This window comes from Bifidobacterium italicum (assembly GCF_002286915.1).
Taxonomy (GTDB): domain Bacteria; phylum Actinomycetota; class Actinomycetes; order Actinomycetales; family Bifidobacteriaceae; genus Bifidobacterium; species Bifidobacterium italicum.
Genome location: NZ_MVOG01000011.1, coordinates 1 through 115,343 on the forward strand (window position 1 = coordinate 1; position 115,343 = coordinate 115,343).

Annotated in this window: 86 protein-coding genes, 2 pseudogenes and 4 riboswitches; of the genes and pseudogenes, 51 read left to right on the forward strand and 37 right to left on the reverse strand. The window is 66.4% G+C overall.

The genetic code is table 11. The features are described 5' to 3' along the window. The 9 genes and pseudogenes from B1400_RS09635 to B1400_RS03955 form a co-directional block, all read right to left on the reverse strand. Positions 1–916, reverse strand: a pseudogene (locus B1400_RS09635) (hypothetical protein); the annotation flags it as partial. Beyond that, positions 913–1,194, reverse strand: a complete 282-nt coding sequence (locus B1400_RS03920; protein WP_133064611.1) for a hypothetical protein — start codon at positions 1,192–1,194, stop codon at positions 913–915. The pseudogene B1400_RS09635 and the gene B1400_RS03920, both read right to left, overlap by 4 nt. 307 nt (positions 1,195–1,501) lie before the next feature. Beyond that, positions 1,502–2,086 carry a DUF6466 family protein gene (locus tag B1400_RS03925; protein WP_095613152.1) on the reverse strand — a complete coding sequence of 195 codons (585 nt, stop codon included), beginning with the start codon at positions 2,084–2,086 and terminating at the stop codon, positions 1,502–1,504. Then, entirely contained in the window at positions 2,083–3,093 is a 1,011-nt protein-coding gene (locus B1400_RS03930; RefSeq protein WP_095613153.1) for a vWA domain-containing protein, read from the reverse strand. Before B1400_RS03930 ends, B1400_RS03925 begins: the two co-directional genes overlap by 4 nt. Then, positions 3,090–4,142 (reverse strand): vWA domain-containing protein, encoded by a 1,053-nt coding sequence (locus B1400_RS03935; protein WP_095613246.1) that lies wholly within the window; start codon positions 4,140–4,142, stop codon positions 3,090–3,092. The genes B1400_RS03930 and B1400_RS03935 overlap by 4 nt, the downstream gene beginning before the upstream one ends. A 2-nt stretch (positions 4,143–4,144) precedes the next feature. Further along, entirely contained in the window at positions 4,145–4,678 is a 534-nt protein-coding gene (locus B1400_RS03940; protein ID WP_133064612.1) for a hypothetical protein, read from the reverse strand. Beyond that, on the reverse strand, positions 4,675–5,652 hold the full coding sequence (locus tag B1400_RS03945; protein WP_095613155.1) for a DUF58 domain-containing protein: 978 nt from the start codon (positions 5,650–5,652) through the stop codon (positions 4,675–4,677). Before B1400_RS03945 ends, B1400_RS03940 begins: the two co-directional genes overlap by 4 nt. Further along, entirely contained in the window at positions 5,649–6,698 is a 1,050-nt protein-coding gene (locus B1400_RS03950; RefSeq protein WP_095613156.1) for an AAA family ATPase, read from the reverse strand. Before B1400_RS03950 ends, B1400_RS03945 begins: the two co-directional genes overlap by 4 nt. A 115-nt stretch (positions 6,699–6,813) precedes the next feature. Further along, positions 6,814–7,515 carry a uracil-DNA glycosylase gene (locus B1400_RS03955; RefSeq protein ID WP_095613157.1) on the reverse strand — a complete coding sequence of 234 codons (702 nt, stop codon included), beginning with the start codon at positions 7,513–7,515 and terminating at the stop codon, positions 6,814–6,816. A 144-nt stretch (positions 7,516–7,659) separates the two neighbouring features. Here B1400_RS03955 and B1400_RS03960 point away from each other — a divergent pair, with 144 nt between their 5' ends. The 3 genes from B1400_RS03960 to groL all read left to right on the forward strand — a co-directional run bounded on the left by B1400_RS03960 (position 7,660) and on the right by groL (position 10,720). Beyond that, complete coding sequence (locus tag B1400_RS03960) at positions 7,660–8,337, forward strand: LytR C-terminal domain-containing protein (RefSeq protein WP_095613158.1); 678 nt, start codon at positions 7,660–7,662, stop codon at positions 8,335–8,337. Positions 8,338–8,587: 250 nt separating this feature from the next. Next, a complete protein-coding gene (locus B1400_RS03965) occupies positions 8,588–8,797 on the forward strand; it encodes a cold-shock protein (protein WP_095613159.1) in 210 nt (69 codons plus the stop codon). A 309-nt stretch (positions 8,798–9,106) separates the two neighbouring features. Then, on the forward strand, positions 9,107–10,720 hold the full coding sequence (gene groL, locus B1400_RS03970) for a chaperonin GroEL (RefSeq protein ID WP_095613160.1): 1,614 nt from the start codon (positions 9,107–9,109) through the stop codon (positions 10,718–10,720). A gap of 110 nt (positions 10,721–10,830) precedes the next feature. Here the strand turns inward: groL and B1400_RS03975 are convergent, their stop codons facing one another. Next, positions 10,831–11,124: a WXG100 family type VII secretion target gene (locus tag B1400_RS03975; protein ID WP_095613161.1), complete on the reverse strand. Its 294-nt coding sequence runs from the start codon at positions 11,122–11,124 to the stop codon at positions 10,831–10,833. Between the two features lie 97 nt (positions 11,125–11,221). Between B1400_RS03975 and B1400_RS03980 the strand changes: the two genes are divergently transcribed. The 5 genes and pseudogenes from B1400_RS03980 to B1400_RS09925 form a co-directional block, all read left to right on the forward strand. Beyond that, a complete protein-coding gene (locus B1400_RS03980; RefSeq protein WP_095613162.1) occupies positions 11,222–12,157 on the forward strand; it encodes a TPM domain-containing protein in 936 nt (311 codons plus the stop codon). Positions 12,158–12,246: 89 nt separating this feature from the next. Beyond that, the gene (locus B1400_RS03985) at positions 12,247–12,984 is read left to right on the forward strand and encodes a response regulator transcription factor (RefSeq protein ID WP_095613163.1); all 738 of its coding nucleotides are present in this window, start codon (positions 12,247–12,249) and stop codon (positions 12,982–12,984) included. Positions 12,985–13,048: 64 nt separating this feature from the next. Next, positions 13,049–14,965 (forward strand): sensor histidine kinase, encoded by a 1,917-nt coding sequence (locus tag B1400_RS03990; RefSeq protein WP_095613164.1) that lies wholly within the window; start codon positions 13,049–13,051, stop codon positions 14,963–14,965. A 159-nt stretch (positions 14,966–15,124) separates the two neighbouring features. Continuing rightward, the gene (locus tag B1400_RS03995) at positions 15,125–15,514 is read left to right on the forward strand and encodes a cold-shock protein (RefSeq protein ID WP_095613247.1); all 390 of its coding nucleotides are present in this window, start codon (positions 15,125–15,127) and stop codon (positions 15,512–15,514) included. Between the two features lie 3 nt (positions 15,515–15,517). Continuing rightward, positions 15,518–16,496: pseudogene (locus B1400_RS09925) on the forward strand (DUF3027 domain-containing protein); the annotation flags it as partial. Between the two features lie 743 nt (positions 16,497–17,239). On the opposite strand, the gene B1400_RS04005 reads toward B1400_RS09925, so the two are convergent. Both B1400_RS04005 and B1400_RS04010 read right to left on the reverse strand, forming a co-directional pair. Then, entirely contained in the window at positions 17,240–18,241 is a 1,002-nt protein-coding gene (locus B1400_RS04005; RefSeq protein WP_095613166.1) for a superantigen-like protein SSL4, read from the reverse strand. Between the two features lie 111 nt (positions 18,242–18,352). Then, positions 18,353–19,330, reverse strand: coding sequence for a universal stress protein (locus B1400_RS04010; RefSeq protein WP_095613167.1), 978 nt, complete (start codon positions 19,328–19,330; stop codon positions 18,353–18,355). 198 nt (positions 19,331–19,528) lie between these two features. On the opposite strand from B1400_RS04010, the gene B1400_RS04015 reads away from it, so the two are divergent. Together B1400_RS04015 and B1400_RS04020 are read left to right on the forward strand one after the other, a co-directional pair. Next, the gene (locus B1400_RS04015; protein ID WP_095613168.1) at positions 19,529–22,078 is read left to right on the forward strand and encodes an ATP-dependent Clp protease ATP-binding subunit; all 2,550 of its coding nucleotides are present in this window, start codon (positions 19,529–19,531) and stop codon (positions 22,076–22,078) included. A gap of 537 nt (positions 22,079–22,615) precedes the next feature. Beyond that, positions 22,616–23,215: a hypothetical protein gene (locus B1400_RS04020; protein WP_133064613.1), complete on the forward strand. Its 600-nt coding sequence runs from the start codon at positions 22,616–22,618 to the stop codon at positions 23,213–23,215. Between the two features lie 605 nt (positions 23,216–23,820). On the opposite strand, the gene B1400_RS04025 is transcribed toward B1400_RS04020, so the two are convergent. Further along, entirely contained in the window at positions 23,821–25,248 is a 1,428-nt protein-coding gene (locus B1400_RS04025; protein ID WP_095613170.1) for a DUF349 domain-containing protein, read from the reverse strand. 118 nt (positions 25,249–25,366) lie between these two features. On the opposite strand from B1400_RS04025, the gene hisS reads away from it, so the two are divergent. From hisS to B1400_RS04065, 8 genes are all read left to right on the forward strand, one after another. Further along, positions 25,367–26,758 carry a histidine--tRNA ligase gene (gene hisS, locus B1400_RS04030; protein WP_095613171.1) on the forward strand — a complete coding sequence of 464 codons (1,392 nt, stop codon included), beginning with the start codon at positions 25,367–25,369 and terminating at the stop codon, positions 26,756–26,758. A 90-nt stretch (positions 26,759–26,848) separates the two neighbouring features. Then, the gene (gene aspS / locus B1400_RS04035; protein ID WP_095613172.1) at positions 26,849–28,645 is read left to right on the forward strand and encodes an aspartate--tRNA ligase; all 1,797 of its coding nucleotides are present in this window, start codon (positions 26,849–26,851) and stop codon (positions 28,643–28,645) included. A gap of 302 nt (positions 28,646–28,947) precedes the next feature. After that, on the forward strand, positions 28,948–29,730 hold the full coding sequence (locus tag B1400_RS04040; protein ID WP_095613173.1) for an alpha/beta hydrolase: 783 nt from the start codon (positions 28,948–28,950) through the stop codon (positions 29,728–29,730). A 170-nt stretch (positions 29,731–29,900) separates the two neighbouring features. Then, positions 29,901–30,680, forward strand: coding sequence for an amino acid ABC transporter ATP-binding protein (locus tag B1400_RS04045; RefSeq protein WP_095613174.1), 780 nt, complete (start codon positions 29,901–29,903; stop codon positions 30,678–30,680). A 67-nt stretch (positions 30,681–30,747) separates the two neighbouring features. Further along, positions 30,748–31,599: a glutamate ABC transporter substrate-binding protein gene (locus tag B1400_RS04050; protein ID WP_095613175.1), complete on the forward strand. Its 852-nt coding sequence runs from the start codon at positions 30,748–30,750 to the stop codon at positions 31,597–31,599. Position 31,600: 1 nt separating this feature from the next. Then, positions 31,601–32,278 carry an amino acid ABC transporter permease gene (locus B1400_RS04055; RefSeq protein WP_095613176.1) on the forward strand — a complete coding sequence of 226 codons (678 nt, stop codon included), beginning with the start codon at positions 31,601–31,603 and terminating at the stop codon, positions 32,276–32,278. Between the two features lie 3 nt (positions 32,279–32,281). Continuing rightward, complete coding sequence (locus B1400_RS04060; protein ID WP_095613177.1) at positions 32,282–33,388, forward strand: amino acid ABC transporter permease; 1,107 nt, start codon at positions 32,282–32,284, stop codon at positions 33,386–33,388. A 331-nt stretch (positions 33,389–33,719) separates the two neighbouring features. Then, entirely contained in the window at positions 33,720–34,700 is a 981-nt protein-coding gene (locus tag B1400_RS04065; RefSeq protein ID WP_162288170.1) for a PPK2 family polyphosphate kinase, read from the forward strand. A gap of 37 nt (positions 34,701–34,737) precedes the next feature. Here B1400_RS04065 and B1400_RS04070 read toward each other — a convergent pair whose 3' ends face one another. Beyond that, a complete protein-coding gene (locus tag B1400_RS04070) occupies positions 34,738–37,305 on the reverse strand; it encodes a DEAD/DEAH box helicase (RefSeq protein WP_095613178.1) in 2,568 nt (855 codons plus the stop codon). 87 nt (positions 37,306–37,392) lie between these two features. On the opposite strand from B1400_RS04070, the gene B1400_RS04075 reads away from it, so the two are divergent. Both B1400_RS04075 and B1400_RS04080 read left to right on the forward strand, forming a co-directional pair. Beyond that, entirely contained in the window at positions 37,393–38,808 is a 1,416-nt protein-coding gene (locus B1400_RS04075) for a replication-associated recombination protein A (RefSeq protein WP_095613179.1), read from the forward strand. A 144-nt stretch (positions 38,809–38,952) separates the two neighbouring features. Then, positions 38,953–40,371, forward strand: a complete 1,419-nt coding sequence (locus tag B1400_RS04080; protein WP_235607323.1) for an MFS transporter — start codon at positions 38,953–38,955, stop codon at positions 40,369–40,371. Between the two features lie 84 nt (positions 40,372–40,455). Here the strand turns inward: B1400_RS04080 and B1400_RS04085 are convergent, their stop codons facing one another. Then, the gene (locus tag B1400_RS04085; protein ID WP_095613181.1) at positions 40,456–42,333 is read right to left on the reverse strand and encodes an AMP-dependent synthetase/ligase; all 1,878 of its coding nucleotides are present in this window, start codon (positions 42,331–42,333) and stop codon (positions 40,456–40,458) included. 285 nt (positions 42,334–42,618) lie between these two features. Between B1400_RS04085 and B1400_RS04090 the strand changes: the two genes are divergently transcribed. The 4 genes from B1400_RS04090 to B1400_RS04105 all read left to right on the forward strand — a co-directional run bounded on the left by B1400_RS04090 (position 42,619) and on the right by B1400_RS04105 (position 46,196). Next, positions 42,619–44,184 (forward strand): DUF6508 domain-containing protein, encoded by a 1,566-nt coding sequence (locus B1400_RS04090; RefSeq protein WP_095613182.1) that lies wholly within the window; start codon positions 42,619–42,621, stop codon positions 44,182–44,184. A gap of 118 nt (positions 44,185–44,302) precedes the next feature. After that, positions 44,303–45,025, forward strand: a complete 723-nt coding sequence (locus tag B1400_RS04095) for a GNAT family N-acetyltransferase (RefSeq protein WP_235607315.1) — start codon at positions 44,303–44,305, stop codon at positions 45,023–45,025. Positions 45,026–45,037: 12 nt separating this feature from the next. After that, positions 45,038–45,841 carry a MazG nucleotide pyrophosphohydrolase domain-containing protein gene (locus B1400_RS04100; protein ID WP_235607316.1) on the forward strand — a complete coding sequence of 268 codons (804 nt, stop codon included), beginning with the start codon at positions 45,038–45,040 and terminating at the stop codon, positions 45,839–45,841. Further along, positions 45,828–46,196: a metallopeptidase family protein gene (locus B1400_RS04105; RefSeq protein WP_095613184.1), complete on the forward strand. Its 369-nt coding sequence runs from the start codon at positions 45,828–45,830 to the stop codon at positions 46,194–46,196. Before B1400_RS04100 ends, B1400_RS04105 begins: the two co-directional genes overlap by 14 nt. 115 nt (positions 46,197–46,311) lie before the next feature. On the opposite strand, the gene B1400_RS04110 is transcribed toward B1400_RS04105, so the two are convergent. Beyond that, positions 46,312–46,671, reverse strand: a complete 360-nt coding sequence (locus B1400_RS04110) for a YccF domain-containing protein (RefSeq protein WP_095613185.1) — start codon at positions 46,669–46,671, stop codon at positions 46,312–46,314. A 202-nt stretch (positions 46,672–46,873) separates the two neighbouring features. Beyond that, a riboswitch (TPP riboswitch) is annotated at positions 46,874–46,985 on the forward strand. On the opposite strand from B1400_RS04110, the gene tenA reads away from it, so the two are divergent. After that, a complete protein-coding gene (tenA, locus tag B1400_RS04115; protein ID WP_095613186.1) occupies positions 46,976–47,725 on the forward strand; it encodes a thiaminase II in 750 nt (249 codons plus the stop codon). Its footprint overlaps the riboswitch before it by 10 nt. A 205-nt stretch (positions 47,726–47,930) precedes the next feature. Here the strand turns inward: tenA and B1400_RS04120 are convergent, their stop codons facing one another. The 4 genes from B1400_RS04120 to B1400_RS04140 all read right to left on the reverse strand — a co-directional run bounded on the left by B1400_RS04120 (position 47,931) and on the right by B1400_RS04140 (position 53,158). Beyond that, positions 47,931–48,236 (reverse strand): YhbY family RNA-binding protein, encoded by a 306-nt coding sequence (locus tag B1400_RS04120; RefSeq protein ID WP_095613187.1) that lies wholly within the window; start codon positions 48,234–48,236, stop codon positions 47,931–47,933. A gap of 114 nt (positions 48,237–48,350) precedes the next feature. Next, positions 48,351–49,184: an aldo/keto reductase gene (locus tag B1400_RS04125; protein ID WP_407641064.1), complete on the reverse strand. Its 834-nt coding sequence runs from the start codon at positions 49,182–49,184 to the stop codon at positions 48,351–48,353. 774 nt (positions 49,185–49,958) lie between these two features. Beyond that, positions 49,959–52,535 carry an energy-coupling factor transporter ATPase gene (locus B1400_RS09930; RefSeq protein WP_235607318.1) on the reverse strand — a complete coding sequence of 859 codons (2,577 nt, stop codon included), beginning with the start codon at positions 52,533–52,535 and terminating at the stop codon, positions 49,959–49,961. After that, complete coding sequence (locus B1400_RS04140) at positions 52,532–53,158, reverse strand: ECF transporter S component (protein WP_235607324.1); 627 nt, start codon at positions 53,156–53,158, stop codon at positions 52,532–52,534. The genes B1400_RS09930 and B1400_RS04140 overlap by 4 nt, the downstream gene beginning before the upstream one ends. A 270-nt stretch (positions 53,159–53,428) precedes the next feature. Beyond that, a riboswitch (FMN riboswitch) is annotated at positions 53,429–53,574 on the reverse strand. Positions 53,575–53,902: 328 nt separating this feature from the next. Here B1400_RS04140 and ppgK point away from each other — a divergent pair. Both ppgK and B1400_RS04155 read left to right on the forward strand, forming a co-directional pair. Further along, positions 53,903–54,688: a polyphosphate--glucose phosphotransferase gene (ppgK, locus tag B1400_RS04145; RefSeq protein ID WP_095613190.1), complete on the forward strand. Its 786-nt coding sequence runs from the start codon at positions 53,903–53,905 to the stop codon at positions 54,686–54,688. Between the two features lie 756 nt (positions 54,689–55,444). Continuing rightward, positions 55,445–56,575: a pyridoxal phosphate-dependent aminotransferase gene (locus B1400_RS04155; protein WP_407641065.1), complete on the forward strand. Its 1,131-nt coding sequence runs from the start codon at positions 55,445–55,447 to the stop codon at positions 56,573–56,575. Here B1400_RS04155 and B1400_RS04160 read toward each other — a convergent pair. Next, positions 56,554–57,360: an ATP-binding cassette domain-containing protein gene (locus B1400_RS04160; protein ID WP_157909634.1), complete on the reverse strand. Its 807-nt coding sequence runs from the start codon at positions 57,358–57,360 to the stop codon at positions 56,554–56,556. The two genes, B1400_RS04155 and B1400_RS04160, sit on opposite strands and share 22 nt — an antisense overlap. A 189-nt stretch (positions 57,361–57,549) precedes the next feature. After that, positions 57,550–59,685: a hypothetical protein gene (locus B1400_RS04165; protein WP_235607320.1), complete on the reverse strand. Its 2,136-nt coding sequence runs from the start codon at positions 59,683–59,685 to the stop codon at positions 57,550–57,552. A gap of 55 nt (positions 59,686–59,740) precedes the next feature. On the opposite strand from B1400_RS04165, the gene B1400_RS09640 reads away from it, so the two are divergent. Both B1400_RS09640 and ligA read left to right on the forward strand, forming a co-directional pair. Next, entirely contained in the window at positions 59,741–63,055 is a 3,315-nt protein-coding gene (locus B1400_RS09640) for a tetratricopeptide repeat protein (RefSeq protein ID WP_157909635.1), read from the forward strand. A 125-nt stretch (positions 63,056–63,180) separates the two neighbouring features. Continuing rightward, entirely contained in the window at positions 63,181–65,784 is a 2,604-nt protein-coding gene (ligA, locus tag B1400_RS04175) for an NAD-dependent DNA ligase LigA (RefSeq protein ID WP_095613193.1), read from the forward strand. Between the two features lie 113 nt (positions 65,785–65,897). Here ligA and B1400_RS04180 read toward each other — a convergent pair whose 3' ends face one another. The 6 genes from B1400_RS04180 to B1400_RS04210 form a co-directional block, all read right to left on the reverse strand. Then, complete coding sequence (locus tag B1400_RS04180; RefSeq protein WP_133064614.1) at positions 65,898–67,151, reverse strand: Mrp/NBP35 family ATP-binding protein; 1,254 nt, start codon at positions 67,149–67,151, stop codon at positions 65,898–65,900. Positions 67,152–67,412: 261 nt separating this feature from the next. Next, the gene (locus B1400_RS04185; protein ID WP_095613194.1) at positions 67,413–68,018 is read right to left on the reverse strand and encodes an ECF transporter S component; all 606 of its coding nucleotides are present in this window, start codon (positions 68,016–68,018) and stop codon (positions 67,413–67,415) included. A gap of 37 nt (positions 68,019–68,055) precedes the next feature. Further along, positions 68,056–68,163: riboswitch (TPP riboswitch) on the reverse strand. 420 nt (positions 68,164–68,583) lie between these two features. Then, positions 68,584–70,020 (reverse strand): type I glutamate--ammonia ligase, encoded by a 1,437-nt coding sequence (glnA, locus tag B1400_RS04190; protein ID WP_095613195.1) that lies wholly within the window; start codon positions 70,018–70,020, stop codon positions 68,584–68,586. Between the two features lie 584 nt (positions 70,021–70,604). Next, on the reverse strand, positions 70,605–71,393 hold the full coding sequence (locus tag B1400_RS04195; RefSeq protein ID WP_095613196.1) for a DUF4191 domain-containing protein: 789 nt from the start codon (positions 71,391–71,393) through the stop codon (positions 70,605–70,607). Positions 71,394–71,939: 546 nt separating this feature from the next. Continuing rightward, a complete protein-coding gene (locus B1400_RS04200) occupies positions 71,940–73,421 on the reverse strand; it encodes an FAD-dependent oxidoreductase (RefSeq protein WP_095613197.1) in 1,482 nt (493 codons plus the stop codon). Positions 73,422–74,126: 705 nt separating this feature from the next. Continuing rightward, positions 74,127–74,765: a DUF3043 domain-containing protein gene (locus B1400_RS04210; RefSeq protein ID WP_095613199.1), complete on the reverse strand. Its 639-nt coding sequence runs from the start codon at positions 74,763–74,765 to the stop codon at positions 74,127–74,129. A gap of 390 nt (positions 74,766–75,155) precedes the next feature. Between B1400_RS04210 and B1400_RS04215 the strand changes: the two genes are divergently transcribed. From B1400_RS04215 to B1400_RS04220, 3 genes are read left to right on the forward strand one after another with little or no spacing between them, the layout of a single operon-like run. Continuing rightward, complete coding sequence (locus B1400_RS04215) at positions 75,156–76,523, forward strand: dipeptidase (RefSeq protein ID WP_095613253.1); 1,368 nt, start codon at positions 75,156–75,158, stop codon at positions 76,521–76,523. A gap of 51 nt (positions 76,524–76,574) precedes the next feature. After that, positions 76,575–76,739 carry a hypothetical protein gene (locus tag B1400_RS09645; protein WP_155802698.1) on the forward strand — a complete coding sequence of 55 codons (165 nt, stop codon included), beginning with the start codon at positions 76,575–76,577 and terminating at the stop codon, positions 76,737–76,739. A 17-nt stretch (positions 76,740–76,756) separates the two neighbouring features. Next, complete coding sequence (locus B1400_RS04220; RefSeq protein ID WP_095613200.1) at positions 76,757–77,953, forward strand: sensor histidine kinase; 1,197 nt, start codon at positions 76,757–76,759, stop codon at positions 77,951–77,953. Here the strand turns inward: B1400_RS04220 and B1400_RS04225 are convergent. The 6 genes from B1400_RS04225 to B1400_RS09485 all read right to left on the reverse strand — a co-directional run bounded on the left by B1400_RS04225 (position 77,928) and on the right by B1400_RS09485 (position 82,837). Next, a complete protein-coding gene (locus tag B1400_RS04225) occupies positions 77,928–78,575 on the reverse strand; it encodes a response regulator (RefSeq protein ID WP_095613201.1) in 648 nt (215 codons plus the stop codon). The two genes, B1400_RS04220 and B1400_RS04225, sit on opposite strands and share 26 nt — an antisense overlap. Before the next feature lie 136 nt (positions 78,576–78,711). Further along, entirely contained in the window at positions 78,712–79,497 is a 786-nt protein-coding gene (locus B1400_RS04230; RefSeq protein ID WP_095613202.1) for a ribonuclease H family protein, read from the reverse strand. A gap of 95 nt (positions 79,498–79,592) precedes the next feature. Next, positions 79,593–80,384 (reverse strand): hypothetical protein, encoded by a 792-nt coding sequence (locus B1400_RS04235; RefSeq protein ID WP_095613203.1) that lies wholly within the window; start codon positions 80,382–80,384, stop codon positions 79,593–79,595. Between the two features lie 96 nt (positions 80,385–80,480). Next, entirely contained in the window at positions 80,481–80,744 is a 264-nt protein-coding gene (locus tag B1400_RS09650; RefSeq protein ID WP_157909636.1) for a hypothetical protein, read from the reverse strand. An 855-nt stretch (positions 80,745–81,599) separates the two neighbouring features. Further along, positions 81,600–82,319 (reverse strand): hypothetical protein, encoded by a 720-nt coding sequence (locus B1400_RS04245; protein WP_133064615.1) that lies wholly within the window; start codon positions 82,317–82,319, stop codon positions 81,600–81,602. 179 nt (positions 82,320–82,498) lie between these two features. Further along, positions 82,499–82,837, reverse strand: coding sequence for a hypothetical protein (locus tag B1400_RS09485; RefSeq protein ID WP_133064616.1), 339 nt, complete (start codon positions 82,835–82,837; stop codon positions 82,499–82,501). 250 nt (positions 82,838–83,087) lie between these two features. Between B1400_RS09485 and B1400_RS04250 the strand changes: the two genes are divergently transcribed. The 3 genes from B1400_RS04250 to B1400_RS04265 are packed head-to-tail and all read left to right on the forward strand — an operon-like array spanning position 83,088 to position 85,893. Continuing rightward, positions 83,088–84,173 (forward strand): hypothetical protein, encoded by a 1,086-nt coding sequence (locus B1400_RS04250; protein WP_235607321.1) that lies wholly within the window; start codon positions 83,088–83,090, stop codon positions 84,171–84,173. A 2-nt stretch (positions 84,174–84,175) separates the two neighbouring features. Continuing rightward, entirely contained in the window at positions 84,176–84,808 is a 633-nt protein-coding gene (locus B1400_RS04260; protein ID WP_095613207.1) for an ATP-binding cassette domain-containing protein, read from the forward strand. Continuing rightward, positions 84,805–85,893, forward strand: a complete 1,089-nt coding sequence (locus B1400_RS04265; RefSeq protein ID WP_095613208.1) for a hypothetical protein — start codon at positions 84,805–84,807, stop codon at positions 85,891–85,893. Before B1400_RS04260 ends, B1400_RS04265 begins: the two co-directional genes overlap by 4 nt. Positions 85,894–85,930: 37 nt before the next feature. Here the strand turns inward: B1400_RS04265 and B1400_RS04270 are convergent, their stop codons facing one another. Then, positions 85,931–86,575 carry a response regulator transcription factor gene (locus B1400_RS04270; protein WP_162288171.1) on the reverse strand — a complete coding sequence of 215 codons (645 nt, stop codon included), beginning with the start codon at positions 86,573–86,575 and terminating at the stop codon, positions 85,931–85,933. A gap of 165 nt (positions 86,576–86,740) precedes the next feature. Continuing rightward, a riboswitch (TPP riboswitch) is annotated at positions 86,741–86,870 on the forward strand. Between the two features lie 52 nt (positions 86,871–86,922). Between B1400_RS04270 and B1400_RS04275 the strand changes: the two genes are divergently transcribed. Both B1400_RS04275 and B1400_RS09935 read left to right on the forward strand, forming a co-directional pair. Beyond that, entirely contained in the window at positions 86,923–87,558 is a 636-nt protein-coding gene (locus tag B1400_RS04275) for an ECF transporter S component (RefSeq protein ID WP_095613210.1), read from the forward strand. Between the two features lie 858 nt (positions 87,559–88,416). After that, positions 88,417–91,149, forward strand: coding sequence for an ATP-binding cassette domain-containing protein (locus tag B1400_RS09935; protein ID WP_235607327.1), 2,733 nt, complete (start codon positions 88,417–88,419; stop codon positions 91,147–91,149). A 207-nt stretch (positions 91,150–91,356) separates the two neighbouring features. On the opposite strand, the gene B1400_RS04290 is transcribed toward B1400_RS09935, so the two are convergent. Then, a complete protein-coding gene (locus B1400_RS04290; protein WP_095613211.1) occupies positions 91,357–92,067 on the reverse strand; it encodes an ABC transporter ATP-binding protein in 711 nt (236 codons plus the stop codon). A 306-nt stretch (positions 92,068–92,373) separates the two neighbouring features. Beyond that, entirely contained in the window at positions 92,374–94,092 is a 1,719-nt protein-coding gene (locus tag B1400_RS04295) for an FtsX-like permease family protein (protein WP_095613212.1), read from the reverse strand. Positions 94,093–94,607: 515 nt separating this feature from the next. On the opposite strand from B1400_RS04295, the gene B1400_RS04300 reads away from it, so the two are divergent. The 14 genes from B1400_RS04300 to B1400_RS04365 all read left to right on the forward strand — a co-directional run bounded on the left by B1400_RS04300 (position 94,608) and on the right by B1400_RS04365 (position 115,226). After that, on the forward strand, positions 94,608–95,477 hold the full coding sequence (locus B1400_RS04300; protein WP_095613213.1) for a TrmH family RNA methyltransferase: 870 nt from the start codon (positions 94,608–94,610) through the stop codon (positions 95,475–95,477). Positions 95,478–95,542: 65 nt separating this feature from the next. Beyond that, positions 95,543–96,610 (forward strand): phenylalanine--tRNA ligase subunit alpha, encoded by a 1,068-nt coding sequence (gene pheS / locus B1400_RS04305; protein WP_095613214.1) that lies wholly within the window; start codon positions 95,543–95,545, stop codon positions 96,608–96,610. Between the two features lie 6 nt (positions 96,611–96,616). After that, positions 96,617–99,223, forward strand: coding sequence for a phenylalanine--tRNA ligase subunit beta (gene pheT, locus B1400_RS04310; RefSeq protein WP_095613215.1), 2,607 nt, complete (start codon positions 96,617–96,619; stop codon positions 99,221–99,223). Positions 99,224–99,957: 734 nt separating this feature from the next. After that, the gene (locus B1400_RS04315) at positions 99,958–100,926 is read left to right on the forward strand and encodes a hypothetical protein (protein ID WP_095613216.1); all 969 of its coding nucleotides are present in this window, start codon (positions 99,958–99,960) and stop codon (positions 100,924–100,926) included. Positions 100,927–101,460: 534 nt separating this feature from the next. After that, positions 101,461–102,489: a hypothetical protein gene (locus B1400_RS04320; protein ID WP_133064618.1), complete on the forward strand. Its 1,029-nt coding sequence runs from the start codon at positions 101,461–101,463 to the stop codon at positions 102,487–102,489. Positions 102,490–103,444: 955 nt separating this feature from the next. Further along, positions 103,445–104,614, forward strand: coding sequence for an N-acetyl-gamma-glutamyl-phosphate reductase (locus B1400_RS04325; protein WP_095613218.1), 1,170 nt, complete (start codon positions 103,445–103,447; stop codon positions 104,612–104,614). Next, positions 104,611–105,783, forward strand: a complete 1,173-nt coding sequence (gene argJ, locus B1400_RS04330) for a bifunctional glutamate N-acetyltransferase/amino-acid acetyltransferase ArgJ (RefSeq protein ID WP_095613219.1) — start codon at positions 104,611–104,613, stop codon at positions 105,781–105,783. Before B1400_RS04325 ends, argJ begins: the two co-directional genes overlap by 4 nt. Before the next feature lie 439 nt (positions 105,784–106,222). Beyond that, entirely contained in the window at positions 106,223–107,185 is a 963-nt protein-coding gene (gene argB, locus B1400_RS04335) for an acetylglutamate kinase (RefSeq protein ID WP_095613220.1), read from the forward strand. After that, on the forward strand, positions 107,169–108,473 hold the full coding sequence (locus tag B1400_RS04340; protein ID WP_095613221.1) for an acetylornithine transaminase: 1,305 nt from the start codon (positions 107,169–107,171) through the stop codon (positions 108,471–108,473). Before argB ends, B1400_RS04340 begins: the two co-directional genes overlap by 17 nt. 289 nt (positions 108,474–108,762) lie before the next feature. Continuing rightward, the gene (gene argF, locus B1400_RS04345) at positions 108,763–109,728 is read left to right on the forward strand and encodes an ornithine carbamoyltransferase (RefSeq protein WP_095613254.1); all 966 of its coding nucleotides are present in this window, start codon (positions 108,763–108,765) and stop codon (positions 109,726–109,728) included. Beyond that, positions 109,728–110,246 (forward strand): arginine repressor, encoded by a 519-nt coding sequence (locus B1400_RS04350; protein ID WP_095613222.1) that lies wholly within the window; start codon positions 109,728–109,730, stop codon positions 110,244–110,246. The genes argF and B1400_RS04350 overlap by 1 nt, the downstream gene beginning before the upstream one ends. 216 nt (positions 110,247–110,462) lie before the next feature. Then, positions 110,463–111,701, forward strand: coding sequence for an argininosuccinate synthase (locus tag B1400_RS04355; RefSeq protein ID WP_026644372.1), 1,239 nt, complete (start codon positions 110,463–110,465; stop codon positions 111,699–111,701). Between the two features lie 911 nt (positions 111,702–112,612). Further along, positions 112,613–114,154 carry an argininosuccinate lyase gene (gene argH, locus B1400_RS04360; protein ID WP_095613223.1) on the forward strand — a complete coding sequence of 514 codons (1,542 nt, stop codon included), beginning with the start codon at positions 112,613–112,615 and terminating at the stop codon, positions 114,152–114,154. A 538-nt stretch (positions 114,155–114,692) separates the two neighbouring features. Then, positions 114,693–115,226 (forward strand): HD domain-containing protein, encoded by a 534-nt coding sequence (locus tag B1400_RS04365; RefSeq protein WP_095613224.1) that lies wholly within the window; start codon positions 114,693–114,695, stop codon positions 115,224–115,226. Positions 115,227–115,343 lie beyond the last annotated feature (117 nt).

Here is a 115,343-nt window from a genome sequence, read left to right on the forward strand (position 1 = left end):
CCGGCTGACCGTCGGTGCCGGGGATTGTGACGAGCCACGCGTTCGTGCCGTCCGCACGCACATAGCGCGAGATCGCTATCGTCGCATACGACAGCCCCGTGCGGCCGCCGTCGCCGTTCGCGGCGGCGAGCCTGCGCAGGTCGTGCAGCGCCGCGGCGGTGCCGTCGACGTAGCCCACAGGCCGCTCGGAAGGAACCGGCGACGTCCGCGTCACGACGAGGCGGTCGCCCTGTGCGCGGTCGTTGAGCGGCCCGCTCACGGCCGAGATCCGTCCGGCCGCCGCGGCGACATGGCGGCCGTCGCCACGGAGCGCGCCGGCGCCCACCAGTCCGGGAAGCGCCGCCATGCCGGACAGATGCGCGCCGACGCCGGCCATCAGCCCTTCCTGCATCCACGATGTGGCGCGCGACGCATGGGCGACGCCGAAGAAACCCTCGGCGGCGTAGCCGTACGCCGCGCCGCACAGGCCGACCCCGGCGCCGACGACCGTCATCGTCAGCGGATTGAGCGTCGTCAGCAGCTGCACGGCCTTCGACGTCGATCCGCGGTTGGCCGATTCGGCCGCGCTGTACAAACCGTGGGCGCGCGCGACGAGATCGGCGAGCCGTCCGCATTCATCGCCGACGCGGCGCAGCATCGCGCCGACGTCGTTGCAGGCGTCGACGGCGCGGGTGATGCGGTGCGTCGCCGACGCCGAAGCGGCCGCCGCGCCGCCGGCCGTCTCGATGGCGGGCAGCCGCGCGAGCATGTCCATCTGCTGCGTCGACAGCGCGAAGGCCGTGCGCGTCCAGGCGGACGCGCAGGCCGCGAGCGCCCGGTGCGTCGCCTCGAGCCGAGCCCAGGCCTCGAGATAGTCGCCGTCGTCGGCGACGCCGTAGGAGCCGCCGTGCACCGAGGAGGTCACCCGTCTGGTCATCGCGCGCCTCCCGTCCCCAGCAGCATCGCCGGCGCGAGCTCGGCCTGCGCGCGCACGATGCGCGCCTGCGTCGAGGCCGCGCGGATGCGCTCGCGGTAGAGCTCGCAGGCCTCGCCGTGCCATCCGTCGATCGTGCAGGCGCCGAGCGAGGCGACTGCCTCGTCGATCGTCGCCGCGCATTCGCGCGCCATCCGCTGCATGATCAGGTGGCAGTCGGCCATGGCCCTCTCGATCGTCGCCGTGGCGTCGGCGTCGCGCAGCAGGAGTTCCGGGGTCATCGGCGGCATGAGCGTAGGGGCTGCGCCCAGCGTTCGTATCGGCCGGCGCCCGTGGAGGGGACCGGCCGTCCGCATCGTGTCTTGTGTCGTGTCCATGACTCCATTGGACGCCGGGCGGGGCGGCCGTGTCCAGCCATGGCGGCCGCGGTGACCGGAAGGCCGGCTCGGCCCCGGAATGTGGACGACACGACGTGTGGATACCAGCCGTATGCATCCACACCGCATGTGGAAGGGGCCCGTCGCGTCCACGGCATGTGGATGCGACGGGCCCGCGGCATGGATGCGGATGCGTCGGTGCAGGGGCGGCTCACCAGGGTTTGGCGTCCCGATCGCCGCCCGTGCCGCCCTGCTGCGTGCGCTTGCCGTCCTGCGCAGGGTCGGATCGGTCGCCCTCGGTCGGCTCGTTGTTCTTGAGCAGCTCCTCGAGCTTGCGCCGTTCCTGCTCGTCGAGCGCCGGGTCGGCGTCGCGTTCGGCGTCCTGCGTCGATGTGCCGTCGGCGTCCTGCGGCTGGCTGTCGCGCTCCTCCTGCGCGATGCGTTCCTCGAGCCGTCCCGTCAGCGTCCTGGAGACCTCGACGTTCGCGTCGACGGACGAGGCGAGCCGCGGCAGCAGCGTCGCCTTCGCGGCCAGCAGCGCGTCATAGCGCGCGTCGGTCCGCCGCTGCTGCGTCAACAGCCGCTTGAGGTCGGCGTCGGGTTTGGACGCCTCGTCGATCGTGCGCGTCAGCGTCGCCGTGGCGTCGGCGTTCTCGTCGGCCGCGTGGATGTTCCACAGCGACCAGACCGCCGTGGCCGCGGCCACGGTCGCGACGACGAGCAGGACGATGCGGGCGGCGAGCGGCAGACGCCGTGTCCGCGTCGCGCGCGGCGCCTTGGATGATGCGTCGGTCATTGCAACAGCCTCCTCGATCGGCCGAACCACGCGCCGGCCTCCCATGCCATGACGGCGAGCAGCGCGAACACGACCGGCCATACGACCGGCGTCACGCGCACGCGTTCCTTGTACGTCGTCGTCGAGCGCCAGCGTTGGGATTCCCTCGCGATCGCCGACGAGGCGACGGTGCCGCCGTCCTCGGTGAACAGCGCAGTGCCGCTCAGCTCGTCGGCGATCGACTCGATCTGGCGCCTGTCCATGATCGAGACGCCCGGCTGTCCGGTCGACGGGTCGACGACCCAACCGCCGTCGGCTCCGTCGGCCTCCGGCTTCGGCACCCTGCCGCCGGACTCGGTGCCCACGCCGATGACGCAGGCGTCGTCGAGATAGCGGCGCAGCGACGAGAACGTGCGTCGCGACGTCGGGATCGTCTGCTCGCCGTCGGTGATCAGATACAGCACGATGCGGTCGTCGGGATGCGCGTCGCGGATCGACTTGAGCGTGAGCAGCAGCTGGTCGATCGCCGCGTCCGCCGACGATCCCGACGAGGCGGCCGTCGCCTCGGGGCGCAGCGACGCCGCCCAATGGTCGATCGCCGCCGCGTCCGGGGTCAGCGGCACGTCGAGCGTGCCCGCCGAGCCGAAGCTGACCGCCGCGAAGCTCGAGTTCGCGTAGGTCGTCGTGATGTCGTCGATCGCGGCCTTCGCCGCATCGAGGCGGCTGATATCGCGCCGGTCTCCGTAGGTCGCGTCGCCCACGCCCATCGAACCGGTCACATCGGCCGCGATCACGACGTCGGTCGCGTTCACGGCGCGGCTCGTCGTCGTCGCGGCGACGCTCGGCGTGAACGCGAGCACGGCGAGCAGCACGCAGATCACGACGCGTCTGACGCACATGCCGAGCGTCTCGTCGCCACGCCGGCGCGCATGCAGCGCGACGACGCCGACGGCGAGCGCGGCGAGCGCGGTCGCGAGCGCCGACGCGGCGAGCCATCCGAGCGCGGGAGCGAAGGTGAATCCGTTCATCGTCTCAACCTCCATGCCACAAGCAGCCATGCGCCGACGAGCGCGGCGAGCACGAGCGTCCACCAGCCTGGTGCGTCCGTCCACGCGGCGCGGCCCTCATCCTCGACGTCCTTCGTACGCCGCGCGTCGATCGAGCGCACGAGCTCGTCGACCGAATCGCCGTTCGAACGCGTCAGGAAGACGCCGCCGTGCTCCTCGATGAGCGTGCGCATCCGCGTCGTCGCCTCGTCGCCTTCGCTCTGGGGCGGCCCGGAGAACAGGCCGTCGACGGCGATATCCGCCTTCGACGTCATCGCGAGCGCCTCGTCGAGCGTGTAAGTGGGGGTGCCGGAGACGACGTTGTCGGTCGCCAATACGATCGAGGCGTCGCGGCTCATGTCCGAGGACGAGCGTCCGTAGGAGAAGCCGGGCAGCATCGCCGCGCAGCTGACGAGGCCGTCGCCGATCAGGCTCGTCGCGTTCCTGCGGTTCTGCGTGCCGGCGAGCCAGTCGGAGACCTGCTGGTACTGCCGATCGCTCATGCCGTCGATGTCGTCCTGCGATTCGACGCCGGCGAGCAGCTCGCTCGCCTCGTCGAGCTGCCTGCTGACCATCGCGTAGTCGTCGGTGAGCGGGAACACGGTGCGCGACGTCGAATTGAAGATGCTCATGCCGATGCGTTCGCCGCGGAAGCGCGTGACGAGCGAGCGGTAGGTGTCGATCACCTGACGGTCGTAGGGGAGCGCCGAACCGGAGACGTCGAGGCACAGCACGATGTCGCGCGTCGCGCTGCGTTCGGACTGAGCGTCCACCTGGGCCGGACGCGCCGCGAACACGCAGGCGAGCATGAGCGCGAGCGCGATGAGCGCGGCGGCCGCGCGGTTGAGCCTGCGCCACAGGCGCAGCAGGCGGGCGCCCTGCTCGGTCTCGAGGCCGTCGTCGACGTCCCACGCCTCGGCATCCGCCGGGTCGGCGCCCCCGCGCGCGTTGAGCCAGAAGGCGAGCGCGCCGATCGCGCATGCCGCGGCGACGGCGATCGGGATCGCCCAGGGCCATTGCCAGTGCAGCATCGTCAGCGCCACCTTTCCACGAGATCGGCCACCCATCCGGCGGCCGTCGCCACCGACGCCTCACGGACGCGCGGATGGTCGGCGTCGGCGAATTCGGGCGGGTAGAGCGCGGCGATCGTCATGCGCAGCGCATCCCAGTTGCCGGCGTCGCCGCCGCGCGGTTCGCGCTCGAGGTCGTGCAGCGTGCGCGCGGCGAGCGGACGGCCCGAGCGCTCCGACGCGAAGGCGCGCGCGATCGCGGCGAGGCGCGCATAGGCCTCGTCGGCCGTGATCCGCTGCGCGTCGTAGTCATGCACGACGGCGTCGATGCGCGCGAACCAGACGCGTCGGTCGGAGCCGTCGGCGTGCGCGCCGGCGGGGCGTCCCACCCCGTCCCCGCGCCGCGGCATGAACGCGAGCGCGACGCACACGGCGGCGACGGCGAGTGCGACGGCGCAGCAGATCCACAGCGGCGTTGCGAGCTGCGGCGCCGGAACCGGCCTGAGCTCATCGGATGCGGCGAGGCCGGCCGGCATCATCATGACGGACGGTCTCATGCGGGCACCCCCTTGCGCGGCCGCGCCGCGCCGGCGCGCAGATGGGAGCGCGCGCCGGGCGCGCCCAGACGGCTCAGCGAGATCAGACGGACGAAATCGTGGAACATCGCCTCGCTCGAATCGGCGTGGATGAGGCGTGCGCCGGCGCGTGACAGCTCCTGGCGCAGCGCCGAGACGCGGTACGCGCGGTGCGTGGCGACCTCGTCGGCGAGTGTGCGGCGCGTCAGGAACGCGGGGATGCGCCGGCCGCTCACGCCGTCGACGACGCGCACGCCGCGCCGGCCCGCGACCGGATCGGCGGCGAAGGGGTTGACGGTGGCGACGTCGATGAGGACGAAGGGATGGGTCTGCGCGATACGGCGCACGCGGCGCAGCTCGTCGTCGCCGACGGCGTCGCCGCAGGTCGCCAGCACGACGAGCGCGTGGCGGTCGCGCAGCCGGACCGCGTAGTCGAGCAGTGCGCCGAGGTTGCGCGGCCGGGACCAGGAACGGTCGGTCGCCTCGTCGATCTGGCGTTCGAACTGCGCGAAGCCGCCGTGGAACGGCACGCGGGTGATGCGCGACATGTCGCCCAGGACGAGGGAGACGTCGTCGCTGCGGCGCAGCGTCAGCGCCGCGAACATGCACAGCGCGTTCGCGGCGACGGCGTACGCATGTTCGCCCGACGGGCATGTGGCCGTCATTTCGCGGCCGGCGTCCATCAGCAGATGGACGCGGCTGCTCGAACGGCGCTCGCGCTGCACGACCATCGTGCGGCCTGAGCGCGCGCTGATCTTCCAGTCGATCCGGCGCGCCTCGTCGCCGATCTCGTAGGCGCGTACGTCGAGCAGGTCGTCGGTGCCGCCGCGCCGCGGGGAACGGTGCTCGCCCTCGAGCACGCCGAGAGCGCGCGCGACGGTCGGCAGCGACATCGACGTGCCCAGGGCCTCGATGCGCCGGCGCACCGGGTCTTCGTGTCGGCGGGCGTCGATCATGGAACCGGGACCGCCTTGACGATCTGGTCGACGACCTGATCGGCGTCGACGCCGTCGGCGAGGGCCTCGAATGTCAGCAGGATGCGGTGGCGCAGCACCTCGTGGGCGAAGCGCTTGAGGTCCTCCGGGATCACGTAGTCGCGGCCGGCCATCAGCGCCGAGGCCTGGCCGATGCGCACGAGCGCGATCGAGGCGCGCGGCGAGGCGCCGAGTCGCACGAGCGACGACAACCCCTGAACGGGCTTGGGGCCGCCGCCGCGGGACGTGTCGGCGATGTCGACCGCGTATTTCATGATCGGGTCCGAAACGTGGACCTTCCTGGCGGCGGCGCGCAGGAACTCGACGTCGGGGATCGAGACGACGTCCGGCGTCACGGCCGTCGGGTCGAGCGTGTCGGAGCCGCGGCGCGTGAGCATCGCGAGCATCGCGACCTCCTGGTCGGGCTTCGGATAGGTCATGACGGCCTTCATCATGAATCGGTCCATCTGCGCCTCGGGCAGGTTGAAGGTGCCCTCCTCCTCGATCGGGTTCTGCGTGGCGATGACCATGAACGGCTTGGGCAGCGGGATGCGCTGGCCGCCGATCGTCGTGGCGCCCTCGGCCATCGCCTCGAGCATCGCCGACTGCGTCTTCGCGTTCGAACGGTTGATCTCGTCGAGGAGCACGAAGTTCGCGTGAATCGGGCCGATCTGCGTCGAGAAGCGCTGCGTCGAGAAGTCGAAGACCTGTGTGCCCACGAGGTCGGAGGGCATCAGGTCGGGCGTGCATTGGACGCGCTTGAAGGTTCCGGAGACCGACGTGGCGAGCGTCTGGGCGGCCGTCGTCTTCGCGAGGCCCGGCACTGATTCGATGAGGATGTGGCCGCCGGCGACGAGCGTCGTGATCAGCGATTCGCGCAGGTTGTCCTGTCCGACGAGCGTCCCCGCGAAACGGTTGCGGATCCGTGCGACGAGCTGCTGGGCGCGCGCCGCGTCCTGGGAGGACGGCGCCGCGGGTCTGGGCGGGGCGGCCGGCGGCGTCTGTGGTTGCTGGTGGAACAAGGCCATGGCATGCACTCTTCTGTAGTTCGGATGGGTTCGAGAGCACATTGTACTTGCCATGCTTGAGCGTGGGCCGTGTTCACCGGGGGCGGCGCCGCCCCCGCGCAGGCGCCGCGGGCGTCTAGAGCGACCAGTCGATCGGGGAGGCGCCCATCGCCTCGAGCGCGGCGTTCGCGCGCGAGAACGGGCGCGAACCGAAGAACCCCCGCGAGGCGGACAACGGGCTCGGATGCGCCGAGGCGATGATGAAGGCGTTCGACAGCAGCGGCGCAAGCGTCTGCGCGTTGCGTCCCCACAGGATGGCGACGAGCGGCAGCGGGCGCCCCTGTTCGTCGACGCGCGCGTTGAGCGCCTTGACGGCGGCGTCGGTGACCGGGCGCCATCCCTTGTCCTGATGGCTGTTCGGACGGTGCGCCTCGACCGTCAGGCTCCTGTTGAGCAGCATGACGCCCCGCCGCGTCCAGGGGCTCAGGTCGCCGTTGCGCGGCGGCGGCACATGCAGGTCGTCCTGCAGCTCCTTATATATGTTGATCAGGCTCTTGGGCAGCGGGCGCACGTCGGGCGCCACCGAGAAGCTCAGGCCCACCGGGTATCCCGGCGTCGGATACGGGTCCTGCCCGACGATGAGCACCTTGACGTCGCGCATCGGCGGCACGCGGAACGCGCGCAGGATGTCGTGTGCGGCCGGCAGGATCTGCCTGCCCTCGGCGGCCTGTTCGCGCAGGAAGTCCCCCATGTGGTGGATCTGCTCCTCGACGGGCGCGAGGGCGAGCGCCCACTGCGGGTCGATCGATTCGTTCAACGGCTTGCATGGTCTGCTCATGGCTCCAAGCGTACCCGCGGCGTGGGTCCGGCGGCGTTGCGGCGTGCCCAGTGCCTTCGTTATAGTGAATTGCGGGAACGTCGTGCGCGTGCCTTGACGGCCGCGCCGGCCGCGCACACGCCCGTACGACACGGAAGGACCATTATGGCTCGCAAGGACAGCGAAGGTTACGACTCCTACCCGAAGGACGCCTACGACGACCCGCCCCAGGGGCCGGTCGGCGTGCACCGGGGCGCACGCTCGTGGGGCGTCCGGCTCACGCCCTTCGTCATCGTCGTCATCGCCGCGGTCGCCGCCGGCGTGCTGTTCTGGGGCATCTTCTCCGGCGAGGCGGCGAGCCTGCTGCGCGGGCGCGTCTCGTCGTCGTCGAGCTCGAGCGCGCAGGTCGCGCAGACGACGACGGCCGCCGGGGACGGTGCATCCTCGGCCTCCTCGGGCGAATCCCCGGCATCGTCGAGCGGGTCGGCCTCTCCGAGCGAGTCCGCCTCGCCGTCCGAATCGGCCTCTCCGAGCGAGTCGTCCCAGGCGCCGACCCCCGAGGAGTCGCAGCAGGTCAACAAGGCGGCGGCGATCAGCGTCGTCAACGGCACCGCGCAGGACGGCTACGCATCCACCGAGGCGCAGAAGCTCGTCGCCGACGGTTATCCGAACGCGACGCCGATGAACCCCGGCGACATGGCGCTGCCCGGGCAGACCGTCGTGTGGTACCAGAACGACGCCGATCTGGCCACGGCGCAGGCGGTCGCCGACACGCTCGGCATCGCCGCCGTCGAACAGGCGCCCGGCATCGGGGCGCCGATCGTCGTCGTGCTCATGCAGTGAGCCGCGGTTTGCGGAGGGATGTCACGGGTCCGCGCGCCTTCGGGGGCGCGGACCCGTTTTCGTGTGCGCCACGGACGGCGAAACGCCGTCCGTGGCGCACACAATGGGGGCGTGCGACATGTCCCGGCCATATGGGTGGCTACACTGGGGTAGCGATTGCGTTCTGATTCCCGATGATTGGGGACGTTTTAGGTCACGGGACATGACGATCGTGGTCTTCTATGGTTTGGCTAAAGAAAGAATTAGGGAAATGACACAGGGAACCGTCAAGTTCTTCAGTGCTGGCAAGGGTTATGGTTTCATCACGACGGCGGAGGGAGGTGACGACGTCTTCGTTCACTATTCGGCGATCCAGTCGGAGGGCTTCCGCACGCTGCGCGAAGGCGACGCCGTCGAATTCGAACTGGAGGACACGCCGAAGGGGCTTCGCGCGACGAAGGTATCGGTGATCAATCGGTAGCATTCGGACGCAAGCCCGTCCCGGCCGGACGACGACCCGCATGAAACCGCCCGCGGGAACGTCGTCCGGCCTTGTCGTATCCGCGCCGCCCCGATATGCGCCGGCATCGCGCGCCGAACATCCGGCCGCCCATATCTTGCCCACAGCGCAATGTGCAGCATGTCGGGTTGGCACTCGAGCGGTGAGAGTGCTAATCTGCGATGTAGCACTCGGGCGATGGGAGTGATCGCCGAAAGCTGACGGTCGGCGGCCGCTTCGATGTTCCGGGTGATGTCGTAATGACGTATCTATCCCATAGCGGAGGAACACATGGCAAAGATCATTGAATATGATGAGGAAGCGCGCCAGGGCATGCTGGCCGGTCTCGACAAGCTCGCGGACACCGTCAAGGTGACGCTGGGACCGAAGGGCCGCAACGTCGTGCTCGACAAGACCTACGGTGCGCCGACCATCACCAACGACGGCGTCTCCATCGCCAAGGAGATCGACCTCGAGGACCCGTTCGAGCGCATCGGCGCCGAGCTCGTCAAGGAAGTCGCGAAGAAGACCGATGACGTCGCCGGCGACGGCACCACCACCGCGACCGTGCTCGCCCAGTCGCTCGTGCACGAGGGCCTCAAGAACGTCGTCGCGGGCTCGAACCCGATCGCGCTGCGCCGCGGCATCGAGAAGGCCTCGGACGCCATCGTCAAGGAGCTCGTCGCCTCGGCCAAGCCGGTCGAGACGAAGGAGCAGATCGCCGCGACCGCGACGATCTCCGCCGCCGATCCCGAGGTCGGCGAGAAGATCGCCGAGGCGCTCGACAAGGTCGGTCAGGACGGCGTCGTGACCGTCGAGGACAACAACCGCTTCGGCCTCGACCTCGAGTTCACCGAGGGCATGCGCTTCGACAAGGGCTACATCTCCCCGTACTTCGTCACCAACGCCGAGGACCAGACCGCGGTCCTCGACGACCCGTACATCCTGCTCACGTCGAACAAGGTCTCGTCGCAGCAGGACGTCGTCCACATCGCCGAGCTCGTCATGAAGACCGGCAAGCCGCTGCTCATCGTGGCCGAGGACGTCGACGGCGAGGCGCTGCCGACGCTGATCCTCAACAACATCCGCGGCACCTTCAAGTCCTGCGCCGTCAAGGCCCCGGGCTTCGGCGACCGCCGCAAGGCGATGCTCCAGGACATGGCCATCCTCACCGGCGGCCAGGTCGTCTCCGAGGAGATCGGCCTCAAGCTCGACTCGATCGACCTGTCCGTCTTCGGCACCGCCAAGAAGGTCATCGTCTCCAAGGACGAGACGACGATCGTCTCCGGCGGCGGCTCGAAGGAGGACGTCGAGGCCCGTGTCGCGCAGATCCGCGCCGAGATCGAGAACACCGACTCCGACTACGACCGCGAGAAGCTGCAGGAGCGTCTCGCCAAGCTCGCCGGCGGCGTCGCCGTCATCAAGGTGGGCGCCGCGACCGAGGTCGAGGCCAAGGAACGCAAGCATCGCATCGAGGACGCCGTGCGCAACGCGAAGGCCGCCATCGAGGAGGGTCTGGTGCCCGGCGGCGGCGTCGCGCTCGTGCAGGCCGCGGCGAAGGCCGAGAAGGACGTCAAGCTCGAAGGCGACGAGGCCACCGGCGCCGCGATCGTCTTCAGCGGCATCGAGGCCCCGCTCAAGCAGATCGCCGACAACGCCGGCCTCTCCGGCGACGTCGTGCTCGACAAGGTGCTGTCGCTGCCCGAGGGCGAGGGCTTCAACGCCGCGACCGACACCTACGAGGACCTGATGGCCGCCGGCGTCACCGACCCGGTCAAGGTCACCCGTTCCGCGCTGCAGAACGCCGCGTCGATCGCCGGCCTGTTCCTGACGACCGAGGCGGTCGTCGCGAACAAGCCGGAACCGGCCCCGGCCGCCGGCGCCGGTCAGGACATGGGCTACTGATCCACGCCCGTGACCGTGCGACGATGACCATGGCCGCATGACCGTGGGAAGGTCCCGGCTCCCCGATGGGGAGCCGGGACCTTTGTCGTCCGGCACGGCTTTTCGCCGCGTCAGCCTGCGGCGAAAAGCCGTGCGGCCGCGTGCTCTGCGTCGGCGTACACCGTCGACGCCTGCGTGAGCGCCTGCTGGATCGATTCCAGCGACCGCTCCATCTGCTGCTGCGCGGCGCGCCACTGCGCGGCGAGCGCCGTGAACTGCGTCGCCGCGGCGCCGTGCCAGCAGTCCTGCAGCGCGTTGAGGTTCGCGTACATGCCGCCCACCGCCTGCCTGATCTGCGCGACCGACGAGCACACAGCCGCGCTCGACGCCTGGATGCGTTCCGAATCCACCTGATACTGGGGCATCGTCCCTGTTCCTTTCTTCCGTTGTGCCGATGACCTGCCGTTCCGCCTCGGCGGAACCCCGGAGGGCATGTGACCGCCGACCGGTACTGTGGAATGTATGACAACGCGAATCGAGAACCAAGGCGAGACGACCTCTGTGTACGGACGGGACGGTCGTCCACATTCCACCGACGGCGTGATGCGTCGCCTCGCGCGTCGATGCGCGGCGTCCACGCTCGCCCTCGTCCTCGCCGCCGCGGGCGCCATCGCGCCGGCCGCCCTCGCCGACGATCCGTCGCCGTCGCCGTCGCCGTCGACGTCGACGTCGCAGGCGTCCGACGGCGCGGCCGCCGACGTCGACCCCAACGGCGGCTACATCCTCGACACGCAGAACCTGCTCGGCAACGACATCGCGAAGGTCTCCGACGCGATCACGCGCACGCGCGAGCAGACCGGCGTGCAGGTGCGCCTCATCTACGTCGATTCGTTCAACTCGACCGACTCGCCGGACGAGTGGGCGCGCCAGACCCTCAGGTCGCTCGATCCGGGTCCGAACACCGTGCTGCTCGCCGTCGCCACGAACGACGGCAACCTCGCCGTCGTCGTCTCACCGGGCTCGGACGAATGGCTGGGCAGCCAGAAGAGCGTCGACGCGCTCTCCGAGGCGGCCTCGGCGCCGCTCACCGGCGTCAAGGCCGGGGAAAGCCCCGATTGGGCGCGTTCGGCGATCGACATGATGGACGTCATCGCCAAGGAGAAAGACACGGCGACGTCCCGTTCGGCCGTCTCGATCGGCGTCGTCGCGCTCGTCGGCGTCGTCGCGCTCGCGGCCGTCGCCGTCGGCGTCGTCATCGTCGTGCGCCGTCGCCGCGAGGTCGACTCCGACGCCGAGAAGGACGTCCGCGACGAAGGGCCGACCCCGGATGACGACGAGTCCGCCGTCGCCGCTGACGCCGCTGATGCCGCTGATGCCGCTGAGAGCACGGATGCCGCTGATGCCGCCGATACGCAGGCCGTGACCGCCGTCGATCCGCATGCGAAATACAAGGGATGAGCCGGTTGTCGCGGGGATGCGCCGGCACGCGACGGAACTCACAGAGGACATTCAGGAAACCTTCAGACGGCGAGTCCATCATGAGCGGTATGAACGCGAGCAAAGGTACTGAAGCGAAGATCGTCGTCGTCGACGACGAGCCGTCCATCCGCGAGCTCCTCGTCGCGTCGCTGCATTTCGCCGGCTACGAGGTCGAGACCGCGGCGTCGGGGTCCGAGGCGATCGAGGTCATCGAACGCACGAAGCCGGACCTGATCATCCTCGACGTCATGCTGCCGGACATCGACGGCTTCACCGTCACGCGCCGCATCCGCCAGGAAGGCATCGACGCGCCGGTCCTCTTCCTGACCGCGCGCGACGACACGCAGGACAAGGTCATGGGGCTGACCGTCGGCGGCGACGACTACGTGACCAAGCCCTTCAGCCTCGAGGAGGTCGTCGCGCGCATCCGTGCGATCCTGCGCCGCACCCGCGAGCACGTCGAGGACGACCCGGTCATCCGCGTCGGCGACCTCGAGATCAACGAGGACTCGCACGACGTGACGCGCGCCGGCCGGCCGATCGACCTGAGCCCCACCGAATACAAGCTGCTGCGCTACCTGATGGACAACGAGGGACGTGTGCTGTCGAAGGCGCAGATCCTCGACCACGTCTGGCAGTACGACTGGGGCGGCGACGCGGCGATCGTCGAATCGTACATCTCCTATCTGCGCAAGAAGGTCGACGACCTCGAGGTGACCGACGAGGACGGCACGAAGCACAAGGTGCAGCCGCTCATCGAGACGAAGCGCGGCATCGGATACATGATCAGGGTCCCGCGCAGCTGAGCGCGCCCGGGACGGAGGGTGGATCCTCACGACGAACGGCAAGGAACGACAGGGGGCACGGACGATGGGCAGGACCGGCACGGGCGCGGCCTCGCGCGGCGAGGGCGGGCCGCTCGCCCATGTCCTGCTGAGCGCGAAGCTCGTCGCCTCGATCATCGTGCTGCTGTCGGTGGGCACCGTGTGCATCTCGCTGGCGATCACGCAGCTCGTCAGCAACTACATGATGCAGCGCACCGACAGCCAGCTGCTGCAGCAGGCGGAGCTCGTGTTCAAGAACACGGTGCTGCTCAACGACAAGGCGAACGCGTCGAACCCGATGATCAGCTACTACGTGCAGGCCTACGACGCGGCCTCGCACACGTCGACGGTGCTGCTGCAGCCGGTCTACAAGGACGGCGTCGTCTCCCGCCCGCGGCTGCCGGCGAACGGCGACCTCGCCGGCCATGAACTCGCGAAGCCGTACACGACGCCGGCGATCGTCGACACGTCGAACGCGACGCGCACGCCCGACCATTCGACGATGACGATGGCCGAGTATCCGTGGCGCGTCGTCGCGCTGCGCTGGATCAGCGAGGACGCGAACGGCATCCAGCACGACCGCGGCATCATCTACATCGGACTGTCGCTGGGCAACCAGATCGACATGATCGACAATCTGACGAAGTTCTGCGTCATGGTGAGCATCGCCGTCGTCATGCTCGGCGGCGTCGTCAGCGCGCTGCTCGTGCAACGCACGCTCGAGCCGCTCAAGCGCATCGAGAAGACGGCCGCGAAGATCGCCAACGGCGATCTGTCGCAGCGCATCCCGTCGGCGCCGGAGGGCACCGAGATCGGCTCGCTGTCGCGTTCGCTCAATCTCATGCTCGCGCAGATCGAGCGCAGCTTCCACCAGCAGCAGGCGACGACCGACAAGATGAAACGCTTCGTCTCGGACGCGAGCCATGAGCTGCGCACGCCGCTCGCCGCGATCCACGGCTACGCCGAACTGTACAAGATGCAGCGCGGAGCCGGAGACGCAGCGGACGCGCTCGCCCGCGCCGACGATTCGATCGACCACATCGAGGCGTCGAGCGCGCGCATGACGGTGCTCGTCGAGGACCTGCTTTCTCTCGCCAGGCTTGACGAGGGCCGCGGCATCTCGATCACGCAGCGCGTCGACCTCGGCACCGTCCTCGCGGATTCGGCGAGCGACCTGCATGCGCTCGACCCGGAACGCCGCATCCGCACCGGCGTCGTGGGCCTCGACATGTCCGATCCGGCGCATCCGGCGCTGACGATGACCGACGGTCCGCTGCCGAAGGTCACGGTCGTCGCCGACGGCGCGCGGCTGCAGCAGGTCGTCACGAACATCGTCGGCAACATCCACCGCTACACGCCGCACGATTCGCCGGTCGAGATGTCGCTCGGCGTCATCGGCGCGGCGATGGACGTCGACGAGCTGGCGCAGCTGCCGCCCGACGACGAGTCGATGGCGCGCGTGCTGCGCGCGGCCGCCGAATACACGACGACGAACCGGGGCATGATGGTCGCCGTCGCGCGCTTCGCCGACCACGGTCCCGGCGTGCCGGCCGAGGCGCGCGCGAAGATCTTCGAGCGCTTCTACACCGCCGATCCCTCCCGTGCGCGCCTCAAAGGCGGCACCGGTCTGGGCATGGCGATCGCGCAGTCGGTCATCAACGCGCACCAGGGCTTCATCTGCGCCGGCGAGAGCGACGGCGGCGGCCTGACGCTGACGCTCGTCCTGCCGCTCACGCGCGCCGGCGACGCGACGTTGGACGACGCGGCGGACGCGGACCGGACGCATACCAAGGACGCCGCCCATAAGGACACGGCGCGCAAGGACACGGCGCGCAAGGACAGGACACGCAAGGGCGTCGCGCACCATGGGGGCGCCGGCGAGACGAATCCCTCCGCGGTGCGCGCATCGTCCGGCGGCGCAAGGAAGGGCGCCGAGGCCGACGGGCGGCGAAGGACGGCGTAGGGCGCGTGATGGCCCCATGCGCCGCCTATGCCGAGCGCAAGCGCTCGACGGATGCGCAGGCGGTGCGGTAGAATGAAGATTTGGTAAGAACGCGGGGGATGTCCCCGCGTCAGGACGGCAACAGCAACAAGACAATCTGGTGAACAGTGAGAGGTGGACATGCCTAGCGGACGTGTACGTTGGTTCGATGCGAAGAAGGGATTTGGATTCATCGCCGGCGATGAGGGTCCGGACGTGTTCCTTCCGCAGACCTCGCTGCCTGCGGGGGTGAGCGAGCTGCGCAAGGGCGCCCGTGTCGAGTACTCGGTCGTCGACGGCAACCGCGGACCGGTCGCGATGAGCGTGACGCCGGTCAGGACGGCTCCGTCGCTCGTCAAGGCGACGCGGCCGAAGCCGGACGACATGGCCGCGATCGTCGAGGACCTCATCAAGCTCCTCGACGGCGCCGGCAACCAGCTGCGCCGCCACCGCTACCCGTCGCAGGCGGACAGCCGCAAGCTCGCGCAGCTGCTGCGCGCCGTCGCGGACAACTTCGACGTACAGGAATGAACGATGGCAGAAGAATTTGACCCGGAGGCGCTCGCGCGCGCCGTCGCGATCGACACGGCCCAGGACGCCGCCCACGTCGGCGACTTCGTGACGAGCGAGACGACGGGCGACGGTGTGACCGATTTCCGTTTCGTGGCGACGATGGTCGGCTATGAGGGCTGGCAATGGTCGGTCACGTTGTTCCACGACGTCGAGGCGGACCGATGGACCGTCGACGAGGCGTCCCTGATCCCGACCGACAAGGCGCTGCTGCCGCCGCCATGGGTGCCGTGGAAGAACCGTCTCGAACCATCGGACCTGTCGGTGACCGATTCGATCGGCACCGAGCCCGACGACGAGCGGCTCGAGGCCGGCGTCACCGAGGAGACGATCGAGCGGATCGAGACGACGCATGGTCCCGTCGACGACGACGCCGTGCAGGACGCGGCCGGGGAGCCGCAGACGGCCGAGGAGGCCGCCGAGACGCGCCTCGACGACGCCGCGGCGGTCGTCGAAGGAGCCGAGACCGTGACGGAGGCCGTCGAGGACGTCGAGGACGTCACCGAGGACGTCGGGGATGCCGACGGCCGCCCCGACGGGGCGGATGGCGATGCCTGCTCGACGACGACGCAGCAGGACCTGCATGACGCGATCGAGGAGTTCGACCTGTCGCGGCGCTCGGTGATGTCGGCGATTGGGCGCGCGCAGACGGCGCAGCGCTGGTACGACGGTCCGCACGGCCCGAAGTCCCTTTCGACGAAGACGGCGAACGGCAACCTGTGCTCGACCTGCGGCTTCTTCATCCCGTTGCGCGGGGACCTGTCCGAGATGTTCGGCGTCTGCGCGAACCGTTGGAGCCCCGATGACGGCCGCGTCGTCTCGCTCGACCACGGCTGCGGCGAGCATTCGCAGATCGAACCGCCCGAGCCGAGCCGTCTGTGGATCCAGACGAAACCCGCCTACGACGACGTGCACATCGACATCGTCGAGCAGAGCCCGCGCGAGGAACGCGGCGATGTCGAACTGATCGAAACGGTCGTCGACGCGAAGAAGCACGACCGGCACGACGCGGACGCGGCGCACGGCGACGACGCGCGCCGCGAGGAGCGGCGCGCCGCGCAGGACGCGGAGGTGCCGATGCCCGACGCCGACACGCAACGTGAGGCGGCCGACGCGACGATCGCGGACGAAGGCGCGGCCGGGACGACGCTGCGCGAGCCGGCGCAGCGGATCGTCGACGCGGCCGACGACATCGTCGCCGACGAACAGCATGAGACGGTCGTCGCCACGGGAGACGAGGACACGATCGGCCAGACGCAGGTCGTCGCCGAACTGACGACCGACGCCGAGGACGAAGGCGAGGACTTCGTCGATGCGCTCGAGGCGAAGGCCGACGCGTCCGAGGCGGCGCAGGACGCCGATGCCGCCGCGACGACGGCGGACGCCGGGGAGTCGGCCGCCGTCGAGCCGGAAGACGCTGTTCAGTCGGAAGATACGGCGCAGCCGGAGGACGCTGCGCGGCAGGAAACACTTGAGCGTGCCGAGATCGAAGTCGAGAACATCGCCGAGACCGCATCCGACGCGACGCAGGAGGATGAGGACGTCATCGAGCCGTATCAGGAGGCGCACGACTGACTGATCCGCGGCGCCGCCGATGCGAATGACGGCGGATACGACGGGGGCGTGTGACGGCATCGTTCGTCACACGCCCCCGTCGTATCCGTGAATCCTGGGTTCCTCCCGCCGTCAGCGGTCCGTCGACGGCGCCGCATCGCGCCCCGTCGTGCCGGACTGCGTGCCCGACTGCGTCGCCGCCGACCGCCGGGTGGCCGAGGAACCGGGCGATGGCGAGGGGCTGGCCGTAGGCGTCGCCGACGCGCTCGGCGAGGAGGTCGACGAGTCCGACGTGCTCGGTTCCGGCGAGGATGTGGCCGTCTCGTCGGGCGTCGGCGTCGCGCTCGCCGACGGGGCGCCCGTCGCGCTCGGCGTCGGCGTCGGCTCCTCGGTTACGGTCGCGGTCGGCTGCGGCGTCGTCGCATCGAAGGAGTCCGAGGCGACGAGGCCGTCAATCGTGCCGCCGGTGATCGCGAGCAGTTCCTTCGCGATCGTGATGTAGACGTCGTGCAACTCCTTCGCCGTCTTCGCGTGCGCCTTGAGGTCGTTGTCCCGCGTCGTGATCGTGCAGGCAGGGATCGCCGGCTCCTTGCCGGCGTCGTCCATCAGGACGTTGAGCCTGCGCAGGTCGTCGGTGTCGATCTGCGTCTTCGGATCGTCGATGTACGCCTTCGTCGAGCTGATCGCCATGTCCGCGAGCCGCTTCGCCTCGGTCGCCCTCGCCGCCTGCGTCTGGCACGAGGACATCGCCTGCGCGCGCAGTGTACCGCTGATGTTGCCGTTCGCGTACAGGTAGCCGAAGGCCGCGCACAGCACGAGCACGCCGACGACGATCGTCAGCCACGGCAGGCGGCGCCGCCTCTTCGCCGAACGGCGCAGCTCGGAGCGGTCCTCATGGTCTGGATGGTCGTCGCCGTCCCGATGGTTCGCGCGCTCCGACTTGCGTCCTTCGCCGTCGCCATCGTCATCGTCGTCGTGCGGCGCGAAGGAGGGAGGCGACTGCCTGCCGAACTCGGCCGTGTCCCCCGACGCCTCCCGCGTCGCGTCATACGATGCGATGGACTCCTCGATCTCGTGCGCCGACGCCGTTTCATCGGTCGTTCCGTCGTCCTGTGTGTGCATGTCGTTCGTCATCGTGTCCTCATCAGCCTTCCGAATGCACTTAGTCTATGCGCCGCACCGGCGGACGCGCCGCGTCGCTGAGCTCAGGGTGAACCGCGGGCGCCCGCATCCGACGGGCGCCGCTCAGTGCACGACGGTGACGTTGCACTCGGCCGAGTTGATCACCTGCTTGGAGACCGAGCCGAGGAAATGCGCATCAAGGCCGCTCAGGCCCCGCGAACCGACGACGACGTGCCGCGCGTAGCGCGACGCGCTCACGAGGCCCTTGCCGGGGGAGATGTGGAACGCGTTCGGCGTCACGTCGATCGACCCGGGCAGCTTCGCGCCGTCGATGAACTCCTTGAGGCGGCGCATCGCGTAGCGCTGGGCGACGTCCATCGGCGCGACGCTCGTCTCGTATCCGGGCACCGTGCCCAGATCCTTGATCCTCCAGAAGAACATGACGTGCAGCGGCGCGTCGTTGAGCCTGGCGAGGCCTGCCGCGAACACGAGCGCGCGCCGCGACGTGTCCGAGCCGTCGACGCCGACGACGATCGGCCGCGCCGTGCGGGGGATCTCGACATGCGGCGTCACGAAATGCACGTCCTGGTCGTTCGGCGACAGCGCGTTCGCGATCTGGTCCTGCACGTCGATGTCCTCGTCCTGCGCGCTGCGGATGATCGTGACCGGCACCTTCGCCTCCTCGGCGAGCGACGAGGAGAGCGATCCGAGCAGCCAGCGCGCGACGCGGCTCATCGAACGCCTTCCGATGACGATCTGCTGCGCGTTCGCGCCGATCTCGAGCAGCGCAGTGCTCGCCGCCGCGCGGAACGACGTCAGTTCGATCTGCTCGTCGGCGAGATCCATGTCCTTCGACGCCGCCTCGACCCACACATGCAGCTCGTCGGCGATGCGCTTGCGCAGCGCGTCCGCCTCCTCCTTGTTCGCCGGTTCGGGACCCATGTCCCATGAATACGACCATCCGTACACGGCGTTGACGCGCTGCCCGGACAGCCGCGCCTGCTGCAGCGCCCAGCGCAGCGCCGCGAACGACTCGGGGGAGCCGTCGACGCCGACGACGATGTCCCCGGAGGGATTGAGAGAATCGATTGTTGCGCTCATGCGTTGCTCCTTCGTTGGTGGATGGGCCGGGGCGTGCGCGTGCGGCCTGCTTTGTTCCTCGCCGCGCCCCGCGCGGCTGCGCTCACCGTCTTCAAGCATAACGTAGTCGTCCCGCGGAGAAACTCGGACGGCATGGAAATAAACGTCATCAGAAATCTGTAGAGTGATGTGGAATTACCAAGTCATGGAAGGACAAGCATGTTCGAACGGTTTACCGACCGTGCGCGGCGCGTCATCGTGCTCGCGCAGGAAGAGGCTCGTGCCCTCCAGCACAACTACATCGGCACCGAGCATCTGCTGCTCGGCCTGATTCGTGAGGGAGAGGGCGTCGCCGCGAAGGCCCTGGAAGCCAAGGGCGTCACGCTCGAGGACACGCGCAAGCAGGTCGAGGAGATGATCGGCAAGGGCAATGCGGCGCCGAACGGCCACATACCCTTCACGCCGCACGCCAAGCAGGTGCTGGAGCTCTCGCTGCGCGAGGCGCTGCAGCTGGGGCACAGCTACATCGGCACCGAACACATCCTGCTCGGCCTCATCCGCGAGGGTGAGGGAGTGGGCACCCAGGTCCTCATCAAGATGGACGTGGACCTCGGGGAACTGCGCACCACGACGATCGACATGATCCGGGGCAATTCGAACGGTTCGGAGGACAAGGGCGACATGGCGAACGCCGGCGGCGTGCAGGACAAGCGCGGCCAGAGCGGCTCGGCCATCCTCGACCAGTTCGGTCGCAACCTCACCGCCGAGGCGCAGGAGGGCAAGCTCGACCCGGTCATCGGACGCAGCAAGGAGATCGAGCGCGTCATGGTCGTGCTCTCGCGTCGTACGAAGAACAACCCGGTGCTCATCGGCGAGCCGGGCGTCGGCAAGACCGCCGTCGTCGAAGGACTCGCGCAGAAGATCGTCTCGGCTGACGTGCCCGAGACGCTCAAGGACAAGCAGGTGTATTCGCTCGACCTCGGCTCGATGGTCGCGGGATCGCGCTACCGCGGCGATTTCGAGGAGCGCCTCAAGAAGGTGCTCAAGGAGATCAAGACGCGTGGCGACATCGTGCTGTTCATCGACGAGATCCACACGATCGTCGGCGCGGGCTCCGCGGACGGCGCGCTCGGCGCATCCGATATGCTCAAGCCGATGCTCGCGCGCGGCGAGCTGCAGACGATCGGCGCGACGACGACCGACGAATACCGCAAGTACATCGAGAAGGACGCGGCGCTCGAACGCCGTTTCCAGCCGATTCAGGTCGCCGAGCCGTCGATCGCCGAGACGATCGAGATCCTCAAGGGCCTGCGTGCACGGTACGAGAACCATCATCACGTGACGATCACCGACGGCGCGTTGCAGTCGGCCGCGGAGCTTTCCGCGCGCTACATCCAGGACCGCAACCTGCCGGACAAGGCGATCGACCTGATCGACGAGGCGGGGGCGCGTCTGCGCATCAAGCGCCTGACGGCGCCGCCGGAGCTCAAGGAGCTCGACAACCGCATCGCGAAGATCGCCAAGGACAAGGATCAGGCGATCAAGGACCAGGAGTTCGAGAAGGCCGCCGAGCTTCGCGACAGCCAGGAGAAGCTGGAGGGCGAACGCAAGGAGAAGGAGAAGGCCTGGCGCGAAGGTGAATCCGACGTCCGCATGGTCGTCGACGAGGACGTCATCGCCGAGGTCATCTCGCAGAGCACCGGCATCCCGGTGTTCAAGCTCACGCAGGCGGAATCGAAGAAGCTCATGTCGATGGAATCGGAGCTCCACAAGCGCATCATCGGCCAGGATGAGGCGGTCTCCGCACTGTCCCGTTCGATCCGGCGCACACGTGTGGGACTTAAGGATCCGAAGCGCCCGGCGGGCTCGTTCATCTTCGCCGGCCCGACCGGCGTGGGCAAGACCGAGCTCGCGAAGACGCTCGCGCAGTTCCTGTTCGACGACGAGGACGCGCTCATCCGCGTCGACATGTCGGAGTTCTCCGAGAAGTACGCGGCGTCGCGCCTCTTCGGCGCGCCTCCTGGATACGTCGGCTACGAGGAGGGCGGCGAGCTCACCGAGAAGGTGCGTCGCAAGCCGTTCTCGGTCGTGCTCTTCGACGAGATCGAGAAGGCGCATCCGGACATCTTCAACACGCTGCTGCAGGTGCTTGACGACGGCCATCTGACCGACGGTCAGGGACGCAAGGTTGATTTCAAGAATACGATCATCATCCTGACGACGAACCTCGGCACGCGCGACATCGCGAAGGCGGCGAACACCGGCTTCAACATGGGCAACAACACCGAGTCGAGCTACCAGCGGATGAAGGACCAGGTCTCGAACGAGCTCAAGCAGCAGTTCCGTCCCGAGTTCCTCAACCGTCTCGACGACATCATCGTGTTCCGCCAGCTCACCGAGCCGCAGGTGCGCCAGATCGTCGATCTGGACGTCAAGCAGCTCAACGACCGTCTCTTCGAGCGCCACATGGAGCTCGACCTGACGGACAAGGCGAAGGACCTGCTCGCGGAGAAGGGCTTCGACCCGCTGCTCGGCGCGCGTCCCCTGCGCCGCGTCATCCAGCGCGACATCGAGGACACAATCTCCGAGAAGATCCTGATGGGCGAGCTCAACGACAACGAACGTGTGGTCGTCGACGCCGAAGGCGACGGCATCCTCGGCGAGTTCACCTTCAAGGGCGAACCCTTCGAGCTGCCGGCGGCAGGCGAGGGCGACGCGAGCAAGGACGTCGTCGTCGAGGAGCCGCAGCCGGTTGGCGGCGCCGAATGATCTGCCGCTGACGGCCTTTGATCCTACGCGAAAGGGCGCGCACCACTCCGGTGCGCGCCCTTTCACGTTTTTCCGGGCTGTAAAGACGTGGCTCTTACGGGAAGTCGTCGTTCTTACGGGTAGCACGTCGTTCTTGCGGTACGTCATCCTTACGGGTCGTTGTACTTACAGGCAGCCTCACTCTTACGGGCGGCGTTGTTCTTACGGGCAGCGTCATTCTTACAGGCAGCACCTTGCACTTACGGGTGGCATCGTTTTTATCGGCAGCACGTCACTCTTATAGGCGGCGTCGTTCTTACGGGCGGCACATCGTTCATGCTTACCGGATGCGCGGTCCCTTGCACAACGCGACGCCGCATGCAGGTCGGTTCGCCATGCGTAAATGCGGCGCCCGGAAAATGCGGCAGAACCATGCCGAAATGGCCGTGCATATCTGGCGATTCCCCTGATGGGGAGAATCATTGGAGGTCACGGGCGGCGCGCCTACCATCATCAGTAGTCATCGAAAAAGACGATGAATACGAAAGGACTTGCACTATGGCTGCTTTGGAACTTGGCACGATTGACTCGCAGACAATCGACACGGAGGCGCTGACGCGCGCATATGAGGCGTATCAGCACGACGCCTTCGACGGATACTTCCCTGACAGCGAAGGTGTCGGCGCGCTCGCGTCGGACTTCGTCAAGGCGGCGGTCTCGACGATCGCGGCACATGTCGGATCTGATGAGGAAACGTCGTTCATCAACGAGGACACGGCCGCGCAGGACGTGGACACGATGCGCTCGTCGCTGAAGACGGACAGCTTCCGCACGCCGCTGCTCACGATCGCCCATGAGACGGTGAAGTCGTGGCTCGGCGCGCAGTTCGAGGATGCCGACGATCCGCTGCGCACCGCGATCGGCGCCTACGCCGACGACGTATTCGCCGCCGCGCCGCGTGACGAGCAGGAGGCTTCGCTCAACGCCGCGCAGTACATTCAGGAAGGTCCGGCGCTCGCGGCCATCGTCAACGAGATCAGCGAAGTCAACATGGAGCACCTGAGCGGCAAGGACATGCAGTCCGGCGCTTTCCTCGTCTATGACGGCACCAAGTACGAGACCGCCACCGACGACCCGAACATGGTTCTCTTCGAGTGACATCTGCGACCGCTACCGGTAGCGGTGGTTATCGGTAACGGACGAGGTGGTGCTGCCGGTAGCGATCGCGTTACCGGCAGCGGCGCTTATTGGTGGCGCGCGCTACCGATAACGGGCGGTGCTGTTTAGCGGTAGCATCGCCTAGGGGTGGCACTTACGGGCGGCGACCTTCTCGCTTACGGGGCGCTGCCTGCGATGCGCTGATTATGCGTTGTTTTTGTGATTGCGATTTCTTATCGATCGCAGTGTTCTTCATGGTGCAGCGGACATCCGATTCGGGTGTCCGCTGCACTGTTGTTGTCTCCGCGCATGTCATCGCAGGCAACGACATGTGTGCGTTCGGGTAGTGCTGCCCGTAAGCATGATGCGTGAGTGATACCGCCCGTAAGAAGACCGTGCCCATACGACCATGCTGCCCGTAAGACAATGCTGCCCGTAAGCGTCGCGTGCGATGCGAGCCGCCCGTAAGGATTGGGGAGCAGTGCTACCGGTAGCGGAAGGCGGCGGGGGAGGGCGACAAAGACAACGCACAAAGACAAAAAAGAAGGGACGCACCTTGGGCGCATCCCTTCTCTTTGTATTGGCTGCGATGCGGCTGGCGGCGATCACATGATCGCGTTGAGCCACTGCTCCTTCGTGGCCTTCTCGGCTTCGAGCTTCGCCTTGACCTTCGGGTCGCTCGCCTTGGCGATGCGCTCGTCGAGTTCGTCGAGCTGCGCCTTGAGCTGGCCCTCGAAGCTGGACTTGCGGGCGTCGGCCTCCGGATCGGTGCGCTTCCACGCGGCGTCCTCGACGGCCTTGATCTGCTTATCCACGTCGTCGAGACGCGATTCGATGCGGCGCATGTCCTCGCGCGGCACATAGCCGATCTGATCCCATTCCTCCTGGATCTCGGCGAGCTGCTGTCGCGCCTGCTTCGCCTGCGCCTCGTCCTTGACCGGCACGAGCGCCTCGGCCTTGATGAGGAGCGCCTCCTTCTTGGCGAGGTTCTCCTTCTCAGCGCTGTTCATCTGATCGCGGTCGGCCTGACGCGCGTTGAAGAACGTGTCGGCGGCCTCGCGGAACTGCGCCCACAGCGCGTCGTCCTCCTGGCGGCCGGCGCGTCCCGCCTGCTTCCAGCGGGCCATCAGGTCGTTGAAGCGATGCGAGGTCTCCGCCCATGCGGTCGAATCCTTGAGCTCGTTCGCCTCGGCGATGATCGCCTCCTTGGCCTTGCGCGCGGCCGCGCGTTCGTTGTCACGCGCCTGCGCCCACTTGCGGCGCGACTGGTTGAAGGTCGTGCGCGCCGACGAGAAGCGCTTCCACAGCGCGTCCGCGTCGGCCTTGTCGATGCGCACCGTCGTGCGCTGATGCTGCTGCCACTGGTCGAACAGCGAACGGAACTTGTCCGCCGTGGAACGCCAGTTCGTGTTGTCGCCGAGGCCCGCGGCGAGCTCCTCCGCCTTCTCGACGATCTTCGTGCGCTCGGCGACCGCCTTCGCGACCGCCTCCTTGCGTGCTGCGGCGATCGACGTCTTCTTCTCCTGCGCCTTCGCCTTGAGCTCCTCGAAACGGCCGCGCAGCGAGGGGATGTCGCCGACGACGTCGGGCTTGACGAGCTCCTCTCCCAGCGCCGTCACCGTCTCGTCGATCTCGCGCGGCTTGATCGAGTTCGACTTGAGGCGCTGCGCGAACAGGTCGAGCCTCGCCTTGAGGTCGAGGTAGCGGCGCGCGTACAGCGAAAGCGCCTCCTCCTTCGAGGCGTCCGGGAACTGGCCGACCTCGCGTTCCTCGTCGCCGTCCTTGACGTAGACGGTGCCGTTGTCGTCGACGCGGCCGAAGCGTTCCGCGTCCTTGATCTCCGATTCGCCGAAGCCGCCGGTCTTCGCCGCAGGAGCGTGCGCCGCGCTCTTCGCGAACGCCGCCGGCGAGGGAGCATGGGCCTTGATGGCCGCCGGCGTCGGCGCCGCCTTCGCGCTCTTCGCCGCTTCGGTGGCGCCCGTCTGCCGCGTCGGGTCGTTGGTCTGGGGTTCGGTGACGTTGTTGTCGGCCATGGTCAGCTCCTTAGGCTTGGTGGACACGTAAGAATGGGAACGTATTCACACTCTTACGCCCTTAGTGTAGGCAATGGTATCGATACATTTTCCGCGACATCCCTTATGATGTGGAACCGTGGCAAAAGGTGCATCTATATCAGGTTTCCCAGAGTGGCTCCCCTCTGAACGCGTAGTGGAGCAGCGTGTCATCGACACGCTCCGTGAAGTATTCGAGCTCAACGGGTTCATCGGCATCGAGACCCGTGCGATCGAACAGGGGTCGAGCCTGCTCAAGAAGGGCGAGACGAGCAAGGAGATCTACCTGCTCTCGCGCCTGCAGGAGGTCGGCCATGAGTCGGACACCCCCGTCGAGCAGCGTCTCGGGTTGCATTTCGACCTCACCGTGCCGCTGAGCCGCTATGTCGTCGAGCATTCGGGACAGCTGCCGTTCCCGTTCAAACGCTGGCAGATCCAGAAGGTGTGGCGCGGCGAGCGCCCGCAGGAGGGCCGTTTCCGCGAGTTCGTCCAGGCCGACATCGACGTCGTCGGCGACGGCACGCTTCCCGAGCACTACGAGGTCGAGCTGCCGCTCGTCATGGTCGGCGCGCTCGAGCGGCTGCGTGGGTTCGGCCTGCCGAAGGCCACCGTCCACGCGAACAACCGCAAGCTCTCCGAAGGCTTCTACCGCGGCCTGGGCCTGACGGACATCGAAGGCGTGCTGCGTGAGATCGACAAGCTCGACAAGATCGGCGCCGACGAGGTCGCCTCGTTGCTCGTGTCCGAATGCGGCGCGACGCCCGACCAGGCGAAGGCGTGCCTCGAGCTCGCGCAGATCACCGCGTCCGACGGCGCCGCGCTCATCGACCGTTTCGACGGCCTGTGCGAGATCCACCACATCGACATGGACGGCGACGACTACGCGATGGCGAAGGAGGGCCTCGACACGCTGACGATGATCGTCGACGGGGCCGCGCGCATCCGCCCGGGCTCGGTCATCGCCGACCTCAAGATCGCCCGCGGACTCGACTACTACACCGGATCCGTCTACGAGACCTTCCTCGACGGCGCCGACTCGCTCGGCTCGATCTGCTCGGGCGGCCGCTACGACAACCTCGCTACGCAGGGCAGCCGCAAATACCCGGGGGTCGGCCTGTCGATCGGCCTGTCGAGGCTCGTCTCCTACATGCTGCATTCGGCCGGCGCGACCGCGTCGCGCATCTCGCCGGCATGCGTACTCGTCGCCGTGTGGAACGAGGAGAACCGCGCCGACTCGAACGAGGTCGCGCGCCGGCTGCGCGCCCGCGGCATCGCGGCGGACGTCGCGCCGACCGCCGCCAAGCTCGGCAAGCAGATCAAATACGCCGACAAACTCGGCATCCCATACGTGTGGTTCCCCAACGAGGACCCCGCGGACGACGGCCCCGACCAGGTGAAGAACATCGTCAGCGGCGAGCAGATCGACGCCGATGCACGGTCATGGGAGCCGGATACTGTGTATGCCCAGCAAACGGTGACGACGAACGCCTGAGCCGCCCGCGCCGGCACGTTCCGCGGATGCGGGCGCGCCGGCGCGACGAAGGAACCACAACAACCGAAAAACGAACAGAATAGAGGAAGTATGAGCCAGACGGCTTATCGCACCCATCACGCCACCGAGGTTACCGAGGATCTCGTCGGCGAACGCGTCACGCTCGCCGGTTGGGTCGACCGTCGCCGCGACCACGGCGGCGTCGCATTCATCGATCTTCGTGACAACAGCGGACTCGTGCAGGTCGTCATCAACGACGAGGAGATGGCGCGGCCGCTGCGCAGCGAATACGTCATCGAGGTCGAGGGCGCGGTGCGCCTGCGTCCGGAGGGCAACGAGAACGACCATCTCGCGACCGGCAAGGTCGAGGTCGTCGCCGACCGCATCGACGTGCTCGCGAAGTCGGACGCGCTGCCGTTCCAGGTGTCGACGGCGCTCGAGAACGAGTCCGAGAACAAGCTGCCGGGCGAGGATGTGCGCCTCAAGTACCGTTATCTCGATCTGCGCCGTCCGGCGATGCAGCGCAACGTCAAGCTGCGTTCGGACATGATGCGCGCCGCGCGCACCGAGCTCGACAAACTCGGCTTCACCGAGGTCGAGACGCCGACGATGATCAAGTCGACGCCGGAGGGCGCGCGCGATTTCGTCGTGCCGGCGCGCCTCGTGCCGGGTTCGTGGTACGCGCTGCCGCAGTCGCCGCAGCTGCTCAAGCAGCTGCTCATGGTCGCCGGCGTCGAGCGTTACTACCAGTTTGCGCGCTGCTACCGCGACGAGGACTTCCGCGCCGACCGCCAGCCGGAGTTCACGCAGCTCGACATGGAGATGGCCTTCGTCGACCAGGAGGACGTCATGGCGATGGCCGAACAGGTCATCGCGGCGATCTGGAAGGCCGACGGCTACGACGTCAAGCTGCCGATCGACCGCATCACCTGGCAGGACGCGATGGACAAGTACGGCTCGGACAAGCCGGATCTGCGCTTCGGCAACGAGCTCGTCGAACTCACCGATTATTTCAAGGACACGCCGTTCCGCGTGTTCCAAGCCCCGTATGTGGGCGCCGTGCTCTTCAGGGGCGGCGCCGCCACGCCGCGCCGTCAGTTCGACGCATGGCAGGATTGGGCGAAGCAGCGCGGCGCGAAGGGTCTCGCGTACGTCGTCTTCGCCGAGGACGGCGAGCTCAAGGGACCGGTCGCGAAGAACCTCTCCGAGGCTGAGCGCGCCGGGCTCAAGGAGGCCGTCGGCGCCGAGGACGGCGACGCCGTGTTCTTCGCCGCGGGAGCGCGCGAATCCTCTCAGCTGCTGCTCGGCGCCGTGCGCGTCGAGCTCGCCGAGCGCGCCGGCCTGCTCAAGCCCGACGAGTTCGCGTTCACATGGGTCGTCGACTTCCCGCTGTTCAAGCGCACCGACGATCCGGATGACGACGACGTGGCCGTCGGCCACTCGAAGTGGACGTCGATGCACCATCCGTTCACGATGCCGTCGAAGGATTGGATCGACACCTTCGACCAGGATCCGGAGCACGCGATGAGCGACTCGTATGACATCGTGTGCAACGGCAACGAGATGGGCGGCGGCTCGGTGCGTATCCACCGCGACGACATCCAGGACCGCGTGCTCAACGTGCTCGGCATCACGCCCGAGGAGGCGAACGACAAGTTCGGCTTCCTGCTCGAGGCCTTCAAGTACGGCGCGCCGCCGCACGCGGGCATCGCGCTCGGCTGGGACCGCACCGTCGCGCTGCTCGCCGGCGCCGACTCGATCCGCGACGTCATCGCCTTCCCGAAGGCCGGCGGCGGCCGCGACCCGCTCACCGGTGCGCCGGCGCCGATCAGCGATGAGCAGCGCGCGGAGACCGGCGTCGACTACGATCCGGAGGAGGACGACTGAGTCCGCGCCGATTCGGGCGATTCGGCCGATCTGACTGATTCGAAGAGGGCCGGGTGCGGTTCAAACCGCACCCGGCCCTCTTTCGCCATGCTCGCCACGCCCCGCTGCCGGCGGGTTCTCCCGGCGCATATGCGCTGCCGGTTGCGGGCCTGTGGGCGGTCGTGACGCTTATCGGCGGCGGTATTTGGCGTGTCCGCCGCCGGTCGTCGGCCCGGGTTGGCCCTCGGCATGACGGCGGTCGTCCCGCGGCTGCGGCGTCTACGATGGCCGGTAGTGCACGCCAATGGTCAGGAGGACAGCAGATGACGGACAGGACAAGCGAGGAAATCGAAGTCAAGCGCGACGGGCTCACGCTGCGCGGACTCGTCGAACGGCCGGGGGATGCGCCGCACGGGCCGGCCGTCATCTTCATGCACGGCTTCATGCGCGACATGGGCGCCAAAGAGGGTGACGTCTACCAGCAGATCGCCGACGGGCTCGTCGGGCAGGGCTTCACCGTCGTGCGCTTCGACTTCAACGGGCGCGGACGCAGCGACGGCGCCTTCGAGGACTCCGACGTGTTCAACCAGATCGAGGACGCGATCGCCGTGCTCGATGACGTGCGCACACGCATCCAGCCGACCGAGATCTCGCTGATGGGGCATTCGCAGGGGGCGGTCATCGCCGGGATGACCGCGGGCATGTACTCCGATGTGATCAACAACCTCGTCATGCTCGCGCCGGCCGCGACGATCAAGGACGACGCGCTGCGCGGCACGCTGCTCGGCGTGCCCTTCGACGCGAACCACGTCCCCGACGAGATCACGCTCAGGAACGGCAAGGACGTCGCCGGCAAATACGTGCGCATCGCGCAGACGTTGCCGATCTACGAGACGACGGCGATGTTCCGGGGGCCCTCGCTCGCCATCCAGGGCGAGGACGACGCCGTCGTCGGAGACGGCGCGGCCAGACAGTACGGCGCGGCGATGCCCAATTGCGCGGTGAGCCTGTACACACACCTCGGCCATCCCCTCACCGGCGCCGACCGCGACGCCGCCGTCGCCGAGGCCGTGCAGTTCCTCTCGTCGCACAAGCGCATCGTCTGAACCGGCCGCCGCGCCGGCACGCGGATCCGCGGGATCATCGCCGCTTCGTCCGCCATGCGGGGCCGATAATGATACACCGTTTCACGATATGACCGGATAATATTCGGAATCGGCGAACGGGGGTCTGCGCGTTTGCCATATGAAACACACAAACCCTAGACTGTGCGCCTATGACAGCAACTACAGCAACACAACAGGACGCGCAGGGCGACGACCGCTACCTCGTCGAGCTCGAGCACGTGGAGAAGCACTTCGGCAATCTGCACGTGCTGCGCGACATCAACCTCAAAGTCAAGAAGGGCGAGGTGCTCGTCATCGTCGGTCCGTCCGGCTCCGGAAAATCGACGATGTGCCGCACGATCAACCGTCTCGAGACGATCGATTCGGGCGTGATCCGCATCGACGGCCAGCCGCTGCCGAAGGAGGGCCGCGCGCTCGCGCAGCTGCGCGCCGAGGTCGGCATGGTCTTCCAGTCCTTCAACCTCTTCGCGAACAAGACGATCCTCGACAACGTGACGCTCGCGCCGATCAAGGTCCGCCACATGGACAGGACGCAGGCCGAACGCGAGGCGATGGACCTGCTCGCGCGCGTCGGCGTCGACTCCCAGGCGAACAAGATGCCGTCTCAGCTTTCCGGCGGCCAGCAGCAGCGCGTCGCGATCGCCCGCGCGCTCGCGATGCACCCGAAGGTCATGCTCTTCGACGAGCCGACCTCGGCGCTCGATCCGGAAATGGTCAACGAGGTGCTCGACGTCATGGTCGAGCTCGCCCACGAAGGCATGACGATGCTGTGCGTCACCCATGAGATGGGCTTCGCGCGCAAGGCCGCCGACCGCATCATCTTCATGGCCGACGGGCAGATCCTCGAACGCGGCACGCCCGACGAGTTCTTCGAGCATCCGCAGACGGAGCGCGCGAAGGACTTCCTGTCGAAGATCCTCACCCACTGACGCAGCCGGCGGCTCCCTTGGGAGGAACGGGGCCGCACCGCGAACGAAAGCAAGCAAAGAAGGAACAATGACCCAACGAACAACCATGCGCACGCTGTTGCGCAAAGGGCTCGCCGCGCTGTGCGCGCTCGCGTGCGCCGCGGGGGTGGCGGCGTGCGGATCGGGCGCCGACGACGGCGACGGCGACGTCATCAAGGTCGGCATCAAATTCGACCAGCCGGGGCTCGGCTTCAAGAAGTCGGGGACCTATGAGGGCTTCGACGTGGACGTGGCCCGCTACATCGCGAACCAGCTCGGTTACACCGATTCGCAGATCGTGTTCAAGGAGGCGCCGAGCAAGCAGCGCGAGGCGATGCTGCAGAACGGCGACGTCGACATGATCCTCGCCTCGTATTCGATCACCGACGAGCGCAAGAAGGCGGTCGATTTCGCCGGCCCGTACTTCGTGGCCGGACAGGACCTCATGGTCCGCGCGAACGACGACTCGATCAAGGGTCCGCAGGACCTCAACGGCAAGCGCCTGTGCTCGGTCACCGGATCGACGTCGGCGAAGGTCGTCAAGGAGAAGTTCGCGAAGGAAGTGCAGCTCATGGAGCAGCCGGGATACGCGGAATGCGCGACGGCGCTGCTCTCCGGCATCGTCGACGCCGTGACGACCGACGACATCATCCTCGCCGGTCTCGCGTCGGCCTCGCGCGGCAAGCTCAAGGTCGTCGGCAAGCCGTTCACCGAGGAGTACTACGGCGTCGGCATCAAGAAGGACGCCGGCTCCAAGGACTTCGCGACGAAGATCAACGCGGCCATCGAGGAGATGGAGAAGACCGGCGAATGGGAGCGTGCGATCGAGAACGCGACCGAGGGCACCGGCTACAAGCCGAACCCGAAGTACAATCCGCCGAAACCGGACGAGGGGGAGTGACATGGAAGGATTCATCTCGCTGTTCCAGCAGTACAACGTGCCCGCCGCGTTCCTCGTCAACCTCGAACTGACGTTCTGGTCGGCGCTGTTCTCGGCGATCCTCGGCATCGTCCTCGTGCTCATGCGCATTTCGCCGATCGCGTCGATGCGGCACGTCGCGGGCGGCTACGTCGAGTTCTTCAAGAACATGCCGCTGACGATCATCATGGTCTTCATGGTGCTCGGCGCGTTCGCGCAGCTCAAGCTGAGCTTCTCGGACAACTTCGAGACGAACTTCTTCTGGCTCGCGGTCGTCGGCCTGTCGCTGTACACGGCGGCCTTCGTCTGCGAGTCGCTGCGCAGCGGCATCAACACGGTGCCGCTCGGACAGGCCGAGGCCGCCCGCGCGATGGGGCTCAACTTCATGCAGTCGGCGACGCTCATCATCATGCCGCAGGCGTTGCGCGGCTCCGTCGCGCCGCTCGGCAACACGCTCATCGCGCTGCTCAAGAACTCGACGGTCGCCGCGGCCGCATCGGTCGCCACCGAGACCTCGTCGCTGATGAGCGAGATGATCGAGTTCCGACCGGACGTCATCATCCAGATCTTCCTGATCTTCGCGTTCGGCTACGTCATCCTGATCATCCCGATCGGTCTGCTGACGACGTTCCTGTCCAACAAGCTCGCGGTGCGGAGGTGAGTCATGGCCGCAAATGAAAGCGCATTGCTCTTCGACCAGCCCGGTCCGAGGATGCTCAGAAGGATCAAGATCATCAACTGGGTCGCCGCGATCGTGTTCGTCGCGATCGCCGTCCTCATCATCATGCGGCTGCACAACCCGCCGGATGGCGAGAACCAGCTCAGCTGGGAGCTGTGGAAGCCGGCGCTCGACGGCGAGGCGTGGGCCGACTTCTATCTGCCGGGCCTGTGGGCGACGCTGCGTGCGACGTGCCTCGCCGTGATCGGCGCCGTCGTGTTCGGCCTGCTGTTCGGCGTGGGCCGACTCATCCCGAACGCCGTCGTGCGCGGCGTGTGCGGCGTCGTCATCGAGTTCTGCCGCGCCGTGCCGGTGCTCATCATGATGATCTTCTTCTGGCGTTGGTTCGCGTTCATGGACCTGCCGAGCCCGGCGTACTGGGCGGTCGTCATCTCGCTCGTGCTGTACAACGGCTCGGTCGTCGCCGAGCTCGTGCGCTCCGGCGTCGGCAACCTTCCCAACGGGCAGCATGAGGCGGCCGTCGCGCTCGGCCTGACGCGTACGCAGTCGCTGCTGAGCGTCGAGGTGCCGCAGGCGATCTACGCGATGATGCCGGCGGCCGTCACGCAGCTCGTCGTCGTGCTCAAGGACACGGCGCTCGGCTCGATCATCATGTACACCGATCTGCTGCAGGAATCGCGCCGGCTGGGCTCGATGTACTTCAACATCCTGCAGACGCTCGTCGTGGCCGGCGTCGTCTACTTCATCCTCTGCTGGCTGCTGTCGCGGCTCGCCGAATGGCTGCCGGTGCGCATGCAGCAGCGTACGATGGCGCCCGCCGAGCCCGAACCGGTCGCGCCGATCGCGATCCTCGACCCGTCGAACGTCAACCAGATCGCCGTCGCGCGCGAGGAACGCCCGCTGGGTGGTTCGCAGCGCCTCTACCATGTGCATCACCGCGGCACGAACGCGTCGATCCACAACTGGAGGCGCACGCGCTACACGCAGGGCTACGACGAGACGCAGCCGCAAAGCCAGATCGCCAGGGATGGCCATCAGCATCACCACAAGGGGCGCAACGGCCGTACGAGGCCTGACCCCGACATGCAGTGAGGCGTCCACGGTCCCAAGACGGCCGCGGACGCAACGGGGTCCGTTTCCCGTTGCGTCCGCGGCCGTTTTCGTCGTTACGGATGGCTTGTCGTTATAGGTTGGCGACGTCGTTACGGGTGGTGCATCCTTATGGGCGGACGTTTTCACCGGCGGACATGATCGGCGGCCGTCATGGGAGGCATCGGCATGCGGATACGCCGCCGGCGGGGATCCGGGAAGGTTTGCGGTGACGGGGGAGATGCCGCCCGTAAGCGCTGGCGAGGGAAGGATGGGAGGGGAGGGCGTTTCGGACGATGGGGCGCACCGTGGATCGGACGCTAGACTTGGGGATATGGCGAAGGACAAGCAGTCGAAGAACATCAAGAAGACGATGAAGCGGATCGCCTCGCAGGCTCAGGGCGTCGAGGACGCGGACACGATCACCGAGCGCCTCGCGCGTGCGGCGAAATCCAGCGACATGCTCAGCTCGGTGTGGACGCTGCCGCCGGCGCAGCGGCTGCGGTTCTCGGCGAACACCGAGCTCACCGCCGTCGACGCCGGCTCGACCCCCGGATTCGACGGCGATCAGGAGGACGGAGAGCGGTTCATCGCGTTGAGTGCCAACGAGATCGCGCGCTACCAGCGGCTCATGTACGCCAACGGCATACGCGGAGATCATCACCGGCTGCTCATCGTGCTGCAGGGCATGGACGCCTCCGGTAAGGGCGGCATCGTCCGTCATGTGTTCAGCCAGGTCGACCCGATGGGCATCCACTACCATGGCTTCGGCGCGCCCACGCCGCAGGAGCGCCGCCACGACTACCTGTGGCGCATCCGCAGGGAGCTGCCGGCAAACGGCTGGATCTCTATCTTCGACCGTTCGCAGTATGAGGACATCGTCATGCCGCACATCTACGGGACCGTTCCGGAGGAGGTGTGGAAGGGACGCTACGATGAGATCAACGCCTTCGAGCGCGACCTCGTCGCCGGCGGCTGCGCGATCATCAAGATATTCCTCGTCTCCAGCAAGGAGGCCCAGCGCAAGCATTTCCTCGATCGTCTCGACGATCCGCGCAAATACTGGAAATTCGATCCGAGTGATCTCGACGCGCGCGACCGCTGGGACGACTACATGGGTGCATGGCAGGACGTGTTCGAGCGCACGAGCACCTCCTATGCGCCGTGGTATCTCGTGCCGGCCGACAAGCGCTGGTATTCGCGCATCGTCGTCTCCGAGCTGCTGCGCACGACGATGAAGAACTTCAACATGACATGGCCGCCGCTCGACGTGGACCGGAACGAGGCCATCCGCAGGCTCGACGCCGATTCGTGATCGGGACTGCCCGCCTCCGCCGGCGCCCCCGCGCCGCTCAGTCGGATTCGGTCATGTTCCTGACGCTGTAGTCCCGGAAGACGACCTCGCCCTGCTCCTGCGTGGCGTCCAGATCGACGACGCCGGTGATCGCCCAGTCGTGGTCGCCGTCCGAGTCGTCGAGGATCTGGCGCACCGTCCATGTGTGGCCGCGTTTCTCGTCGCGGTCGTCGATGATGAAGAACTCGCCGCTGCGCGCCTTCATGTCGGTGCCGACGTATTCATGCTCGTCGTAGAACGCGTCGAGCGCGTCCTCCCATTCGTGCACGCCGTAATGCCAGTCCTTGTCGAGCGTGCCGAGCGCCTCGGGATCGTCGAGGTCGATGAGCTGGACGCGGCGGAACAGCGCGTTGCGCACGAGCACGGTGAGCCCACGGCGGTCCTCGACGACGGCATCCGTCGTGGCGGGCGCGGCGAGCGTCGCCGCTTCGCCGGCGTCGAGACGGCCGGCGTTCTCCCATTCGTCCACCAGACTCGAATCGATCGAGCGGACGACGACGCGCAGCCATGCGATGATGTCGTCGAGCCGCTCGTCGCGCTTCTCGGGGGGCACCGTGCGCGACAGCACGCGGTAGGCGTCGGACAGGTAGCGCAGCAGCGTGCCTTCGGAACGCGCGATGTTGTAGCGGGCGATGTATCCGGTGAAATCGGACGCCGTCTCGACCATGTCGCGCACGACCGACTTCGGGCTCAGCCAGTAGTCGTTCGCCCAGGGCACGTCGTGCCGGTATCTGGCGAAGGCGGCGTCGAGCAGTTCGGCGAGCGGCTTCGGATAGGTGATCTCCTGGATGCGTTCCATGCGTTCGTCGTAGTCGACGCCGTCCGCCTTCATGTCCGCCATCGCCGCGTCGCGCGCATGGCGCTCCTGGGCGCGCAGCACCTGCTTGGGGTCCTCGAGCGTCGCCTCGACCATCGAGATCACGTCGAGCGCGTAGGTCTCGCTGTTCGGATCGAGCAGCTCGAGCGCGGCGAGCAGGAACGGGCTCAGCGGCTGGTCGAGCGCGAAGTCGCGCGGGACGTCCACCGTCAGGTAATAATCCTTGCCGCCGTCGGGACGGTCCTCGGTCTCGATGACGTCGGTGTCGAACAGCGTCGTGAAGATCTCATCGGCGCGCGTGTGCAGCTGGTCCTTCTGCTCGGGGGTCTGCTGCGAATCATCGATGAGCGCGTCGATGCGCCGGCGCGCGTCGCCGCCCTGTTCGACCTCGTTGAGCACCATCGCATGCGTGATCCTCATCTGGGGGACGAGGGTCTCGGGCGCGGCGTCGATCAGCTTGTCGAAGGTCTGCCCGTTCCAGGTCACGAAACCCTCCGGCGCCTTCTTGCGCTTGATCTTGCGCAGCTTCTTCGGATCATCGCCCGCCTTCGCGACGGCCTTCGCGTTCTCGATCTCGTATTCGGGCGCCTCGGCGATGACGAGCCCCTCGGTGTCGAATCCGCTGCGGCCGGCGCGGCCGGCGATCTGATGGAATTCACGGGCGCGCAGACGGCGCATATGCGAGCCGTCGAACTTCGTGAGCTGCGTGAGCACGACGGAATGGATTGGCACGTTGATGCCGACGCCGAGCGTATCGGTACCGCAGATCACCGGCAGCAGCCCTTTCTGCGCGAGCTGCTCGACGAGACGGCGGTAGCGCGGGAGCATGCCGGCGTGGTGGATGCCGACGCCGTTGGACAGCAGGCGCTTGAGGATCCTTCCGAAGGCCGTCGTGAACTTCGTGCCGGCGATGGCCTCGGCGATCGCCTTGCGCTGCTCCTTGCTGGAGACTCCGGCGCTCGCGAGCGACTGCGCGGTGTCGAGGGCGGCGTCTTGCGAGAAGTGAACGACGTAGATCGGCGTCTCGTGCTTCGAGATGGCCAGTTCGACGGTCCTCTCGAGCGGATCGAGCGTGTACTCGTAGGAGAGGGGAACGGGTCGCGGCGCATCGGCGATGACGTCGACGTCCGCGTCGGTCATCGCCTCGAGTTTGTCCGCGATCGCGTCCACGTTGCCGAGCGTGGCGCTCATCAGCAGGAACTGCGTCTGCGGCAGCGTGAGCAGCGGCACCTGCCATGCCCAGCCGCGCTCGGGGTCGCCGTAGAAATGGAACTCGTCCATCGCGACGCAGCCGATGTCGGCGTGCACGCCCTCGCGCAGCGCCTGGTTCGCGAGGATCTCCGCCGTGCAGCAGATGATCGGCGCCTCGGCGTTGATATGGGAGTCGCCGGTGATCATGCCGACGTTGTCGCGGCCGAACACGTCGACGAGGTCGAAGAACTTCTCCGAGACGAGCGCCTTGATCGGCGCCGTGTAGTAGGAGCGCCTGCCGGTGCACAGCGCGGCGAAGTGCATGCCGAGCGCCACGAGGGACTTGCCAGAGCCGGTGGGCGTGTTGAGGATGACGTGGTCGCCGGCGAGCAGGTCCATGATCGCCTCCTCCTGATGCGGCCATGGCTCGACGCCCTTCACGTCGTTGACCCACGTGAAGAAGCGCTCGTAGATCTCGTCGTCGCTCAGCGGCTCCATCTGCGATCCCCAGCTCGGCGCGAGCTCGCCGAGGGAACCGTACTTCGTTGCATCCGTCATACCGTCCAGTCTAATGCCGGTCGGGGTGGTGAGCCCGGGCGGCGTGTCGAACAAATGTTCGAAATGGAAGACGTTAGACTGGAGGACATGACGGAAGATCTGTTCTCGGCCACCGACGCCGATGATGAACTCGTGCGGCCGCTCGCCGTGCGCATGCGCCCGACGACGCTCGACGACGTCGTCGGACAGCGGCGCGTGCTCGCGCCCGGCTCGCCGTTGCGCAGGCTCGCCGACCCCGCGTCGCGCGGTTCGCTCACGGCGCCGAGCTCCATCATCCTGTACGGACCGCCCGGCGTGGGCAAGACGACGCTCGCGTACATCGTCGCGCAGCAGTCGGGGCGCGTCTTCGAGGAGCTGTCCGCGGTCACGTCCGGCGTCAAGGACGTGCGCGCCGTGCTCTCGCGCGCCCATGAGCGGCTCGTGACCGAGGGGCGCGAGACGGTGCTGTTCATCGACGAGGTGCACCGCTTCTCCAAATCGCAGCAGGACGCGCTGCTGCCGAGCGTCGAGAATCGCGACGTCACGTTCATCGCGGCAACGACAGAGAACCCGAGCTTCTCGGTGATCAAGCCGTTGCTGAGCCGATCGGTCGTCGTCAAGCTCGAACCGCTCGAGCCGGACGAACTGAGGGCCGTGGTCACGCGCGCCGTCGACGATCCGCGCGGCCTCGACGGGAAGGTCGCGATCGAGGCCGCGGCGCTCGACGACGTCATCCGCATGGCCGGAGGCGACGCGAGGAAGTCGTTGACGATCCTCGAGGCCGCCGCCGGCGCGCTTGACGGTGCGCGGGACGCCGCAGAGGACGGTTCGCGCACGGCGAAGCCGGCCATCACGCCGCAGATCGTCGCGCAGGTCATGGATGCCGCCACGGTGCGCTACGACAAGGACGGCGACGACCACTACGACGTCATCTCCGCGTTCATCAAATCGATGCGCGGATCGGATCCGGACGCCACGCTGCACTATCTGGCGCGGATGATCCGGGCGGGGGAGGACCCGCGGTTCATCGCCCGGCGCATCATGATCGCCGCCGCCGAGGAGGTGGGCATGGCGGCCCCGCAGATCCTGCAGGTCGCTGTCGCCGCGGCGCAGGCGGTGGCGATGGTCGGCATGCCCGAGGCGCGGATCATCCTGTCGGAGGCCGCGCTCGCCGTGGCGACGGCGCCGAAGTCCAACGCGAGCTACCGGGCGATCAACGACGCGCTCGCGGATGTGGACGCCGGCCGTATCGGGCAGGTGCCGCTGCATCTGCGCAACGCGCCGACGAAGCTGATGGAAAGCTGGGGCAACCATCAGGGGTACCAATATGCGCATGACGCCCCCGGGGCGGTCGCCGCGCAGCGGTATATGCCGGATGAATTGGTAGGGCGGCAGTATTATCATCCCAATGACAGAGGGTACGAGCGCGAGCTCGGCCCCCGTCTCGACGCCATCCGATCGATTCTTCGTCAGGCTGATTCAGCCGGTGACTCGAAGCCACGTGATGGCACGTCCAACCATTGACATCTGCGCGGCGGGACCGTTCCGTTTTTCGGGTGCCGCCGGGAAGGAAGGAGTGTGCCTCTTTTGCGCGAACAGCGAACCAGGGCCACCAGCGCCGCGGTACATGACGGTACGCCGGTCGAGACCACGCCGGGGGACGAGCGGATTCCACGCAGGCTCATCGGCTCGATCATCGCGGTCGGCTCGCTTGCGTTCATCGGCATCCTTACGGAAACGGTCATGACGGTGCTGTTCCCCCAGCTCATGGAGGAATTCGGCGTGAACATGGCCACCGTACAGTGGATCACGACCATCTATCTGCTTTCGGTCGGCGTCACGATGCCGCTGTCCTCGTATCTCAACCGCCGGTTCACGATGAAGTCGACGTTCGTGGCGGCGGTGGCGCTCGCCGTCCTCGGATCGGCGATCATGGTCTTCACATCGCATTTCGCCGTCATCCTGCTGGCGCGTGTCATCCAGGGCGTCGGCTCGGGCGTCGCGACCCCGCTGATGATGAACATCATTCTGCAGCAGTCGCCGCGTTCCAAGGTCGGCAGGCTCATGGGCGTGGGGTCCCTTGTCATCACCGTCGCTCCGGCGATCGGCCCGACGGTCGGCGGAGCGACGGCGAGTGCGTTGCCGTGGCGCAGCATCTTCGTCGTCGTCATCCCCATCGTGCTCATCGTCTCGCTGCCCATCGGATTGGTGTGCATCCAGCAGAGGCGCCCGCTTGAGGAGGCGCGGCTGAACCCATTGCAGTTCCTTGCGATCGTGGTCGGATTGGCCGCGCTCATCCTCGCGATCAACCAGGGCGGTGTGGCGATCAGCGATTCCGTGTCCGGCAAGGACGCGGTGCCCACGATCGTCGTGGCGGTGGCGTCGCTCATAGTCGGCGCCGCTTCGCTCGTGTTCTTCGGCTGGTCCACGAAGCGGTCGTATTCGCCGCTCATCCGTCTGGGATGGATGCGCGACCGCGTCGTCATGTTCCATCTCGCCGCCTATCTGCTCATGCCGATGGTCGGCATCGGCTTCGGCTACGTCATCACGAACCTCGCGCAGCTTTCGCTTGGCACGACGGCGCTCGTCGCGGGCCTGCTTGTGCTGCCGGGCGCGCTCATCGGCGCGTTCTTCGCACCCGTCGGCGGCATGTTCTATGACCGCTATGGTGCGCGGCGCCCGATTCTTGCCGCGTTCACCGCCTGCATCGTGGCGGTCGCGCTGATGTTGGCGTTCTCCATGCACATGACTCCCGCATTGCTCGCCGGACTGTATTTCGTCTTCGGTGTGGGCTACGCGCTCGGCTATTCGAACATCCTAACCTCGGCGCTGCGCGGCGTCGCTCCCGAATTCTCCCCCGATGGCAACGCCGTGTTCAACACGTCGCTGCAGTTCGGCGGCGCCGCCGGCACGACGCTGTTCTCGACCGTGTTCGCGATCGCGCAGGCGGGTGCGGGAGCCCAGGGCACGGCGCGGTTCGCGCATGCGACCGCGGTCGGCGGCGCCTGGACTTTCGGGGTCATGCTGCTCATCGTCATCGTCTCATGGTGCCTGCTGTTCGCCGCCTTCCGGCTGCGGGGACGCTGACGGCGGCCCGGACGCCGGATACGATACGGACGGGGGCGGTTCATTCATTGAACCGCCCCCGTCCCGTCCGCGTGCACCGTTGGACTACTTTTTGCGCGGCACGTAGATGACCGTGTCGATGAGCTTGCGGTAGTGGTCGATGATCTGCTTGCGGCGCGTCTTGAGGCTTGCCGTGATCATGCCGTTGTCCTGTGTGAACTCGTCGGGCAGTATCTCGAACTTGCGGATCGATTCGGCGCGCGAGACGCCCTCGTTCGCCTTGTTGACGATGCGTTCGACCTCCGCGTAGACGATCGGGTTCTTCGAGAGCTCCTCGAGCGAGGCGGCCGGCTCGGCGCCCTGTGACGTGAGCCATGCGTTCGCGTCGTCGAGGTCGAGCGTGATGAGCGCGGCGATGAACGGCTTGCGGTCGCCGATGACGAGGCACTGCGCGACGACCGGCGACGTCATGACCGTCGTCTCCAGCTGGCCGGGGGAGACGTTCTTGCCGCCGGCGGTGATGATGAGGTCCTTCTTGCGGCCGGTGAGCGTGATGAAGCCTTCGTCGTCCACATCACCCAGATCGCCGGTGTGCAGCCAGCCGTCCACGATCTGCTGGGCGGTGACCTCGGGCTGGTTGTGGTAGCCCATGCACACGCTTTCACCCTTGAAGCACAGCTCGCCGTCCTCGGCGACGCCGACCGTCGTCCCGCACAGCGGCTGCCCGATCGTGCCGATGTGGTTGTTCTCCGGCAGGCTCACGCTCACCGGTCCGCAGGTCTCGGTCATGCCGTACCCCTCGAGCAGAGGCATGCCGATGCCGTTGTAGAAGTGCGCCAGATCGGGGTCCATCGGCGCGCCGCCGGTGATCGCGAAGTCGGCGTTCGGCCCGAAGACGGTGCGGATCTTCCTGTAGACGACCCGATCGTAGAAGGCGTGCCGCATCCTGACCGACATCGGCATGCGCTCGCCGGACTGTTCGTAGGACGACCAGTCCTGCGCCGCCCGGACACCGCGCAGGAACATGCGCCCGGCGAGGCCGGTGCCGGCGCGTTGCGACGCGGCGTTGTACACCTTCTCGAATACGCGTGGCACCGCGAGCAGCAGCGTCGGGCCGAAGTTCTCGAAGTCCTTGATGATCGTCTTCATGTTGCTGCTCAGGCCGAGCGTGAGCGTACCCGCGAAGGCGACGATCGTCATGAAGCGCGCGAAGACGTGCGACATCGGCAGGAACAGCAGCAGACGCCGGTCGGGGATGTCGATCGCACGCGGCATGTACTGCAGCGCGTGCATGCATTCGGCCGCCATGTTGCGGTGGCTGATCTCGATGCCCTTGGGCGTGCCGGTCGATCCGGAGGTGTAGATGATCGTCGCGAGCGTGTCGCCGTGCGCGGCCTTGCGGCGCTTCTCGAACTCCTCGTCGTCGACGTGGGCGCCGAAGGCGATGATCGCGCCGACGGCGTCGGACTCGATGATGTAGGTCGCGCGCAGCGACGCGACGTCGGCGTTGATCGATTCGACCTTGTCTCGCTGGCCGTCGTCCTCGGCGAACGCGAGCACGACCGACGCGTCGTTGAAGACGGTGCGGATCTGCGCGGGGGAGTTCGTCTCATAGACGGGGACCGTCACGCAGCCGATCGCCATGATCGCCAGATCGAGCGCGACCCATTCCCAACGGGTGTGCGCGATGATCGCGATCGATTCGCCCGGACGCGCGCCCCATCCGATGAGGCCCTTCGCGATCTGGATGACCTTGTCGCGGAACTCGGCGGCCGAGAACGTCCGCCATGCGCCGGCGTCGTCCTTGTAGCAGACCATCGAACCGTCGGCGTCGCGTTGCACGCGCCGCGCAAGGAAGTCGAAGAGGTTGATGTCCGGGTCGATCGGCTTGTGCAACGGCGTCGTGTACTCCTTGACGATCGCCGTCGCGTTCGTGGCTTCGTCGTCGGTGCGCCCGACGCGCTTCGTGTTGTCTTCGCTCATAGGTATACGATTACTCGATCGCTGATACAAAAGCGTGGCCTGACGTGTCCCTTCCCTACGGTTACGTAAGCGTTCCCGGAGCGTTCCGGAGCGCGTCCCGTGCGTGTCGCGCGCCGACGCGCGTAGTTCGCTATCAGAGAACAAACTGCTATACTAAATGCAGCATTAATACTGAATGATGACTATTGATCGCCCTGTTTTGCTGGTGGCCGATAATCATTTCCTTGAAAGGCGGGGCACAAGGGATAATGCCCCTACGCTCGTAGACCGGTGAAGGAGGCATGCTTGGTCAGGAGACAGTGCATATGCGGCGCCCCGCTGCACGGACTCGACACGCAGGGTCCGCAGATGTTCGGGTTCATCCCCTCGTCGTCGCTCGCCCATTACAACTACGACTGCGAGTTCGACACCGGCGTCACGCTGCCCGGCGGCCGTGTCTTCGAGCACTGCCTGACATGCGGCGCGATGACGCTGTGCGAATACCCGACGCTCGACGGCTCGCTACGCGGCGACGACCCGCTCATCACCTACGGGCCCGGGACCGTCTACGAACAGTGCGACATCGCGTCCGTGCCCGTGACCTACCGGTCGTTCCGCGCGCTCATGTCCTCGGGTGTGACCGGCGGCGTCATGTACTCGCAGGCGTTCCGGACCAACCTCGCCGAGCTGTTCCACACCGACGAGCGGCACATGCCCAGCTGGAAGGTCGCCAAGGACGCGATGCTGGACGTCGCCAACAACGCGCTCGACGAATGGTGGTATGCGTCGATCGGCCGCAACTTCATCGTGCTGTACGAGGACTCCAAGGTGCTGCAGATCGTCAGCGCCTGGCACCGCGTCCCGGGGACGGCGATCAAGAACTCCGACATCGTGCGCATCAACGGCCTCAACGCCGATCCGCTGCGCCACGGCGCGAGCGACACGATCGAGATGGCCGCCGAGCGCGAACTCGAGATCCCCGACGAACGCCGCGCCGCGCTGCGCATCGGCAACCATGCACGCCTGCGCCTCATCGAATCAGGCATCATCATCGGACGCGGCATGCGCGAGCTCGCGTCATGGTCAGGACCGGAGGCGCTCGCGGCGGGCGCCCAGCTGTTCGATCAGGACGCCGTCGTCGGACTCGTCGACACGTCCTTCGGCATACGCCACGCCGTCGTGCGCGACGCGGGACGTGACGAGCAGGTGGAGCTGCTCACGCGCCACGACGTCGTCGCGAAGGTCACCTGCACCTGCGACGTCGCGCAGTCGCGGCACGTGTGCGCGCACATCGTCGCGATGGTGCTCGAGATAGCGCGACGCTACCGTTTCCGCATCGCGTTGCCGACGCCCGCGGAGTCGACGGGCGGCGCGATGACGCGGCCGGGCGGCGCGGCGACGGTCGACCGCGCCATGTTCGGCCACTACGCGGACGTGCTCGACGTGATGCGCGAGGACGAGATCGACGGTCCGCGCTACGACTGGCTCACCGCGTACATCGAACCCTTCGAGACGCCGTCGGCGCCGCTCTACCACGTCGAGTTCCTCACGGCGGCGCCGCTCGCGATGCACAACATGGGATACTGCGTGTACAACGAGGTCGTCCTGAGCTTCATCGACATCGTCATCAACCAGGGCGATCACGACTACGTGCGCACGTTGCGCAGATACGGGCTCGACAAGGACGTGTCGATCCCGATCCTCAACGTCGACACGCTCGACGCCGAGCTCATCGACGCGCTCGTCACGATGATCGTCTACCGGGAGCGCCGCAACGAGGGCTACCTCGCCGAATGCCTCGAAAGCGGGGTCCTCGTGCGGCTGCTCAGGCGGCTGCGCGACATCGACGGCGTCAGCGGGCGGCTCGTGTGACACGGTCCCGCGCCGATGCCGCGGACATCGCGCGGACGTCGCCGGCATCGTCGGGCGGCGCCCACGCCGGAAGGTGAATCGCGGCGTGGCGACGCGTCCGGCGCGTAGCATGTGAGGTATGAACGAAGCAATCACGTATAGGACGCTGCGCCGCGAGGACTACCCGGCGATCACGCAGATGCTGTGCGACGCATGGCACACCGATCCGACGATGGACCACGATCTGGAGATGAAGCTCGCCGAGATCGATCTGGAGCATTGCCTGGGCCGTGCGACGGCCGCGCAGGTGGCCGTCAGCGCGGGCGACGTCGTCGGCGTCGTACTCGGCAGGATCGACTCGCATGAGACGCGCAACGGGCTCAACAGCCACCATGTGCGCAACATGAGGCTGCTCACGTCGCTGCTCGCGTCGTCGCGCGGCCGCAAGGCGTTGCTCGACATGAAGCACTATGAAGACACGAACCTGAAGATGATCGCCGAGGCGAAGAAGGACGGCCACGCCTATCAGGGCGAGCTCGTGCTGCTGCTCGTGCGGCCCGACATGCGCGGCAACGGCGTCGGCGCCCATCTGTTCGAGTGGATGACCGACCGCTTCCGTCAGGCGGGCGTCGAACGCTACTTCCTGTTCACCGACAGCGCGTGCGACTACTCGTTCTACGACAAGGCCGGCCTGACGCGGCGCGCCGAGTCGATCGTGCTCGACAACGAACCGCATACGCCGAAGGAGGACGCCGAGGTGCACGCCGAACACGACGCGCTCGACGACCATCTGCACGCCTTCGTCTATGACAACGAGACGTCGCCGGCGAACGAAGGCGTCAACCCGCTCGGTCGCGACTGAACGATGGCGCATATGCACAAACAGGAGGCCCAAGGCGCCCACCGGCTGCCCGAGGGCTATGAACGATGCCCGAAGCTCGACCCGGTGCGCGAGGCGCCGGACGCGTTCGGGCGTGTGCGCGCGCTCGTGGCGGTGCTGCACGGCCCCGACGGCTGCCCATGGGACGGCGCGCAGACGAACGAGTCGCTCCTCAAGCCGCTGCTCGAGGAGACGTACGAATACATCGACGCCGTCGAGACCGATGATCGCGACAACATGCGCGAGGAACTCGGCGACATGCTGCTGCAGTCGGTGTTCCAGGCGCAAGTGTGCTCCGAGGACCCGGAGGACCCCTTCGACCTCGACGAGGTGTGCGACAGGCTCGTCGACAAGCTCATCACGCGTCATCCGCAGGTGTTCGCGTCCGACGACGGGACGTCGCGGGCGCTCGGGGCGGACGAGACGCTCGCGCTGTGGGAGCGGATGAAGCAACGCGAGAAGCGTCGCGCGTCGGTGCTCGACGGAATCTCGAAGGCGCAGGGCGCGCTGCCGCGCGCCGCGAAGGTCGTTTCGAGGGTCGGCAAGTCGCAGCGGGCGGACGAACTGGACGCCGCCTTCGACGCACCGAGCGCGCTCATGCATGACCACGCCGACCGGATCCTGCGGATTGTGCGCGAGGCGGCGCGCGACGGCGTCGACATCGAACGCGACCTGCGCATGCGGCTGCGCGAGGTCGAGACGGCGGTCGCGGCCATCGAGGCCTCGCACGCCGATGACGCAACGGCGACCGCCGCCATGCACGGCGGCGCGGAGGGAGACGACGATGCAGATCAGTAAACAGGATTTCAACGCCGCCGTGCGCGAGGCGATCGCGGGGCTGCCGCAGAGATTCAAGGACGCGCTGCAGAACATCGCGATCACGACCGCCGACGAACCGACGAAGGAACAGCTCGAATCGGTCGACGCCGAACACGGCGAGCTGCTCGGCCTCTATCAGGGCACGCCGATCACGAAGCGCGGGTTCAGCTTCGCCGGCGAGCTGCCGGACGTCATCACGATCTTCCGCGGCCCGCACGAGCGCGTCTGCCGCACGCACAAGGAGCTCATCACGCAGATCCAGAAGACGGTGCTGCACGAGATCGGACACTACTTCGGCTTCGACGACGCGTATCTGCACTCGCACGGCTACTGACCGGCGTGCGAGTGCCCGGTCCGTCGATCGGTCCTCGCACGGCGTCATGGGATGGGCGCGGCAGATTGTCCGGACGACGCGCCGCCCTCGTCGTTCCGTGCGGATCCGATATGCCTCAGACGATCTGCGAGCCGAAGGGCCACAGGGACAGCTTCGCCATCTTGAATGATTGGATGCCGAAGGGGACGCCAATGATCGTGATGCAGTTGAGCAGGCCGGCGATGCAGTAGCCGATCGCCATCCATACGCCGACGAGCACGACCCAGATGATGTTGAGCAGCAGCGATCCGGCGCCGCCGCCGTAGACGACATGCGTGCCGAAGGGGGTCAGCGTCAGCTTCGCCATCTTGAACGCCTGCACCCCCAGGGGGATGCCGACGATCGTGACGCACAGCACCAGGCCGACGACGAGCCACGCGAACGCGATCTCCAGGCCGCCGAGGATAAGCCACAGGATATTGCCGATCAATCTCATACCAGCAGTATACGGGCGCCTGCCGCTCATCGGTAGTCGCCGCTTACGGGTGGCCGTACCGTCTTACGGGCGGTCGCTCTGGAAGGATGTCCGATGCCGTCGTCCGCAAGCGATCGGCCGGCTGCAGGGCGGCCGCCGGTGGGGGCGCGAAGCGAATCGTCGCGGAATGCTGACATACTGGGGGCGCGCGTCATGCGCAGTACATCACACGCAGGGGAACCCCGCGGCCGTCGCGTCCGGGGTTGAGAAGACCTCGGTCTGACCCTTTGAACCTGTTGGTTGATACCAGCGTAGGGAGTCGATTATGATCACAGCCGAATCCGGCGATGCCTCCGCCATCACGTTGACGAATCTGCCGCCGTTCGCACAGCGGATGCGCGACGCGGCGAATCCGGTATGGGAGGAGGGCTACCAGCAGCCGTTCATCCGCGAACTCGGCGCCGGCACGCTGCCGACGCGCAAGTTCGCGTTCTACCTCAAGCAGGACGAGCTCTATCTCAACGATTACGCGAAAGTGCACGCGCTCGCGCTCACGAAGACCGACGACGCGGAGATCATGAAGTTCATGGTCGACGTGCAGCGTGCGATCTTCGACGTCGAGAAATCACTGCACGGCGACTATCTGGCGTCATACGGCATCACGCCCGAGGAGATGGCCCATGCCAAGCAGTCGGCGTTCGCTCGTGCGTACACGACGCATATGCTCTCGGTCGCCTATGGCGGCGACCTGCTCGACGTGCTCGTCGCCGTGCTGCCATGCGCGTGGGTGTACGCCGACTACGGGCAGCGGCTCGCGGCCGAGTTCGCGGACACGCTCGACGACAACCCGTACAAGAGCTGGATCGACACCTACAAGACCGACGAGTTCTGGCGGTCGTCGGCGTGGCTGCTCGAGCACATCGAACGTCTCGTCGCGCACGCCGACGAAGACAAGCGCGAACGGCTCGTCGAACTGTTCATTCACGGCGTCGAGAACGAATACATGTTCTGGGCGAGCGCGTACGACGAGCAGATGAGCTGGAAGCCGCAGTGGGCGGCGCTCGACGCGCAGTGACCTCGCGGCGGTCGCTCTGGCGCCTCCCGCAGGGAGAGGCGCTTCCCGTAAGAGGTTCCTCCCGTAAAAGGGCGGCCGGCGATCGGCGAAGGATCGGTGACGGCCGCGGAGGGGAGGAGCCCGGAACGGAGTGAGGGGTGCGGTTCGCCTTGATCGGTGAACCGCACCCCTCACGCCTTCTGATATGCGCTTCGCTCGGTGCGCGTCACTCGCGCACGAGGCGGATATGCTCCACGTCGTTGCGCTTCGAGACGCGGAACAGGACGAAGCGGTTGCCGATGACCTGCACGACCTCGGCGCCGAGCGCGGCTGCGAGATGTTCGGCGGCCTCCCGCGCGTCCAAGCCGGAGCCGTCCTGGACCTGCCCCTTGATCAGCTCACGCTTCTCGATCGTCTCGTCCGCCTGCCGGATCGCGGATTCGGTCAGGTCGTTCCTGCCGATGTACACGAGCGGCTTGAGCTGGTTCGCCATCGCGCGCAGCTGCTTCGTCTGCTTCTTCGTCAATGCCATGGGTGTCGTCTTCCTTCTGTGACGTGGTTCATCGATTCATCAAGTGCGTAACCGCGCCATCATATCCGACGCACCCGATCGACGGCCGGCGCAGATCCGCGTCGCCATACGGCATCAGAAGTCGAAGTCGTTCGGGTCGGCGCCGTTGCGCTTGCCGGTGTCCATCGCGCTGATCCTGCGCATGTCCTCGTCGTCGAGTTCGAAATCGAACACATGGATGTTCTGCTGGATACGCGTATCGTGCACCGACTTCGGCAGCACGATCACGTCGCGCTGCAGATGCCAGCGGATGACGACCTGCGCCGACGACTTGCCGTATTTCTCGCCGATCTCGATGAGCCGTTCGTCCTTGAGGAGGTCGCTGCCGGTGCCGCCGAGCGGGCTCCACGCCTCGACGGCGATGCCCAGCGCATGGCAGTAGTCGACCATGTCCTGGTTCGGGAAGGTCGGGGAGGATTCGATCTGGTTCACCGCCGGCTTGACGTCGGTGTGCGCCAGCAGCTCGTCGAGGTGGTTCTTCGCGAAGTTGCTCACGCCGATGGCGCGCGCGCGGCCGCTGCGGTAGATCTCCTGCATCGCGTCCCATGCGTCCTGCCAGCCTTCCGCCGGCCAATGGATGAGGTAGAGGTCGACGTAGTCGGTGCCGAGGCGGTCGAGGCTCTCCTGGAACGCGTCCATCGTGCGGTGCTTGCGGATGTCCTCGTTCCACAGCTTCGTCGTGATGAACACGTCCTCGCGCGGCACGCCGCTCGTGGCGACGGCCTCGCCGACCGACTTCTCGTTGCCGTAGACGCTCGCCGTGTCGATGTGACGGTAGCCGCATTCGAGCGCCGCATGCACGGCGTCTACGGTGGTCTGGCCGTCGGGCGTCTGGAAGACGCCGAGGCCGACCTGTGGGATGAGCACGTCGTTGTTGAGTACGACGTCATGTGTGGTGGGCTTCACGATTCCTCGATTCCTCGTTCGCTGCGACGCCCCCTCGGACGGCTGCGCGTCATGTGCGCCTGATGCGCCGGATGATGCGCGGACGGCCCGAAGGGACTTGTTCCTGTGCGTCCTATCGTAGGGGGCGCCCGCAGCGTATGCGTCGCAATCAGCGATGCGAGGAACGGCGGCCTCCCCGCATCGCCTACGGGCGGTATCTCGGCCATGACGTCCTCGCCGCGCCGAAGACGTCATGTGCTTACGGGCGGTACGCGTCGTCCGGAGGTGCATGGCGGTTTGCTGAGCGGCCGCTTACGGTCCGTAGCCGTTTTACGGAAGGTGGCCGCTTACTGGAAGCGTTCGCTTGGGGCGGCCGTTCGCTACGGGTGGCTGCCCGCCACTTAGGGGGGGCGGACGCCTACGGGAAGCAGCGCCTGCGGATATCGAATCGCTTATGGGCGCTTATGTGCGGTGGAGGCATCCTGCATCGCGGCGATCGATCGTCTACGGGCGATCGCTTACGGGTGGCGATGCCGCGCGGTGCAATATCCGGGATCGTGCATGGACGGATGCGCCAAAAAGGATGTGCGGCTGCCCGTGGTTGCCGGACGGCCGCACATATACGACTCGCGAAGGAAGCCCGTGCACGGCTTGTTCCTTGTGGGAACCGTGGGCGATGACTCCGCTCCGTTGACGTTATCGTCTTCTGTTCGCGAACAGATGAAGATTGTGTCATCAGCTGTTCGCTTGTCGCTGAATCACATCATGCCATACCGTGAGCTGCCTCACATGTTTTGTTCACATATTGAACACATGCGCCACGATGACCAAGGTGATGGTGAGCGCCACGCCGCCGCAGAACAGCCAGTCGCGCGTATGCATCGTCAGCGGATGCCATTGCGTGCGCCGCACGCCCTCCTGGTAGCAGCGGGCGTCCAATGCGAGCGCGAGGTTGTCGGCGTGCCGGATCGCGCCGGCGAACACGGGGATGACTATCGCGCACATCGCACGCACCCGTTTGGCCATACCGCCTGACTCGATCGAGCCGCCGCGGGCCGCCTGCGCGTCGCGAATCGAGACGGCTTCGCGCACGAGCGTGGGAAGGAACCGCAGCGCGAGCGAGAGCACCAGACAGATCTCCTGCACATGGATCCACCGGCGCAACGGATGCAGCATCCGTTCGAAGGCGCTCGACATCGCCGTCGGCGTCGTCGTGAGCAGCACGACCGCCCCGAGGACGATGACGAAGGCGAAGCGGAGCATGTACAGGAGCGCGACATGCACGCCGCCCGTGGTGATCGCCCATCCGCCGACGCGCAGCAGCGGCGTGCCGTCGCGGACGACCGCGAGGTTGAGCAGTCCGGTCACGACGAACAGCGCCAGGAAGACGCGCACCGACGTGAGCAGCCGGCGCACGCCGACGCGGCTCGCGAGCGTGATCGCGGCGGTCGCGGCGAAGCCGACGGCGAGTTGCGGCCACGTCGACATCGCGAAGGCCGTGAACATGAGCGCGAGAATGCCGAGCATCTTCGCGCGCGGATCGAGGGAGGAGATCCAGGAATAGTCGGCGTCGCTCATGGAGATCGTCTCCGACGGCATCGGACGGGACGATTGATCGCAGGGGCGCGGGCCGTCGTCCCGATCCGCGTCGCCGCTACCGGCGGCCCGGGCGGATGCGATGCCGCCGCTCGCGTCGCGGAGGGGGCGGTCGCACCGGTCCGTGCTGCCCGTAACGTTCTCGCAGGGTTCGCCGACGCCGTCGGACGGCGGGAATTCGACGACGACGTCCGCGAGTGCGTGCGCCATCGCGAGGTCGTGCGTGATCATGACGATCGTGACGCCGCGCGCGCGCATGCTGCGGATGATGTCGCGGACGCGCACGCGGGCGGCGTCGTCGAGCGATGCGGTGGGCTCGTCCATGACGAGCACCTTCGGGCGGCATGCGAGCACTCCGGCGATCGCGACGAGCCGCTGCTGGCCGCCTGAAAGCGTGAAGGGGTCGCGGTCCGACAGATGTCCGGCGCCGACGAGGCGCAACGCCTCGTCCACGCGTGCGCGCACGTCCTCGTCGGGAAGCCCCTGGTTGCGCGGGCCGTACGCCACGTCCTGCGCGACGGTGCTCGCGAACAACTGCCGTTCGGGATGCTGCATGATGAAGCCGAGCCGGCGGCGCAGGGCTGCGCGTTCCCTGCGGTTCGCGTGGACGAGTTCGACGTCGGCGACGCGGATCGAACCGGCGTCGGGCTTCAGCAGCGCACACAGCAGCTTCGCGAAGGTCGTCTTGCCCGAACCGTTCCTGCCGACGACCGCGAGCGTCGATCCGGACGCCACCCGCAGTGAGAAGTCGTCGAGTACCGCGGTGGCGCAACCAGGGTAGCGGAAGGTCACATGGTCGAAGACGACGGCCGGCGCCGACGTTACGGGCTGCATCGTTAAGGGCGGCACGTCGTGGACATGCGTCGACGGTGCATCCGGTAGGGCGTCGGCAAGGAAGGGTCTGGTCGTTGGCGGTACATCCCATGGCGAGGCGGAGGGCGGCGTGGTGGGCGTCGCAGGTGCTGCCGGTAGGGAATCGGCGAGAGCGGATGCTGCCGGCAGCGGTACATCATCGGCTGCCATCGGTAGTGGAGGCTGAGAGGCTGCTACAGGTAGCGGATGGGTGCATGCAGGCGAAGAATGGTCGTCCGCCGGATGCAGACGCCCGTGCTCCAGACGCAGTGTGCGCGTCGCATGCGCGAGCTCGGCGGCGTCATGCGTCACGATGATGATCGCGGTGCCGCGGGCCTGGATGTCGTCGAGCGCGGCGAGCACGTCGGCGCGCGCCTCCGGGTCGAGCATCGCCGTCGGTTCGTCGAGGATGAGCAGCCGCGAACGCATCGCGAGCATGCCGGCGATCGCGACGCGCTGCTGCTGTCCGCCCGAAAGATCCGCCGGATTCGCCTCGGCGAACGCGGTCATGCCGACGGTCGCGAGCGCGTCGTGCACGCGCTCGCCGATCTGTTCGCGTGGAGTCGAGAGGTTCTCCGGGCCGAACGCGACGTCCTCGGAGACGACGGTCGTGACGATCTGGTCCTCGGGATTCTGGAAGACGATGCCGATGTCGCGGCGCGCGCGGCGGTAGGCGTCGGCGCGCGCGCCGACGGCGTCGTCGAAGACGGGTACGCCGGCGAGTTCCACGGTGCCGCCGTCGGGGGCGGCGAGTCCCGCGGCGAGCAGCGACAGCGTCGACTTGCCCGAGCCGTTCGACCCGACGAGCGCGACGCGTTCGCCCTCCCGCACGAGAAGGTCGACGCCGTCGAGCGTCCATGTCGTTCCGCCGTCGTAGCTGAACCGCACGCCGCGCATGTCGACGACGGCGTGTGGGGTCGCCGTCACTGCTGTCCCCGGTTGAGCAGCGTGGAGACCGGCTTGTAGACCACGAACGTGATGACGCCGTTGAGCGCGAACTTGATGAGGTTGAACGGCAGCAGCACCGGGACGATGAGCTTCGCGACGTCGGCCATCGACATGTGCGCGTACATCGGCGTGATGACGAGGTTCGCGCCGATGGCGACCGCGAGCGCGAGCAGTGCGCCGACGAGGATGCCGACGAGCGCCGACGCGCGCGTGCGGCGACGACGGTAGATGAGGGCGGCGGGTACGGAAAGGGCGAGCGCCACGAGCACGGACATCAGAGTGCCCCATGGATTCGTGAACAGGTGGGGCAGGAAGCCGAGGACGCTCACGATCGCGGCCGCCGATGGGCCGAACGCGAAGCCGGCGACGAGGCAGACGACGCCGGAGGGGTCGTATTTGAGCCACGGCGCCGCCGGCATGAGCGGGAACTCGATGAAGCTGACGGCCATCGCGAGCGCGACGAACAGCGCGTACATCGCGATGCGGCGCGTGGACCAGCGGCCCACGTCCCCGACGCCCGTCGAATGCGCGTCGTCGGGACGGTGGTCGCGCGATGCGCGCGTGGAATGCGTCGATGGGGTCGGCGTGGCGGCGTCGGCTATGCGGGATGTGCCGCCGGTAGCGGTATCGGCGGCGGATGATGACGTGCTACCGGTAGTGCTAGCGGATGCGTTATCGGTAGTGGGGGAGGACGTGCTGCCGGTAACGGATGACGCCGTGCTGTCGGAAGCGGATGGCGACGTGGTGTTGGTGGTGCTACCGGTAGGGGCGGGGGATGGGGACTTGGCGGCGTCGTCGGTGATTGGATGGGCGTCGTCGGTCGGTTGATTGGATGCGGGTGTGAGGGCATCGTTGATTGTGCTCATCGCAGAGCTCCGTTTCTTTCATCCGGACTGTCACCGTTGGCTTCGGAATCCGACCGAATCCACCGCTTTCGCGGGTTGCGGGCTTCGCCGTGGGCGCATCGGATGCGCGGCGCTACCGCCAGTAAGGAATTGCACCTTCCCTGAAACTACGTCTCCCATCTGTATACGTAGGCCGGGATAAACGGATGCGGGCACCTCCCCGGACGCGTCGAAAAACGGGGCGGACGGGAGGGCGACGGGCAAACGATGGTCGTGAAAACCCCTTGTATGACGCGCAAGTGCGAGGAAACGCAACATGGCAATCGTTATCAGAAAACATCGTTCCATAATGTGGATAGTTTGCAAAACATGAATGTTTATCGGTTGAACTAATATATCATGTAGTAAGGCCGTCATCCGCGGACGCATGGCGCATCCGCGGACGGGCCCGAGATGGTGGATCACTGGGTGACACCCTGGAAACGGTAAGGAAGGTTGACGATGATTGAGACCGCACAGGCGTTCGGCGTGGACATTGGAGGATCGGGCATCAAGGCTGCGCCGGTCAATCTGGAGAAGGGCGAGTTCGCGGAACCGCGCCTGAAGATCCTCACTCCGGAGCATTCGACGCCGAAGGCGGTCGGCGACATCGTCCGTCAGCAGCTCGAGCACTTCGAGGTGCCCGAGGACGTCCCGGTCGGCATCGCGTTCCCGGCGCCGATCAAGCCCGGACAGAAGCTCGACTACATGGCCAACCTCGATCAGTCCTGGATCGGCGTCGACGTCACCGAGGTCTTCTCGGAGGCTTGCGGTCGTCCGGTGACCGTCGTCAACGACGCGGACGCCGCCGGCGTCGCCGAGCAGCGCTTCGGCGCGGCGGCCGGTCAGGAGGGCCTCGTCATCGCGACGACGCTCGGCACCGGCATCGGTACGGCGCTCATCTACGACGGCGTGCTCATCCCGAACACCGAACTCGGTCACATCCAGCTGCCGAAAGGCAAGGGCGACGCCGAGAAGTACGCGGCCTCCTCGGTGCGTGAGAAGCTCGACATGGGCTACAAGAAGTGGGCGAAGCGCCTGACGAAGTACTACAGCCTGATGGAGCTGTACTTCAGCCCGCAGCTGTTCGTCGTCGGCGGCGGCGTGAGCCGCGTCTCGGAGAAGTTCCTGCCGTACATCGACATCAAGACGCCGATCGTCGCCGCGAAGCTGCACAACGAGGCGGGCATCATCGGCGCCGCGTACCACGCGAGCACGCAGATGCAGAAGAACGAGAACGCCGACTGAGCAGGCAGACGTCCAAGGCGTCGTGCGCGATGCCGAAATGTTGTGAGGGCGGCCGCCGGAGCGAACACTCCGGCGGCCGCCCTTTCCTATGCCCATGCGCCCCGGAGCACGCATGTCGCCCATCGTCACCGTCGGTCGTGCTTACGGGTGGCGGTTCTTACGGGTGGTCGTGCTTACGGGTGGTCGTTGCCGCGGATGACTTGTTCTTATGGGTGGTCGTCGCTACGGGGAGGTCGTCGGCATGCAGAGAACGGCGAAGGACCCTCGAAGCGACGATCGCTACGGGCGGCGGCGACGGCCTACGGGAGGTCGCTACGGGCGGCGGATGGACGCCCTCGCCGAAGGCCGGCGAAAAACCGAACGAAGATGTGGAGGTGCGCGTAGATTGGGGACGTGCGTTTTTCCCGAAGAGTAGACATCAATGAACCCAATCCGATCGCGAAGGCCGAGGCCGCGTTGAAGGCGGCGGGGATACAGCCGCTCGCGCTCAACGATTCGAATCCGACGCGGCACGGCCTGGCGCCGTCATCGCTGCCGTCGGTCTACGACGCCGAGCCGCGCGGACAGCGTTACGCGCGCGAGGCGATCGCCGCATATATCAACGCGGCCGGCGATTGCGGCATCCTGGATTGCGCCGACGATCGCATCGGCGCCGATGCGGCCAACGAGGCGGGCGAGTCCGGCGTCGTTACGGGTGGCGCCGCCGATGACGACGTCTGTGGGACGGCATGTGCGGATGGTCGCATATATAAAGGCATGGGTGAGGGCATGCAGCGTGCCGCCGCCGGAGACGGCGCCCCCGATAAGGATTCCGCCGCGCGCGGTGACGGGTGCGCCCGCGACGATGGCGGTGCCGCCGATAAGGATGAAGAAGACGCCGCCGGTAACGACAACCGGACCGCCGCCCGTAACGAAGGGACGGTGGGGGAGGCGAGGCGGACGGTGGATGCCGACGATGTGTATCTGCTCAGCTCCACGTCGCAGGCGTATGCGTGGCTGATGAAGCTGCTGTGCGACGCCGGGGACGCGGTGCTCGCGCCGAAGCCAGGCTATCCGCTCATCGAATCGATCGCGCGGCTCGAATGCGTCGAGGTGCGCTTCTACCAGCTGCGCTTCGACGGCTCGTGGTTCATCGACGTCCCGCAGATCGAACGGATGCTCGCCGAGGACACGGACCGTCGCATCCGGGCGCTCGTCGTCATCAATCCGAACAATCCGACCGGTTCCTACATCAAGCCGGGGGAGCGTGAGGCACTCGTCGCGCTGTGCATCCGGTACGGAATCGCGATCATCGCCGACGAGGTGTTCTTCGACTACCCGTTGGAGCCGTTCGACGGCAACCGGCGCCTGAGCGGCGAGCCGCGCGTGCTCACCTTCGCGCTCGACGGATTCTCGAAGACGCTGGCCGCGCCGCATGCGAAGGTGGGAGGGATCCGCGTGTCCGGCCCCGTCGATGACGTGCGCGAAGCGCGGCGCAGGCTCGACGTCATCGCCGACGACTTCCTGCCGATGAGCGAATTCGTCGCCCGCGAGATCCCGACGATGCTGCGCGAGGCGCCGCGTCAGCTCGACGCCGTCGGCGCGCGCATCCGCGCGAACCTGGGGGCGCTGCACCGCATGCTCGAAGGGGATGAGCTCGGCGTCGTCGACGTGCTGCGCGCCGAGGGCGGCTGGAACGTGCTGCTGCGGTTCCCCGGCGTCATCGACGAGAACGACCTTGTGTTGTCGATGATCGACGACGCCCGTACGAGCGGGCAGCCGGGGTATTTCTTCGACATGACGTCGAACGGTTACCTCGCGATCTCGCTGCTGCCCGAACCCCCGCAGTTCGCACGCAACGTCGCGACCGTGCTCGACGCGGTGCGTCAGCGGCTCGACATCGACTGATATTTGCTGCGGATGAGCTGCGTGTAGAAGTCGGTCGCATGCTGCGGGTCGCCGTCGAAGACGATGTGCGCCTCGTCCATGACGAGCACGCGGCGGATCTCATAGCGTTCGTCGGCGATGAGATCAACGTCGTGCGTCGTGAACACGACCGGCCTACCGTAGCGGAACAGCCGCTGCGCGACATGCGCCGAGCTGATCTCGTCGAGGCCGCGTGTCGGCTCGTCGGCGACGAGCATCGCCGGCAGGTGGCAGCAGGCGACGGCCATCGCGAGCAGATGCAGCCGTTCGCCGTCGAGCGTGTCGAGCCGCATATGGCGCACGTCGCCCAGATCGAAGGCGGCGAGCAGGTCGCCGATGCGCGCGGCGCGTTCGGTCGGCGGCACATGGTGGCGTTCGAGATAGCCGTCGAGCGCGTCCTCGAGGGATCTCGCACGTTGGAAGTGCGCGCGCACATGGTCGAGGCCGACGTAGCCGATCGCCGATCGGATGGCCGGACGGTCGGCGCGGCGTGACGGGTCGCGCGGTTCGCCGTCGACGACGTAGGCGACGGCGCCGGACGTCGGCGACTCCTGTGCGCCGATCATCCGGATGAGCGTCGATTTGCCGGCGCCGTTGAGTCCGATGACGGCCACGTTGCCGCCGTCGTGCATGATGCGCAGGTCGGTGGGCTCGCAGCCGACCGCGCCGTCCGCATAGACGTAGCCGGCGCCGCGCAGCTCGATGTCGACGGTCTTGGCGGGCGGCCGTCGCCGGCGGGAGGGGAACAACGAATCGAAAACGCTCATGGGGCCCATTGTATCCATGCGCCTCCATGAGCCGTCGGCATGTGCGCGCGCCGATGTTACGGGCGGCAGCCTCGCCTATCGGTGACAGGCGATCTTACGGAGGCGGCATCGACGGACGCCACAGGTCACGAAGTGCTGCCCGTAACGCGGTGCGACCGGTAGCGGAGCGGTGTTGCCGGTAGCGGCCGGCTACGGCAGCGTGAACCAGCTGCGTACGCGGTGGAAGAGCGCCGGGTCGTTGGCGACGAGCATGTCGTCGCGGCCGACGACGAAGCAGGAGGCGACGGCGAACGCGAGCGCCGCGCATACGACGATCGCGACGAGCGCGCGCGTCCACGGCCATCGGCGCATCATCAGCGCGACGACGGGCACGGCGGCCACCATGAACAGCCATCCGAAATCGGCGATGTAACGCCATCCGAGACCGCCGACGAACGCGTCGAAGACGACGAGGAGCGTCGCGAGCGCAAGCGCCGTGGCGAGCATCGGCCACCAGACACCGCAACGGCGGCGCACGGCGGACCACGGCAGCGCGAACGCGCACAACGCGAGCGGCATCAACGCGAACAGGCCGCCGACGCACGGCTCGGTGAACGACCAGCGCGGCAGCGGCGTCGGCGACAACGCGACGAACGGGAACGAGTCGGTGAGGCGCGGCGGCAGGAACAGGTAGTAGAAGACGGTCAGCGGCATGTTCGCGGCCGGCGTGTGGAAGCGCGTCATGTCGGTGACGGTGAGCTGGTAGGCGTTGCCGAAGTCGAAGGGCGACGCGAAGCGCAGCTGGTTGTAGACGAGGACCGGCGCCGCCGCGGCGAGCGCGGGGAGCAGCAACGCGGTCCAGAGGCGCGCGATGCGGCCGCGCTCGCGCTTCCGCGCCGAGCGGCGCAGGTCGGGCAGGAACAGCGGCAGCGCGAACAGCGCCGTGAACGCGAAGGTCGGACGGCATCCGATCGTCGCCGCGATGCACAGCGCGCCCCAGGCGACGCGCGGCATCGAGACGATCCCCAGCGTGCGCGGGGCGTCCCCGTCGCCCCCCTCCGTCCGCACGGCGCCGAGCCACAGCCACAGGCCGAGCATCGCGAGCAGCAGCCCCGAGGAGAAGGGGATCGAGTAGAAGTTCGTGCGGAACCACAGATACGGCAGGTTCGCGCCGAGCATCATCGCGATGCACAGCAGCACGACGGCGGCGAGCGATGTGCGCGGCGCGACGAGGTCGAGCAGACGGATGACGAGCAGGCAGGCGACGACGCTCACGCCGGCCATCAGCCACAGTTGCGCGCAGGTCGCCGGCAGCATGAGGCCGCCGGGCGTGAACCATGATGTGACGGCGCGGAACGGCGCGAACAGCGCCACCGCGGGCAGCACGCCGAAATACGAGTACCAGCGGCCGTCATGGAACGCATGGTCCCAGTAGATCGGCGTCACGCCGTCGGCGAGCATGCGCGCGCGTGCGGCGGCGTCGTAGGGATCGGGGGCGTCGGCGAGCTCGGCGGGGACGGGAAGGTCGAGCCAGACGCGGCCGCGCAGCAGCGCGTCGGCGAGATGGCCGTACTGATCGAAATCGAAGGTGTAGCCGCCGTCCTTGTGGAAGACGAGCGGCTGCGCGTAGCCGATGATGACGACGCTGCGGACGACGGCGTAGACTCCGACCGAGGCGGCTGCCAGCGCGAAGGCGAGCCGCTGTCGGCGGTTTGAGACGTCCAGCGCGACGCCCCACAGCCCGGTCGACGGCAGCAGCAGGACGACGAAGGCGGCGAGGGCCGCCATCGCCGCGACGCGCGCCCAGTCGAAGACGAACGGCACGCGCGCGTTCGCGCGGAAGTTCTCGATCGGCACGAGCGCGCCGCGCGGCTCCTCGATCCAGATGCGCACGGGGCCCCGCGCCGGCGCGCGGAACAGCAGCGCCGACGGCGTCGCCGGCGAGACGGTGACGGACGGGGAACGCATGTCCCAGCCGTCGCCGTCCCGCGTCGCCAGCCGCAGATGGACGGTGGAGACGACGTCGTCGCCGCGCGCGCCGTCGCGCACGGCCTGCACATGCGCCGCCGGCGTCGCGTCGGCGCGCCAGTACTCGCTGCTGCCGTCCGCCTTCACCTCGACATAGGCGCCGGCGGGATCACGCACCTCGAGCAGCCCCTGCGCGGTGCGCGACAGCCCCGGACCGAGGGCGTTGGCGGCCGACGTGGAATCGGTGGACGCGCCGATCGACCGCCAGTGCGCGAGATTGCATACGACGCATTCGACGATGAGGACGAGCGCGAGCGCGACGAGCGCGGCACGCAGGATGCGCATCGGACGCGGCCGATGACCAGAGCGGGAAATCACAGCCATTATTCTAACGGCACCATGGGTATAGGCGGCGACGTTGTACATTAGTCCTATGAGACAACGGCACGCAGCGCAGGGACGACGGGGACGGCTCGAGGGACGGGGTCGCGGCGACGCGCACGAGAATGCGCTGCCGGCGCCGCTCGAGCGCATGCTGCGCTCGCTGCGCGCGATGCTGCGCTGGAGCGACGACGTTGCGCCGGACGCGCAGACCTACCGCGTCGGTGCCTTCGCGCGCCGCCGCGTGTTCGAAGGATTCCCGATGGAGCGGCACGACGCCCTCCCCGGCTGGCTGCAGATCCCCGGCACGCGCACCTTCGCGATCGGCCTGTTCGTGCGCCGCGACCGCTTCGTGCAGCTTGCGCTCGCCGACGACCGCGGACGCGTGTTCGCGACCGGCGAGCCGCGCGCCGACCTGCAGGGTCTCGAACCGCGGCTCGTGCTCGAGGCCGACGATGCGCATGCGCGGCGCGACGGCGTCCGACGCGGCACGCTCACCGCCTCCGACGACGGCGGCGTCGTCGTCGGACGATGGACGAAGACGAGCTCCGGATACACACTCGAATCGATGCGCGCGGACCTGCCGGACGCGTTGCGGACCGGACTGGGCTACCGCGACGCGGTGACGGTGGCCTTCTTCGCCGACTACCTGCAGCCTCGGCTGCGCGGCCGGCTCATCCCCTTCGGAGCCGGCGATCTGATCTGGCGGCTGTCTCGGCAGGCGCCGCTGAGCGCGATCCGCATGAGCGTGCGCGACGAGGAGGAGACGAGGATGCTCGGCATGCGCGTCTCGGGACTCGAGGAATACGCGATGCGGCTCATGCGCGAATCCGGCGCGCTCGACGACGTGCCGGGGCTGCTTCCCGATCACGGCGCAGAACCGATGCACACGCTGCGCTCGCCGTATTCGGGCGGCTACTTCCTGACGTGGGACACGCCGATGCCCTTCGACGCCGCGCTCACGTCGCTCAAGATCGAAGGCGCCCTCAACCGCGTGGCCGCATTGCGCGCATGGCTCGACGGGAACGCGGCGCGCGGCGCGCGGCCGACCGAGGACACGGCGACGGCGGCGCAGATCGCGCTCGTCGACCGCGCGTTCCTCGAGAATCCGGCGCTCGTCGCCTTCGACATGTCGCAGGACGTGAACCCCGGCGAGTCCGACTTCCGCGTCGTGGAAGGCTTCGTCCCCCTGTCCGCGCTGACGGCGCAGGCGATCGCGATGCAGCATCCGGACCCGGTGCGCGAGCCGGCGGCGAACGGCGGCGCGTTGTTCACCGAGGACCTGCACGAGGCGGCGTCCGACGACGGGGGAGCCGACGGTCGGCACGGCGAATGGGTCGTGCGCCAGACGCTCGCACGGCTCATCCGTTCGATGCGGCTGCCATACCGCTTCGACTGCGACTTTCGGCTGAACCCCGAAGGGGGCGCCGCCGCGATCGCGCTCACGGCCGCGGGTCCGGCGCTCATGCCGCGCGGCGTCTACGACACCGGCCGACGTGGATGGACGCGGACCGACGACGCATGGCGCGCACGGATGAGCGCGCGGTACAACCTGCGCGTCGGCATCATCCTCGCGGCGCTTGTGTTCGGGGCCGACGAACGGATCGACGAGGTGGCGGTACGCATCGACTCGTCCGGCCTCGAGGAGGCGATCGCCGAGCAGGACGACGTCATCCATTCGACGATCAGCGACGCGCTCAGCGCGTTCGAACGGCTCGGTGACGCCGGCGCGGACCGTATCCGCGGCAAATCCGGACCGAAGGACGGCGACCGCCACGGCAACCCGACGCGCATCATGACGCCTCCGTCCGTGCCGCCGATGGACGTCGCGCCGATGGACGCGGCGCGCGGGGACGGCGGTCAGGAGGCCGGCGCGGACGACGACGAGGACTTCGACGCGCTGATGCACGGCGGCGGCATCGACGAGGTCTCCTTCGCCTTCGACGACATCCACGGCGACGACCGTCCCGACGCCGCGCCGCCGTTCGACGCGGCGCGCGAGGCGCGGGACGAGCACGCCGCGGCCGGCGGCGACGCGATCGAATGGCTGCGTCAGGGGCCGACGATGCGCGCGCTGACGACGGTCGTCTTCACCCGCGGCATGTTCCTCGAACGTCTGAAGGCGGACGGTCTGGCCGATCCGTTCGGCACCTACCGGATGTTCGGCGCGTCGCTCTCGCCGGACGCCGACGGCGGACTGGGGCCCGTGGAGCCGGGATTCTCGATCTCGGACGCGCGCTTCTCGCCGCAAGGCGCGCAGGACGCCCCGGAGGAGCACGACAGGAGGCTCGACCCGGGTGCGGCCCATGTGCTCGGAGCCGACGACACCTTCGGGCTGGCGATACAGCGCGACGACCTCATCGGCAGCGCGCTGCGACGCTTCCACACGCTCGCATCCGACACACGGATGCCTTCGGCACTCAAGGCGCAGCAGGCGATGGACATCATCGAACGGATCGGCGACCCCGAACTGCTCGAGCGCGCGACCGACGTCACGGCGGCGCTCATCGACGGCGACGACACGCCCGATCTCACCTCGACGCTGCTCAAGGACCTCGACGACGCGCGGCTCAAGGCACGCGACCTCTTCTTCTCCGGACAGCCCAAACAGGCGCTTGACGGCGTCGAACGGGCCGTCGAGGCTCTCGACGAGGTGTACCGCGGCATCGACGGCGTGCCGCGCTACTTCAATTCGTACGCCGACCGCGTCGTCTACAACCGGCTGTTCGCGCTGCCGGACGAGCGCACCGTGCTCATCCCGGACGCGTTGTTCTACGCGCATCTCGAACTCGCCGACGCACTCGGGCAGATCGAGGGGCCGGACGCCGCGCTCAGGCATCTCAACGCGCTCGTCGCCTATGCGCCGTCCTACGCGCTCACGCATCTCAAACTCGCCGTGCAGCTCGCGCAGAACGAGGACTGGGATTCGGCGAGGGCGGCCTGCCTGAACGCGCTGCGCGTCTCGCTCGACCGCTCCGACGCCGCCTACGCCTACTACCGCCTCGCGCAGGCGGCGTGGATGCACGACGAGTTCGACGTCGCCTACGCCGCATATATGCTCAGCGGGGCGATCGGCGACGACACGGCGACGCGGACGACCGAGATGAACGAGGTGGGCGCGCGCGCCCGATCGCAGTGCATCCGCCTGCCGATGACGCTGCAGGAGGCGATGGACACGCTCGAGTCGCACGACGTGCCGGTGTGGCCGCGCACCGAGGTCGTGCCGATCGTGCTCGACGCGGCGCGCGTATGCGTCGACCGCGCGATGTTCGTCCCGGCGCGCACGCTCGTCGTCGCCGCGATGCGCCTCGTCGGCGACGAGACCGACATCGTGCAGCTGCAGTTCCTGCGCTCGCTCAACGCGTAAGGTTTTTCGCGCGGCCGGCGGCGGGTCGGCGCAGCGCGGTCGATATATTGGAGAGGGTCGGCGGCTTTCGGCGCCCGCGGCGCCGTGCCGGCCGGCCAAGGCACAAGGACGGAAAGGGGCGGCAGATGCAGGCAGCTCGACACGATGCGGACGGATGGGACATGAGGGACACGGGGGACGCCATCGGATCCGGCATGCGGATCGACGCGCTCCGATACGACGACAGCGACGCGATGGCCCTCGACGACCTCGACGTGGACTCGCTGACCGCCGAACAGGCGGCGCGGCTGTGGGCGAGGCTCGCGGCGTGGGTGGAGACCGACCAGATGGCCTATTACGTGGACGACGCCCCGGTCTCCTCCGACGCCGCCTACGACGCGCGCATGCGCTGCCTGCAGCGGCTCGAGGCGGCGTTCCCGCAGCTCGACTCGCCGTCCTCGCCGACGCGGCGCGTGGGGGGCACGTTCTCGAACGAGTTCGCCTCGGTGCGCCATCCGTCGCGCATGATGAGCCTCGACGACGTGTTTTCCTACGAGGAGCTGCGCGCCTGGTACGACGGCGTGCGCGCGGCGCTCGACTGGCCCGAGGGCAAGCCGCTGCCGATGACCTGCGAGATCAAGATCGACGGTCTGGCGCTCAACCTCATCTACCGCGACGGCGTGCTCACGCAGGGGCTGACACGCGGCGACGGCGTGACCGGCGAGGACATCACGATGAACGTGCGCACGTTCCAGACGATCCCCGCGACGCTCGGCGGCCCCGAAGGCGACATCCCCGAACTTGTGGAGGTCCGCGGCGAGGTGTTCATGCGCTGGGACGACTTCCGTGCGCTCAACGAACGTCAGGAGGAGGAAGGCAAGGCGCCGTTCGCCAATCCGCGCAACGCGGCGGCGGGCTCGCTGCGCCAGAAGGATCCGCGCATCACCGCGGGCAGGCATCTGAGCTTCTACGCGCATGGTCTGGGGGAGCTCGTCTGGGGCGCGGGCAAGCCGGTCGACGTCGCCGACGAGGTGCACGACCAGTCCGAGGCATACGCGCTGTATGAGCGATGGGGCGTGCCGGTCTCGCCGCACACGCGCGAGGTGACGGACTTCGACGAGATCATCGCGATGATCGAATACTACGGCGAGCACCGCTACGACATCGAGCACGCGCTCGACGGCATCGTCGTCAAGGTCGACGACCTCGCCCTGCAGCGCCGGCTCGGCGCCACGTCGCGCGCGCCGCGCTGGGCTGTCGCCTACAAGTATCCGCCCGAGGAGGTGAACACCGAGCTGCTCGACATCGTCGTGCAGGTGGGCCGCACCGGGCGCGTCACGCCGGTCGCGATCCTCAAGCCCGTCTACGTGGCCGGTTCGACGGTCTCGCGCACGACGCTGCACAACGGGTACGAGGTCAAACGCAAAGGCATCCTGATCGGCGACGTCGTCGTCGTGCGCAAGGCCGGAGACGTCATCCCCGAACTCGTCGGCCCCGTGCTCGCGCGCCGCAAGGGACGCGAAGGACGGCTGCGTGAGTTCCACATGCCGACGCATTGCCCGTCGTGCGGCACGTTGCTTCGCCAGATGAAGGAGGGTGACAAGGACCTGCGCTGTCCGAACGCTGAATCGTGCCCGGCGCAGCTGACGGAACGCATCATCAACCTCGCCTCGCGCAAGGCCTTCGACATCGAGCATCTCGGCGAGCAGAGCGCGATCGCGCTGACGAACCCGGAGGCCGACAGGCCGGATTCGGTCGAGGCGTATGCGCCGGACCTCGTCGAGGTGCGCGTGGGCCCGGGGGAGGAACCCGAGCCGTACAGCGCCCCGGAGGGACTGGGGCTGCCCGACGTGCAGCGACCGGTGCTCTCGAGCGAGGCGGACGTGTTCGACCTCGACGCGCGGCTCCTCAAGGACGTGTACGTGTGGCGCGAGGCGCCGATCATCGAGGTGAGCGAACGGGTCGAGGACGGCAGACGCCGCAAGATACGCAAACGCATCGGCGGCTCGGGCCTGTGGCACCGGGTGCCGGCGTTCTGGACGGCGCCGGCGAAGGCGAGCGACGCGAAGCCGGTGCCAGCCGACGGCGTCATCGTCGGCGTCGACGAACGCAGCGGCCGCGATATCTACATCTGTCCGACGGAGACGACCCGCAAGATGCTCGACGAGGTCGACAAGGCCAAGCACACCGACCTCGACCGCGTGCTCGTCGCGTTGTCGATCCGCCGGCTCGGACCGCCGACCGCGCGCCTCATCGCGCAGCATTTCGGCACGCTCGACGCGATCGGCGACGCGACCGCCGACGAGCTCATGCAGATTGACGGGATCGGCCCCGAGATCGCCGAATCGGTCGTCGACTGGTTCGCCCAGGCGAAGGATCCTACGAGCTGGCGCGGCAAGGTGCTCGCCGCATGGAAGAAGGCCGGCGTGGGCATGGAGGCGGACAGGAGCGACCTGCCGCAGACGCTCGCCGGGCAGACCGTCGTCGTGACCGGTTCGTTGGAGACCTATTCGCGCGATTCGGCGAAGGAGGCGATCATGGAACGCGGCGGCCGCGCCGCGGGATCGGTCAGCAGGAAGACGGATTGGGTCGTCGTCGGCGCCAACGCGGGGTCGAAGGCGGCCAAGGCCGAGGAGCTCGGCATCCCGATGATCGACGAACGGCAGTTCGACGAACTGCTCGCCACCGGCGACGTCGAAGGCGTCAGGAAAGTGCACGCCGACGAAAGAAGCGTGTCCGCCGAGGCGTGACGGATACGCGCGGAGGACGCGGCGGACATGTGCCGCCGCGTCCTCCGCGCCGCCGCCCGCGGCGGGCCGGTTTCCCCGCGCGGGGACGTCGTCGATGACGTCGGGCGTCCGTGTCAGCGTGGACCGGCGGCGGCCGGCGAGGGATCGGCATCGATGAGCGTGCGCGCGAGGCGGATGAAGGTGTCGCCGAAGTCGTCGTCGCGCAGCGTGCCGTCCTCGTTGAGCACGGCGGGACGACCTTCGCTTTCGCCGATCTCGCGGATGCGCGGATCGAGCGGCAACCGGGCGAGCAGCGGCACGTCGTGGCCGAGCGCGCGCGACAGCTGCTCGCTGACGCGTTCGCCGCCGCCGGCGCCGAAGATCTCGAGACGTTCGCCGGCATGCTCGAAATAGCTCATGTTCTCGACGACGCCGCGCACCTGCATCGGCACCTGCAGCGCGACGAGCCCCGAACGCACGGCGATGTCGGAGGCGGAGGGCTGCGGCGTCGTGACGACGACGAGTTCGGCGTTCGGCAGCGCCTGCGCGACGGAGATCGCCATGTCGCCGGTACCGGGAGCCAGATCGAGGATGAGCACGTCCGGCTCGCCCCACCACACGTCGGCGAGGAACTGCTCGAGGGAGCGCTGCAGACGCGGGCCGCGCCATAGAATCGCGCGGTCGGAGCCGGCGAACATGCCGATCGACATGAGCTTGACGCCCCATGACGTGACCGGCATCAGCATGCCGTTGAGATTCGTCGGCTGGCCGTGCACGCCGAAAAGGCGCGGCAGCGAGAAGCCGTAGATGTCGGCGTCGATCGCCGCCGTGTCGTAGCCGAGCGCGGCGAAGGTGGCCGCGAGGTTCGCCGAGATCGACGATTTGCCGACGCCGCCCTTGCCGGATGCGATCGCGAAGACGCGGGTCTTCGTATCTGGTTTGTTGAACGGGTTCTCACGGCGGGCCGCCTTGAGATCGCTGACGAGCGCGTGCAGCTTCGCGTCGGCCATCGTGCCGACGTTGATATGCGGCGTGAGCCTCGCGTACGGGTAGCTCGCCACCGCCTGCTCGATCTGCGCGGCGATCTGCTCGGACAACGGGCATCCCGGCACCGTCAGCTCGACGTCGACGACGACGTCATAGGCCCGGCCGGTCAAGCCGTATGCATCGCTACGGGTAGCACCGTCTGGATCGGCATGGGCGCCATCGCTACGGGCGGCACCGTCTGGATCGCTGCGGGCGGCACCGTCGGCGACATCGGGAGTCGGAATGACGGTGACGTTGGCGATCATTCCCAGTTGCGTCACGGAACGACCCAATTCGGGGTCGATGACGTGATCCAGACGTTCCAACACGGCGTGTTCAATGATCGTCGTCTCATCGTTCATTCGATTTCGATGCCTTTCTGCATGGAGGAAAAGAACCCGCCGAGGGTTTCGCCGGGGGTGGACAAGGACCCACTGTATTGCATGCGTGTTGGACGCGCCAGAGGCGAACGGAACGGAAACGGGCGGCGCGGTCTGGGATGGATGAATCGCGCCGCCCGCAGGATCGGATGTGAGAAAGAGGTCATGTTGGCCGGATGCCGCCCGTAAGCGCGGTATGCGTATGCGTCGGCGGCTACGGGCGGTCCGGTGGGGAAACGGACGTCATCGGCGTCCGGATGCGAAATGGTCGAGCGCGCCGGTTTTCATCAGCATCCGGTAGAGCACCCAGCTCAGACCGCCTGCGATGAGCGCGCCGGAGACCGCCGAGGTGGCCAGATAGACGCTTGCGCGCAGCGCGCCCCAGCCGGGATTCGTGATCCAGTAGTAGATGCCGCAGCCGAGTCCCGCCAATGCTCCCGAAAGCATCGTGCTCGCCAGATTCCACACCCGGTAGGCGAGCAGTGCGAAGCCGAGCTCGGCGCCGATCCCCTGCATGATGCCGACGACAAGCGAACCGCCGGCGCCCCATTGGTTGCCCAGCAGCAGTTCGAGCATCGCCGCGACGGTTTCCGCATACAACGCCGCGCCGGGTTTGCGAATGATGATGGCCGCAAGCGGGCCTGCGAACAACCAGAACGCGTTGAGGATGCCCTCGAATCCGGGGGTGACGGCGCCGAACAGCGTCAGCGGCGCGGTGCAGATGAAATCCCACACCCAGAAGACAAGCCCGGAGGCGGCGGCGATGGCGGTGGCGGTCACCAGATCGACGACGCGCCATCGGCGTGATGCGTACGGGATGCGGGCGGCATCGATTTCAGTATTGGTCATGGAAGTGCCTTTCCTTGTCATATGCATATATGTGGAAGGCACGGGGAAAGAGACGTCCGTGCGCCGGCATTATCCGATTCACGTTCATGCGGTCGAAGCTCACGCTTCCTCTCAGCCTGCTTGGCAAGCCCCCGTGTCCGCATCCAGTAAAGCAGAGACCATGCACTTTCGTCGTTCGAACGGATTACGGGACGTCGGCGGCGCGGAAGATCGATGGAAGCAAAAAAGATATCCCAATGAGAAGGGCGCTACCCGTAACGAAAGCGCCGCCGATGGAGAGTGCCACCCATAGGCGGGCTACCCGTGGGAGCGTACTGCCGGTAGGAGACGCTTACCCGTGGGGGAGGGCACTCGTAAGGGGAAAGTGCTGCCGGTAGGAGAATGCTGCCCGTAGAAGCGATAGAAGGACGAGTACCGCCCGTGCAGGGCATGCTGGCCATAGGGAGAGTGAGGATTTCTCTTACGGGCAGTCGAGAGAGGATGGCGGCACTCAGGGCGGTGATGATGAAGAACGGGCGGCACCGGAAGGGTGCCGCCCGTTGTGACTCATCGGATCCGGGGAGGATCAGATGTGGAAGTAGAGCTCATACTCGAGCGGGGTCGGCTGCAGACGGGCCTGATCGATCTCGCCGCGCTTGAGGTCGATCCAGGTCTCGATGAGGTCCTCGGTGAAGACGTCGCCGGCGGTCAGGAAGTCGTGATCCTCCTCGAGCGCGTCGAGCGCCTCGGCGAGCGAGGACGGCACCTGCTTGATGCCGGCGTGCTCCTCCGGAGGAAGCTCATAGAGGTCCTTGTCGACCGGCTCCGGCGGCTCGATGTGGTTGAGGATGCCGTCAAGGCCCGCCATGAGCTGCGCGGAGAACGCGAGGAACGGGTTGCACGACGGATCCGGGGCGCGGAACTCGATGCGCTTCGCGGCCGGCGACGTGCCCGCGAGCGGGATGCGGATCGCGGCGGAGCGGTTGCGGGCGGAGTAGACGAGGTTGACCGGCGCCTCGAAGCCCGGGACGAGGCGATGATACGAGTTGAGCGACGGGTTCGTGAACGCGAGCACCGACGAGGAGTGCTTGATCAGGCCGCCGATGTACCAACGGGCCATGTCGGAAAGACCGCCGTAGTTCTTCTCATCGTAGAACAGCGGCTTGCCGTCCTTCCACAGCGACTGGTGGCAGTGCATGCCGGTGCCGTTGTCGCCCGCGATCGGCTTCGGCATGAAGGTCGCGGCCTTGCCGGCGAGCGCGGCCGTCTCATGGACGACGTACTTGTACTTCATCAGGTCGTCGCCCGCGTGCTGCAGCGAGTTGAAGCGGTAGTTGATCTCCTGCTGGCCGGCGCCGGCGACCTCATGATGCGCGCGTTCGAGGATGAGTCCGACCTTCTGCAGGTTGGCGACCATGTCGTCGCGCAGATCCTGCGTGTGGTCGATCGGCGGGACCGGGAAGTAGCCGCGCTTGACACGGTTCTTGAAACCGATGTTCGGCGTGCCGTCCTCTTCGACGTCGAGTCCGGAGTTCCACGGCGCCTCGACGGAATCGACCTCGTAGAAGGAGCCGCGCATGTCGTTGCCGAAGCGGACCTTGTCGAAGATGAAGAACTCGGCTTCCGGGGCGAAGGAGGCGGTGTCGGCGATGCCGGTCGACTTCAGGTAGGCCTCGGCCTTCGCCGCGACCTGACGCGGATCGCGCGAATACGGTTCATCGGTCAGCGGGTCGACGATCGAGAACGCGACGTTGAGCGTCTTGTGCTTGCGGAACGGGTCGACGTAGGCGGTCGTGATGTCCGGGACGAGCTTCATGTCGGACTCGTTGATGGCCTGGAAGCCCTCGATGGAGGAGCCGTCGAACGGCATGCCCTCGTCGAACGCGTCCTTGAGGAATTCGCTGGCAGGGACCGTGAAGTGCTGCTGAACACCAATCAGATCGGTGAAGCGAACGGAGACATACTCGATGCCTTCCTGATTGATCAGGGCCTCGGCGTCTTCCTTGGTTTCGAGTGTGGTCACGGGACCGCTCCTTTCAATAAGTGGATTACGCATATCAGCATAGGTCACAGCGTTTCGCTCACTCGAAGTTTGAGTTACGAACATGTTTCGGGCGCCGCGGATGGAATCGGCGGACCATCGGAATCGTTGGAACGACTGCGCTGAGGCGATGCGGGAAGCGTGGCCGCATGCGCCGCGCGGCTGCGCACAATGTGGACGCCGCGCTGCCGTGACCCTGTAACGGGCGGTCATTACGGGCCGTCGTCCCTACGGGCGGTCGTTCTTGCATGTGGCTGCCGTTACGGGCGGCTTGGTCTCCATGAGCGGCATGTCCTGCTGGCGGTCGTTTCCCATGGGTAGGCGCGATCTGCGGAACGGATGGCGGCTGAGCATATGGTCGGCGGTTGCCACGGGAGGCCGCGCGACTGCGGGCGAGGATAGCTACGGCTCGCCGCTTCCCTTGCATCGCCTCGCGATACGCGGACGGTCATCGGAGCGCGACGGACGGCGCATCAGCGCAGGCCGCGGGCGTCGACGGGCAGTGGGGCAACGCAAACAAAAAAGGGGCCGGTGAAACCGGCCCCGGCAATCTCAGGGGACGACGGTCAGCGTCCGCGCATCGCGCGCTTGCTGACCTTCTGCATGCGCATCGGGTCGATGCCCTTGGGGACGCCCATGCCGCTCTTGCGCTGCAGCGTATGCAGACGTTCGTTGAGCGTGATGAGCTGGTCCTTGGTCATCACGAACCGACGGCGCTTCCTCACCGTGCGCACAAGCTTGTTGGAGGTCGTGTTCGGAACATACGTGCGCTTCTTGAGGATGACGTTGCGCAGATCCTTGAGACGCACCTGCTTGGGTCCTGTGCCGACGCAGATGCGGTAGATCGGGATCTGCGAACCGGCGGTCACGCCCTTGATCATCTTCTCCTGGCGGTCCATCGCGCGCATGACGCGGCCGTAGTCGCCCTCGCCGATCAGATAGATGCCCTGATAGCCGGTGCCGCGCCAGATCGCGTCATGCGAGCGCGGGTCGACCCACACCGGTTCCTGCGGGAAGTCATAGCCGGCTCTTTTCATGTTGCCGAGGACGCTGATGGCCGCACCCGGTTGACCCTCGAGCTGCTTGAAGCCGACGGCGTCCGCGCGGCGCGTGAGCACGATCGTGGCGAACAGCAGACCGGTGACGGCGGCGAGGATCATCCAGCTGATCCATCCGAACCATCCCCAGTGGAACACGAATCCGCAGATCAGTCCGATGACGAGCGGGATCGCGAACACGCCGCCGACGATCCACGGCAGCGCCTTGTCCTCCTTGTGCGTGAACTGGTAGATCTGCTTGATCTGGCTGAACATGCCGCGTTTTTTCTTCTTCGGCTGCTCGTCCTTCGATGCCATGTATCGCCTCTCCTAATTACTTTGCGAACATTTTGCGAACGCTATCGGATGCGTGCTGTTGCAATGGTTCCATACTCTATCAGCTGACCATCCCCATCTTGTGTCGCCTACGGGGCGTCCGTGGAAACGCAGGACCATGGTTGTGCCTCCGGTAAGGGGATCCGACCCCGTCTGCAGGCGGAGGCCGTACTACCCATAAGAGGTCGTACTGCCCGTAAGAGGTCGTACTGCCCATAAGAGATTTAGGACGCCGTAATGCTGCTGCCTGCCGCCCGTAAGGGCCATAGGGGGGCAACCGCTGCCCATGGGGGCAGCCGTGGGGGACGCGTTGAGGAACATTCGACGGGGACATCGTGCTGCCCGTAGGGGAATGCGTGCCACCTGTAAGAACCCGTAAGGATAAGAAGTAAGGATAAGAATAAGAAGAGGTGATGCCCGGTCCGGGGCGTGGCGCAAGGCAGCCGTCTTATGTCAGGAGGACGGGTAGGGGATGCGCAGCGGCGGGACGGCGTCGTCCCGCCGCCAAAGCGAGCGGAATCGCCGCCGTCAGCGGGTATGCAGCGGACGGCCGTCGGCCTTGAGCAGCGTCTCGCCGATCATCTCGCTGAAGGTCGGATGCGGATGGATCGCGTCGGCCGCCTCGTGCAGCGGGATGTGGTTGGCGACGATCTGCTGGGCCTCGGCGATCATGTCGCTCGCGTCCGGCGCGACGACGTGCACGCCGAGCACGACCTCGACGTCGTCCCCCTCCGCGTCGCGTCCGGTGACGATTGAGAAGGAGCCGCCCGTGGCGCTCATGACCATGCGCGGATTCGACATCACCGGGAACACGGTCTCCTTGACGTCGTCGTAGCGCGCATCCGCCTGTGCATCGCGCAGCGTGAGGCCGACGGTGGCGAACTCCGGCGAGCTGAACACGATGTTCGCGATGGCGTCCTCGTTCACCGGCCTCGCGTCGAGCCCGGCGATCGTCTCGGCGATGACGAGCCCCTGCGCGAAGGCGCGGTGCGCGAGTGCATGGCCGGCCGTGATGTCACCCAGCGCCCAGACGTGGTCGAGGTTCGTGCGACCGTATGCATCGATGACGACCATGCCGTCGTCGTCGAGCGCGACGCCGCTGTCGGCGAACCACGGCTCGTCCGTGTTCGGCGCGCGGCCTATCGCGCCGAGCACGATCTCCGCGGAGATCGTGCGCTCCTCGTCGTCGTCGCCGAGCGTGTAGTGCACGGTCGCGCCGAGATTGACGCCGGTATCCACGCCGTGGACGTGCGCATCGCGGATGATGTCGATGCCGCGACGCTTGAGTTCGCGCGACAACGCGAGCGCGGCGCGGCGGTCGCTTTTCGACAGCACGTTGTCCTTGCGGATGAGCAGCGTCACGTCGCTGCCCGCGCTGTTCCAGATCGACGCGAACTCGAGCGCGACGGCGCCGGATCCGATGATCACCGCGCTGTGGGGGAACGTGTTGAGCGACAGCGCGGCCGTCGAATCGACGATCGCGCCGTGGTACGTCGTTCCGGGGAGGTCGCGCGGGCGCGAACCGGTGGCGAGTACGATGTCGCCGGCCGTGATGTCGATGTCGTCGTCGATCTCGTCGAATCCGCCGTTCTTCGCGAATCGCTGCACATGCTCCTGGCCGGGGGAGGGCACGACGCGCACATGGCGGTCGGAACCAAGCGACGCGTCGCCGCGGTAGACGGTGATCCCGCGGTATTCGACCAGTGTGCGCAGGCCGTCGACGAGCGTTGCGACGGTGTGTTCGCGGTAGTCGCGCAGGCGCCCGAAATCGATCTCCTCGAGCGTGGAGACGATGCCCATCGTCTCGCCGTGCGCGAGCGCGTCGAGCGTACGGGTGGCGGTGATGAGCGCTTTCGACGGGATGCATCCGCGGTTGAGGCAGGTACCGCCGAGCGTCCCGTCGCGTTCGACCATGACGACCGATTTGCCGAGCTCGGCCGCCCGCAGGGCTGTGGAATAACCGCCGGGGCCCGCGCCGATGATTGCGATGTCGAATTGTAACGATGCCACGATGCCTCCAGACAGCTGAGATATGCGACCGATAACCGGCAACCATTGTAATGCAAGGCGTAACGGCGAGGCGCCTCGCCGTTACGGGTGGCATGTTGTTTGTTACGGGGCATCATCGGCACATCGCCGCAGCGTTACGGGGGCGCATCGCTATGGGCGGTGGTGAATCGTTACGGGCGGCGTCGCCGCGGGCGCTGCTTTCGTCCTCGACTGCGATGTCGTTACGGGCGGCGTCGCCGCGGGCGCTGCTTTCGTCCTCGACTGCGATGTCGTTACGGGCGGCGTCGCCGCGGGCGCTGCTTTCGTCCTCGACTGCGATGTCGTTACGGGCGGCAGTCGTTACGGGAGGAGTCTCTGCAGTCGCCGCCTTCGTCGTCTGCGACGTCGTCGTGGGCGGGGATGGGCGTCGCGCCGTTGCGGATGGGCGCCGTGTCGTGCTTCCCGTTGCCGATCGAGGCGCATGATGACGAGAACGGGGACATGATGACGGTGATGTCGCATGTCGTCTGCGAGGATGCGCTACCCGTAACGGATGCGCTGCCCGTAACAATCAAATGGTGTGCGCGGCGTAATGATGTCGTGCATGACGTGGCATGTGCCTCCCATAAGGAAGGGGACTGCCTGGGGAGGAGGGGCGCATGAGGGACAGGCAACAAGAAGGGCCGGGAGGAAGCCGTTGCTTCCTCCCGGCCCTTCTGCGGGGTCTTACTTGGGCCAATGGCCGCGCTTCTTGTAGCGCGGCTTCGGCAGACGCCAGCGACGCAGCTGGATCGCGCGGCTCCACGCGTAGGATCCGGTGCGCATGCCTTTGGCGACCGCCTGCTCGCCGTATTTGGCGATGAGCAGCTTCTTGAGTTTGCGCCACATCACGACGACGTCGATGATGATCGCGAACAGATACAGATACAGGAGCGTCATCAGGATCAGCGTGATCTGGATGCTGTAGGGGATCTGCCTGGCAAAGGCCGTGACGATGACGGACAGGACAAGGATGACAAGCGCCACGGGGATGAAGAACTCGCCGATGTTGAAGCGGGCGTCCACATAGTCGCGCACATAGACGCGCCAGGGAAGGCGCTCGGCCTTCGGCATGTTCTGCAGGTCGCCGGTGCGCATCGCCTCGTATTCGCGGTTCTCGCGCTCGCGCAGGCGACGCTTCGCCTCCTTGCGCTGCGCCGCGCTGTCCTTCGGCACCAGCGGTCGGATGTTCTTCGCCTGCGCATCCTTGCGTTTCGGCGTCGGACGGCCCTTGCCGGCCTGCTCCTCCCTGAGCTGCGCGTTCGCGCCGCGCGCGTTGCGCTCGGCCTGTCCTTCGTTGCCTTCGTCCTTCTTGTTCACTGCCATGAAGCACGAGCGTACGTGAAGACATCGACGCCGAGGAGGCTGCGCCGCCCTCGGCGCAGGGCGCGGCACAGGGCGACGGAGCCGCCTACAATCGACAATCGAGACATACGACCCGTAAGCGACGCCGCCCGTAGGGAGGCGTTGCGCGCAGGCGCGTTGCAGATGCCGCCCGTAAGGAAACGACGTCGTCCTGCGGCGCATATGCCGGCGCGCGGCCCGTAAGCACGACGTGCCGCCCGTAAGGGATTCGCGGCACGCGCGGTGCATATGGCGCGCATGCGTGCGTCGTGCATATGTCGCGCATGCGCGCATGGCGTGCGCGACGCGCGGCGTGACGGGGACGGACGCCCGCTGCCGGCAGGTGCGGGCGGCGACGACGAAAGGAACGACATGGAGATATCGGCACAGGAGATCCGCGCGCGCGTGGCGGCGGACTGGCAGGGCATCATGGACGTCGTGCGCCAGAAGGTGGCGCTCAGGTCGGTGTCCGCGCAGGGCATCACCGGCGACCATATGGAGCAGTCCGCGCAGTACGTCGCGCGGATCATGCGCGAGGTCGGCGTCGACGCGCGCGTCGTGCAGTCGCACAACCCGGACGGAACCGCCGGTGCGTGGGAGGTCATCGGCTCGCTTGAGACGAATCCGGACGCGCCGACGGTGCTGCTGTACGCGCACCACGACGTACAGCCCGTACCGGATCCGAACGAATGGGACACCGACCCCTTCGAGGTCACGCAGGTGGGCGACCGCCTGTACGGACGCGGCACCTGCGACGACACCGGCGGCATCGCGATCCACTATGGCGCGCTCAAGGCGCTCGGCGACGACCTCGGCGTCAACATCAAGATCTTCTTCGAGGGCGAGGAGGAGATGGGCTCGGCGAGCTTCATCCCCTTCATCGAGGAACACCACGACGAATTCGACTCCGACGTGATCATCGTCGCCGACTCGGGCAACTGGGCGCCCGATGTGCCGTCGCTGACGACGTCGCTGCGCGGCAACGCGACCTGCGACGTGCATGTCAAGGTGCTCGAGCATCCGGTGCACTCCGGCCAGTACGGCGGCCCGATCCTGGACGCGAACACGCTCGCGGCGATGCTCATCGCGAAGATGTACGACGAGGACGGCGCGCTCGCAATCCCGGGCGTCGAGGGCGGCGACCCGATCGGCGGCCTGCAGCGCGACGTCGAGGAGATGGACATGCGCGCGGCGGCGGGCGTCGTCGACTCCTACCGGCTCGCCGGCGACGGCTCGCTCGCCTCGCGGCTGTGGACGAAGCCGAGCGCGACCGTCATCGGCTTCGACGCCCATCCGGTCGACGGATCGTTCAATGTGATCAGCCCGGAGACGACGTTCCGTGTGAGTCTGCGCGTCTCGCCGCTGCAGGACCCGCACGCCGCGATGAACGCGATGGTCGAGTTCTTCGAAGGCAACGCGCCCTTCGGCGCCGACGTGCACGTCACGCCGCTCGACGCCGGCATGGGCTGGGCGATGGATCCCGACTGCGAGGCGAGCGCCGACGCGGCCGCCGCGCTCGAGGAGGCCTTCGGCGTCGCCCCGGTGAACAAGGGTGAGGGCGGTTCGATCCCGTTCATCCCGGAATTGCAGAAGATCTTCCCCGACGCGCAGGTGCTCGTCACCGGCCCCGAGGACCCGATCTCGAACGCGCACAGTCCGAACGAATCGGTGAGCGTCTCCGGACTCGAGAAGGACGTCATCGCCGAGGCGCTGCTGCTTGATAAGCTTGGCAGGAACTGAAACCACGGATGATCCCGAATGGGATCATCACGAATAAAGGAGAAGATCATCATGTCCATTGCCTCCATCATCGCCTCCATCGGTCTGGTATGCTCCATGCAGGCCGCGCCGGCCGCCTCCATGCAGGTCGACACGATGGACGCCGCGCCGACCACGGCCGAATCGGGCAGGGGCTGCAATGCGTTCCTGCATTGGCTCGGCCTGTGCCTGATCTGAGGCAGGGCGCACGCGCAATGACGTCGAAAGGACGCGGGATCAGGCGCATCCGGCACCCATACATCGCTTTCTTCATCATCGTGTTCTCGGTGCTGTATGAGCTGAACGTATGGGTGTACGCGATGCCCAAGCCCTCCGCCGGCACCATGGTGTGGCTGATGGTGGCCCAGGCCATCGTCGTATGCTGCTACTGGTTCCCGGTGTGGGCGTCCGTCGCGGTGCTGCTGCTCAACGGCGTCGGCGAATACGCCATCCCCGGCTACGGGCAGTTCACGGCCTACTTCCTGTTCCTCGCCGTGGTGCTGATCAGTTATAAGACATCGACCAGGATCGCCGCGGCCCTGTGGTTCGTCATGGCCGCATATACATGCATAGAGACGAACGTCAAGCTGGGCTCCTTCTCCCCCTACGGCTGCACGGCGTTCTGCATGGTGTATCTCGCCATGGTCGTCGTCGGCCGGTTCCTGGCTTGGAACGACCGGCGCAACGAACAGCTGCGCAAAGCCGTGGAGCTCGAAGTCAAGGTCAGGCAGCTGGAATCGAACCAGTATCTGGCCGCCTACCTGCATGACGCCCTGTCCCAGGAGCTCGCCCTCATCTCGATGGAGGTACAGCTGAGGAACGCCGATCCGGGCAAATCGGACGACGAGCGGTGGGAACGCGTCGGGGAATACGCCAGCAACGCCTTAGGCGACCTGCGTGGGATCATCATGCAGCTGCGTGATGATTCGATGTCGCTGCGCCTGTCCGACAGCCGGGACAAGGACATCGCCACGGTACTGAAAGACCAGGGGAAAGCGGGCGACGAACTGCTGCATCGGCATGGATTCGCCGGCGGCACCGAGGTGGATGTCATGCGCGACGCGAACGTCCATGACCGGGAGGTCAACGGACTGGTCATGCTGATCTGCCACGAGATCTACGCCAACATCCTCAAACATGGCGACGCCGCGGGGCGATACCGGGTGCAGATGGAGGAGACCGCCGCCCATGTATGCATCCTCTACGAGAACGACATCGCCGAATCAAGCGAACCGAAGATACAGGGAGGCAACGGCATCCGCGTCCTGCGCTCGCTCATCACGTCGATGGGCGGTACGTTCAGCCATGAACGGGTGGACGGCGTTTGGAAAGGCTACGTCGAACTGCCGATTGAAGCGGATGGACACGTGCACACGGCGCGCGCCGTCAACGTCCGTTCAGCAGCAGCCTGACGACGTTCTTGGGTGAGCCTACGCCGTATTTGGCGGCGATGTTGCGCATATAGCCGCGTACGGTGGAGGCGCTCAGCCCCATGTGCGCGGCGATGGCCGCGCTGTCCGCGCCATACTGCCGCATCAACGCGAAGGTCTCCTGTTCCTGAGGCGTGAGTGGATTGGACAGGGGAGGGAGCGTGTGAAGCGTTGCTTCCCCTGTCTGATTCATCTCCTCGACGATTGCGGTATGCGCGTCGCGGGCGGTCCGGAACCCTCGCATCGCACCGCCGTGGACGAGCAGTTCGATGAGTTTGGGCATTGAGATCAGCTGTTCCTTCTGTATCAGTCCTTGCGCGCCCGCCGCTGTGATTTCGTCGAGATAATACTCCATCGCGATGCACGTCATGCCGAGCACCGGAGTGTGGTCGTTGATGGCGCGAAGCTGCCTGCATAATTCCGGGCCTGATTGAGGAATGAGATGCATGTCGAGGAGCACGATGTCCGATGCGTCGCACTGCTCCACCACGTCATGTTCGTTGCCGCGCAAGGCGTGTATGCGGATATCCGGCCGCTGGAGCTTTAGATAGCTGCCGATGTTCTCTGCAGCACGCGGGTCGTTCTCCACCATCATCAGATGCATATTTCCCCTTCCGTCTCGGATTCATTCTAAGGCCGGACATGGATTATCGGCGGAAAGACTTGGAGTCTTTCCGCCGATAATCCATGTCCGGCCTGTGGTCGCCCGCTCGTCATGGGGCTACGACCCTGCGGCCCCATCAGCCGAATGGCTTCCATGGGTTGGCGTCGTCGGTGTACATCTGATTCGCGTTCGCGACCAGACAGGTGATGACGTCACCGTTGCCAAGATCCAGCCTGTACTGTCTGCGCGCCTGCTCATAACGGTCGGGGTCTTCGGAATGCTGCGACAGATATGTTTCGTAGGAGGCATTGTCCTGACGATATTCGGAAATCGTGTAGGAGGGTTCGGCGGCCTTCTTGCGGTGCAGGCAATCGACGGCCGCCTCCTCGTTGTTGGAGAGCATATCCGGATTGGCTATGCTGTAGCGGTACATCTCGTCCACTGCGACATAATGGTTCGAGCATGCGTGCATATCCGCCATCAGCTTGTCGCGTTCCTCCTCGGTCAGCGTCGAGCTGTCGGTGGATTTGATCGGACTGTACAATCCGTTGGCGTACCGAGGCAGATCGGGCTTGGTGTATCCCTTGTCGACGAGGCACTGTTTGTAGTTCTCCCACGCCTGTTCATAATCCGCTTTGCTGACGATGCCGTCATGCGCGAGCGCCCGCTGCAGCATGTCCCGCTGCTGCTGGGTCATGCGGTCCGCCTCGTCGCTTTGGTCGTCGAGCTCAAGCAACGTGTTGATGCGTTCCGTGAAGGATGAGGCCAGCTTCGCGTTGGCGCCTGCATCGGATACGTCGGATTGTGACGCGGTCGTCGCGCCGTCCGCGCCGGTCTGGTTGTGGCCGTTCGTGCATGAAGCCGTCGTGACCAATACCGCGATGGCGAGCACCGCGAGCTTCCATCCATGTGAGTTCCTCATCAACTAACCTTCTTCATCTTCATGCGTTGATGTCCGATGGAGTACGTGGGTGTCATCCGTAATGCCTTCATGATTTCCTCATCATGGCGTGGACGTTATTGGTTGTTGGTGCGGAACGGATGCCACACACCCTCGTCCGATTCGGGAGCCCATGTCTTCACGTCATGCCCGTTGGTGGCGAAGCAGTATTGCACCTGACTGTCGTAAAAATCAAAGGAATAGACCTCCTGTGACTTTTGCCAAGCTTCTTTGGGGGGATACTGTTCCGGGTTTGCCTCGTACTCCTCACCGCTTTGCTCGAATTCCTTCTTGAACTGTTGTGCGGTGTAGGAGGGATCCACCAATTGGTTGCGTTTGAGGCAGTCCACGAAGCCTTCATCACGGTCGGCGTACAGCTGTGGATTGCCTAAAGACAATCGGTACATCTCATCCACCATCAGATACTCGCTTGATAGGCAGGCACCTGAATCATCTTGGGCCTTATGCAGGGCGTCCTCCCCTCGGTCGTCGGCGTCGGTCACTGTCGTGCTGCCACGGATCCCGTCAGAATATATGGTGCTGGTAGGGGCCGCATAACCTTTATCGATGACGCACTGTTGGTAGTTGCTCCATGCCTGGTCATAATCGGTTTTGGACACCTTGCCGTCATGGTCAAGGGCTCTTTTGAGGATCGCTATCTGTTTCTCGGACATCGGCTGTGACAGCGTGTCATTCATCGCAAGAAGATTCTGAATGCGCTCGGAAAGCGATGATGCGATCTTTGCCGAGGCCACCTCAGTGGATGAGTCAGTGGGTGCATGCTGGGATGATGCGTCGACGGTGCCGCAGCCGGTGAGGATAAGGAGCCCTGCTGCCAGGACCGCGCAATATAGTCGTTTGGTATTCATCGTCTGGTATCCATTACTATAAATAATTGGAATTCGGTCAGGTTGAATCGATTGATGTTCTGATTCAACCTGACGGAAATATTGATGGTATTCAAATCAGGACACTACATACCTGACGTAGTCTCCGACGGTGAGATCGGTGCCGGTCTGGACGGCGCTGCACCCCATGCCGGGGTTGCCGACGCTGGACGCCTCCGTGGAATGCCCGTCCTGCTTTGCGTAGCATTTCGTGGTATGTGACATGGAACTCAGGGTGATGTACGAGCGTTTGGCGGCGGCCGTATAGCTGCCGCGGTAGTAACCGTTCTCGATCACACCACTGCTGATCGGGTAGTAGGTAGCACTTGCCGCGTTGGCCACGGATGCGCAGCTGAGGGCGACGCGGCGGCCAGCAGTGCGGACACCGTACCTTTGACGAAGGATTTCACTTTCATGACTCCTTCTCCTTTCCTTTTCGTCGGTTGGACTTCTTCGTCCAATTGTTGTACATCGATTCCCTGTATCGATGACGTTTACAGCATGGCATTGAGCGTCGGGTGGTGTCAAACGACTTACGCGTTTTGCGCATATGCGACACGCCGGGGATTCATAGATGCAAAATGCGTAGGTTGGTTGTTTTGTGCATTTATCGTTTGTGCCACTGAACGATATGTGGAATGTAGGGACACCGGCTGGATGACCTGCCCGAGGCCGCCGGTCTGTCCCGGTCCACCTACCACTACCACATGGGTCATGAAGTGCATGTGACCCGGCTCGACGTTGAGCCTCTGGTGCGCGAGGTGTTCGCCTGTTGTGCTTGGACAAGTTGTGTTGTTCCGCATTGTGTGGCGGTACAGGAAAGCTGGACTCCTTCCCGATCAAGAGTCCAATTCTCCTGCACCACCTCAATTCCAAAGCGCCAATTTTGCACAATACGGGCGGAATATGCTACTCCCATAGGTGCGATATCCCTGTAGACTGGTTTTCTACACAAGTACCAATCTAACGGGTGTTGCACTTGTATCTAGACGCACTCGTATCTAGACAATGGGCTCTGAAGATCTAGGATGCTACCATGATACACAACATCTAACTTTTGGGGAGCAGTTCATTATGCCTTTGGAATCGTCTCTTTTTGTATGGACTTCTTCGGATGTTTTGTTGCGATTGATCTCTATTCTGATGGCGCTTGATGGCATGGCATTGCGAATTGTTCGGCTGGCAGTGAAGTGGACGTCATTGGTTGTTGGTGCGGAACGGGTACCACACACCCTCGTCTGATTCGGGGCCCCATGTTTTCACATCAAGCCCATTGGTGGCAAAGCAGTATTGCACCTGACCGTCATCAAAATCAAAGGAAAACGCTTCTTTGGATAGGTTCCAAGCTTCGTTGGGAGAATGCTGTTGAAGCTGTTTCGAATAGACGGTCCCATTTTCCTCGAACTCCTTTTCGTACTGTTGTGCGGTATAGGAGGGATTGACCAGCTGATTGCGTTTGAGGCAATCCACGAGTCCCTCACTGCGATCGGAATACAGGTTCGGATTGCCTAACGACAACCGGTACATCTCATCCACATACAGATACTCGCTCAATCTGCAGGCACTTGAATCATCTTGGGTCTTCTGGAAGACATCATCCCCTCGGCCTTCAACGTCGGTCTGTGTTATGGTGCCGCGGATTCCGTTGGCATACATGGTGCTGGTGGGCGCCGCATAGCCTTTATCGATGATGCACTGTTGGTAGTTGCTCCATGCCTGGTCATAATCGGTTTTGGACACCTTGCCGTCATGGTCAAGGGCCGTCTTGAGAATTGCGATCTGCTTTTCGGACATCGGCTGTGACAGAGTGTCATTCATGGCAAGAAGATTCTGAATGCGCTCGGAAAGCGATGATGCGATCTTTGCCGAAGGAGCTTCTGCTGAGGTGGAGTCGGACGCGGACTGTGACTGCAGCACGGATGAATCAACGGTGCCGCAACCGGTCAGAACAAAGAGGCCTATTGTTAAAATTATGCATGATAGCCGTTTGATATGCATTGTCTACTACCCATCACTGCGAATGATTGAATCCTGTCGGGTCGAATCTATTGATGATTCGACTCGACAGGATGATTTGAGTTATTGTATGTTTCGAATCAGGAGACTATGTACTGTACGTAGTCTCCGACGGTGAGATTGCTTCCTGTCTGGACGGCGCTGCATCCCATGCCGGGACCACCGATATCGTACGCTGGCTTAGCATGTCCATCCTGCTTTGCATAGCATGCGGTAGTATGTGAATTAGAACTCAACGTGATATACGAGCGATTGGCAGCAGCAACATAACTACCACGATAATACCCATTCTCGATCACGCTACTGCTGACCGGATAGTATGTTGCACTCGCTGCGTTGGCCACCGAAGCGCAGCTGGGCGCTACGCCGGCGGCAAGCAATGCCGATGCGGTACCTGTGATAAAGGTTTTCACTTTCATGACTCCTTCTCCTTTCATTGCATGGACTTCTCCGTCCGATGTGTTGCAACCAATTCCCTATTTCGATTGCGCATACAGCATGACACCCGGAATCGAGCGTCGTCAACCGACCTGCGCGTTTCGCGCATATGCGACACGCCGATGATTCATATGCGCAAAACGCGCAGGTCGGTTGCATTGCTCAACGATTTTCTGTACTACTGTCCGGAGATATACGCAGCGAAGCAGTCGATCCGAGGGGAGGAAGGCAATGGCACACAAGGGATTGACGCAACGTAAGCAGCGTGACGTCAGACGTGGCGTAGCGGCGTGGACATGGGTGCTGCTCACGGCGATCACCGTGGCCGCACTGACCGTATGCGCATGCGCGTTATGGCTTCCGGACAGGGCTCCGGCCACATTGGGCGCCGCGAGGACGCTGACGTCGGCGGGTGCCAGCGTACAGGACTACTCCGGCGCGCAACAGGTCAACGTGGTGCCCACCATCTCCGCGGACAAGGAACTGCTCGGCAATGCGTCCGGCATCGTGACGGAAAACTGGACGGATGATGAGATTCGCTCGGGCACGCGCGTCTACCAGGTCAACGACAGAGTGGTCGTGGCGCTGCATACGGACACGCCGCTGTTCCGGGATCTCAAGACCGGCGACAAGGGCGAGGACGTGCGCTCGCTCAATGACGAACTGGGCAGGTTGGGATACGATTCGGTGCCCGGTTCGGATGTGTTCAATTGGAATACCGGCAACGGTTGGAGACAGCTGATGATCGACTCGGGCAACGCCGGCACCGAGGAGTTGAGCCTCGCCGATACGATGTGGATTCCCGCAGACGTGGTCAATGTGCGCGACTGGAGCGCACAGCAGGGCGCCACGGTCAGCGCGGCGACCGCGATCGGCACGGTTCCCGGCACGTTGACGAAGCTCACGATCCGTGGCGGCCGGCCGTCGGATCAGGAACGCAGCATCACCGTGTGCGGCGTGACCTCGGCGTTGCCGGCAGGCAGCGTGGAGATCACCGACGCCGAGACACTGCGGCAGATCGCGCAGACGGAAGCCTACGCCAGCAAGACGCCGGAGGAACGTGCGGCGGGCATAGACGCCCAGGTGACGTTCGCCAACACCATCCAGGTATTACGTGTGCCGGCGGCCGCGGTGTTCGACGTCGATGGCACGGCCGCGTGCATCGCCGTGCGCAACTCCGATGACGTCTCCGCAATGCCTGTGCAGATCATCAGCAGCGAGCTCGGCGCGAGCCTCGTGCAGCCGGTCAACGGGAACGTCGACCAGATCAAGACCGTAGTGATCGGGCCGCAGCTCAACACGTTGCATTGCGAGTGATCATGCAGTTGGTTGTGGAGGATTTGGCGCATCGTTTCGCCGGCACCGATCTGTTGTTCGAACATCTGAGCTTCACTGTGCAACCTGGCAGTACCGTGGCCATATGCGGGCCGTCCGGCTGCGGCAAATCCACGTTGCTGTCCATTCTGGCCGGGTGGGAGAAGCCGTACGCCGGCTCGGTCAGACGTGAGGAAATCACGCGCACCGGTTGGGTGTTCCAGAACCCGTATGGCGTGGCCAACCGCAGCGCGCTGGACCATGCGGTGTTCCCGTTGCTCGCCAAGGGGATGACCCGCCGACAGGCCGAACCGCAGGCGTTGGAAGCCATGGGGATGTTCGATCTTGAATACGCCGCCGACAGGCGGTTCAGTGACCTGTCCGGCGGCGAGGCGCAGCGGCTCATGCTCGCACGGGCCGTGTGCTCGCATCCGGACATGCTGCTTGTGGACGAGCCCACCGCCCAATTGGACACGCGCACCGCGCACTCGGTGAGTCATGTGCTCGGCAATCTGGCCGGACAGGGCATGATCGTGCTCGTGGCCACACATGACCCCGATACGCGGGACGCATGCGGGCGCATCATCGATCTGGCGCACTATGCGCCACGGGAAGACGAGGAGGTGCAGCAGTCATGAAGATCCGTTCGGTGTTCTCCGAAGCCATGCGCAACATCGGCTCCGGTACGGCGCACGCCGTCGTCCTGTGCCTCGCCGTGCTGCTGTGCGGCGTATTGTTCGGCGGCTATGAGGCATACGACATCATCACGATGCAGCAGGAGGCGCAGACGCGCGTGAATGCGCTGGCCGACGCCGACATGATCGCCACGGACGGCGGTGTGGACGGCGTGGCATGCGATGGGCTGCCGGAGAGTACCGCAAGCGCTGGCATGCATGCGGGCGCCGTGGATGCCGGCGCGGAGATCGCGTTGCTGTCCACGCCGGGCAAGGCGCTGCAGTCGTTCGAAGTCAGTCCGGGCATGCTCGAGCTCATCGCATCCAATGATGCGCACATCACGAAGGTGGATACCTCCGGCGTGTGGATTCCCGAAGACGTGGCACGTGACTTCGGCCTGAGCGCGGGGAGCCGTGTACAGACCAGCCAGGGCGCCATCAATGTCGCACAGGTGTATGCGTGGCCCAATGACGGACGCGACACCCGGTTCTCGTACACGTTCCTGATTCCGCGGCAGGCTTCGGGGGAGCGGTTCAACGAATGCTGGGTGAGGCAATGGCCGCATTCGCAGGAGGCGAGTGACCTGATGTACTCCACGCTGATCGCCGACGGCCGCAGCATGCAGGCGGCAGTCATCGGCGTGAACAAGGGATTCGACGCGCAATACGACCCGTACAGGACGTATGTCGCGCGCGCCACCCGATGGGTGCCGGTGCTCGCCGCGTTGTGCGGCGTGGCGATCGGCGTCTATGCCGTGCAGCGCAGACGTCTGGAATATGCCGGCGCGCTGCATTCGGGACAGTCCAAAGGAGCGCAGCTGTTGGGCATAGGGACGGAGGCGCTCGTCTGGTCGGCGTTGGGCGCCGTGAGCTCCTGCGCGCTGATATGCGCCTATTGCGTGCGGACGGCGCCGTCCGATGCGCAGACGGTCGTGCAGGCCGCGTGCAAGGCGCCGTTGGCGACGGCGGCCGCAGCGGTCGTCGCGGCCGTAGCCGCCGGCGTCACGGTGCGGCAGTCGCAGCTCTTCAGACTGTTCAAGCATCGTTGATTCCCGAATGCGCAGCCTTACGGGCGGTACGCGGACGCTACCGGTTGCGGCGGCGCAGCAGCAGGCGCATGAGGTCCTTCGTCGTCGGCAGGTCGAGTTTGCGGCGTATCGCGCGGATGTGGGTGCGCACCGTCGACGGCTTGACGTCGAGCTGCGCGGCTATCTGCTTCGGATCGTTGCCGTATTCGCCCATAAGACGGTATACGTTGCGTTCGGCCGGCGTCAGCGCGTCCGGCATGTCGTCGTCGGACGCCGGGCCAGGTCGGACGTCGCGAGCGAGCACGGCACGCCGCGCCGCGTCCGGTGGCAGGTATCCCGGCTCCGCGCCGCCGTGCAGCAACAGGTCGATCATCGTCAGCAGCGTGCCGAGATCCTCCTTGTGCACAAGCCCCTGGCCGCCCGCCTGCCTGAACCGCTCATCGTAGTAGGACTTCGGGAAGCAGGTCATGCCGAGCACGGGGGTGCGGCCGTTGACCCGGCGCAGCTTCGTGCACAGTTCGGGGCCCGATGCGTCGAACAGTTGCATGTCCATCACGACAAGGTCCGCGACGTCGCATTCCTCGATGATGTTCTGCTCGGTGCCGCGCAGCTGATGGATGATCGCCTGCGGATAGGCGGACCTGATGAATCCCGCTACGCTGTCCGCGGCGCGCGGGTCGTTGTCCACGATGATGAACTGCATATCGGCCTTCCCTCGGGCGCGGCATGCGGCTGCACGCCATGCCGCCCATAAGATCATACGATACTGAGCATGACTATAGTCGCCGCAGCCCGAGGCCGCCATGCGGACGACGTCGCGCGCGGCGACGCGTCGAGGCGGCCCGAGGTCGCCGGGTCGCAATAGACTCTTAGGCGACACGGGGGCTGCCGCCCGCGCGATGCGTATCGCGCGGGCGGCGGCTGAGAGAGGGTGAACCTCGACCGATTGAACGTGAATCCGGACAATGCCGGCGCACGGACGTCGTAGATCTCCCGTGCCTGAACATCCATGACGACCATCGTCATGGCGAGACAAGAAAGGCACAAGTTATGTCTGCTTCCGTCATCGAAGCGAAACCGAATATGAAATGGCGGGTCGTCGACATCGCCGTGGCTTCCGTCATAGGCGTCGCGTCCGCGCTGATCTACTGGCTGGTCGCCTTCTTCTCCGCGGCCCCGTGGGGGTTCCTCGAGGCCGTCGTGCCGGGGCTCGCCGGCGTCATCAACGGACTGTGGCTGTTCGCCGGCCCTCTGGCGGCGATCATCGTGCGCAAGCCGGGCGCGGCGCTCTACGCGGAGCTCGTCGCCGGCGTGCTTGAGGCGCTCATGGGCAACATGTGGGGCGGCGTCAGCACCTTCCTCATCGCCTTCGCCCAGGGTCTGGGCGCCGAAATCGCCTTCGCGGTCTTCCTGTACCGCAAATGGAATCTTGGCACGACGGTGCTTTCGGGCGCGTTGAGCGGCGTCGGCTGCTGGGCGTACTCATTCTTCACGAACCTGCAGGCGATCGATGTTGGAAAGACGTACGGCGTCGTCTATCTGCTGGCGACCGTCGTCTCCGGTGCGCTGATTGCCGGCGTCGCGATGTGGTACCTCTACATCGCGATCGCGAAGACGGGTGCCCTCGACGATTTCGAATCGGGACGCCGGATCCGCCGCGCGAAGAAGGTGACGCTCGGCAGGTAGCGGACGCGGGCGTCGCGGGACGACGGTCGCGGTGGCGGAGGTCAGTGTACTCAGGAGAAACGGGTAGCGATCTTCGCCGTTACTGGCAGCCGTCGTGCTACGGGCAGTCGTCGGCATCGGCGAATTCATCGCTACGGGTGGCAGTGTTCGACGATCGTCGCCGCTGTCGGATTCGCCGTACAGGGCCGCGAGTCGCAGCCGTCATCTGCATCCGTCGCTACGGGTGGTACATCGGAGGGGACCGCCGACGCGTACGGGTAGCGCCATGGGACACGTCGTTTTCGACTGTGGTCGACGCTTACGGGCAGTGCATCGGGGGATGTCGCCCGTAAGACCACGGAAGCGAACGATGCATGACGCGATGCGGATGTGGCGGTGCGATGCGGAAGGTGCACGTCGCCTTTCCGCAGATCCTACGGGTGGCACATCGGAGGGTGGCGCCCGTAGCAGTGGTGCTGCCCGTAACGGAACGCTACCCATAGCGGAAGCGCTGCCCGTAGTGAGAACGCTACCGGTAGCGGTGGCGCTGCCCATAACGGAGGTACTGCCCATAACGATAGGACTGCTCGTAACGGAACGCTACCGGTAATGAGAACGCTGCCCGTAACAGTGGCGCTGCCTGTAACAAGAACGCTACCGGTAGCGGTGGAAGTGACGGGCGGTTCGCCGACGGGTGCCGCCGGTAACGTTAGGGGCGGCACCTGCCGGCGCAGGTCGGCGGCGCATGCGCAACGAGTTCAAGCAAAGGAAACGATTCGAGTGCCTCAGACAAACGAACACACGACCACGTCGGCGACGCGTGTGGCCGATCGCGCGAACGGAGAGGAACACGAAGCGCGCCGCGGCGGTACGCTGCGCATGCGCAAATGGGGATACCGCCACGCGTCACGCGAACGATTTGCCGTGCGCGGCCTCGACCTGACGATCGATGCGGGCGAGCATGTGCTGCTGCTCGGGGCGTCGGGAATCGGCAAATCGACGATCCTCGAAGGAGCTGCGGGACTGCTCGGCGACGAGGACGCGGCCACGCTCGCCGAACACGACGGCGACGAGCCCGTCATGGACGCGGACGGCGGCGTCACCGAAGGCGTCATCGACATCGATGGCGTCGAAGTGCACCGCGCGCGCGGCGCCGTCGGACTCGTGCTCCAGGATCCGGACGCGCAGGCGATCTTCCAGCGCATCGGCGACAACGTGGCGTTCGGTCCGGAGAACCTCGACGTGCCACGCAAAGAGATATGGGAGCGTGTCGACGCGTCGCTGAACGCAGTCGGACTCGGAGGACTGCAGCTCGACCGCTCCGTCATGCATCTGTCGGGGGGGCAGATGCAGCGCCTCGCACTCGCCGGCGCGCTCGCGATGGAACCGAAGGTGCTGCTGCTCGACGAGCCGACGGCGAACCTCGATCCCGACGGCGTCGTGCAGATCGTCGGCGCCGTCCGGGACGTGCTCGAGCGTACCGGATGCACGATGGTGCTCGTCGAACATCGCGCGGACCGCTGGATCGAACTCATCGACCGCGTCGTCGTGCTCGGACTCGAGAGGGACGACGACGGACGCGCCGTCAACCAGGAGGGATACGACGACGAGATCGCGCGCGACGGCTTCCGCAACACGGTCGTCATCGCCGACGGCACGCCGGACGAGGTCTTCGGCGACGACACGATCGACTTCGCCAAACTCGGCATCTGGGTGCCGCAACGCTACCGGCGGCATGGAGACGAGATCACGCGGATGCACGTCGACGGCGAGCCCGGATGCGATCCCGCGAGCGGCCGCGACGACGTCGTGCTGGGCACCGACGACCTCGGCATCGGCAGGAACGGCGACGCCATCGCCGAACACATCGGCGTGTCGTTCCGCCCCGGGCAGATCACGGCGCTCGTGGGCGCGAACGGCGCCGGCAAATCGACGCTGTCACTCACGCTCGCCGGACTGCTCGAGCCGCTCGCCGGACGCGTCGTGGCCGGTTCGGCGCTCGCCGAGGGGGCGCACGGCGCGTGGCCGATCAACTGGAGCTCGACGGAGCTCGCGTCGCGCATCTCGTACGTGTTCCAGAATCCGGAGCACCAGTTCGCATGCTCGAGCGTCCTCGACGAGGTCATGCTCGGTCCGCGGCGCACCGGCGTCGACGAGGAGACGGCGCGGAAGCGCGCACGGGAGCTTCTCGGGCGGTTCCATCTCGCGCGATACGCGGACGTGAACCCGTACACGCTCTCGGGCGGCGAGAAACGGCGGCTCACCGTGGCCGCCGCGCTCGCCGCCGCGCCGAAGGTGCTCATCCTCGACGAGCCGACCTTCGGGCAGGACCGGCGCACCTGGATGCAGATCGTGCGGCTCATCCTGGGGCTGCGCGGCGACGGCGTGAGCATCGTCGTCGTGACGCACGACCGCGAACTGGTGACCGCGCTCGGCGCGCGCGTCGTCGAACTCGTCGTCGGCGTCCCCGCGCCGGACGGCGCTACCGGTAGCGTTGCTACGGGCAGTCGCACCGCGAATGATGACGCCGCGGGCAACGATGCTAGAGGCAGTCGCGTTACAGGCGGCATCGACGACGCTGTCGGCGGCGCCGGTCTCGTTACGGGAAGCGCCGTCGGCGTCGCGCCGGACGATGCTACCGGTAGCGGCATGGAGGATGTCGCCCGTAACCGGAAGACGACGGATTCGCGGGTGGCGCAGACGGAGACGCCGACATCGACGGAAGGCCGTCCGGGAGCTCATGCTGCCCGTAACGACGGGACGACGACTTCGGCCGATGCGGCGATGCACGGCGAGCAGGTCGTGCGGGTGAGCGCGGTCAATGAACGACATGATCGCATCAGGCCGGCGAGCCGGTCGCCATATCTGGCGTCGCTCAACCCGGTGTTCCGGCTCGGTGGCGCGTTCCTGGCGTCGCTGCCGCTGCTGCTCAGCCTCGATTGGGTCTCGGCGACGGTCGCGCTCGCCGCGGAATTCCTCGTGCTGATGGTCATCGGCTTCACGCCGTGGCGTGTGATCCGCTCGACGTGGCCGATCTTCATCGGCGCGCCGGGCTCGGCGCTCGCCGTGCTGCTGTATGGCAAGCAGGGAGGCGACGTCTGGTGGCAATGGGGATGGATCGCCGTCACCGATCGTTCCGCGCAGCTGGCGCTCGCCACGGCGTTGCGCATCCTCGCGATCGGCATTCCGGCGATCATCGCCGTGCTCGGCATCGACGCGACCGATCTGGCCGACGGGTTCAGCGAGCTGCTCCATCTGCCCGACCGTTTCGTCTACGGCGGATTGGCGGGGATGCGGCTGTTCTCGGTGCTTCAGGATGATTGGACGGCGCTCACGGCGTCGAGGCGTTCGCGCGGCCTCGGCGACGACAACAAGTTCGCGGCGTTCTTCCCGCAGGCGTTCGCGCTGCTCGTGCTGTCCATCCGCAGATCGACGACGCTCGCGACGGCGATGCAGGCGCGCGGTTTCGGTGGCGCCGCGCCGCGCAGCCATGCGCGCGTGAGCGAGGTGCATGCACGCGACTGGTGGTTCCTTATCGGATGCGCGGCGCTGCCGACGATCGCGCTGGTGTGCGCGGCGTTCGCCGGGACGTTCTCGTTCATGGGCAACTGAACCGTCGGCGGGGAGGGCGATCCATCCGATGAAGTCGGCATGCCGGGCGATCCATGCTGTGTCACGGCTCTACCGGCGGCGTCAGATTTGCTGCCGATAAGCGATGGAGGCGCGGATCGCTTACCGGCAGCGGCAATGGATGGGTGCTGCCACCGGTAGCGATGACATGCCGCTACCGGTAGCAGCAGGCGCACTTCGACGAGTGGGTCAGCGCGGTTGGGGCCCGAGCTTGAACACCGTATCCGATTGCTCGGCGATCTGCGGGCTGTGCGTGACGATGATGACGCAGCGGCCGTCCTTGTGCGCCAGGTCGGTGAAGATCCTCATGATGTCCGCCTGCGTCGCCCCGTCGAGATTACCGGTGGGCTCGTCGGCGATGATGACGCGCGGGTCGTCGCTCAGCGCACGGGCGATCGCCACGCGCTGCTGCTCTCCGCCGGACAGGTGCAGGATGCGCTCGCCCGCGTATCGTTCGGGAAGATGCACCTGTCTGAGCAGATCGAGCGCGATGTCCTTCTTCGGGCGGTCGAAACGCTTACCGGAAGCGTCCATCGTCAGCATGATGTTCTCCAGCACGGTGAGCTGCGGCAGCAGGTTGAAGCTCTGGAAGATGACGCCGATGTCGCGACTGCGGTAGCGGTAGCGGTCCATCGTCGCCAGGTCGCGGCCGTCGAAGAGCACGGCGCCCTCGGTCGGAGTGGTCAGGCCGCTGATCAGAGACAGCAGCGTCGTCTTGCCGGCTCCCGACGGGCCGACGATAGACGTCACCTCACCGCTGCGGAACGATGTGCTGATGTGGCTGATGACGTTTCGGCCGCCCTTCGCGTAGGCGTAGCTCACGTCGTCCAGGACGAGTATCGGCGTACGGGTGGCATTGTCGTCGTTCACGGCAGTTCGCGATGCTGATGGCTTCGTCATGATGTGCTCCTTGGAAAGATCTGAGAGGTTGATGGGTGGGATCGATGGGATCGATGGGATCGATGGGATCGGTGATGATCGGGCATGCGCCGATGGTCGGATGCTGCGTGCCGCCGGTAACGCACACGGCGTGTGCGGCGTGCGGTGATGTGCTACCGGTAGCGGAATTGGAGATGCGCTACCCGTCGAGGGCGGGAGGACGGATGCGCTACCGGTAGCACCGGCCGATGCCGCCGGCTGATCGGGCGATGTCGTTTGTGCGGGCGTCGAGCCGGACCGTGCCGGGCATGGGCCAAACGTGCGCGGTCACGAACGGTCGGCCAGGATCTGCAGCGGCTCGTAGCGCATGACGAACACCGCGGCCACGAGTGCCGCCAGTAACGTCAGGCCGAGTCCAATGAGGAGCATCCATCCGAGCGTGGCCCAATCGACGGTCGCGTTGAGTTTCGCGATCGTCTGGGACGCCCTGCCGAAGCCGTCGCGCATGCCTCCGGGCTGCTGCCCGTTGTCCGGAGCGGCGCCCGCGGCGTTGTCGGGATCCGCGCCGGTCGAGGGGGCTCCCGTGGCGCCGTCGGCGTCCGGACGCTGCCCCGGGGCCGCCTGCATGTCGCGGCCGAACTGTTCGCGCTGCTGGGTGAGCTGCGTATGCTGCGCCTCGACCTGGGAGGAAAGCAGCGCGTTCGACACCGGCACCGATGCGGCCGCGCCGGCGCCCACGCCCACCGCGAGTCCGATGAGCGTCACGACGAGCAGCTCCACCGTGTACTGCGCCGCGACCTTGGTCTTCTTCACGCCGATCGCCATGAGCACGCCGATCTCGTATTTGCGTTCGCGGATGTTGAATATCGTCAGCACGACGAGTACCACGGCGCCGACCGCGAGCACCACGATGAGCAGCGTCCTCGCGAACTTCGCGAGGTTCTCTATCGGCAGCAGACTCGATTCGTATTGCTGCACGTCCTGCGAGGTGACCGTGTATTCGTCGCCGAGCCCCGCAGCCTTCACGTCGCGCACGAACTCGTCGTATTTGGATTTGCCGTCGAACACATAGGTGTAGCTGAGCGTCGCCGCCTGCGTCTGACGGGTGTTGCCGCGTGCGTCGGTGACGTCAATCGTCTTGTCGGCGGTGAGCCCGAGCTTGTCAAGCGTGGAGACGGATGTGTAGATCGCGTTCGCCGGGTCGCTCGCCGTGGACGCCATCGGGCCGCCCATCGGCGTCGACGCGTCGCTCGTGTTGTCGTAGACGCCCACGACCTTGAGCGTGTACGTCGTGTCCTCGTCGGCGACGTTCGCGACCGTGATCGAGTCGCCGACCTTGACGTCGTTCGCCTCGGCGAGCGTGTCGGAGATGATGACGTCGCCGTCGTCGGCTGCGTCGTAGCCGAAGACCTGGCCGTCGTCCATCGTGAAGGCGCCGTTGGGCGCGTTCACGATGGCTTCGTCGCCGGAGAACCCGACGAGCGAGAAGTCGCCGACCGTCATCTGCGCGCCGTCGGCGCCCATGCCGCCTTCGGGCATCCGGGGCGGATCCTGCCGTCCGTCGGCGGCGTCGTCCGCTCGTGCGTCGTCGTTCGTTCCGTCCGACTGGGCCGGCTGGTCCGCATCCGTCCTCTCCTTGATGACACCGCCGTTCGAGTCGACCGCATCGATGCCGTCGTCCGTGGCGGCGGCGGACGCCGTCTCGATGTAATACGACGATGCGACGCCGTATGACTCCTTGGCGTACTGTTCGTAATCGGCGAGCGTCATCGTCTTGCCGGCCACGGCCTCGCGCATCGCGTCCATATCCGGCTTGCCGTCGGCGTCGTCCGCGCGTGCGCCGTCCATCAGGGCGCCGCGGTCGAGCGTGATCTGCGCCGAGATCGTCGCGTTCGCGAGCGCATCCGTTCGCGCCCGTTGCGCCGCCTGCACGATGGCGAGACCGATGGTGGCCGCCGCGGTGACGATCGCGACGATGATGATCATGAGCGCGCTGCGCCCCTTGTTCCGGGTGATGTTCCTCAGCGCGTTGGTGATGATGAACATGGTCGTCCTTCGATGATTCGTTGGTCTGTGGTTGGTATGCCCACGGATGTCGTATGCCGACAGCGTAAGGGCTCAAGTTGAGCTCGGGCGGAAGGGTCGCTGGGATGATGCAGAATCGTTGCCGACTGTTTTCTGGGGGTCTCCTGTAAGTCCGCTGACAGCGTTCGGGGCGATGCATGCGTTACGGGAGGTGTCATGCGTTACGGGTAGTACGCCGTCGTCGATGTCCCATCCGTTGCCGGCGCCCCCAACCCGTGGGCCCCATGCTGCCCGTGGTGGTCAGGCCGCTTCGGCGCGGCATGGGGAGGAGGGGCATGGGGACGGACGGGACGGGCATGGTGCCGCCCGTAAGCATCAAGCAAAGATCAAAAAGATCCAAGGAGTCAAAAGATAAATAAAAAGGTAGAAAAGACGATGCCGCCCGTAGCGGGTCCCGCGGGACGACCGGACCCGAGGCCGTACGGGTGTTACGGGCGGCTGCGGGCAGGACGGGGTATCGCGGTAGGGTGGCGGGTATGCCGATCGACAACCATGTAATCACGAACACGAGGTCCGAACGCGTGCGCAGGCTCGTCGAGCTTGCATCCCGTAAGCACAGGGAGCGAAGCGGGCGGTTCATCATCGAAGGGCCGCAGGCGGTGCGCGAGGCGCTCACTTGGCAGCCCGACGTCGTGCGCGACCTGTACGTCGCCGCGAACGGCGACGCCCCCGACGCGGCGTTCGCGAACGCGACCGTCGCGTCTCTCGCGGGACTCGCGATGGGCGAGGGCGTCTATGTGCACAAAGCCACCCGTAACGTCATCGACCATGTGAGCCGGGACGCGCAGGGCGTGTTCGCGGTCGGCGACCTCGAACGGTGCCGCGAACGGCTGTCGGCGCCCCCCGAGACGCCGCGTCCGTTCATCGCCGCGTTCTGGCAGGTGCGCGACCCCGGCAACGCGGGCACCGTCATCCGCAGCGCCGACGCCGCCGGATGCGATGCCGTCGTCCTCGTCGGCGACTGCGTCGACGTGTTCAATCCGAAGGTCATCCGCGCGACGACCGGGTCGCTCTTCCATCTGCCGGTGATGCGCATGGACGAGGACGCGTTCTTCGCAATGTGCGACGCCCGCAAGGCGGGCGTCATCGCGGCCGACGTGTACGGGACGGAGGGCATGCCGCCCGTAAGCCTTCCCGACCTCGTGCGGCAGGGGGATGGATGGGACGGGGCGAAGGCCGTCCTCTTCGGCAACGAGGCGCGTGGACTCGACGACGCGCTGCTGTCGCGCGCCGACGTCGTCTGTTCGATTCCGATCTACGGGAAGGCGGAGTCGCTCAACCTCGGCACAAGCGCGGCGGTCATGTTGATGACGTTGGCTATGTCGAGTCGTATTGAAAGAATGTGAAGTCGATAAAACGTTGGAATGACGCGATTTCGCGCCAGAAGACGCCTGTTGATGAAAGGTAACTCGTGGCAGGGAACACGCAATTCGATGCCGATGCGGTGCAGCAAGCCGTCGCCGAAGGCATCGCCGCAATCGAACAAGCCTCCAGCATGGAGGAGCTCAAGGCCATCCGCGGCAAGTACGCCGGCGCGCAGTCGGCGATGACGCTCGCCAGCAAGGCGATCGGCTCGCTCGACAAGGACCAGAAGAAGGAGGCCGGCAAGCTCATGGGCAGGCTGCGCGCCGACTTCGGACGCGCGTACGGCACGAAGGAGGCCGAGGTCAAGGCCGCCGAGGAGGCCGCCGAACTCGCGTCCGAGACGGTCGACATGACGCTGCCGGTGCGTCGCAAGCCTCTCGGCGCGCGCCATCCGCTGCCCAAGCTCATGGAGGACATCGAGGACTTCTTCGTCGGCATGGGCTGGCAGATCTCCGACGGCCCGGAGGTCGAGACCGAATGGTTCGACTTCGACGCGCTCAACTTCGGCCCCGACCATCCGGCGCGCCAGATGCAGGACACCTTCTATGTCAAGGGCAGCCAGGCCAAGGACGCCGCGGGCTTCGTCGGCTCGAACATGATCCTGCGCACGCAGACCTCCTCCGATCAGGTCCGCGGCCTGATCGGCCACGGCGTCCCGCTGTACATCGCCTGCCCGGGACGCGTGTTCCGCACCGACGAGCTCGACGCGACGCACACGCCGGTCTTCCACCAGGTCGAGGCGCTCGCCGTCGACAAGGACCTGACGATGGCCGACCTCAAGGGCGTGCTCGACAAGCTCGCCGTCGCGATGTTCGGGCCGGAGGCGAAGAGCCGACTGCGCCCGAGCTACTTCCCGTTCACCGAGCCGAGCGCCGAGATCGACCTGTGGTTCCCCGACAAGAAGGGCGGACCGGGCTGGATCGAATGGGGCGGCTGCGGCATGGTCAACCCGAACGTGCTGCGTTCGGCGGGCATCGACCCGGACGACTACACCGGATTCGCGTTCGGCGTCGGCGTGGAGCGCACGCTGCTGCTGCGCCACGACATCAACGACATGCACGACCTCGTCGAAGGCGACGTGCGTTTCAGCGAACAGTTTGTGATGGGGGAGTGATACCCAATGCCAATGGTAGATATTGACTGGCTGCGCGACGACGTCGAGGTCCCCCGGGACCTGACTTACGGGCAGCTCGCGAAGGACTTGGTCCGCGTCGGGCTCGAGGAGGAGGAGATCCACACCTCGCAGCTGACCGGCCCGATCGTCGTCGGCTACGTCGTCGACGCGACGCCCGAGCCGCAGAAGAACGGCAAGACGATCAACTGGTGCCACGTCGACGTCGGCGACGAGTACAACGACGTCGACGAGGACGGCAACAAGGTGCCGCGCGGCATCGTGTGCGGCGCGCCCAACATGAAGGCGGGCGAGAAGGTCGTCGTCACGCTGCCCGGCGCCGTGCTGCCCGGCGACTTCAGGATCGAGCCGCGCAAGACCTACGGCCACATCTCCGACGGCATGTGCGCGTCGGAGCGCGAGCTCGGCCTCGGCGACAGCCACGACGGCATCATCCTGCTGCGCGACTACGGTTTCACGCCCGAGGAGTACGAAGCGCTCAAGCCCGGCGACGACGCGATGCACCTGCTGCACCTCGACCAGCCGATCCTCGAGATCAACGTGACGCCCGACCGCGGCTACGCGTTCTCCTACCGCGGCATCGCGCGCGAGTACCACAACTCGACCGGCGCGAAGTTCGCCGATCCGGTCGTCGCGCTCAACGAACGCGTCCCGCACGTCGAGGACGCCGGCGATGAGACGCGCGACATCGACGTCATCATCGACGACGACAACCCGATCCACGGCGTCGTCGGCTGCGACCGCTACTACGCGCGCGCCGTGCGCGGCTACCGGCCGGGCAGCGCGACGCCGAACTGGATGCGCCGCAGGCTCACGCGCGCCGGCATGCGCTCGCTGTCGCTGCCGGTGGACGTCACGAACTACGTCATGCTCGATCTGGGGCAGCCCATGCACGCCTACGACCTCGACAAGATCGAGGGGCCGATCGTCGTGCGCCGCGCGAAGGCCGGCGAGAAGCTCACGACGCTCGACGGCAAGGAGCACGACCTCGATCCCGAGGACCTGCTCATCACTGATTCGCCCAACGGGCAGCAGGGCTCGCGCATCCTCGGCATCGCCGGCGTCATGGGCGGCATGTACGGCGAGGTGACCGACGAGACGACGAACATCCTGCTTGAGGCCGCGCACTTCGACCCGATCACGATCGCGCGCTCGGCGCGCCGCCACAAGATCCCCTCCGAGGCGTCGCGGCGCTTCGAACGCGGCGTCGACGACAAGCTGCAGCCGGCGGCCGCGCAGATGGCGGCCGATCTGCTGGAGAAGTACGGCGAGGCGACGCCGTCGCTGACGCCGCGGGACATCGACACGACGCCGCGGCGCACGCCGATCGTCTTCAAGGCGAGCGAGGTGAAGCGCCTGGCCGGCCTCGACCTCGACCTCAACGAGATCAACGGCATCCTCACCGACATCGGCTGCGTCGTCGGCGGCGGCGGCAACGGCGAGTTCACGGTGACGCCGCCGTCGTGGCGGCCCGACCTGACAGAGGCATGCGACCTCGTCGAGGAGATCGCGCGCATCTACGGCTACGACCGCATCCCGACGCGCGTGCCGCATGCGCCGGTCGAAGGCCACGTCGGACTCACCGCCGACCAGAGGCGCAAGCGCGAGGTCGCCGACGGACTCGCCGAGTACGGGCTCGTGGAGACGCTCAGCTATCCGTTCGTCGGTCCCGCCGACTACAAGGCGTTCATGATCGATGCCGACGAGGTCGAGCCGGTGAGCGTGCAGATCGTCAATCCGCTCGCCGACGACCGCCCGTTCCTGCGCCGCGAGCTGCTGCTCACGCTCGCGCAGACGGTGCGCCGCAATCTGCGCCGCGGCATAGAGAACGTGAGCTGCTACGAGATCGGCCACGTCTACCTCGCCGATCCGGACGCCCCGGCAATTCCGGCGCTTCCGGGCGCCGTCAGGCCGACCGACGAGCAGCTCGCCGCGCTCGACGCGGGCCTGCCCGAGCAGCCGCTGCATGTGGCCGCGATCATGACCGGGCTCGCCGAGGACGACGGATGGCTCGGCAACCGGCGCGCCGTCGACTGGAGCGACGCCGTCGAGGCGGCGCGCCGCGTCGCGAAGCGCCTCGGCGCCGACGTCGTGCTCGATCCGCCGAAGGCGGAGGATGTGCCGGCGCAGTGGCATCCCGGCCGCGCCGCGCGCATCGTCGCTGCCGGCGAGACGGTCGGTTTCGTCGGTGAGCTGCATCCGAAGGTCGACGACGAGCTCGGCTTCCCGCACCACACGGCCGCCTTCGAGATCGATCTGACCGCGCTGTTCGGGACGCTGAGCGACAAGCCGGTGCAGGCCAAGCCGATCTCGACGTTCCCGCCGGTCAAGCAGGACCTCGCGTTCACGATGCCGGATTCGCTGACCGCGCACGAACTCGAGGAGGCGATCCGCCAGGCCGCCGGCGACGTCCTCGAATCGATCGAGCTGTTCGACGTCTACGAAGGCGATCAGCTCGGCGAAGGCAGGAAGTCGCTCGCATACGCGGTGACCTTCCGCGCGCCCGACCGCACGCTCACGAGCGAGGACAGCGAGGCGATCCGCGCGAGGATCGTCGAACGCGCCGCGACGCTCGGCGCGCAACTGCGCGCGTGACCATCCGAGGCGGCGTGGGGCGCCGGGTCAGTGAACTGAATCGCTGAACTGAACCGCGACCCCACCGCGCCTCCCCGTAGCCGGCGAACGCGTCATCGTGCTTACGGGCTGCGGCGGCGATATCGATGTCGATGTCGTCGCCGCAGCCCGTGGCGTTTACGGGCGGCACCCATGCGGACGGGTGGTATGCGGCATCCGCAAACGACACAAAGCAAGCGCGTCCGTCTGTCCTACAGGTGGCTGTCTTACGGGTGGTCGTCCTACGGGTGGCGGTTGCCCGAGGTATGTACGTGCGGCGCACGTCTGTGCAAGCACACGGACGATGAATACGAGCGCCTTTGATGGGGACGATCATGCACGGCTCGCCTTACGGGAAGCGGCTGCCGATGGTCGTAGGGCGTCCATGCTGCCCGTTGGGCTTGGGAGATGCCGCACTCGCTGGCCCGTGTGGGCATCCGCGCTTACGGGCGGCTGCCCCAAGGACGATCGATAATCGACGATTGCGCTTACGGGCAGCACGTCATGCGGGCGTTTTCTCTTGCTGGTAGCGTGTGTAACGATGAACGTCGGTCGCGTGTCCGCACAAGCCGAGGCGCCGCGCCATCGCTGATGACGGTCGCTCGCAGCGGGCGGCGTCGTGGCCACCCGTAAGGGATGGTCGGCGTCGACGGCATCATATACGTCAGGACAACGCAGGAACGGAAGTCGTGATCGACAACCGGTAAGGACATGAGATGAGCGAACCGGAACAGAACAAGCCACAGGGCGCGCCCGAGTGCGATGCGAACACCGCGCCGACCGCATCGCATCCCGATGCGTCCGCATCGCCGATAGCGCCTGATGCGGGACGTCCGGCCGCTCCGTCTACACGGACCGACGCGGCGTCGACGCCCGTCGACTCGAGGGACAAAAGCGCGGCGGACATTCCGGAATCGGAGGTGTCGCAGGCCATCCTGAAGACCGACATGCCGGTCGAGGGAAAACCGAACGACCTTGCGTACGGCGCGATGGACAACCAGTTCCCGCCGGACTACGACCCGTACATCTTCGGACGTCCGGAAAGCGGGGAAACGCACGAACAGGTCGAGCGTGAGGCCCGTGACGAGGAGATTCGCCTCGAGCAGCGCCGTGCGCAGCAGCGCAGGCCGAACCCGATGGCCATGTCGCCCGCAGCGGGTTACGAGCGGTCGTCCGGCGCGTCGCGTCCGGGGCAGAACGCCGACCCGAACGCGCCCTTCGGCGACCGGCGCAACTATGGTGCCGACAATCGTGGGAAGCTGCCTCGCTACGTGCAGGGCATCGACCTCGACGACCCCAACCAGAACGTGTACTACGGGCGTTGGGACACCAGCTCGATCATCGCGTTCGCGCTGTCGTTGCTGCTGCCGGTGCCGTTCCTGCCGGCGTTGCTGGGCGCCTTCGGGATGTACCGTACGAAGCTGATGAGGATGAAGGGTTTCGGCTTTGCCTTGGCGGCGGTCATCATCAACGTCATCTACTCGATCGCGATGATCTGGATGATGATCAACGGCGTCTCCACACAGGACGTCCTCAACGACATGCTGCACATGCTGGGGCTGAACGGCACCGCGGGCGGTTCCTCGCCGGCGCCTACCGGCCCCCCGACGTCGGAGCCGGCGCCTTCGCCTTCATCTACGGGTGGTGCGTCCGGTAACGGTGTGACGTCCGCGATGGGCATGTGATGGGGATGTGCGTCGATTCCTGACGACGACGTTCACGATGCCGCCCGTAACCCGTGACGTCCGGCGTGGGTTACGGGCGGCATCGTCGACGTCAGCGGGATGTGTGGATGGCGTCTGTTGCTGCCGGTAAGCGTTGCTGCCGGTAAGCGGGATGAGTACCTGAAGTGAGTATCTGAAGAAGGACGCCACGTCATGAGAGGTTGATCATGACGCTGCCGCTAACCGCGGCGAAGCCGGGGAGGGGAGATCGGGCGCGCCATGGCGGCGCTGTGGGCGTCGTGGCGAATGGCGTGGCATGCGCGGATGCGGGGGAGATGTCGTGGCGGACGGCTGTCACGGCCGCCGTCGACGAAGGCGATGCCGCGCAAGGCGAACAAGGAAAACGGCGCAGATCGGGCGCGAAAGGCGCCCTGAAGGAAGTTATCCACATCGACACGCCGACGACACGCCGACGACACGCCGACGACACACCCATCCGGTCACATACCCCCGTCCGGGTGGACACGGCTCGCGGCACGTCCGTACCGTCGATGCATGGAAATGCGGATGGATGGGTCGGCGTACAGATCGGCCCGAGACGAAGACGAATGCGAGCGCAGGCTCCTCGAGGGCTCTCCGCCGAACCTGCTGCCGATGCGCATGCGGCTCATGGAGCTGCAGGCGCACGAGATCGCGCGATGCATCAACGTCCGATCGAGGGTCGGCCACGACCTGCTGTTCGGCGGATTCACCGCGCTGAGGCTGCAGGGGGTGCCGCTGCCGCGCACGCTGCCGCGGTACGGGGACACGGTCGGCGGCGACGACCTGTGCGTCCTCGCGCCGCGCCGCAATACACGCACACGATTGCGCGACGCACGGTTCTACCATATGAACATTCCGTTGCAGATCGTCGAGCCGATGCCCGGCGTGCGATGTGTGAGCGTCGTGTGCGCGTGGTTCATGCTCGCACGCTTCCTTTCGCTGGAGGAACTCGTGACGCTCGGCGACTGCCTGTTGATGCGCCGCGTCGTGCACGATCCGGTCACGATCAAGGATTTCGACGTATTCGTCACACGGATGGAGAAGCTGGGCAAGCTGCATGCCCTCGGCAGGAAGCGCGCGCCCCGCGGCGTGAAGAAGGCTCGACGCGCCATCGTCCTGCTGCGCGGGAACATGGAGTCGCCGCAGGAGGCGCGCCTGTCGCTGGAACTCAGAAAACGTGGGTTGCCGGAGCCGGTCGCCAATCTGTCGATCATATTGGACGACGGCACCGTCGTGCGCGGCGATCTGGTGTTCGTCGACGCCGGCGTCATCTGCGAGTACGACGGCGCGCACCATCTCTGCCAGTTGGAGCACGACCGCATGCGTCGCGCGAAGATCGAATGCTCCGGTTGGCGGTACGTGCAGGTGACGCGCGTCGACATGGCGACGCCGGATGCGCGCGCGTGGATGGCCAGACGCGTCGCGTATGCGCTCGAGGAGCGCACCGGCGTGCGATATCCGACCGATGACGTGATCCCGCTCGAGTCGATCGCCGACCGTGAGCTGCGCGCGATGTCTCCCGGCTGGGGCCGTGTGGCGTAGTCCGGCCGTGTGGAGGATGGCGTGCGTCGGCATGGGCGACAGCGGCATGGATGCTTGTGACGGATCACGCGCCCGAAGACACCCGTCATGGGACCGGCGATGTCGCGGAAGGCGTCCTCCCGTGACTTGACGCCGCGAGGGGACGGCTTCGTCCTCGATGCGTCCGTCGCCATGTCGGCGGACGGCTTGACGACGTCACGGTGCGCGAACCTCATAATGATTGATTGTGCGGGAAAATGGACGGACGGCGTGTCGCACCGTGCACGGTCGACGCATCGTTGCGTTTTCGTGTCCGCGGATTGCCGATTTCGCAGGTGTATTGCCGAGGTGCCTGTCGTGTGTCGTCTCGTTGGTCTTACAGGTTGCTTCCGTGGATATCGTGCCTGTGGATGCATGGAAGGCGGCATATCGGACGGGTGCGCTTACGGGCAGTCACGCCTGATCGGCCGGCGTCTTCTGAGTTCCCCTCGCTCGGCTGCGCTTACGGGCAGTCGTTTTCGCGGGTGCGTGGACGCGCGGGGAGGATGTGATGCATCCGTTCGGTCATGAATGCATAATTATGCAATGTACTGCATAAAGTGTATTGTCATCTGTATAACTCAAAAGTTGGTCGCATCGGATGCTTGGGCGACGACCCCTGGCGTTATCGGTGGCATGCGTGCGGGCGTGGAATCCCCGCGGCCGGCATGTTGCGTTCGCTTCATAGCATCCGCCGCGCTCATATGGCGATCGGCTGCAGTCGATAAGCCCCGGCGTTCCGGTTCGGACGGCATGTCCCGTCGCGGATCGCCCGTAAGGGAATCGACCGCCGTATGCGGAAACGGTGAATGCCGCCCGTAAGCGCATGCGCAATCACGCTGTCATCTGCGGGCATACGGCACGCGGCGGATGATCGGCGGCCAACGGCGAACACTGACGGCACGGCCCGGGCGGGCCGGGAAGGAAGGCAACGGGAATGACGAAGTACACCGTCGCGGTCGCGGGTGCGACCGGATACGCGGGTGGGGAGGCGCTGCGCATTCTCGCGACCCATCCGGATTTCGAAGTGACGACCGTCGCGGGGCACTCGTCGGTCGGCGAGAAGCTCGGCGCCTACCAGCCGCACATCCCGCAGCTGGCCGACCTGACCATCGCGGATACGACGGCCGACGCGCTCAACGGCCATGACGTCATCATCCTGGCGCTGCCGCACGGCGCGTCGGGCGCGCTCGCTGCGCAGCTCGACGAATCGGCGACGGTCGTCGATCTGGGCGCCGACCATCGTCTGGAAATGCAGCAGGCGTGGGACGACTACTACGGCGGCGCGTTCTACGAGCACTGGACCTATGGGATGCCCGAGTTGATCCTGGGCAAGGACGCCAACGGACGGTATCTGCGGCAGCGCGCCGTCATCATCGGCGCCGCGGCGGCAGGCGATGCGCAGCCCGTAAGCGATGTGCAGCCCGTAAGTGAGACGCAGCCCGTAAGGACGGGGACGCGGCGGATCGCCGGCCCCGGCTGCAACGTCACGGCGACGACGCTCGCGATGCAGCCGGCGATCGCCGAGAGCCTCATCGTGCCGCACACCATCGTCGCCGATCTGGCCGTCGGCTATTCGGGGGCGGGCAAAAGCCTCAAACGCACGAACCTGCTCGCCTCGGAGGCGTTCAATTCGGCGACGCCGTACTCGGTCGGAGGCACGCATCGCCACATCCCCGAGATCCTGCAGAACTTCGCGCACGCGGCGGGACTCGGCGCCGAGGGCGCGAACGAGTTCACGCTCGCGTTCACGCCGATGCTTGTGCCGATGTCGCGCGGCATCCTCGCGTCGGTGAGCGCGAAACTCACCGACAAGGCGCTCGACATGGGCGACGACGACATCCGCGCCGTGTGGACGAAGGCGTACGCGGGGCAGCCGTTCGTGTCCGTGCTGCCCGAAGGCGTGATGCCGGCGACGCAGAACGTCCTCGGCTCGAACGCCGCGCACGTGCAGGTGGCGGTCGACCGACGAAGCCGTACGCTGCACGCGTTCGCGGCGATCGACAACCTCAACCGGGGAACGGCGGGGCAGGCGGTGCAATCGCTCAACCTCGCATTCGGACTCAATGAAGAAACAGGACTCAGCAAGATCGGAGTGGCACCATGAGCGTAACGTTCGCACAAGGATTCACGGCCGCCGGCGTGGTCGCCGGCATCTCATCGACGGCGGGGAAGAAGGACCTCGCGCTCGTCGTGAACGACGGGCCACTCAAGGCCGCCGCCGGCGTCTTCACGACGAACCGGTTCTGCGCGGCGCCGGTGCAGTGGTCGCGTGCAGCGGTCAAGGACGGCCGTCTCGACGCCGTCGTCCTCAACTCCGGCGGCGCCAACGCCTGCACCGGACTCGAAGGCTACGAACAGTCGGCGAAGACCGCGCGCAAGGCGGGTGAACTGCTCGGCTGCGATGCGGAAGACGTGGCCGTATGCTCCACCGGCCTCATCGGCGAGCTGCTGCCGTTAGGCAACGTGCTCGCCGGCGTCGAGGCCGCGTTCGCCGCCCTCGACGACACCGTCCAGGCCGGCGAGGACGCGTCCCACGCGATCATGACGACGGACACGAAGCCGAAGACCGTGACGCGGCTGGGATCGAACGGGTTCCGCCTCGGCGGCATGGTCAAAGGATCCGGCATGATCGCGCCGCAGCTCGCGACGATGCTGTGCGTCATCACGACCGACGCCGTCGTCACGCCCGAACAGCTACGGGTGGCGCTTGCCGCCGGCGTCGACACGTCGTTCAACCGCATCGACGTGGACGGTTGCATGTCCACGAACGACACCGTGCTGCTGCTCGCGTCGGGCGCTTCCGGCATCACGCCGGACATGGACGAGTTCAACGCGATCGTCGCCGACTGCTGCGCCGCGCTCGCCCGCCAGATCATCGGCGACGGCGAGGGCGCGAGCCACGACATCAGGATCACCGTGGAAGGCGCCACCGACGAGGACGCCGCGCTCGCCTGCGGGCGTGCGGTGGCCGCGTCGAACCTGCTCAAATGTGCGATCAGCGGCAACGACCCGAATTGGGGCCGCATCGTCAGCTCGCTGGGCACCGTGCCGGTGGACGTCGCGCCCTACGATCCCGATCAGGTGACCGTCGACGTCAATGGGGTGCGGGTGTGCGACGGCGGCAAGCCGGGACGCGACCGCGCCGAAGTCGACATGACGCCGCGCGAGGTCGACATCGTCATCGGACTCAACGTCGGGGGCGCCACCGCCACCGTGTGGACCGACGACCTCACCCATGAATACGTCCACATCAATGCCGACTACGAAAGCTGAACGATCCGACCGATGGCGTCCCGCACCGCTTACGGGCGACGGTCCTCGCCGGTCGCCGGGTGAAGGCGACCGCCCGTTGTTACGGGCGGCACCCAGTATCAGTTGCCGGTGACCATCCCGTCGCTACGGGAGACACGGACGCTCGTGACGGTCGGCCGTTGCGGGCGCCGTATGGCGCCGCCTGCGGCGGATGCGCCGCCCGTAGGAGATGCGGCCACCCGCAGGGCGTGTGCCGCCCGTAAGCGGATGGACGCTGGCGGCATCGGCCATCCGCGCGCCTATGCGTCGCGGAACGCGCGGCGCCGCAGGACGCCCGGGCGTCACATACCGCGCCCGGTGCGAACGCGCGGATGCGGCGCGCTTCACAAGGAACGCTCGGCGTCCGCCGCGCCCGCACGGACAGTCGACGGCGCGAGAACAGGAGAACGATTAAGGAATCATGACGAAACAACTGAAAGGTCCGGGCTTCCACCTGGACGTGCATACGGATCTGCGTCCGGACCAGAAGGCGGAGGTGCTCATCGAGGCGCTGCCGTGGCTTGAGGAGTTCTATGGGAAGACGGTCGTCATCAAATACGGCGGCAACGCGATGGTCGATGACCATCTCAAGAGCTGCTTCGCCGACGACATGGTGTTCCTGCGACAGGTGGGGCTGCATCCCGTAATCGTGCATGGCGGCGGACCCCAGATCTCGCAGATGCTCAAGGCGCTCGGCATCCATTCGGAGTTCAAGGGCGGCCTGCGGGTCACGACGCCCGAGGCGATGGACGTCGTGCGCATGGTGCTCACCGGCAAGGTGTCGCGCGAACTCGTCGGCCTCATCAACGCCCACGGACCGTACGCGGTGGGTCTGTCGGGAGAGGACGGCGCGCTCTTCTCGGCGACGCAGCGCATGCCGATCATCGACGGCAAGCCCACCGACATCGGCCTGGTCGGCGACGTCATCGGCGTCGACGCGTCCGCCGTCATCGACCTCATCCACTCGGGACGCATACCGGTCGTGTCGTCGGTCGCCCCGAACGAGGAGGACGCGACGGAGGTGCTCAACGTGAACGCCGACTCGGCGGCCGCCGCGCTCGCGACCGCTCTGGGCGCGCACAAGCTCATCATCCTCACCGACGTCGACGGGCTGTACGCCGACTGGCCTAACCGCGACTCGCTTATCGGCCGCATCGGCGTCGAGGATCTTCGCGACATGCTGCCGCAGCTCGAAAGCGGCATGCGCCCGAAGATGGAGGCGTGCATCCGCGCCATCGACGGAGGCGTGCAGCAGACGCACATCATCGACGGCCGCAAGCCGCATTCGATACTCAACGAGGTATTCACAAGCGCCGGAATCGGCACGATGGTCGAACCCGGCGAAGGACTGGAAATGAGGAACTCATATGACAACCGAGCATGACACGAACCCGACACCCGCTACCGGTAGCGCGCCGTATGGCGCGCTGACCGAGGACAGGCGGCTGCTCGACGAATACGAAGACGTGCACATGCACGTCTTCGGCACGCCGCTGCGCGTCCTCGACCACGGGCAGGGCGTGCATGTCTGGGACGTCGACGGCAACGAATACCTCGACTTCCTCGCGGGAATCGCCGTCAACTCGATCGGCTACGCGCATCCGAAGTGGATCGAGGCGGTCGCCGCGCAGGCCGCGCAGGCCGCGCATGTGAGCAACTACTTCGCGACGCGCCCGCAGATCAGGCTCGCGCGGAAACTCATCGCGCTCGCCGGAGCGCCGGAAGGGTCGCACGTCTACTTCGGCAACTCGGGCGCCGAAGGCAACGAGGCCGCGCTCAAGATGGCGAAGCTCTACGGGGCGCGCCTGCGCGACGAACTCGGCACGGACAAGCCGTACCGCATCATCGCGCTGACGCACGGCTTCCACGGACGCACGATGGGCGCGCTCTCCGCGACCTGGAAGCCCGCGATCCGCGTGCCCTTCGAGCCGCTCGTGCCGAACTTCGAATTCGTCGACGCCAACGACCTGGACGCGATGAGGGCGGCCTTCGAGGCCGCCGATAAGGGCCCGGTGGCCGCGGTCATCATGGAGCTCGTGCAGGGCGAGGCGGGCGTGCTGCCGCTCGACGCCGCATACGTGCGCGGCGTGCGTGCGCTGTGCGACGAGCGGCGCGCGTTGATGATCATCGACGAGGTGCAGACGGGCGTCGGACGCACCGGATCATGGTTCGCGTTCCAGCGCGAGGATCTCGGCGGCGTCACGCCGGACATCGTCACCTTCGCGAAGGGCGTCGCCGGCGGTTTCCCGATGGGCGGCATGATCAGCTTCGGCGAGGAGGTGTCCTCGCTGTTCTCGCCGGGGACCCATGGTTCGACCTTCGCCGGCAACCCGTTGGGTGCGGCCGCCGCGCTCGCGACGATCGGCGTGATCGAGGAGGAGGGGCTCGTGCAGCGCGCCGAAGTGCGCGGCGAGCAGCTGCGCACCGACCTGCGCGCCGCCGACAACCCGTTGTTCGGGCAGGTGCGCGGACGCGGCCTGCTCAACGCGATCGTGCTGAAGCGTCCGTGCGCGCACGCCGCCGTGGACTGGGCGCTCGGGCACGGGCTCATCATCAACGCCTGCGCGCCGGACGTCATCCGTCTGGCGCCCCCGCTCGTCGTCAGCGAGCAGGAGGTGAACGAGGCGGTGGCGATCCTCTCCCAGCTGCCGGATGATCTTCCCGACGACTGAGCCATGCCGCTACGGGTCGCATCGCTTACGGGCGGCACCGGCACGGTTCGGCGCCGTCCGGCGTTACCGGCGGCGACGGTGACGAGGAGCCGTGTGGCACCATGCGCCGCCCGTAACGACGAATCGCGAGTCCGCTGCCCGTAAGCACGCGGGACAGGGGCGTCCGGCCACACTGCCGGTCCTCCGAAGCCCGGCCGAGTCGTCGGCCGATCCCAGCCGGTCCGCGATCCGTACCGGCGGCACACCTGCCAACCACAACAGACACAGAAAAGAAAGAAAAAAGGAGGCCATCATGGGACAGCTCCGTCACATGCTGCGCGACGACGACGTCAACCATGACGAGCAGAAGCAGATCCTCGAACTCGGCATGAAGTTCCGCGAGAACAGGTTCCACCACCGTCCGTTCGAGGGGCCGCAGGGCGTCGCCGTGCTGTTCGACAAGCCGAGCACGCGTACGCGTTCCAGTTTCTCGATCGGTGTCGCGGAACTCGGCGGCTACCCCCTCGTCATCGACAAGTCGGGCTCCCAGCTCGGCCGCGGCGAGCCGATTCGCGACACCACCGAAGTGCTCACGCGCATGGCGTACGCACTCGTATGGCGCACCTTCGAGCAGTCGCGCATCGAGGAGATGGCGCGTGTCGCGACGGTGCCCGTGGTCAACGCGCTCACCGACGAATTCCATCCGTGCCAGGTGCTCGCCGACTTCCTGACGATCGCGCAGTTCAAGGGCGGCGTGGATGCGCTCGAAGGCATGACGATCGCCTACCTCGGCGACGCGGCTAACAACATGGCCAACTCCTACCTCCTCGCCGGCGCCGTCGCCGGCATGCACGTACGGGTGGCGGGTCCGAACGGATTCCTTCCCGACGACGCCATCGTGCAGGACGCCGAGGCGATCGCAGCCACTACGGGCGGCAGCATCCTCGTGACCACCGACCCGCAGGAGGCGGTGCGCGACGCGGATTGCGTCTTCACCGACACATGGGTGTCGATGGGCGAGGAGGATCAGTACGCCGTGCGTTCGAAGCCCTTCTGGCCGTATCAGGTCAACGAGGGGCTCATGGCGCTCGCCAAGCCGGATGCGCTTTTCCAGCATTGCCTGCCCGCCTACCGCGGCAAGGAGGTGACGGCAGCCGTCATCGACGGTCCGCAGTCCGTGGTCTGGGACGAAGCCGAGAACCGTCTGCACGCGCAGAAGGCGCTGCTGACGTGGCTCATCGGCAAGCAGCGCGGCGACGAAAGCCTGCTTGTCTGATGACGGATCCGACGACGCCGCTGCAGCGTCCAGCCAGCCGGGCCGCTCGCCTCAACGCGATCGAGCAGGCGCTCGCCGACCATGTGGTCACGTCGCAGTCGCAGCTCTCCGAGATCCTCGCGGACCAGGGGATCGAGGTGACGCAGGCGACGCTCAGCCGCGATCTCGACGAGATGAACGCGACGAAGACGCGGCTGCCCGACGGCAAGGTGGCGTACACGATCGACGACCAGCCGATCCCCGCCGCCGGCCTCGACAGCGACGAACGTTCGCAGCAGCAGATGACGCGCATCCTGTCCGGACTCGTGACGTCCGTGGCGGCCGCCCGTAACCTCATCGTCGTGCACACGTCGTCGGGCGCCGCGCAGTACGTCGCGAGCGTCATCGACAAGCATCCGATAGGCGGCGTCCTCGGCACGATCGCCGGCGACGACACCGTCCTCGTCATCTGCGTGGACGATGCGATGGCGGAGCGCCGCTCCGTGTGGCTGCTCGAGGTCGCCTCCACGCAGAACTGAGCGCGATCGTCCGATTTGCGCGATCGCCCGATGTGGAGGCGCGCATGCGGAGGGCCGTACGACGTGTACGGCCTTCCGTTTTTTCGTGTGTTCGTGCGGCCGTGCGCCGCCGTCGATGCCGTCGGCGGCGGTCGCGACGCCGCTCGTGGACACGGAATGAATATTTATACAGAGGACTGTATATACTTATGAATATCTGAACAGAAAGGTCAACTCATGAGCGAACAGAATCGCATTGTGCTGGCGTATTCCGGTGGTCTCGACACCTCGGTCGCCATCCCGTACCTCAAGGATCGCACGGGCAAGGACGTCGTCGCCGTCTCACTCGACGTCGGCCAGGGCGGCGAAAGCCTCGAGACGATCAAGGAGCGCGCGCTCGCGTGCGGCGCCGTCGAGGCCTACATCGTGGACGCGCGCGACGAATTCGCGAACGAGTACTGCATGCAGGCGCTCAAGGCGAACGCGATGTACGAAGGCGTGTACCCGCTCGTCTCCGCGATCTCGCGTCCGCTCATCACGAAGCACCTCGTGCGCGCCGCCCATCAGTTCGGCGCCGACACGATCGCGCACGGTTGCACCGGCAAAGGCAACGATCAGGTCCGCTTCGAGGTCTCGATCCAGTCGATCGATCCCGAACTCAAGGCCATCAGCCCGATCCGCGATCTTTCGCTGACGCGCGACGTCGAGATCGCCTATGCGAACGACCACAAGCTGCCGATCGTGCAGACCGAGAAGAGCCCGTTCTCGATCGACCAGAACGTGTGGGGCCGCGCCATCGAGACCGGTTTCCTCGAGGATCCGTGGAACGCGCCGACGAAGGACTGCTACTCCTACACCGACGACCCCGACTTCCCGCCGGTCGAGGACGAGGTCGTCATCGAATTCAAGCAGGGCGTGCCCGTCAAGATCGACGGCCGCGACGTCACCCCGCTGCAGGCGATCGAGGAGATGAACCGCCGCGCCGGCGCGCAGGGCATCGGCCGCGTCGACCTCATCGAGGATCGTCTCGTCGGCATCAAGTCGCGCGAACTGTACGAGGCGCCGGGCGCGATCGCTCTCATCACCGCGCATCAGGAGCTTGAGAACATGTGCCTCGAGCGCGAGCAGCATCGCATCAAGCGCGACATCGACAAGCGCTGGGCCGAGCTCGTCTACGATGCGCAGTGGTTCTCGCCGGCGGTCAAGTCGCTCAACGCGTTCATCAACGACACGCAGCAGTATGTCTCCGGCGAGATCCGCATGGTCATGCACGGCGGCCGCGCCGTCGTCGTCGGCCGTCGTTCCGCGGAATCGCTCTACGACTACAACCTCGCGACCTATGATTCCGGCGACACCTTCGACCAGAACGCGTCGAATGGCTTCATCGAGATCTACGGACTGCCGACGAAGGTCGCCGCCGCGCGCGACGTCAAGTTCGGCAACGGCATCGAGGTCCCCGACAACGACGTCGAGTGACGTTGCACGCGACGCACATGCGAACGTTCTGATCATGGGGAGGGCGGCGGCCGCGCGCTGTGCGCCCTCCCCGCTGTTTCGGCCACCCGTCCCATGGGTCTCGCAACCTTGCAGGCGCCGCGCCGTTTAATGGTGGCGCATCTTGGCGGCGGCTCGTCACGGATGGGACTTATGGGCGGTACCGCTGCGGGCCGTCACCGCGTACGGGATGTGCATCGACTATGGGCGGCACCTGCCGCGTGCTCGCCGCTCCGGTCCGCGGGCGGTCTCGCTTACCGGATGCACCGTTGGTCTACGGGATGCACCGTCGATTTCCTACGGGCGTCGACGCCCATCCGCGTGCCGTAGTGCGTTGCCCTTACGGGCTGCACGCCCATTTCCGCGTATGGCGCGTATGGGAGGCATGCGATCCGCCTGTGCATCGATGTTCCTACGGTATGCATATCGTTCATGTGCCCCGCCGTCCGCGTCGTGTCCGGCAGCCGATCCCTTGCAGGGAGGCGCTTCCCGTAAGCGCCGCGCCGTCCGATTCGCCGTCCATGGGCAGCCGCATCCCGTAAGGTTTCCGCATCCGTAATGGCCTGCATCCGTAATGATGTGATGTAATGAATCGTGCTCGTGGATGCATACGACCCGTAACGGTGCGCAAGGGCGACCAACTGACGGCACCGGCGATGTGGCCGATGGCGCCTGATGGAATCCGATGCGATGCGTAACAACGGGATGCGCAATGCGACCCGTAACGATGCCGGGGCGTTCTTCGGCAGGCGGCGGCCATGGGAAACCGGCGGCGGATTTCGATGAACACCGGTAGGATGAGCACCGGCAGGAAGGACAACCAGGCGCGCCTGACGTCGCGCGCCGCGCATATCACGCCGTCGGCATGACGGCGAAGGAGACATGGAGACATCATGAGTGACGAACGCATCGTCGAAACGACCGACACCGAGACCGCGGCGGGCGCGTCGGAGCAGCAGCCGGGCGAGCATCTCGCGCTGTGGGGAGGCCGTTTCTCCTCCGGTCCGTCGGCGGAGCTCGCGCTGCTGAGCAAGTCCACGCAGTTCGATTGGCGCCTCGCCGACGACGACATCGCCGGTTCGCGCGCCCATGCGCGCGCGCTCGGACGTGCGGGCCTGCTCACCCCCGACGAGTTGCAGCGCATGGAGGCCGCGCTCGACGAGCTGCAGCGCCGCGTGGACGACGGTGAGTTCGCGCCGATCGAGGACGACGAGGACGAGGCGACGGCGCTCGAGCGCGGACTCATCGCCATCGCGGGCGATGAACTCGGCGGCAAGCTGCGCGCCGGGCGTTCTCGCAACGACCAGATCGCGACGCTCATCCGCATGTGGCTGCGCCGCCATGCGCGCATCGTCGCCAAGCAGGTGCTCGCGCTCGCCGACGCGTTGTGCGAGCAGGCCAAGGCGGCGGGACGCACCGTCATGCCCGGCCGCACGCATATGCAGCACGCGCAGCCGGTGCTGCTCGCGCATCAGCTCATGGCGCATGTGTGGCCGCTGCTGCGCGACGTCGAACGGTTCATCGATTGGGACGGCCGCGTCGACGCGAGCCCCTACGGTTCCGGCGCGCTCGCCGGCAACACGCTCGGCTTGGAGCCGACGGCCGTCGCGCGCGAACTCGGTTTCACGAAGGTCACCGAGAATTCGATCGACGGCACGTCGAGCCGTGATCTCGTCGCCGAATACTCGTTCATCGCTGCGATGATCGGCGTCGACGTCTCCCGCCTGTCGGAGGAGATCATCATCTGGAACACGCAGGAGTTCGGCTTCGTCACGCTCGACGACGCATACTCCACCGGTTCGTCGATCATGCCGCAGAAGAAGAACCCCGACATCGCCGAACTCGCGCGCGGCAAGGCGGGGCGCCTCATCGGCGACCTCACCGGCCTGCTCGCGACGCTCAAGGGGCTGCCCACCGCGTATGCGCGCGACCTGCAGGAGGACAAGGAGGCGGTGTTCGACCAGACCGACACGCTCGAGGTGCTGCTGCCCGCGTTCACCGGCATGGTGCGCACGATGCGATTCAACGCGGAACGTCTCGAGCAGGAGGCGCCGACCGGTTTCGCGCTCGCGACCGACATCGCCGAGTGGCTCGTGAAGAACGGCGTGCCGTTCCGCCATGCGCATGAGCTTTCCGGTGCGTGCGTCAAGCTGGCCGAAGGCCGTCACGAGGAGCTGTGGGACCTGTCCGACGACGATTTCATCGAGATCTTCCGTGATTTCGTGCCGCCGGAGCAGGCGGTGAAGGTGCGCGAGGTGCTGTCGACGGAGGGCTCCGTCTCCGCGCGCGCAGGCAAGGGCGGCACGGCGCCGACGCGCGTGCGCGAGCAGATCATGTCGGCGAAGTCGCAGATCGAACGCCTGCACGGCATGTTCCAGGCCAAGAGCGACGGCATCGCCTACAAGGCGACCGGCTCCCTCGCGAAGAAGCAGTGACGGCCGCATGACGCATGGGTGCGCCGCCGAACGACGTCCGGCGGCGCACCCGGTCGTATGCCGCGCGCCGTGCCGTCTGCGCAGTCGCCGCTGTGATGGAGGCGCCGCCGCGCACGCGCATCGATCCGCCATCGCTTACTGGTGGCCGCGTCTTACGGGAAGCAACGTCTTACGGGCGGCATCGTTCAAGGCGCAGCATCGCCTATCGGCGGCAGCGTCCGTGAACGGCCTCGTCAGCGACCCCATGCGTTATCGGACGCACTATCTACGGGATGCATCGATTACGGGATGCATCATCCGCGATGATCGCTAACGGGCGGCGCGCTGCACCTCCGGGAACGCTCGGCCGTGCACGGTGCGCCTGACGGCATGCGTCCTCTCGCGGTGAGCCCGGCAGTCGGAAGACACGGCGGACATGGTCCGGGCGTCTCCATGATGCTACGGGTCGCACCCCGTATGCATGCATCCCGTAAGGAAACGCCGCCGCCGATCGGGACGATGGCGCACGATCCCGCAACGATGACCACATCATGTCCGGATGAGGGAGGGTCATATGCTGAGCCGGGAACGCATCGACGCCATCGTGCGTCACTACGGGCGCGACATTCTGGAGCACGAGCACATGGAGATCGAAAGGAGGAGCCTGCAGCACGGCGACGTCACGACGTATGAGCATTCGCTGCGGGTGGCGCGGCTGAGCGTGGCGATCGCCGACCGGCTGCATCTGTGGAGGCATGTGGACCTGCGCGCGCTCGTACGGGCGGCGCTGCTGCACGACTACTTCCTGTACGATTGGCATGATTATGACGGCGGAAGCCACCGGATGCACGGATTCCGCCATCCGTACACCGCCGAAGCCAATGCGCGCGCCGATTTCGAGCTCGACGACATCGTCTCGAACAGCATCCGCACGCATATGTTCCCACTGACGCCGATACCGCCGCGATATCTCGAGGGGGTCATCGTGAACGTCGCCGATACGGTGAGCGCCGTGCGGGAGACGCTGGCATCGCGACTGTCGCGATGGAAGCGTGCGGATGCCGCCCGTAGGGGATCGACGTTGCGCCCGTAAGGATTCGACGGTGCCGCCCGTAGGGGAGACCGCGTTGGTCGGGCGGCTGCCCGCGAGCCGGCCCGGCGCCGCTTCGGGCGCCCCGGCAACGGGTCTGATGCCCCCGCTTACGGTACC

Bases quoted from the DNA above. Each gene is read 5' to 3' on its own strand.
- B1400_RS04075 (WP_095613179.1), top strand. From the start codon at position 37,393: ATGACGGAAGATCTGTTCTCGGCCACCGACGCCGATGATGAACTCGTG.
- B1400_RS04070 (WP_095613178.1), bottom strand. From the start codon at position 37,305: ATGACGGATGCAACGAAGTACGGTTCCCTCGGCGAGCTCGCGCCGAGC.
- B1400_RS04085 (WP_095613181.1), bottom strand. From the start codon at position 42,333: ATGAGCGAAGACAACACGAAGCGCGTCGGGCGCACCGACGACGAAGCC.
- B1400_RS03955 (WP_095613157.1), bottom strand. From the start codon at position 7,515: ATGAGCAGACCATGCAAGCCGTTGAACGAATCGATCGACCCGCAGTGG.
- argJ (WP_095613219.1), top strand. From the start codon at position 104,611: ATGAGCGTAACGTTCGCACAAGGATTCACGGCCGCCGGCGTGGTCGCC.
- B1400_RS03995 (WP_095613247.1), top strand. From the start codon at position 15,125: ATGCCTAGCGGACGTGTACGTTGGTTCGATGCGAAGAAGGGATTTGGA.
- B1400_RS04055 (WP_095613176.1), top strand. From the start codon at position 31,601: ATGGAAGGATTCATCTCGCTGTTCCAGCAGTACAACGTGCCCGCCGCG.
- ppgK (WP_095613190.1), top strand. From the start codon at position 53,903: ATGATTGAGACCGCACAGGCGTTCGGCGTGGACATTGGAGGATCGGGC.
- tenA (WP_095613186.1), top strand. From the start codon at position 46,976: ATGATCACAGCCGAATCCGGCGATGCCTCCGCCATCACGTTGACGAAT.
- B1400_RS09645 (WP_155802698.1), top strand. From the start codon at position 76,575: ATGTCCATTGCCTCCATCATCGCCTCCATCGGTCTGGTATGCTCCATG.
- B1400_RS04060 (WP_095613177.1), top strand. From the start codon at position 32,282: ATGGCCGCAAATGAAAGCGCATTGCTCTTCGACCAGCCCGGTCCGAGG.
- B1400_RS04275 (WP_095613210.1), top strand. From the start codon at position 86,923: ATGTCTGCTTCCGTCATCGAAGCGAAACCGAATATGAAATGGCGGGTC.
- B1400_RS04120 (WP_095613187.1), bottom strand. From the start codon at position 48,236: ATGGCATTGACGAAGAAGCAGACGAAGCAGCTGCGCGCGATGGCGAAC.
- B1400_RS03990 (WP_095613164.1), top strand. From the start codon at position 13,049: ATGGGCAGGACCGGCACGGGCGCGGCCTCGCGCGGCGAGGGCGGGCCG.
- B1400_RS04040 (WP_095613173.1), top strand. From the start codon at position 28,948: ATGACGGACAGGACAAGCGAGGAAATCGAAGTCAAGCGCGACGGGCTC.
- B1400_RS04260 (WP_095613207.1), top strand. From the start codon at position 84,176: ATGCAGTTGGTTGTGGAGGATTTGGCGCATCGTTTCGCCGGCACCGAT.
- B1400_RS03935 (WP_095613246.1), bottom strand. From the start codon at position 4,142: ATGCTGCACTGGCAATGGCCCTGGGCGATCCCGATCGCCGTCGCCGCG.
- aspS (WP_095613172.1), top strand. From the start codon at position 26,849: ATGAGCCAGACGGCTTATCGCACCCATCACGCCACCGAGGTTACCGAG.
- B1400_RS03965 (WP_095613159.1), top strand. From the start codon at position 8,588: ATGACACAGGGAACCGTCAAGTTCTTCAGTGCTGGCAAGGGTTATGGT.
- B1400_RS03945 (WP_095613155.1), bottom strand. From the start codon at position 5,652: ATGATCGACGCCCGCCGACACGAAGACCCGGTGCGCCGGCGCATCGAG.
- B1400_RS03925 (WP_095613152.1), bottom strand. From the start codon at position 2,086: ATGACCGACGCATCATCCAAGGCGCCGCGCGCGACGCGGACACGGCGT.
- B1400_RS04025 (WP_095613170.1), bottom strand. From the start codon at position 25,248: ATGGCCGACAACAACGTCACCGAACCCCAGACCAACGACCCGACGCGG.
- B1400_RS04050 (WP_095613175.1), top strand. From the start codon at position 30,748: ATGACCCAACGAACAACCATGCGCACGCTGTTGCGCAAAGGGCTCGCC.
- B1400_RS04325 (WP_095613218.1), top strand. From the start codon at position 103,445: ATGACGAAGTACACCGTCGCGGTCGCGGGTGCGACCGGATACGCGGGT.
- ligA (WP_095613193.1), top strand. From the start codon at position 63,181: ATGCAGGCAGCTCGACACGATGCGGACGGATGGGACATGAGGGACACG.
- B1400_RS04180 (WP_133064614.1), bottom strand. From the start codon at position 67,151: ATGAACGATGAGACGACGATCATTGAACACGCCGTGTTGGAACGTCTG.
- B1400_RS04320 (WP_133064618.1), top strand. From the start codon at position 101,461: ATGGAAATGCGGATGGATGGGTCGGCGTACAGATCGGCCCGAGACGAA.
- B1400_RS03940 (WP_133064612.1), bottom strand. From the start codon at position 4,678: ATGAGACCGTCCGTCATGATGATGCCGGCCGGCCTCGCCGCATCCGAT.
- B1400_RS04020 (WP_133064613.1), top strand. From the start codon at position 22,616: ATGGCTGCTTTGGAACTTGGCACGATTGACTCGCAGACAATCGACACG.
- B1400_RS04235 (WP_095613203.1), bottom strand. From the start codon at position 80,384: ATGAATACCAAACGACTATATTGCGCGGTCCTGGCAGCAGGGCTCCTT.
- B1400_RS04265 (WP_095613208.1), top strand. From the start codon at position 84,805: ATGAAGATCCGTTCGGTGTTCTCCGAAGCCATGCGCAACATCGGCTCC.
- B1400_RS03985 (WP_095613163.1), top strand. From the start codon at position 12,247: ATGAACGCGAGCAAAGGTACTGAAGCGAAGATCGTCGTCGTCGACGAC.
- B1400_RS04315 (WP_095613216.1), top strand. From the start codon at position 99,958: ATGAGCGAACCGGAACAGAACAAGCCACAGGGCGCGCCCGAGTGCGAT.
- B1400_RS04340 (WP_095613221.1), top strand. From the start codon at position 107,169: ATGACAACCGAGCATGACACGAACCCGACACCCGCTACCGGTAGCGCG.
- B1400_RS04095 (WP_235607315.1), top strand. From the start codon at position 44,303: ATGAACGAAGCAATCACGTATAGGACGCTGCGCCGCGAGGACTACCCG.
- B1400_RS04155 (WP_407641065.1), top strand. From the start codon at position 55,445: ATGGGTGAGGGCATGCAGCGTGCCGCCGCCGGAGACGGCGCCCCCGAT.
- B1400_RS09640 (WP_157909635.1), top strand. From the start codon at position 59,741: ATGAGACAACGGCACGCAGCGCAGGGACGACGGGGACGGCTCGAGGGA.
- pheT (WP_095613215.1), top strand. From the start codon at position 96,617: ATGCCAATGGTAGATATTGACTGGCTGCGCGACGACGTCGAGGTCCCC.
- B1400_RS09935 (WP_235607327.1), top strand. From the start codon at position 88,417: ATGCGCAAATGGGGATACCGCCACGCGTCACGCGAACGATTTGCCGTG.
- B1400_RS04290 (WP_095613211.1), bottom strand. From the start codon at position 92,067: ATGACGAAGCCATCAGCATCGCGAACTGCCGTGAACGACGACAATGCC.
- B1400_RS04105 (WP_095613184.1), top strand. From the start codon at position 45,828: ATGCAGATCAGTAAACAGGATTTCAACGCCGCCGTGCGCGAGGCGATC.
- B1400_RS04100 (WP_235607316.1), top strand. From the start codon at position 45,038: ATGCACAAACAGGAGGCCCAAGGCGCCCACCGGCTGCCCGAGGGCTAT.
- B1400_RS04230 (WP_095613202.1), bottom strand. From the start codon at position 79,497: ATGAGGAACTCACATGGATGGAAGCTCGCGGTGCTCGCCATCGCGGTA.
- B1400_RS03950 (WP_095613156.1), bottom strand. From the start codon at position 6,698: ATGGCCTTGTTCCACCAGCAACCACAGACGCCGCCGGCCGCCCCGCCC.
- B1400_RS04295 (WP_095613212.1), bottom strand. From the start codon at position 94,092: ATGTTCATCATCACCAACGCGCTGAGGAACATCACCCGGAACAAGGGG.
- B1400_RS03920 (WP_133064611.1), bottom strand. From the start codon at position 1,194: ATGACCCCGGAACTCCTGCTGCGCGACGCCGACGCCACGGCGACGATC.
- B1400_RS04365 (WP_095613224.1), top strand. From the start codon at position 114,693: ATGAGGGAGGGTCATATGCTGAGCCGGGAACGCATCGACGCCATCGTG.
- B1400_RS03960 (WP_095613158.1), top strand. From the start codon at position 7,660: ATGGCTCGCAAGGACAGCGAAGGTTACGACTCCTACCCGAAGGACGCC.
- B1400_RS04015 (WP_095613168.1), top strand. From the start codon at position 19,529: ATGTTCGAACGGTTTACCGACCGTGCGCGGCGCGTCATCGTGCTCGCG.
- B1400_RS04160 (WP_157909634.1), bottom strand. From the start codon at position 57,360: ATGAGCGTTTTCGATTCGTTGTTCCCCTCCCGCCGGCGACGGCCGCCC.
- B1400_RS03975 (WP_095613161.1), bottom strand. From the start codon at position 11,124: ATGCCCCAGTATCAGGTGGATTCGGAACGCATCCAGGCGTCGAGCGCG.
- argH (WP_095613223.1), top strand. From the start codon at position 112,613: ATGAGTGACGAACGCATCGTCGAAACGACCGACACCGAGACCGCGGCG.
- B1400_RS04350 (WP_095613222.1), top strand. From the start codon at position 109,728: ATGACGGATCCGACGACGCCGCTGCAGCGTCCAGCCAGCCGGGCCGCT.
- B1400_RS04195 (WP_095613196.1), bottom strand. From the start codon at position 71,393: ATGGCATCGAAGGACGAGCAGCCGAAGAAGAAAAAACGCGGCATGTTC.
- B1400_RS04110 (WP_095613185.1), bottom strand. From the start codon at position 46,671: ATGAGATTGATCGGCAATATCCTGTGGCTTATCCTCGGCGGCCTGGAG.
- B1400_RS04355 (WP_026644372.1), top strand. From the start codon at position 110,463: ATGAGCGAACAGAATCGCATTGTGCTGGCGTATTCCGGTGGTCTCGAC.
- B1400_RS04270 (WP_162288171.1), bottom strand. From the start codon at position 86,575: ATGCAGTTCATCATCGTGGACAACGACCCGCGCGCCGCGGACAGCGTA.
- B1400_RS04215 (WP_095613253.1), top strand. From the start codon at position 75,156: ATGGAGATATCGGCACAGGAGATCCGCGCGCGCGTGGCGGCGGACTGG.
- B1400_RS04185 (WP_095613194.1), bottom strand. From the start codon at position 68,018: ATGACCAATACTGAAATCGATGCCGCCCGCATCCCGTACGCATCACGC.
- argB (WP_095613220.1), top strand. From the start codon at position 106,223: ATGACGAAACAACTGAAAGGTCCGGGCTTCCACCTGGACGTGCATACG.
- B1400_RS03980 (WP_095613162.1), top strand. From the start codon at position 11,222: ATGACAACGCGAATCGAGAACCAAGGCGAGACGACCTCTGTGTACGGA.
- B1400_RS04045 (WP_095613174.1), top strand. From the start codon at position 29,901: ATGACAGCAACTACAGCAACACAACAGGACGCGCAGGGCGACGACCGC.
- B1400_RS04005 (WP_095613166.1), bottom strand. From the start codon at position 18,241: ATGACGAACGACATGCACACACAGGACGACGGAACGACCGATGAAACG.
- B1400_RS04250 (WP_235607321.1), top strand. From the start codon at position 83,088: ATGGCACACAAGGGATTGACGCAACGTAAGCAGCGTGACGTCAGACGT.
- B1400_RS04225 (WP_095613201.1), bottom strand. From the start codon at position 78,575: ATGCATCTGATGATGGTGGAGAACGACCCGCGTGCTGCAGAGAACATC.
- B1400_RS04010 (WP_095613167.1), bottom strand. From the start codon at position 19,330: ATGAGCGCAACAATCGATTCTCTCAATCCCTCCGGGGACATCGTCGTC.
- B1400_RS04220 (WP_095613200.1), top strand. From the start codon at position 76,757: ATGACGTCGAAAGGACGCGGGATCAGGCGCATCCGGCACCCATACATC.
- B1400_RS03930 (WP_095613153.1), bottom strand. From the start codon at position 3,093: ATGAACGGATTCACCTTCGCTCCCGCGCTCGGATGGCTCGCCGCGTCG.
- groL (WP_095613160.1), top strand. From the start codon at position 9,107: ATGGCAAAGATCATTGAATATGATGAGGAAGCGCGCCAGGGCATGCTG.
- B1400_RS04065 (WP_162288170.1), top strand. From the start codon at position 33,720: ATGGCGAAGGACAAGCAGTCGAAGAACATCAAGAAGACGATGAAGCGG.
- B1400_RS04300 (WP_095613213.1), top strand. From the start codon at position 94,608: ATGCCGATCGACAACCATGTAATCACGAACACGAGGTCCGAACGCGTG.
- B1400_RS04210 (WP_095613199.1), bottom strand. From the start codon at position 74,765: ATGGCAGTGAACAAGAAGGACGAAGGCAACGAAGGACAGGCCGAGCGC.
- B1400_RS09485 (WP_133064616.1), bottom strand. From the start codon at position 82,837: ATGAAAGTGAAAACCTTTATCACAGGTACCGCATCGGCATTGCTTGCC.